This is a genomic window from Nocardioides sp. NBC_00368 (assembly GCF_036090055.1).
Classification (GTDB): Bacteria; Actinomycetota; Actinomycetes; order Propionibacteriales; family Nocardioidaceae; genus Nocardioides.
In genome coordinates this window covers 399383-513651 of record NZ_CP107970.1, presented here as the reverse complement: position 1 = coordinate 513651, position 114269 = coordinate 399383, and the positions used below count along the sequence as shown (strand labels likewise).

Below are 114269 nucleotides of genomic sequence, written 5' to 3'. Positions count from 1 at the left end.
CGTACGCAGCTTGGGGGCCTCGCCGTCCAGCGCCGTCTTCGCGGTGCGCAGGAAGTTGGCGACGCTCACGCCGGGGACCTCGACCGGGTACTGCATCGCGAGGAAGAGGCCTGCCTTGGCCCGCTCGTCGACCGACATCTCCAGCACGTCCTCACCGTCGAGGGTGACGGTGCCGCCGGTGATCGTGTACTTCGGGTGGCCGGCGATCGAGTAGGCAAGGGTCGACTTGCCCGAGCCGTTGGGGCCCATGATCGCGTGGGTCTCGCCGGAGTTGATGGTCAGCGTGACGCCCTTGAGGATCTCCTTGGGACCGTCCTCGGTCTCGACCGAGACCTGCAGGTCCTTGATCTCCAGCGTGCTCATACGATGTCCTTCTTGATCGGGGTGTTGCCAATAAAGTTCTGGATAGTCTTGGCGAGCTCGGCCTCGACCGTGCCGGTCAGCTTCTCCTCGAGCTCGGGGACGCCGATCTGGCGGATCAGGTCGTTGAAGAAGCCGTGCACGACCAGGCGCTTGGCCTCGGTCTCGGAGATGCCGCGGCTCTGCAGGTAGAAGAGCTGCTCGTCGTCGAAACGGCCGATCGCCGACGCGTGACCCGCGCCCTCGATCTCGCCGGTCTCGATCTCCAGGTTGGGCACGGAGTCGGCCCAGGCACCGTCGGTCAGGATGAGGTTGCGGTTCTCCTCGTAGGTCTCGATGCCCTCGGCCTCCTTGCGGATCAGCACGTTGCCGATCCAGACCGCGTGGGCCTTCTCGCCCTGCAGCGCGCCCTTGTAGACCACGTTCGACTTGGTCTTCGGAGCGGTGTGGTCGACGAAGAGACGGTGCTCGATGTGCTGGCCCGCGTCGGCGAAGTAGAGGCCGAGCGACTCCACGGAGCCGCCGGGGCCGGCGTACTCCGCCGAGAAGTCGTGGCGCACGACGTCGCCGCCGAAGCTCACCGAGACGTGCTTGAGGTTGGCGTCGCGGCCGACCTTGGCGTGCTGGGTGGAGAGGTGGACGGCGTCGTCGGCCCAGTCCTGGACCGAGACGACGGTGAGGTCGGCGCCGTCCTCGACGACGATCTCGATGTTGTCGGCGACGACGGCGGAGCCCTCGAAGACCAACACGACGGTCGCCTTGGCGAACTTCTCCGCCACGATCACCGCGTGGCCGGCGCCGGCCGTCTCCGAGCCGGTGCCGTGGTGACGGATCACGGTCGCACCCTCGATGACGGTGTCGGTCGGGATCCGCACGACGGTCGCGCCGGTGCTGGCCGCCCAGGCCCGCGCCGAGACGCGGTCGGTCGGGACCAGACCCGAGGAGCCGCGTACGGCATCGTCGGCCGCCACGGTCTCGACGGTCACGCCGGCGGCCGCCTCGACCTCCACCTTGGTCGCACCGTCGGCGAACGGGGCGTCGTCGTGGATGTCGTGGAGACGCTTGAGCGGGGTGAACCGCCAGATCTCCTCGCGACCCTTCGGCACCGCGTGGGCCTCGACGTCGAACGATCCCTCCGGGTGGAGGTGGCTCTCGACCTTGTTCATCTCGAGAGCGTCAGCTACTGCCGTCATCAGCCGACGGCTCCTTCCATCTGCAGTTCGATCAGGCGGTTGAGCTCGAGGGCGTACTCCATCGGGAGCTCCTTGGCGATCGGCTCGACGAAGCCGCGCACGATCATCGCCATCGCCTCGTCCTCGGCCATGCCGCGGGACATCAGGTAGAACAGCTGGTCGTCGGAGACCTTCGAGACCGACGCCTCGTGGCCCATCGACACGTCGTCCTCGCGGATGTCGACGTAGGGGTAGGTGTCGGAGCGCGAGATCTGGTCGACCAGAAGCGCGTCGCACAGCACGTTGGACTTGGAGCCGTGGGCGCCCTCGTTGACCTGGATCAGGCCACGGTAGGACGTGCGGCCACCACCACGGGCCACCGACTTCGAGAGGATGCTCGAGGAGGTGTTGGGGGCGGCGTGCACCATCTTGGCGCCCGCGTCCTGGTGCTGGCCCTCGCCGGCGAAGGCGATCGAGAGGGTCTCGCCCTTGGCGTGCTCACCCATCAGGTAGACCGCCGGGTACTTCATGGTCACCTTGGAGCCGATGTTGCCGTCGACCCACTCCATGGTCGCGCCCTCCTCGCAGACGGCGCGCTTGGTGACCAGGTTGTAGACGTTGTTGGACCAGTTCTGGATGGTCGTGTAGCGAACGCGGGCGTTCTTCTTCACGATGATCTCGACGACCGCGGAGTGCAGCGAGTCGGACTGGTAGATCGGGGCGGTGCAGCCCTCGACGTAGTGAACGTAGGAGCCCTCGTCGGCGATGATCAGGGTGCGCTCGAACTGGCCCATGTTCTCGGTGTTGATCCGGAAGTAGGCCTGCAGCGGGATGTCGACGTGGACACCCTTCGGCACGTAGATGAAGGAGCCACCCGACCACACGGCCGTGTTCAGCGCGGCGAACTTGTTGTCGCCGACCGGGATCACCGTGCCGAAGTACTCCTGGAAGATCTCCGGGTGCTCCTTGAGCGCGGTGTCGGTGTCGAGGAAGAGCACGCCCTGCTGCTCCAGGTCCTCACGGATCTGGTGGTAGACGACCTCGGACTCGTACTGCGCGGCGACACCGGCGACCAGGCGCTGCTTCTCCGCCTCCGGGATGCCGAGCTTGTCGTAGGTGTTCTTGATGTCCTCGGGCAGGTCCTCCCAGCTGGTGGCCTGCTTCTCGGTGGACCGCACGAAGTACTTGATGTTGTCGAAGTCGATGTCCGAGAGGTTCGAGCCCCACGTGGGCATCGGCTTGCGGCCGAAGAGCTTGAGACCCTTCAGGCGCAGGTCGAGCATCCACTGCGGCTCCGACTTCTTGCCGGAGATGTCGCGCACGACGGCGTCGTTGAGACCACGCTGCGCGGCGGCACCGGCGACGTCGGGGTCGGCCCAGCCGAACTCGTACTTCCCGATGCCCTTCAGCTCGGGGTTGAGCTCCTCGATGGAGGTCATGTCGTGACCTGCTCCTTCTTCTTCGAAACTTCACCGGACCCGGAGGACCCGGGAGGGATGTGCGTCGTGCAGACACCGTCACCGTGAGCGATGGTGGCCAAGCGTTGTACGTGGGTGCCGAGCAGCTTCGCGATCGCGTCCGTCTCCGCCTCGCAGAGCTCGGGGAACTCCTGGGCGACGTGGGCGACCGGGCAGTGCTGCTGACACAGCTGCTCACCCGCGTCATGGCCGTTGATCAACGGCAGCTCCCTGACGGAAGCCGCGTAGCCGTTGGCCGTGAACACGTTCGCGAGCACCTGCGCGGGGCTGAGGTCCGTCTCGCCTGCGGCGATCCGATCCAGTCCCTCCTTGATGAACGCCGCGCGGCGCTCCGCGAATTCCCGCACCGCCTCCTCACCGGCCACCTCGGAGAGGAACCGGAGCGCCTCGACGGCCAGGTCGTCGTACTTCTTCTCGAAGCCGTCCCGACCCTGGTCCGTGAGCGCGAAGAGCTTGGCCGGGCGGCCCCGCCCGCGCGTGGACGCGGTGCGCGGCTGACGCTGCTCCACCGCCTCCTCCTCGGCCAGGGCGTCCAGGTGGCGCCTGACCGCGGCCGGGGTGAGGTCGAGCCTCTTGGCCAGCGTCGCAGCCGTCTGCGGACCGTCGACGAGCAGCGACCGAGCGACCCGCTGGCGGGTGCTCTCCTCGCTGGTCTCTGCGGGCTGCAGAGTGGTCTCGTCGAATTTCACAACACCATTGTGACGTTATTCCCCCAAGCGATTCAACGAAGGCAACCCTTACCTGCCCACAAGGCGGCGAGAACGTGTCGTACGTCACGACCACGGCCGCTCGGCAGCGAATCGCCGATCAGCCCGTGGGCATCCCGTCCAGGGTCGGGGAGACGAGGGCCGCGACGCCGACGTAGACGGCATCGGGCGGCAGCCAGCGGGTGCCGCGGTCGGAGCGCAGGACCGCGCGGCCGCGTTCGAGGTCGAAGATGCCGACCCGGATACGGCCGCCGGAGCGCACGACCGCCACCTCACCGCGCTTGGGCCGGCGGGGGTTGATCACCAGGTCGGACCCGGGCGGCAGGCCGCGGGAGGTGAGGTGGGCGCCGACAAGACGGTGGATCTGCGGTCCGATGTCCGGCGGAGGTGCGGGTGATCGCTTCGCGGGCACTGACACCGCGTCAGGAGCGATGTCGAACGGCAGCGGCACGTCGCACCGAGATGCACCGCCAGTCGATCTCATGTTCGAAAGCGTACCGGTCGGCGGCGGCGCACGGAACCACTCGAGCGCCGGTCGTAGAGACTGTGGCCCATGACCATCAACGACCCCACCGACTGGGAGACCGCCTACGTCCGTGGCACGACCGGCTGGGACCTCGGCGCTCCCCTGGCCTACATCGAGGAGGACACGGCGCTGCTCGGCGAGCCCGGCACCGCCTTCGCTCCCGGCGCCGGCCGAGGGCACGATGCCGCGGGGTTGGCGGCTGCCGGATGGCGAACGACGGTCGTCGACCTCTCACCCACGGCGGCCGCCCACGCGGCGAAGCACTACCCGGACCTCACCTACGTGGTCGGCGATGCACTCGACGTCGACATCGTCCTGGACGCGACCGGCGGGCCGGTCGACCTGATGTGGGACCACACCTTCTTCTGCGCGCTGCCGCCCGCCTGGCGCGGCCGCGTCGGCGACCTGGCCCGCGCGGTCGTACGCCCGGGCGGGCGGGTCGCGTCGGGGATCTTCCCCATCGACCGTCCGAGCGAGGAGGCCGGCCCGCCGTGGACGTACGTCCCCGAGGACATGACCCGCGCCCTCGGCCCCGACTTCGACCTGGTCCACCTCTCCGAGCCGCGCCGGCTGAACTCGCGCCTGCCGTGGAGCCATCGCCTGGGGATCTGGGAGCGTTCCCGAGGGTTGTGAAGCTGAGCGTGACCGATAGACCACTCTCAGCTTCACGACCTCAGGCCAGACGCGCCGGGAAGCCGCCGGTGGCGACCGGACCCCAGCGCTTCGGGGTGATCCGAAGGAGGGACTTGCCCTGGTCGACCATCGCCTGGCGGTACTCGTCCCAGTCGGAGTGTTCACCGGAGATGTTGCGGAAGTAGGTGACGAACGCGTCCAGCGCCGCCTCGCCCGCGGTGGCGTCGAGGACCTCGGCCTCGCCGTCGACCTGGACCCAGGCGCCGTTCCACTCATCGGAGAGGACCATGACGCTGACCCGCGGCCGGATGCGGGCGTTGCGGGTCTTGGCCCGCTCGGGGTAGGTCGTGATGACGATCCGGCCGTCGTCGTCGACGCCGCCGGTGACCGGCGAGAGCTGCGGGGACCCGTCGGCCCGGCTGGTCACCAGGATCATCTGGTGGCGGGGGCGTACGAACTCCAGCAGCCCCTCGAGATCAACGGTCGTGTTCGTCGCGATCGTGCGTGCCATGGTCCCCAGCCTGCCAGGTGAACCCGTCCGGGTCGGTGAAGGCCTCGCTGCCACCGCCCAGGACGATCCCGTACGCAGCCTCCGGGTCGAGCGCGACACCGGTCTCCTTCTCCAGCGCGTGCCGGGGGTAGATCGCGAGCTGGACGGCCCCGGGAGCGGCCTCGAACTCGGCGTACTTGCCGCCGAAGCTCCGCTTCACGCCGAGACCGCGTTCGGCGTAGAACCGCTTGCTCGCCTTGACGTCGGCGACGCCGAGGAGCAGGACGATGTCGTCGATCTCCCGGGTGGCGGGGCCGCGGTCCTTCTTGGCGGAGGTCGCGACCTTCCAGATCGAGCCGTCGGGCGCCTGGACGATGCCGCCGTAGCCCCAGAACGACTTCTCGACCGGCTTGAGCGAGGTGGCGCCGGCGGCGAGCGCCGAGTCGACGAGGCTGTCGACCGTCGAGGGCTGGCCGACGACCAGCGAGACCGTGAACGGCCGGCCCGCACCGGTGCCCGGGCCCTGGCGTACGGAGATCTGGTCGGTGAGCCCGAAGGCCTTCTCGTAGAACGCGCGGGCGTCCGTGGTGTCGGTGGCGTCGAGGGTGATGGTCTGAAGAGTGAACATGTCTTGACCCTAGGAATCCCGGGGCCGCCGGGGCTTCTCGATTCCTGACCGGCTTTGCTGTTGCTCTTCTGAGCAGAAATTGTTTCTGAGACACCGCGTCATGGCCCCGGGGGCATCGCGTCTCATCCCCGCGTTGGCCGTCCTTCGGTGGGAGTTGGGCGGCCAACGTCCTTACAGACAGCTAAGAATCCACAGGATCACCGCTACGCGATTGGGCCCCTGGCGTGCGCCTTCTTAGACTGCCGCCGTGGAATCTTCCGTCGCCAGGCCTGCTGTCGAGGTACGCGACCTGCGCATGACCTACGGCGACAAGACGGCCGTCGACGGACTCACGCTGAGCGTCGCGGAGGGCTCGATCACGGCCGTGCTCGGCCCGAACGGGGCCGGGAAGACGACCACCCTGGAGACGTGCGAGGGCTATCGCAAGCCCCAGCAGGGCACGGTGCGCGTGCTCGGGCTCGACCCGATCGCCGACCGCAAGCAGCTGCTCCCCCGGATCGGCGTGATGCTGCAGGGGCAGGGCGCCTGGAGCGGCGTACGCGCCATGGAGATGCTCAAGCACATCGCCCGGCTGCACGCTCATCCGCTCGACGTCGACTACCTGGCGGAGCGGCTGGGTCTGGGCGAGTGCGGTCGCACCCCCTACCGGCGGCTCTCCGGCGGGCAGCAGCAGCGGCTCGGCCTGGCGATGGCGCTGGTGGGCCGCCCCGAGCTCGTGTTCGTGGACGAGCCGACCGCCGGGATGGATCCGCAGGGGCGGCGTACGACCTGGGAGCTGCTGCGCGAGCTGCGCGCGGACGGCGTGACCGTCGTGCTGACCACCCACTACCTGGAGGAGGCCGAGGAGCTGGCCGACCAGGTGCACATCATCGACCGCGGCCGGATGATCGCCTCCGGCACGCCGCTGGAGCTGACCCGTGGCGGCGCGACCGCGACCGTACGGCTGGTCGTGACCAAGCCGTTCCCGCCCGGTGCCCGCGAGTCCCTGCGCAAGGCGCTCGGCGAGGACACCGAGGTCACCCTGCTGGACGAGCGCTCGATGCGGGTCACCGGCAAGGCCGACCCGACCACGCTCGCCAAGGTCAGCCGCTGGTGCGAGGAGAACGACGTCCTCCCGGAGTCGCTGACGCTGGGCCGCCGGAGCCTCGAGGACGTCTTCCTCGATCTCACCGGAGGGCTCCTCACGGAGGGGGTCGAGCATGTCTGAGGTGGCCACGGGGACCTTCACCCCCAAGCCCGGCGGCGCCCCGATCACCCGGCAGGTGGTCGCCCAGGCGCTGATGGAGGCCAAGCTGATGCTCCGCAACGGCGAGCAGCTCCTCCTGGCCGTGGTGATCCCGGTGATGGTGCTCATCGGCGGCGTCACCGCCGGCAACGCGATCGACCTCGACCTCGGCACCGACCGGCCTCTGGTCGACCTCCTCACCCCCGGCGTCCTGGCGCTGGCGATCATGTCGACCTCCTTCACGAGCCTTGCGATCGCGACCGGGTTCGAGCGGCGCTACGGCGTGATCAAGCGGCTCGGCGCCTCCCCGCTCCCCCGGACCGGCCTGCTCGCCGGGAAGGTGCTCGCGCTGGGCTGCGTCCAGCTCGTGCAGCTGTTCATCATCGGTGGCGTCGGCCAGATCCTCGGCTGGACCCCGGCTGCCGGCTTCGGCACCGTCCTCGCCTTCTTCCTGGCGATCGCGACGGGCACCCTGGCCTTCGCCGCTCTCGGGCTCTTCGTCGCCGGTGTCCTGCGCGCGGAGGCGACCCTGGCCGCGGCCAACCTCATCTACCTGCTCCTCCTCGCCGGCGGCGCCGTGGTGCTGCCGCTGACTGCTTACGGCGCCTACGGGGACGTCGCTCGCTGGCTGCCCTCGGGCGCGCTGGGAGAGGCGGTACGCACCGCCTTCCTCGACGGCGCCCCGGCCTGGCGGGACCTCGGCGTACTCCTGATCTGGGCCCTTCTCGGCTCCACCCTCACAGCTAGGACCTTCAAGTGGGAATGACATCCACCGAACCCGCCACCGGCCCGGCTCCCTCGGCCAAGGACAAGGTCCTCGCCTGGCTCCGCACCCACGCGTTCGGTCTGGCCATCGCCAACCTGGTCGCCAACATCGGGATCGTCGTGACCGGCGCGGTGGTCCGGCTGACCGGCTCCGGGCTCGGCTGTCCGACCTGGCCCAAGTGCACCGAGGAGTCCTACGTGGCTCACGAGGCGCTCGGGATCAACGGGGTCATCGAGTTCGGCAACCGCCTGCTGACCTACGTCCTGGCTGCCATCGCCATCACCGTCGTCATCGCCGTCTGGAACCGGCGCGGGGTCATCCGAAACCTGGCGATCATCATCGCCTGCGGCGTACCGCTCCAAGGGGTCATCGGCGGCATCACGGTGCTCACCGAGCTCAACCCCTACGTCGTCGCGCTCCACCTGCTCGCCTCGATGGCGATGGTCGGCCTGTGCGTCTGGCTCCTCGACGAGCTCCGCTCGCCCGAGCGCGAGGCCGCGCCCCGCAGCGTCCGCACCGCCGCGCTCGTCACCTTCGTCGTCGGCTGGCTCTCGCTCTGGCTCGGCACCGTCGTGACCGGCTCCGGCCCTCACTCCGGAGACCTCGAGTCCCGGCGTACCGGCCTCGACCCGGCGATGATGTCCCACATCCACGCCTACGCCGTCTACGTGCTCATCGCGGCGACCCTGGTGACGCTGTGGCTCGGCCGCAAGCACGCGTACGTCCGTCAGGTCACGATCGTGCTGCTGGTCATCGAGCTCGCCCAGGGCCTGATCGGCTGGGTGCAGTACCTCACCGACCTCCCGGTCGTCCTGGTCGGCTTCCACATGCTCGGCGCCGCCCTGATCTCCGCCGGCCTCGCCCGCGTCGTCTGCTCCGTCCGCGCCCACGCCTGAACCTCGCAGTCCTCAGCGCCCAGCGCTGAAGCGCTCCTCGTCTGGACGCAGCGCAGTGAGGAGCGCCAGCGACGAACGGAGCGGAGGAAGACGAGGATCAAGCGCAAGCGCTGCGCGAACTGCGAAGCAATCGCAATCAGAACAGCGGGTCGACCGCGAGGGCTACGAAGAGCAGGCTCAGGTAGAGGTTGCTCGAGTGGAAGAGCTGCATCGGGCGGATCTTGGTGAGGTCCTCGGTGCCCTTGGCCCGCGCGTGCAGCTGGTGGGCCTGGACGAGGAAGACGGCGCCGAGGGCGATGGCGGCAACCGGGTAGAGCCAGCCGGTGGAGGCCATCGGCCACATCAGCAGCGAGGTGGCGACCATGACCCAGGAGTAGGCCACGATCTGGCCGCCGACGTGGCGGGCGGACTTGACCACCGGCAGCATCGGGACGTCGACCTGCGCGTAGTCCTCGCGGTAGCGCAGCGCCAGCGCCCAGGTGTGCGGCGGGGTCCAGAAGAAGACGACCATGAACAGGATCAGCGGCTCCCAGGAGACCTGGTTGGTGACCGCGGTCCAGCCGATCAGGGTCGGGAAGCAGCCGGCGATGCCGCCCCAGACGATGTTCTGGGTGGTGCGCCGCTTGAGCAGCATCGTGTAGACGAAGACGTAGAACGCGTTGGCGGCCAGCGACAGGCCCGCGGAGAGCCAGTTGACGAAGAATCCGAGCACCAGCACCGAGAGCACGGCCAGCACCGAGCCGAAGATCAGGGCGGCACGCGGGGTGACCACGTGGCGCGGCAGGGCCCGGCGTCGCGTACGCCTCATCTGCTCGTCGATGTCGCGGTCGTACACGCAGTTGAAGACCGAGGCCGATCCGGCCGAGAAGATCCCGCCGACGACGGTGGCGGCGACGAGGCCGACGCCCGGGACGCCCTGCGCGGCGAAGAACATCACCGGCACGGTGGTCAGCAGCAGCAGCTCGATCACGCGGGGCTTCGTCAGGGAGACGTACGCCGAGATGACATCGCGCATTGACGCGCGGTCGCTACGCTGGTCGAGGTCGGGGACCGGCTGTTCGACGTGCGTCACTGAGAAGATCCTTCTCGATCGGGTTGAGGCGTCACATGCGGCTCATACAAGCAGTTCACAGCATGCGGCTCGCAGTCTAACCCGGGGCGTGAGTAGGCTCGGATTCGGCAGCCCCCCACGGCCAGCCCAAGAACCTCCCATGTGGAATCCACCGATTTGAAAAGGCACCTCGTGAGCACCAAACCTGTACTCGAGTGGACCGATCTGGACAGCAAGGCCGTGGACACCGTCCGCGTTCTCGCCATGGACTCCGTGCAGAAGGTCGGCAACGGCCACCCTGGCACCGCGATGAGCCTGGCGCCGGCGGCGTACCTGCTCTTCCAGAAGGTGATGAAGCACAACCCCGCCGACACCGACTGGCTCGGCCGTGACCGGTTCGTGCTCTCCGTCGGCCACTCGAGCGTGACCCTCTACATCCAGCTCTACCTCGGCGGCTTCGGCCTCGAGCTCGGCGACCTGGAGAGCCTGCGCACCTGGGGCTCGCTGACCCCGGGTCACCCCGAGCGCGGCCACACCCGCGGCGTGGAGGTGACCACCGGCCCGCTCGGCCAGGGTGTCGCCAACGCCGTCGGCATCGCGATGGCCCAGCGCCGGCTGCGCGGCCTGCTCGACCCGGACACCCCGGTCGACCAGCCGAGCCCGTTCGACCACAAGACCTACGTCCTGGCCGGTGACGGCGACCTGCAGGAGGGCGTCAGCGGCGAGGCCAGCTCGATCGCCGGCACGCAGAAGCTCGGCAACCTCACGATGATCTACGACGCCAACCGGATCTCGATCGAGGGTGACACCAACGTCGCGTTCACCGAGGACGTCGCCGCCCGCTACCGCGCCTACGGCTGGCACGTCCAGGAGGTCGACTGGACCCACGACGGCACCGGCTACACCGAGGACGTGCCGGCGCTCTTCGACGCGATCAACGCCGCTGCCGAGGTCACCGACCAGCCGTCGCTGATCGTGCTGCGTACGATCATCGCCTGGCCGGCCCCCAACGCGCAGAACACCGAGGCCGCGCACGGCTCGGCGCTCGGCGTCGAGGAGGTCGCCGCGACCAAGAAGGTGCTGGGCTTCGACCCGGCCAAGTCCTTCGACGTCGACCCCGAGGTGCTCGCCCACACCCGCAAGCTCATCGAGCGCGGCGAGAAGGCCGAGGAGGCCTGGCGTGCCGAGGAGGCCGCCTGGGCCGAGGCCAACCCGGAGCGCGCGAAGCTGCTCGAGCGGATGCAGGCCGGGGAGCTCCCCGACGGCATCGCCGACGCGCTGCCGTTCTTCGAGGCCGACGCCAAGGGCATCGCCACCCGTGCCGCCTCCGGCAAGGTGATCAACGCCCTCGCCCCGGTGCTGCCCGAGCTGTGGGGCGGCTCGGCCGACCTCGCCGGCTCCAACAACACCACGATCTCCGGTGCGCCGAGCTTCGTGCCCGAGGACCGCTCGACCCACGAGTGGAAGGGCGACCCCTACGCCGGCCGCGTGCTCCACTTCGGCATCCGCGAGCACGCCATGGGCGCGATCCTCAACGGCATCGTTGCCCACTCGCCCACCAAGGCCTTCGGCGGCACGTTCTTCCAGTTCTCCGACTACATGCGCGGCGCCGTACGCGTCGGGGCGCTGTCCAAGCTGCCGGTGATCCACGTCTGGACCCACGACTCCGTCGGCCTGGGTGAGGACGGCCCGACCCACCAGCCGGTCGAGCACCTCGCCGCGGTCCGGGCCATCCCGGGCCTCGACGTGGTCCGGCCCGCCGACGCCAACGAGACCGCCGCCGCGTGGCTCGAGGTGCTCAAGCACCACGACCGCCCCTCGGCGCTCATCCTGACCCGTCAGGCGCTGCCGACGTTCCCGCGCGGGGTCGACGGCTACGCGACCACGGAGGGTGTGGCGAAGGGTGGCTACGTACTCCTCGACTCCCCCACCGGGACCGTCGACGTCGTGCTGCTCGGCACCGGCTCCGAGGTGCAGTACGCCGTCGCCGCCCGCGAGGAGCTGGCGAAGGAGGGCATCGGCGCCCGCGTGGTCTCGCTGCCCTGCCTGGAGTGGTTCGACGCCCAGGACCAGGACTACCGCGACTCGGTGATCCCGCCCAACGTCAAGGCGCGCGTCAGCGTCGAGGCGGGCGTGAAGCAGGGCTGGCGGGAGTACGTCGGCGACGCCGGCCGGATCGTCTCGCTGGAGCACTTCGGTGCCTCGGCGTCCGGGGCGCTGCTGTTCAAGGAGTACGGCTTCACCCCCGAGGCGGTCGTCACGGCCGCCAAGGAGAGCCTCGCCGCCATCAACAAGGGAGCATGAAATATGTCTGACCGTCTCAAGGCGCTGGCCGAGGCCGGCGTATCCATCTGGCTCGACGACCTCTCCCGCGAGCGGATCGAGACCGGCAACCTCGCCGAGCTCGTCAAGGAGAAGTCCGTCGTCGGGGTGACCACCAACCCGACCATCTTCGCCGCCGCGATCGCCAACGGCGAGCGCTACGACGAGCAGCTCCGCTCGCTCGTGGCCGAGGGCAAGAACGTCGACGAGATCATCTTCGGCCTCACCACCCGGGACGTACGCAACGCCTGCGACATCCTCGCCCCGGTCGCCGAGGCGACCAAGGACGACGGCCGGGTCTCGATCGAGGTCGAGCCGACCCTGGCCAACGACACCGACGCGACGATCGCCTCCGCCAAGGCGCTGTGGGCCGAGGTCGACCGCCCCAACGCGCTGATCAAGATCCCGGCGACCCTCGAGGGCCTGCCGGCGATCACCGCCGCGATCGCCGAGGGCATCTCGGTCAACGTGACCCTGATCTTCTCGGTCGAGCGCTACCGCGCGGTGATGGACGCCTACCTGACCGGTCTGGAGCAGGCCAAGGCCGCCGGCAAGGACTTGTCCGCGATCCGCAGCGTCGCCTCGTTCTTCGTCTCCCGCGTGGACACCGAGATCGACAAGCGGCTCGAGGCCATCGGCACGCCCGAGGCCAGCGCGCTGCTGGGCAAGGCCGCGGTGGCCAACGCCATCGCTGCGTACGCCGCCTTCGAGGAGGTGCACCAGAGCGAGCGCTGGACCGCGCTGGCCGGCGCGGGCGCCAACGCCCAGCGGCCGCTGTGGGCCTCGACCGGCGTCAAGAACCCGGCCTACCCCGACACCCTCTACGTCACCGACCTGGTCGTCGCCGACACCGTCAACACCATGCCGGAGAAGACCATGGAGGCCTTCGCCGACCACGGTGAGGTCAAGGGCGACGTCGTCACCGGCAAGGGCGCCGAGGCCGCCGCCGTCTTCGAGTCGCTGCGCTCGGTCGGGGTCGACCTCGACGACGTCTTCGAGGTGCTGGAGACCGAGGGCGTGGACAAGTTCAAGGCCTCCTGGGTCGAGCTCGTCGACACCGTCAAGGGCCAGATCGAGGCGGTCAAGTAGTGAGCGGGGGCCCGGTCGACGCGACCACGACAGACGCTTGGAAGGCACTCACCGAGCGACGGGACGGCCTTGAGCCCGACCTGCGCTCGTGGTTCGCCGATGATCCCGGCCGGGCCTCACGCTTCACCTTCGAGGCGGCCGATCTCCACGTCGACCTCTCCAAGAACCTCCTCACCGACGAGCTCCTGGCCGAGCTGCTGGCGCTCGCCGAGCAGGTCGGCCTGGAGGCGCGGCGTGACGCGATGCTCGCCGGCGAGCACATCAACGTCACCGAGGACCGCGCGGTGCTCCACACCGCGCTGCGTCTTCCCGCCGACGCGTCCCTCGTCGTCGACGGCACCGACGTCGTGCCCGCGGTCCACGAGACGCTGAAGAAGGTCTACGCCTTCGCCGACCGGGTCCGGTCCGGGGAGTGGAAGGGCGTCACCGGCGAGCGGATCCGCGCGGTCGTCAACATCGGCATCGGCGGTTCCGACCTGGGGCCGGTGATGGCGTACGAGGCGCTGGAGCCGTTCCGCCACCCGGAGATCGAGTGCCGGTTCATCTCCAACATCGACCCCACCGACGCCGGCATGACGCTCAAGGGGCTCGACCCGGCGACGACGCTGTTCATCGTCTCCTCGAAGACCTTCTCGACACTGGAGACGCTGACCAACGCCCGCCTGGCGCGCTCCTGGCTGCTCGATGCGCTGGGCGACGACGTGGACGCCGCCGACGCGGTGAAGAAGCACTTCGTGGCCGTCTCCACCGCGCTGGACAAGGTCGCCAACTTCGGGATCGACCCGGAGAACGCCTTCGGCTTCTGGGACTGGGTCGGCGGCCGCTACTCCGTCGACTCCGCCATCGGCACCTCCCTGGCGATCGCCATCGGGCCGGAGGCCTTCACCGAGTTCCTCGGCGGCTTCCACGCGATCGACGAGCACTTCCGCACCACGCCGCTCGACCGGAACGTGCCGGCGCTGATGGGTCTCCTGAACGTCTGGTACGTCAACTTCTTCGACGCTCAGACCCACGCCGTGCTGCCCTACTCCCAGCTGCTGCACCGGTTCCCTGCGTACCTGCAGCAGCTGACGATGGAGTCCAACGGCAAGTCGGTGCGCTGGGATGGCACCGCGGTGACCTCGGCGACCGGCGAGGTCTTCTGGGGCGAGCCCGGCACCAACGGCCAGCACGCGTTCTACCAGCTGATCCACCAGGGCACCCGGGTCATCCCGGCCGACTTCATCGCGTTCGCCAACCCCGCCTATCCCCTCGCGGACGGCGACATCGACGTGCACGAGCTGTTCCTGGCCAACTTCTTCGCCCAGACCCAGGCACTGGCCTTCGGCAAGACCGCCGAGCAGGTGCGCGCCGAGGGCACCGCGGAGAACATCGTCAACGCGCGGGTCTTCTCCGGCAACCGGCCGACCACGTCGATCATGGCTCCGTCGCTGACCCCCGGTGTGCTGGGTCAGCTGATCGCCCTCTACGAGCACATCACCTTCACCCAGGGTGTGGTGTGGGGCATCGACTCCTTCGACCAGTGGGGCGTCGAGCTCGGCAAGCAGCTCGCCCTGCAGATCAGCCCGGCCGTCTCCGGCGACGCGAAGACCGCCGAGCAGCAGGACACCTCCACCCAGTCCCTCATCGCCTACTACAGAGAGAAGCGAGCGTGACGACCCGCGACGGTCATCCCGAGTCACTCATCGAGGTCCACGACACCGCCGAGGCGCTGGCTTCGGCGGTGGCCGGGGAGTTCCTCAGTCGCCTGGCCGACCTGCAGGCCGCAGGCGACGTACCCACCATCGGCCTCACCGGCGGCACGATCGCCGAGGCCATCCACCGTGAGATCGCCCGCCTGGCGCCCGAGTCGGGCGTCGACTGGGGTGCGGTCGAGTTCTTCTTCGGCGACGAGCGCTACGTCGCCTCCGACTCCCCCGACCGCAACGCGGGCCAGGCCCGCGCCGCGTTCCTGACCGAGGTCGGCGTCCCGGACCACCGCATCCACGAGATGCCCGCCACCGACTCCGGTCTGAGCGTCGACGAGGCTGCGGCGCAGTTCTCCGAGGACGTACGCAGCCACGGCTCGGGCGGCTTCGACATCCTGATGCTCGGCGTCGGCCCCGACGGCCACATCGCCTCCCTCTTCCCCGGGTTCCCGCAGCTCGAGGCGAAGGACGCGATCGCCGTCGGCGTGACCGGCTCCCCCAAGCCCCCGCCCGAGCGCATCACCTTCACCTTCGAGGCCCTGCGACGGTCCTCGACCGTGTGGTTCCTGGTCAGCGGCGAAGGCAAGGCCGAGGCGGTCGCCAAGGCCCACGCCGGCGCCCCGATCAGCGAGATCCCCGCCACCGGCGTCATCGGCACCAACGAGACGACCTGGTTCCTGGACCGCGCGGCCGCGTCCAAGCTCTGACCCCCTCCCGACTCGGCGCGACTGTCCCACCCAGGAGCGCCGAGTCGGCGCAAATGTCTCGGGAACTCCGTTACCCAGGTTGCTAACGGCAGGTAAATCTTTCCCGCAGCGGGTTCCCCGGCCACCTGGCGACTGCCACCATCCGAGCATGTCCTTCAGCGCCTCTCGGCGGCTGCGCCTCACCCTGGCCAGCCTCGTTGCCCTCGCCCTGGCGAGCTTCATGGCGGTCGTCATCACGACCGCCCCGGCCCAGGCGGCCACGATCACCGTATCCACGGCGATCGCCACCCAGAACGGCTCGACGGCCACGGTGCGCGGCTACGTCGTCGGCCAGCCCACCGCGACCAACACCGTCGTGACCAGCAACTACCCCAGCGACTACGCCCTCGCGATCGCCGACTCGGCCGCGGAGACCAGCACGTCGAGGATGCTCTACGTGCAGATCCCCGACGCCTTCCGCAGCTCGTGGGGCCTTCGGTCCAACCCGAGCCTGAAGGGGCGCCAGATCGACGTGACCGGCACTCTGACGGCCTATTTCTCCCACCCCGGGCACAAGAACGCCACCGCGTTCGCGTTCGCCGGCTCCACGCCGACCCCGACCCCCACCCCGACCACCAGCCCCACGCCGGACCCGAACATCCCGGCGGGCTACTACGACTCCGCCGCAGGCCTGTCCGGCTCGGCGCTGAAGTCGGCGCTGCACAACATCATCGACGGCCACACCACGATGTCCTACAGCGCGGTGTGGGAGGCGTTGAAGGTGCTCGACCAGGACCCGAACAACTCCGCGAACGTCATCGAGTTCTACTCCGGCGTCTCCACACCGAAGACCAACAACGGCGGCGACGCCAACAACTGGAACCGCGAGCACACCTGGCCGCAGAGTCACGGGGACTTCGGCACCAGCAACGGCCCCGGCACCGACGTACACCACCTGCGGCCCGAGGACGTCACCGTCAACTCCACCCGGGGCAGCAAGGACTTCGACCTCGGTGGATCCGCCGTCGCGGAGTGCAGCGACTGCTGGACCGACGCCGACTCCTTCGAGCCCCGCGACAGCGTCAAGGGCGATCTGGCCCGCGGCATCCTCTACATGGCCGTGCGCTACAACGGCGACGACGGCTTCGCCGACCTGGAGGTCAACAACTCCATCAACGGCTCGACCAACTACCTCGGCAAGGTCTGCGTCCTCCTGAGCTGGCACAGCGCCGACCCCGTCACCACCGCCGAGCGCACCCGCAACAACAAGGTCTACTCGACCTACCAGCACAACCGGAACCCGTTCATCGACCACCCGGAGTACGCCGAGTCGATCTTCGGCGCCTCCTGCTGACCAACCCCCGCCGAGTCGGCTCATCTGTCCCAAGCAGAGGCGCCGACTCGGCGCGTCAGTCCCACCCGAACGACGCGAGTCGGCGCGTCAGTCCCACGTTGTCCACAGACTTTTCCACAGCCCGCCGTTGTCCGGTGGCGGTGCCGGGGACTGACTCCCAGACTCTGGGCATGGACATCAACGAGATGCTGTTCAACGGAAGCCTCGGGAGCACCTTCCCGTTGCCGGCGACCGAGCCCTTCACCTTCAAGATGGCCCGCGAAGCGGGGATCTCACGGAGGCGGCTAAGCACGCTTCTCGAGACGGGCCTGGTACGCCGCCCCATCAAGGGCGTGTATCTGGCCACCGAGGCGGGCGACTCCCTGGCCGTCCGCGCCGCGTGCTTGAGACTGGTCGCACCCACCGACTGCATCGTCGTCGACCGACATGCCGGCTGGCTCCTCGGAGCCGAGATGATCCTCGCTCCCGGCGAGCACCTCAGCCTTCGGCCGCTCTCGTTCTTCCGCCCGGCCGGTCGCGGCCGGCTCCGCAACGACATCGCCAGTAGCGGGGAACGCGACGTGAAGGACGCTGAGACGATCGAGGTCGGTGGCCTGCGGGTCACCACTGCGCTGCGTACTGCCTGGGATCTCGGGCGCGTCCGCTGGCCTGACGAGGCGATCGCCGGGATGTCGATGATGCACCGGCTCGGTGCGTACGAACCCGGCGAGTTCGTCGAGGGAATCGAACAGTTCCGCGGTCAGCGATGGGTCACCACGCTTCGTGGTGTCGGTCCGCTGGCGGACGGTCGGTTCGAGTCACCTCCCGAGGCGGTGCTCGGTCTGCGCTGCCATCAAGCCCGGTTTCCGATGACGCCGCAGGTCGAGATCCTCACCGTGACCGGGGAGTTCGTCGCCCGCCTCGATCTGGCGAACGAGGACCTTCTCGCTGCCGTCGAGTACGACGGCGCGGAGTGGCACTCCTCCCCCGGCCAGCAGGTACGTGACCGGGAACGGCGTCTGGACGTGTGCCGAGAAGGATGGCTGGTCGAGGCTTTCACGAAGGGCGACCTCTTCACGCGGACCGGAGACGCCGACGTACGCATTCGGCAACTGCACCATCGGGCGCTCCGGCGGCGCGGTGGACGACTGGCGAGCTGACCGGGACAGTTGCGCCGACTCGTCCGCATCAGACGGGACTGACGCGCCGACTCGTCCGCATCAGACGGGACTGACGCGCCGACTCGCGCCCGACAAGCGGGACAAATGCGCCGAGTCGGCGCTTCTGCGTGGAGCAGATGCGCCGACTCGGCGGGTGTTTTCAGAAGATGATCTCGCCGGATTTGCGGCGGGAGCGGAGCAGGGCGATGGCCTCCTCCAGGATGTCCTCGGCCTCGGCGTCGGAGCGGCGCTCCTTCACGTAGGCGAGGTGCGTCTTGTAAGGCTCGATCTTCGGCGCCGGGGGCGCGTTCTCCTCGTCGAGACCCGCGGGGAGCCCACACTTGGGGCAGTCCCAGGAGTCCGGTGGCGTCGCCTCGACGGCGAAGGTGATGACCGAGCGATGTGCGTTGGCGCAGAAGTAGGTGACGGCCTTTCGTGGCGCAGCTTCGCCGCGCTCCGCCTCACCCATCGGCCCAGCACCGACCCGGGAGCCCCGAATCGCGTTCCCTCCACCTGCCATGGTGCTGCGGTGTCCTCTCTCAACTTAAAGTTCGCAGCCCCGAGAGGCCACTTTGGGGGATCGGACGGCAAAATCTCCGTCCAGCGTCGATGAGTTTAGACGCTATCGCGCGTGCGCTGAAGGGGAATGTTTCAGTAGGCCATCAGCAGGCCGAGCGCGATCACACAGGCGAACCAGATCACACCGATACCGATGGTGAGCCGGTCGAGGTTGCGCTCCACGACCGAGGATCCACCCAGCGAGCTCGAGACGCCACCGCCGAACATGTCGGAGAGTCCGCCACCGCGGCCCTTGTGGAGCAGCACGAGCAGGATCATCAGCGCGCTCGCGATGACCAGGATGATGGTGAAGAGAAGTTCCACGTCTGAAATCCTATCTGGAGGCCCTGAAACCTACAGCACCGGTAGGTCGTAATAGCGCGAGATCGCCGCGAAGTCCTCCACCGAGAGGCTCGCACCGCCGACGAGGGCACCATCGACGTCGCTCTCCTGCATCAGCGCGGCCACGTTGTTGGGCTTCACGGAGCCGCCGTAGAGGATGCGTACGCCACCGGCCACCTCGGCCCCGTAGACCTTCTCGAGCCGCTCGCGGATGCCGGCGCAGACCTCCTGGGCGTCCTGAGCGGTGGCGGTCTCCCCCGTGCCGATCGCCCAGACCGGTTCGTAGGCGATCACCACCTCGGCGACCTCGGCGTCGGTGAGACCGGCCAGCGAAGCCTCGGCCTGGCCGGTGCAGTGGTCGAGGTGGTTGCCGGCCTGGCGGATCTCGAGGCCCTCGCCGACGCAGACGATCGGGGTGATCTTGTGCTTGAGCGCGATCTTCGCCTTCTGGGCCACGATCTCGTCGGTCTCGCCGTAGTGCTCACGACGCTCGGAGTGGCCCACGATCACGTAGGAGCAGCCGAGCTTGGCCAGCATCGAGGCCGAGACCTCACCGGTGTAGGCGCCGGACTCGTGGGTCGAGACGTTCTGCGCACCGTAGGTGATCCGCATCTTGTCGCCGTCGACCAGCGTCTGCACCGAACGGATGTCGGTGAACGGCGGGAAGACCGCCACCTCGACGGCCCCGAAGTCGTGACGCTTGTCGGAGAGCGTCCAGGCGAGCTTCTGGACCAGGACCACCGCTTCTTGGTGGTTGAGGTTCATCTTCCAGTTGCCCGCGATGAGCGGGGTGCGACCCGCGGCCGGCTTCTTCTTGGCCGCCATCAGCCGAGCCCTCCGACCACGGTGGTCTCGTCGAGCACGGCGACGCCCGGAAGCGTCTTGCCCTCGAGGTATTCGAGCGAGGCACCGCCACCGGTCGAGATGTGGCCGAACTGGTCGTCGGAGAACCCGAGCTGGCGGATCGCCGCGGCCGAGTCACCGCCGCCGACGACCGAGAGGCCGTCGACCGTGGTGAGCGCCTGGGCGACCGTGCGGGTGCCCTCGGCGAACGCGGCCTGCTCGAAGACGCCCATGGGGCCGTTCCAGAAGACCGTCTTGGCACCCTCGAGAGCGGCCGCGTAGGTCTGGGCCGACTCCGGACCGATGTCGAGCCCGAGAGACTCGGCCGGGATCGCGTTGGCGGCGACCACGCGGGCCGAGGCCTCGTCGCCGAAGGAGTCGGCGACCACGACATCGGTCGGCAGCAGGATCTCGACGCCGATCTCCTCGGCCCGCTCGAGGTAGCCGAGCACGGTGAGGATCTGGTCCTCCTCGAGCAGCGACTGACCGACCTCGTAACCCTGCGCCTTGAGGAAGGTGAAGACCATGCCGCCACCGATGAGCAGCTTGTCGGCCTTGCCGAGCAGGTTGTCGATCACGCCGAGCTTGTCGGAGACCTTCGAGCCGCCGAGGACGACCACATAGGGACGCTCCGGAGTCTCGGTGAGCCGCTTGAGCACCTCGATCTCGGTGGCCACCAGGTCGCCCTGCGCGCTCGGGAGCAGCTTGGCCACGTCGTAGACCGAGGCCTGCTTGCGGTGGACCACACCGAAGCCGTCGGAGACGAAGGCGTCGGCCAGGGCGGCGAGCTCGGCGGCGAAGGTCGCCCGCTCGATGTCGTCCTTGCTGGTCTCACCGGCGTTGAAGCGTACGTTCTCCAGCAGGGCCACCTGGCCGTCGGCGAGGCCGCCGACGACCGAGCTGGCGGAGTCGCCGACGGTGTCGGTCGCGAAGGCGACCTCGGCACCAAGCAGCTCGCCGAGGCGCTTCGCCACCGGCGCCAGCGAGTAGGCCGGGTCCGGCTCACCCTTGGGGCGACCGAGGTGGGCGACCACCACGACCCTGGCGCCGGCGTCGGCCAGCGCCTTGATCGTGGGCACCGACGCACGGATCCGACCGTCGTCGGTGATCGTGGTGCCTTCCAGCGGGACGTTGAGGTCGGAGCGCACGAGGACTCGCTTGCCCGCGACTCCCTGCTCGATGAGCTGCGTGAGATTCAGAGACATAACGGGCTAGACACTAACCTGTGGCGAGCGCCGCTGAGTCACAGGCTCGCGCCAACGTACGCCACCAGGTCGCCGAGCCGGTTGGAGTAGCCCCACTCGTTGTCGTACCACGCCGCGACCTTGACCTGGTTGCCGATCACCTTGGTCAGCGGAGCGTCGAAGATCGAGGACGCCGGGTTGGTCACGATGTCGGACGAGACGATCGGGTCGGTCGAATAGACGAGGTACTTCCCGTCGGCGGCCTTCTCCATGATCGAGTTGATCTCCTCGACCGAGGTCTCGCGCGAGGCCTCGAAGGAGAGGTCGACGATCGAGCCGGTCGGCACCGGGACACGCAGCGCGTAGCCGTCGAGCTTGCCCTTCAGCTCCGGGAGCACCAGGCCGATCGCCTTGGCGGCGCCGGTCGAGGTCGGCACCACGTTGAGCGCGGCCGCGCGCGCACGGCGCAGATCCTTGTGGATGTTGTCCTGCAGGTTCTGGTCGGCGGTGTAGGCGTGCACCGTGGTCATCAGGCCCTGGTTGATGCCGATGCCCTCGTGCAGCGCCTTCGCCAGCGGCGCCAGGCAGTTGGTGGTGCAGGAGGCGTTGGAGATGACCGCGTGGGCCTCGGGGTCGTAGATGTCCTCGTTGACGCCGAGCACGATGGTGGCGTCCTCGTTCTTCGCCGGGGCGGAGATGATGACCTTCTTCGCGCCACCGTTGTCGACGTGGGCGCGGGCCTTGGTCGCGTCGGTGAAGAAGCCGGTGGACTCGATCACGACGTCGACGCCGAGGTCGGCCCACTTGAGGTTGGCCGGGTCACGCTCTGCGTACGCCTTGATCTCCTTGCCGTCGACGACGATCGCGTCCTCGGTGGCGGACACGTCGGCGCCGAGCGGGCCGAGGATCGAGTCGAACTTCAGCAGCGTCGCGAGGGTTGCGTTGTCGCTGAGGTCGTTGACCCCGACGATCTCGATGTCGAGGTCGGAGGCGCGCACCGCGCGGAAGAAGTTGCGGCCGATCCGGCCGAACCCGTTGATGCCTACTCGAACTGTCACGTGGACTCCTGGTTCGCGTCGAAAAGATTGTGCGCGGGATCACCCGCTGACGCCGACACTACCCAGCGCCTCTGAACAGCGGGAGACTGGGTTGGATCGTTCCAAAAGACGGACGAGTAGCAATGGCCCGTCGGAGACAGCCCAAACGGCCCGAGCCCCTCGGATACACGAGGGACTCGGGCCGATTTTCCGGATGTGAAGGTGTTCCTAGGCGTCCTCGGCGAGCATCTCCGCGGTCAGCGACGCCTCGGTGTCGGGCACGCCGAGCTCCTCGGCGCGCTTGTCGGCCATCGCCAGCAGCCGGCGGATCCGGCCCGCGATGGCGTCCTTGGTCAGCACCGGGTCGTGCAGCTGGCCGAGCTCCTCGAGCGAGGCCTGCTTGTGCTCCAGACGGAGCTTGCCGGCCTGGCGCAGGTGGTCGGGGATGTCGTCGCCGAGGATCTCCAGGGCGCGCTCGACGCGAGCCCCGGCGGCGACCGCGGCACGCGCCGAACGGCGCAGGTTGGCGTCGTCGAAGTTGGCCAGCCGGTTGGCGGTGGCGCGCACCTCGCGGCGCATCCGGCGCTCCTCCCAGGCCATCAGCGACTCGTGGGCACCGAGCCGGGTCAGCAGCTGGCCGATCGCATCGCCGTCGCGGATCACGACGCGGTCCACGCCGCGCACCTCGCGGGGCTTGGCGGAGATGCCGATCCGACGGGCGACACCGACCAGGGCCAGGGCCGACTCCGAACCCGGGCAGGTCACCTCCATCGAGGAGGAGCGGCCCGGCTCGGTCAGCGAGCCGTGGGCCAGGAACGCCCCGCGCCAGGCGGCGACCGCGTCGCAGGCCCCGCCCGAGACGACGGCAGGCGGAAGACCCCGCACCGGCCGGCCGCGCTGGTCGAGGAGTCCGGTCTGGCGCGCCAGCGCCTCACCGTCCTTGACCACGCGCACGATGTAGCGGCTGCCCTTACGAAGACCGCTCGCCTGGATGAGAGCCACCTCTGCCTCGTGACCGAAGACGTCGGCGATGTCTCGCTTCAGCCTCCGTGCCGCCAGACCGGTGTCGAGCTCAGCCTCGACCACGATCCTGCCGGCCACGATGTGGATCCCCCCAGCGAACCTCAACGTCGAGGCAACCTCTGCCTTGCGGCAGCATGTCTTGGTGATCTGAGTGGAGGCCAGCTCGGCCTTCACCTGTCCCGTCATCGCCATGCCGGAGAGTCTTTCATTGTTGTCAACGACCCTCGAATCGGTTCCACGTCGGAGGCCGCGCTAGCCCGCCCCGATCACCCTCGCGTACGCAGCGGCCAGCCGCTCCGGGTCGTGGCGAGGAGTCCCGTCGCCGACGGCGACGTCGGCGACCTCGACCTGCGCACCGCACTTCTCGGCCACCCGCGACAGCTCGTCGAGACCGTCCAGGGAAGAGTCGACGAGGACGGTGTGGATGCGGAGGTCGGGGGCGTGCTCGAGGAGGACCGAGAGGTGCTCGGCGGGGCCGAACCCGGTCGTCTCCCCCGGCTGCTCGCCGAGGTTGAGCACGACGACGATCTTGGCGGAGGTCGCGACCAGCGCCTCGCGCAGCGCACGGACCATCAGGTGCGGCAGGACCGAGGTGAACCAGGAGCCGGGGCCCAGGAACACCCACTCCGCCTCACGGATGGCCGCAACCGCGTCGGGGGCGGCCGGCGGGTTGTCGGGGATGAGCCGGATCGACTCGATCATCCCGTCGGTGCTGGCGACCTCGACCTGGCCCTGCACCGAGGTGAGGGCTTCAGGAGAGCCGGGCACCAGGCCGCGTACGTCGGCGACGATGTCCATCGGCACCAGCGCCATCGGCAGGACGCGGCCCTTGGCGCCCAGCAGGCGGCCCACCCAGTCGAGGGCTTCGACGTGATCGCCGAGCTGCTCCCACAGGCCCACGATCAGCAGGTTGCCGAGGTTGTGGCCGCGCATCTCGCCCTCGCCGGCGAAGCGGTGCTGCAACACCTGCGCCCAGGTGTCGTCCCAACGGTCGGCGCCGCACAGGGCGGCCAGCGCCATCCGCAGGTCGCCGGGAGGCAGCACACCGAACTCGCGGCGAAGCCGGCCGCTCGAGCCGCCGTTGTCGGCGACCGTCACGATCGCGGTGAGGTCATCGACGGTCAGGTCGTCGACCAGAAGCCGCAACGCGCTCAGCGACGCGTGGAGTCCGTGCCCTCCCCCCAGGGCGACGACAGCCTGGGCATCTGCCCCGGGTCGGTCGGCCCCGGCCACGCTCACTCCCGCCCGAGGTCTCGGTGGATCGCCTTCGCATCCAGGCCGGCATCTCGCAGCCGCCTGGAGATCTCCTCCGCCATCGCCACGCTGCGGTGCTTGCCACCCGTGCACCCGATCGCCACGCGCATGAACCTCTTTCCTTCGTGGAGATAGCCCTTGGTCACTCCGATGAGCACCGGAACATACCCGCTCAGGAACTCCTCCGCACCAGGACGTGAGTAGACATAGGCGGCGACGTCGGGATTGTCGCGTCCGTTGCCGTCCTTCAGTTCGGGAACCCAGTGAGGATTCGGCAGGAACCGCATGTCGGCCATGAAGTCGGCGTCGACCGGGATCCCGTACTTGAACCCGAAGCTCACCACCGACACCTTCAGGGTCGTCCGCTCCGGGGTGCCGAACGCCTCCGCGATCCGGGCGGTGAGCTGGTGCACGTTGAGCTGGGTCGTGTCGATGACCAGGTCGGCGGCGCCGCGCAGGCTGGCCAGCACCACCCGCTCGCGCTCGAGCGCGTCCAGCAGCCGCTCGTTGCCCCGCTGCATCGGGTGGGGCCGCCGGGCCGCCTCCTGACGGCGCACGAGCGTGTCGTCGGCAGCGTCGAGGAACACCAGCGTCGTACGCCGCCCGGTGGCCTTCTTGGCCACGATCTCCTCGAGCTCGGCGAAGAACGAGCCGGAACGTACGTCGGTCACGACCGCCACCGGCTGCTCCGGGCCCCGGGCCGCGTCGACCCGCTCGACGACCTGCGGCAGCAGGCTCGGCGGCAGGTTGTCGACGACGTAGTAGCCGAGATCCTCCAGCTCCTTGGCGGCGGTGCTCCGCCCGGCACCGGTCATGCCGGTGATGACGACGACCTCCCCCTTGTGCATGACCTACTCCTCGATGATCTCGCCGGTGGTGACGTTGATGCCGCTAACCTTGCCATTCCTGGCCGTCTGCTCCACAGCGGTCTTGATCGCTGTCGCGGTGGCAGGGCCGATGCCCGGCACCAGGGCGATCTCCTCGGCGGTCGCGGCGCGGAGCTTCTTCAGCGAGCCGAAGTGCTTCATCAGAGTCTTGCGGCGCACCTCGCCGAGCCCGGGTACGTCGTCGAGCAGGCTCTCCACCATCGACTTGCTGCGCCGGCCGCGGTGATGGGTGATCGCGAACCGGTGCGCCTCGTCACGGACCCGCTGCAGCAGGTAGAGCCCTTCCGAGGACCGCGGCAGGATGACCGGGTCCTCCTCGTCCGGCACCCAGACCTCCTCCAGGCGCTTGGCCAGACCCACGACCGGGATGTCGTCGATGCCGAGCTCGGCCAGGGCCCGCTGGGCGGCGGCGACCTGAGGCGCGCCGCCGTCGACGACGACCAGGCCCGGGGCGTAGGCGAACTTGCGGGGCCGGCCGGTCTCCGGATCGACCAGCATCGGCCCGTTGGCGCCTTCGACCTCGGTGGACACGATCGACGTCGACTGCTCGTCGAGGAGCCGCTTGAACCGCCGGGTGATCACCTCGTGCATCGCCCGGACGTCGTCGGAGCCGTCCTGGCCCTTGATGATGAACCGCCGATACTCCGACTTGCGGGCCAGGCCGTCCTCGAAGACGACCATGCTGGCCACGATCTCGGTGCCCTGCAGGTGGGAGATGTCGTAGCACTCGATCCGCAGCGGCACCTCGTCGAGCTCCAGCGCCTCCTGGATCTCCTCCAGCGCCCGGTTGCGGGTGGTCAGATCGCTGGCCCGCTTGGTCTTGTGGAGCGCGAGGGCCTGCTCGGCGTTCTTCGCCACCGTCTCCTGCAGGGTCTTCTTGTCGCCGCGCTGCGGGACCCGGATCCGGACCTTCGCCTTGCGGACGTCGGAGAGGAGCTCCTCGAGGGTCTCGTGGTCGGGCGGCAGCGCCGGAACCAGGATCTCGCGCGGGATCGCCTCAGCGTCCTCGCCGGCGTAGAGCTGGAGCAGGAAGTGCTCGACGAGGCCGGCGGTGTCGGCATCGTCCATCCGGTCGGCGACCCAGCCGCGCTGACCCTTGATCCGGCCGCCGCGTACGTAGAAGATCTGCACGCCGACCTCGAGCGGGTCCTCGGCCAGGGCGATCACGTCGGCGTCGGCGCCGTCGCCGAGCACCACGGCCTGCTTCTCCAGGGCGCGCTGCATCGCGGCCAGGTCGTCCCGCAGCCGCGCGGCCTTCTCGAAGTCGAGAGCCTCGGAGGCGGCGTACATCTCCTTCTCGATCCGCTTCGTGAAGGTCGTGGTGTGGCCGGCCATGAAGTCGCAGAAGTCGTCGACGATCTCGCGGTGCTCCTCGGGCGAGATGTTGCCGACGCAGGGCGCGGTGCACTTGTCGATGTAGCCGAGCAGGCAGGGCCGGCCGATCTGCTGGGAGCGCTTGAAGACGCCGTTGCTGCACGAGCGCATCGGGAAGACGCGCAGCAGGATGTCGACGGTCTCGCGGATCGCCCAGGCGTGGCCGTAGGGGCCGAAGTAGCGGGTGCCCTTGCGCTTCGCGCCGCGACCGACCATCACCCGCGGGAACTCCTCGCCGACGGTGACCGCGAGCCAGGGGTAGGACTTGTCGTCGCGGTACTTGACGTTGAACCGCGGGTCGAACTCCTTGATCCAGGTGTATTCGAGCTGGAGCGCCTCGATGTCGTTGTTGACCGTCGTCCACTCGACGCTGGCCGCGGTGGTGACCATGGTCGCCGTGCGGGGGTGCAGCGACGGGATCGGCTGGAAGTAGTTCGCGAGCCGCTGGCGCAGGTTGATCGCCTTGCCGACGTAGATCACCCGCCCCTTGGGGTCGCGGAACCGGTAGACCCCGGGCTGGGTGGGGATGTCTCCAGCTTTGGGGCGATAGCTCTGCGGATCGGGCACGTCCCAACCCTAGTAGCGGGCACCGACAGTCTCCTCGCAGGCAGCACGGGCGATGCCCGGCCGGCTTGATCCGACCGGGCATCGTCGTGCCGTCGAGCAGGCGTCAGCCCAGCAGCTCCACCTCCGCGAGCGTGATCGGCTCCGCGGCCGGCCCGGTGAACTCGATCCGGATCCGGTTGAACCTCGACTCCGACTCGAGCTTGAACGGACGGGTGGCCTGCTGCCAGTCGAACTTCTCGCCCGAGCGCCGGTCGAGGACCTTCCAGTCGGTGCCGTCGTTGGATCCCTTGACGACCCAGCCCCTCGGCGAGCGGCCGTCGGCGCCGTTGGTGAGGGTGTAGAACGACACCGGCACCTTGGTCCCGGAGAACCGGTACTCCACCCAGCCGTCGCCGGCCACGGTCGTCTGCGTCCCGGAGTCGTTGTCGACCAGCGTCTCGCCGTCGTTCCCGCTGGCGGTGACCGTGCCCCTGCCTGCACCCGACTTGTCGGCGATCGGCCTGGCCGGCTCCGAGCCGGTGGTCAGCGACGGCGGCACGGCGCTCGGCGAGGTGCCCCAGCGCGACGGCCTCGGGCCCATGTCGAACTCGATGGTGCCGCCGTCGGCGAGCTCCTTGTGGGAGACGTACGTCTTGTCCCAGGCCTTGCCGTCGATGGTGACGCCCTGCACGTAGATGTTCTCGGTGGAGTTGTCGGGCGCCTTGATCACCAGGTCCTTGCCGCCCTCGAGGTGGAGGGTTGCCTCGGTGAACAACGGCGAGCCGAGCACGAGGTTCTCGCTGCCCATCTGGAGCGGGTAGAGGCCGAGCGAGGCGAACAGGTGCCACGCCGAGGTCTCGCCGTTGTCCTCGTCACCGGCGTAGCCCTGCCCGATCTCGGAGCCGGTGTACATCCGACGCAGGGTCTCGCGGACGATCTCCTGCGTCTTCCAGGGCTGGCCGGTGTAGCTGTACATCCACGGGATGTGGTGGCTGACCTGGTTGGAGAAGCCCCACTGCCCCATACGTACGTCACGGGCCTCCCGGATCTCGTGGATGATGCCGCCGTAGGAGCCCGGGTACTCCCCCGTCTCCGGGGTCGCGAAGAAGGTGTCCAGCTTCTTCGCGAGCCCGCCACGACCGCCGTAGAGGTTGGCCAGGCCCTGGCCGTCCTGCGGGGTGTGGAAGGCGAAGTTCCAGCCGTTGGTCTCGGTGTAGTCGTGGTCGCTTCCCCACACCAGCGGGTTGTAGTCCGCCGGCGACTTCTTGAAGGTGCCGTCGGCGTTGCGGCCCTGGAAGAAGCCCACCTTGGTGTCGAAGGTGTTGACGTAGTTGCGGGCCCGGCCGAGGAAGTACTCCGACTCCTCCTTCAGCCGCTTCCTCTCGGCGCTGGAGATCCCGTCGCGTGCTGCGAGCTTCGCGGCCATGTTCCCGATGCCGTAGTCGTTGATGTAGCCCTCGAGCCCCCAGGAGACGCCCTCGCTCACAGCCGCGGGCGTGTAGCCGAGGAACACCGAGGTCTGCATGCCCTTGCGGCCGACGTTGGAGTTGGTCGCGGAGCCCGGCGGACGGACCGTGGCGTTCTTCACGGCGGCCGCGTAGGCAGCCTCCGCGTCGATGCCCTCGACACCCTTGACGTACGCGTCGGCGAAGGAGACGTCCGAGCTGGTCCCGGTCATCAGGTTGGCGTAGCCCGGCGAGGACCAGCGCGAGATCCAGCCGTTGTCCTTGTACTGCTGCACGAAGCCGTTGACCATCTCGGCCGCCTGGCTCGGCTCCAGGAGCGAGTAGGCCGCCCAGGTGGTGCGGTAGGTGTCCCAGAAGCCGTTGTTCACATAGACCTTGCCGTCCTTGATCTCGGCCCCGGTGTGGGTGGGCGTGGTGCCCGGCGGGTTGGTGTCACCGGAGGTGGACTGCACGGCGTGCTTCCACACCGGCTCCTCCTCGGTGCCGGTGTTCTCGTGGCCCGAGTTGGGGTAGAGGAACAGGCGGGCGAGGTTGGAGTAGACGGTCGTTCTCTGGTCCTTGGTCGCGCCCTGGATGTCGAGGACGTCGAGCTTGTCCTGCCACAGCGCCTTCGCCTTCTCCTTCACGGTCTCGAAGTCGTCGTCGGCGATCTCGAGCTCGAGGTTCCTCTTCGCCTGGTCGATGCCGATCAGGCTGGTGGCGATGCGCATCGTCACCGTCCGGTCCGCGCCGGCGTCGAACGCGAGATGGCCCTGTACGTCGGGGCGCTCGCCGGTGGCGTACTTGCCCCCGCCGATGACGGGCTGGTCGAAGGTCGCGTAGACGTACATCCTCGTGGCGCCGTTGGACAGGCCGCTGCGGGTGTCGGTGAAGCCGGACAGCGTCCCGTTGGCCTGGTCGAGGGTGAGCCCGCCGTTGTTGTTGACGTTGTCGAACACCAGCCGCGCGGAGTCACCGGGGTAGGTGAACCGGAACACGGCGGCGTGGTCGGTCGGGGCGATCTCGGCGCTCTGACCGTTGTCGAAACCGACCTTGTAGTAGTAGGGCCGGGCGGTCTCGTTGTCGTGCTCGAAGGTGAGCGCGCGTGCCTTGCGGCCCGGGTCGGGAACGCCCTCGGCGGAGGACGGCATCACCTGGAAGGTCTGCCGGTCACCCATCCACGGGCTGGTCTCGTGGCTCAGCGTCAGCGCCTGCAGGCTGGTCCGGTTCTGGGCGTCGTTGTCCTGGTGGTAGCGATAGAACCAGGACAGCGAGCCGGCGTTGGTCATCGGCGCCCAGAAGTTGAAGCCGTGCGGGACCGCGGTGGCCGGGATGTTGTTGCCCCGCGAGAAGCTGCCGCTGGACTGGGTGCCACGGGTCGTGACGGCGTAGTCGACGCTGCTGGTGACCTGCGGATCCTCCGGGGAGGCCGTGATCGCGATGTCGTCGTACCAGCCGCGGAACTTGGTCGGGCCACTCGGCGCGTCGACGGCGACCAGGATGCGGTCGATCGTCCTGCCCGCCGCGACCTCGCCGATGACGGAGGTCTTCTTGTTCCACTGGTTGGTGTAGAGCGACTTCGACTCGCCCTGACCCTTCGGGGACAGTACGTAGCCCTGCGCATCGAGCGCGCCCAGCTCGGAGAGCAGGGTGCCGTCGGTGAAGGCCAGGTCGACCGCCGTATAGGTGCTCGGGTAGCTCAGGTCGCCGTCGATGAACTCCGGGAAGACCAGGTAGGACAGCTCGGTCTCCTTGCCGACCGGGATGTCGACGTCGAAGACGCGGTTGTAGGAGTGGCCCTTGTCGGCCGTGATCTTGCCGGCGTACTCGAAGGCGTGCACCCCGGTGAAGCCGACCTTCGACTTCGCGGCGTACGCCGAGGCGGGGCCGTCGTCGGGGTGACTGGTCATGTTCTTCAGCGGCGGTGGGGGCTCGGAGCCGTCGGAGAGCTGCCACTCGGCGAGCTGGATGATCCCGCCGCTCTGGTTGGCGGAGATGTCGATGCGGTAGTGGGAGTAGGCCTGCGGGGAGGCGATCTCGAACTCACGCGTCTGGAAACGCTCGTCCCAGGACTGGCCGGTGCGGGTGTCGACGGTCGTCCAGGTCTGGCCGTCGGTGGATCCCTGGATCACCCAGTCCTTCGGGTCACGCTCGGCCGCGTCGTTGGCGGAGGTGAGGGCGTACCTGACGACCTTGACGGGCTGGTCGAGCCGGATCTGCACCCAGCCGGTGGTCGCGAAGGTGAGCCACTTGGTGTTGATGTCACCGTCGACGAGCTCGGCCGCGCCCTCGCCGGAGCCGGTGTTCTCCCCGCTGGCGGTCACGCCGGTGACGTGCTCGGAGATGCCGCCGGGGATGCCGAAGGCGTCGGGTCCGGCGACCCCTTCGGTGCGGGCGTTGCCGTCCTCGTCGGTGTCGACGAGATCGGCCCAGGTGGGCTGAGGGTCGTCCTCCTCGAAGGAGGTCTCCCAATCACCGCCCTCCGCGGCTCGCTGGGGGTCGGCGGTGTCGCTCTTCGGAGCGGACGGCTCGGGTGCCTCAGGGGTCGCGAACGCGGGTACGGTGCCGCTCGTCCCGACCATCAGTGCCGCCGAGGCGGCGATCATCGCGGCCAGGCGGGCAGCCCGGCCTCGGGTTCTGGGTGGTGCGTCCCAACGGTGCATCGGTGTGATCTCCTTCACATGGGGGCCACCCCAGATGGAACCGTGGGATGACAACGTTGTCAACGCGTTTGCGAAGGATTTGTGCGGCGGGTTTTCGATCAACGCAGCGATCTGGACCGATATGTGAGATCTCTCGGGACATCGTTGTCACGCTGAGATCTGCGTCTACGCTGAGCACGTGGCATCACCCCCGTCCGACCAGACCCGTCAGCAGCGCCGCCCGACCATGAAGGATGTCGCGGCGGCTGCCGGGGTGAGCCTGAAGACGGTGTCGCGCGTGGTCAACGGCGAGTCCAACGTCAACGACGACCTCCGGGCCTCGGTGCTCGAGTCGATCGCTCAGCTCGGCTTCCGGCGCAACGCCAGCGCCCGCGACCTCCGGCAGGGGCGGTCGGGCACCGTCGGGCTGCTGCTCGAGGACGTCGCCGACCCGTTCTACTCGATCCTGTCCCGCGCCGTCGAGGACGTCGCCCGTGAGCACGGGACGATGGTCTTCGCCGGGTCATCGGCGGAGGACGCCGACCGGGAGCGCGAGCTCGCGCTCGCGTTCTGCGAACGACGCGTCGACGGTCTGATCATCGTGCCGGCGGGCACGAGCCACTCCTATCTCCTTCCCGAGATGCGGGCCGGCATCCCGGTCGTGTTCGTCGACCGCCCGCCCGGCGACATCGAGGCCGACGTGATCCTCACCGACAATCTCGGTGGCAGCCGGCGCGGAGTGGAGCACCTGCTCTCCCACGGGCACCGCCGCATCGGCTTCATCGGCGACGCGCCGGAGATCTACACTGCCGGCGAGCGGCTGCGCGGCTACCGCGAGGCGCTGGAGTCCGCCGGGATCGCCTTCGCCGAGGAGCTCGTCACCCAGGCACCACCGTCGCCCGCCTCGACCGCCGCCGCTCTGGACCAGCTGCTCTCCGGGCCGTCGCCGGCGACCGCCCTGCTCTGCGGCAACAGCCGCACCACCGTCAGCGTGCTGCGCGAGCTCGCCCGGCGCTCGACACGGTTGGCCCTCGTCGGGTTCGACGACGTCGAGCTCGGCGACCTCCTCCAGCCCGGGCTCACCGTCGTGGCCCAGGATCCCGGCGCCATGGGCGCTGCCGCCGCGCAACTGCTCTTCCAGCGCATCGCGGGCGACACCGCGGGACCGCCCCAGACGGTCACCGTCGGCACCCGGCTCATCCCTCGCGGCTCCGGAGAGCTCTCTGCTCCCTGAGTCTGGGGAAATCAGGCCGCGTCACTCTCGGTTTTAAAGTCTAGTGGTCTAGTATGGTTATGTGCCTTGTCGTGACCGCTATGGATACGCACTGACCACCAGCAACGAAGCCGCCTTGGCCTACTCCCAGGGGCTGCTCGACGTGCTTCGCCTGCGTGACGGCGCGCTGTCCTCGTTCGCGGCCGCGATCGTCCTGGACCCGACCTTCGCGCTCGGCCACGCCGCGCTCGCGCTGCTCGGACACGAGATGTGCGCTCCGGTCGATGTCGACGCGCGCCTGCGGCAGGCCCGGCTCCACGCCCAGCGGGCGACCGAGCGGGAGCGCAGCCACGTCCACGCGATCGAGGCCCACATCGGGGGCAACCCACGGCCGCTGATCGACCACCTGGCGGCGTTCCCACGAGACGCGCTGCTCCTGTCGACCGCGGTCCCGACCATCGCCTTCGCCGGGGCCACGGAGGTGCCCGAGGAGGCGTGGGCGATCGTGGAGCGCGCGGCACCCGCCTACGGCGACGACTGGTGGTTCGCCGGCCTGCTCGCTTTCGTACGTCAGGAGCAACGCCGCTTCGACGACGCGATGTCGCTCTCCTGCGCCTCGCTGGCGGTGGAGCCGGGCGCCGGCCACTCCGCTCACGCCCGTGCGCATGCTCACTACGAGACCGGCGACCACGAGGCCGGCCTCTCCTGGATGTCGTCGTGGGTGCTCGGCGACGGCGCCGAGATCGACTCCCTCTCCCACTTCTCCTGGCACGCCGCGCTCCATGAGCTCTCGCTCGGCGACCTGGATGCCGTACGCCGCCGCTACGAGACCCAGCTCCAGCCCGGCCACGCGCTGGGCTGCCGGGCCCTGGTCGACTCCGGCTCGCTGCTGTTCCGTTGGGCCCTCACTCCAGGCGCGCACGACGTCCCCGACATCGCCGAGGTCGTTCGTGTCACCGGCCGCGAGACGATGATCCGGCCCGCAACGCCGTTCCTGGCCATGCACACCGCGGTCACCCACCTCGCCACCGGCGATGTGGGCGCGCTCGACGAGCTGAGGTCGTGGGCAGCTGGGCACGCACACCCGACGATGGCCACCGTCGTCGCCCCGCTCGCCGAGGCCCTGGGACTGATGGCGCGCGACGAGAACTCGGCCGCCGCCGACCGGCTCGCCGTGCTCGCGCCCTCGATCCGCCGGCTCGGCGGCTCCGACGCGCAGCGGGAGATCATCGAGGAGGCTCGCATAGCCGCGCTGCTCCGTGCCGACCGCTGGGACGAGGCCCGGGTGCTGCTCGATGCGCGCCTGGACCGGCGGCGCTCCCCGCGCGACGAGCTGTGGCGCGCACAGGCGCTCGCGCGGGCCTGAGCCCCTGCCGAGACGTCACTCCGGCAGGCCGAAGCGTCACTTCTGCAGGTCGAGTGTGCGGCAGCGTGACGTGTCGGCCTGCGCGGCTGACGCCTCGGCCTGTGCGCCTGACGCCTCGGCCTGCGGGGCCGACGCCTCGATGGCGACCGCTCAGCTGGGGACGATCTCGCCGTCGGTGACCTCGAAGGCGACCTCTTCCAGTCCGCTCGTCGCCGGGCCCTGCGTCACCGAGCCGTCTTCGATCGAGAACCTGCTGCCGTGGCACGGGCAGTCGATGGTGCCGCCTGCGACCTTCGTGACCGGGCAACTGCTGTGGGTGCAGATCGCGGAGAAGACCTTGAAGGTGCCCTCGGTCGGCTGGGTGGCCACCAGGTTGCGGTCGGCGACGATCACTCCCCCGCCGACCGGGACCTCGCTGGTCGCGACCAGCGGGCCACCGCCACCTGAACCGGTGTCACCCGAGGAACCGGTGCCCGTGTCGCCGTCACCGCTGCCGCATGCCGCCAGGAGCGGCGCGCCGACCGCGGTCACCGCGGCGCCGGTGACGACCTTCCGCCGGGTGATTCGAGATTCACTCATGCCGCCCAGAATAGGCACCCCGCAGAGCGACGTCGCTCGCCGAGCGCAAACCTTCAGGCAAATCTCGGACTCGGGGTCAGGACGCGCTGACCTTCTTCCGCGCCGCCGGCTTCTTCTTCGCGGCCGTTTTCTTGGCCGGAGCAGCCTTTGCCTTCACCGGCTTGGCCGGTGGCTGCTCGGCGGCCTTGCCGTCCAGCAGCGGCGCGAGGAAGCTGCCGGTGTGGCTGCCGGGGGTCGCCGCGACCGTCTCGGGGGTGCCCTCGGCGATCACGGTGCCGCCTCGGTTGCCGCCCTCGGGGCCCATGTCGATGATCCAGTCGGCGGTCTTGATGACGTCGAGGTTGTGCTCGATCACCAGCACCGTGTTGCCCTTGTCGACCAGCGAGGAGAGCACCCCGATCAGCTTGCGGATGTCCTCGAAGTGGAGACCGGTGGTCGGCTCGTCGAGCACGTAGAGCGTCTTGCCGGTCGAGCGCTTCTGCAGCTCGGCGGAGAGCTTGACCCGCTGCGCCTCGCCACCGGACAGGGTGGTCGCGGGCTGGCCGAGGCGTACATAACCCAGGCCGACCTCGACCAGGGTCTTCATGTGACGCGCGATCGCGGGCACGGCGGCGAAGAACTCGACCGCCTCCTCGATCGGCATGTCGAGCACCTCGGCGATCGACTTGCCCTTGTAGTGCACCTCGAGCGTCTCGCGGTTGTAGCGAGCCCCGTGGCAGACCTCGCACGGCACGTAGACGTCGGGCAGGAAGTTCATCTCGATCTTGATCGTGCCGTCACCCGAGCAGGCCTCGCAGCGGCCGCCCTTGACGTTGAACGAGAACCGGCCCTGCAGATAGCCCCGCATCTTGGCCTCCGGGGTGGAGGCGAAGAGCTTGCGGATGTGGTCGAAGACGCCGGTGTAGGTGGCCGGGTTGGACCGCGGCGTACGCCCGATCGGGGACTGGTCGACGTGGATCACCTTGTCGACGTTGTCCAGGCCGGAGATCTTGGTGTGCCGGCCCGGGACGGTGCGGGCGCGGTAGAACTCCTTGGCCAGAGCGGTGTAGAGGATGTCGTTGACGAGGGTCGACTTGCCCGAGCCGGAGACGCCGGTGACCGCGAGGAAGAGCCCCAGCGGGAAGGTGACGTCGATGTCCTTGAGGTTGTTCTCCTTGGCACCGTGGACGGTCAGCTCGCGCCCGGCGGTGCGGGGGCGGCGTACGGCCGGGACGGCGATCTCGCGGCGACCCGCCAGATACTGACCGGTCACCGACTGCTCGTTGGCGAGCAGCTCCTTGACCGTGCCGGAGTGGATCACCTGGCCGCCGTGCTCACCGGCGCCGGGGCCGATGTCGACGACCCAGTCGGCGACCTTGATGGTGTCCTCGTCGTGCTCGACGACGATCAGGGTGTTGCCGAGCCGCTTGAGCCGCTCGAGGGTCTCGATCAGCCGGTGGTTGTCGCGCTGGTGGAGGCCGATGGAGGGCTCGTCGAGCACGTAGAGGACGCCGACCAGGCCGGACCCGATCTGGGTCGCCAGCCGGATCCGCTGGGCCTCACCGCCGGAGAGCGATCCCGAGGGCCGCTCCAGGGAGAGATAGTCGAGGCCGACGTCGAGCAGGAAGCGCAGCCGGGCCTGGATCTCCTTGAGGACCTGCTCGGCGATCTGCCGCTCCCGGCCGCTGAGCTCGACCTGGTCGAGCCACTCCGCGGCCTCGTTGATCGGCAGCGCGCACAGCTCGGCGATGTTGAGACCGCCCTCGCTCCGCTCCCCCAGCGTCACCGAGGTGGAGACGGGCTTCAGCCGGGTGCCCTTGCAGGTCGGGCACGGCACCTGGCGCATGTAGCCCTCGAAGCGCTCTCGGGTGGTGTCGGACTCGGCCTCCTTGTGGCGGCGCTCGACCCAGCGACGCACGCCCTCGAACTCCGCGTCGTAGGACCGGCGGCGGCCGTAGCGGTTGACCGAGACCACGTGCACCTTGCGTCCGTGACCGTCGAGGATCGCCTTCTGGCCGGCGGCCGGGATGTCGTCCCAGGGGGTGTCCAGGTCGAAGCCGAGCTCACCGCCGAGCGCCTCCAGGAGGCGCAGGAAGTATTCGGCGACGTGGGCCTGGGACCAGGGCTGCAGCGCGCCTTCGGCGAGGGTGGCCGCCGGGTTGGGGACGACCAGCTCTGGGTCGACCTCCATCCGCGTGCCGAGGCCGGTGCAGGCCGGGCAGGCACCGAACGGCGAGTTGAACGAGAACGACCGCGGCTCGAGCTCGTCGGTGTCGAGCAGGTGGTCGTTGGGGCACGACATGCGCTCGGAGAACTTCATCTGCTCGCCGGTGTCGACGAAGTCGAAGACGACCAGACCGCCGGCCAGCTCCAGCGCGGTCTCGACCGAGTCGGTCAGCCGCCGCTTGGCGGACTCCTTGACCGCGAGCCGGTCGATGACCACCTCGATGGTGTGCTTCTTCTGCTTCTCCAGCTTGGGCGGCGCGTCGAGCTGATGGGTCTCGCCGTCGACCCGCACCCGGGAGTAGCCCTGCTGCTGCAGCTGGCTGAAGAGCTCGACGTATTCGCCCTTGCGCGCCCGGATCACCGGGCTGAGCACCTGGAAGCGGCGTCCCTCCTCGAGGGTGAGCACGTGGTCGACGATCTGCTGGGGCGTCTGCCGCTCGATCGGGGCTCCACAGGTCGGGCAGTGCGGACGTCCGGCCCGGGCGTAGAGCAGGCGCAGGTAGTCGTAGACCTCGGTGATGGTGCCGACGGTCGAGCGCGGGTTCTTCGAGGTCGACTTCTGGTCGATCGACACCGCCGGCGAGAGCCCCTCGATGAAGTCGACGTCGGGCTTGTCCATCTGACCGAGGAACTGGCGGGCGTACGCAGACAGGGACTCGACGTAGCGACGCTGGCCCTCGGCGAAGATGGTGTCGAACGCGAGGCTCGACTTCCCGCTCCCGGACAGGCCGGTGAACACGATCATCGAGTCCCGAGGCAGGTCGAGGGAGACGTCCTTCAGGTTGTGCTCCCGGGCTCCCCGGATGATCAGCTGCTGCTCCGCCACGTTCTTTCCTCGTCCAGTGCTATCGCATCGCGCTACCGCGTCGAACAGATGTTCGCATCATACGACGCTGGGAAGACTCCCAGACGGCACCCTCTCACGGAGCACCGACATTTTACTTCTGGTCGTGTCCGACGTGCTTGCATAGACGCATGAGCGATGCCCCTACCACTTATACAGGCGCGGTGAAACCGGGCGGCCCGGCCGACGTACGCGAGCTCGACGGGCTGACCGTCACGAAGGTCGCCGTCGACGCGCAGATGTCCAACAACTGCTACCTGCTGCGCTGCCGCTCGACCGGCGAGCAGCTGCTCGTCGACGCCGCGGCCGAGCCGGAGACCCTGCTCCCCCTCGTCGGCGAGAACCTGGCCACCGTCGTCACCACCCACCAGCACTGGGACCACCATCGCGCCCTCGCGGACATCGTCGAAGCGACCGGCGCGGCGACACTCGCCGGAGAGCCCGACGCGGCCGCGATCACCGAGGCCACCGGCGTACCCATCGCTCGCACGCTCTCCCACGGCGACACCGTCGCCGTCGGCGACTGCACCCTCGAGGTGATCGCGCTTCGCGGGCACACCCCCGGGTCGGTCGCGCTGCTCTACCGCGACCCCGAGGGCACGCCGCACCTGTGGACGGGTGACAGCCTCTTCCCCGGCGGGGTCGGGAACACCCAGCAGGATCCCGTACGTTTCACCCAGCTGATCGACGACGTCGAGCAGCGCATCTTCGCCACCCTCCCCGACGACACCTGGTTCTACCCGGGCCACGGCGACGACTCCACGCTCGGCGCCGAGCGGCCGCACCTCGCCGAATGGCGCGAACGGGGATGGTGATCGCCGGCCCGGCCTGACGGCTACGGCTCTGTGGTCGGCGTCGCCGTCTCGGTCGGCGTCGGCTCCGACGTCGGTTCCGCGGACTCGGTCGGCTCGGTGGTCGGCTCCGGCTCGGCCGTGCCCGTGGGGCCGGAGGTGGGCGTCGAGCCTCCGGTCTCGGCGGGCTCGCCCGGCTCACGCGATGCCGTCGGGACGCGCGGGTCCTCAGCCGTTGTCGGCCCGGGCCTCCTCGGCCCGACCGGCTCGCCGTCCGCGTCTCCCACCGCGCCCGGACCGGCGGAGTGGCCCGTCGACGGCCCCTGGGACAGCTGCGCCGAAGGCCGCGGCGGCAACGGATCCACGTCGGGATAGGTGTTGCCGACGTCCTCGTAGCCGGTGACCGGGTCGCGATCTGGCCGTTCGGCCTCCGCGAGCCCGGCGAGGAGGACCACCACCCCGAGTCCGGTCATGACCGCGCCGGTCAGGATGCCTGCCACGGCGACCTGCTTGCTCTGCAACTCGACTCCCTGTACCCGCCCCGCGCATGGTGTGGCGCACAGCGTAGGGCAGCGATGCCTCGGGCGTTACCCTCCCGGGGGCATCGCCGACCAACAGTCGGGAGCCGGGATCAGTCGGTGGGCGTGTCCGAGGGGTCCGGCTCCTCGGTCGCCGGCTCGCTCGGCGTCGGCGAGGCGGTGTCGCTCGGCGTCTCGCTGGGGCTCTCGCTCGGCGTCTCGCTCGGCGTCTCGCTCGGCGACGCCGTCGGGCTCGGACGACCGGTAGGACGCGGCTCCGAAGGAATCTGCGTGGGACGCGCCGGAAGCGGCGACGTCGACTCCCCGGTGGACTCCTCGACCGACCGAGGGCTCGCCGGGACCGCCGACTCGGCGACCTCGGGTGCCTCGCTGTTCGGAGCCGAGCTCTGCGGCTCGCTCTCCGTGGGCGCGGTGGGCTTCTTCTCCAAAGGTGCCACCGGGGAGATCGGCGAGATCAGGCTGATCCCGGACTCATCCGTGGCGTAACTGTGTCCTGGCTCTTCTGCTCCGGCGTTGCCGACGATCAGGCCACCGATCCCGATGCTCGTCATGGCCAGCCCTGTTGCCATTCCGGCCAAGGCGATCTGCTTGCGATGCAACACGATTCCCCCGTGATACCAACGACTCGACAAGTTCTCTGGTCGTGCACAGTAGACCCACAAAGATCGAAACTGTGCGACCACTATCGGGGTGTCGGAGCTCGCTGGCAAGTCCCCATCATCTATCGTTCGACCGATATAACCCCTGGTAAGGGGCGTGTTCGCCCGGCGCGAACGGCCCCCTCGGGCCTCGCATGCAGCGCTAGGGTGTTTCCATGGGCGAAGTGATCAGGTTCCCCGGCCACCCGCTGCCGGACGACGACAAACCGGCGCCGCTGTGGCGTGAGGCCGCCGGCCAGGTGATCCGCGAGGAGCGGTCCCGCCAGGAACGTACGCTCGCCGACGTCGCCGGCGACGCCGGGGTCTCGACGCAATATCTCTCCGAGATCGAGCGCGGCCGCAAGGAGCCCAGCTCCGAGGTCCTCGAGGCCGTCGGAGGCGCGCTGGGCCTGGGTCTCGTCGACCTGACCGAGCGGGTCACCCGCACGCTGCGCGCGGGCGCCCGCCCGACCGGACCGATGGCCCTCGCCGCCTGACCCGACCGAGACCCGACCGTCTCTCAGACCGAGGCGAGCTTGCGGCTCTCCAGCACGGCGTCCGCGAGCCCGTACGCCACCGCGTCCTCGGCACCCAGGACGAGGTCGCGCTCGGTGCCGGCGTGGATCTCCTCGACGCTCCGCCCGGTGTGGCGCGCCAGCAGGGTGTCCATCTCAGCCCGTAGCCGACCGATCTCCTTCGCGGCGACCTGCAGGTCGGTGACATCGCCCCGCTGACCGTCCTGGCCCGGCTGCTGCAGCACGACCCGCGCGTGCGGGAGGACCGTACGCCGCCCCGGATCCCCCGCGGCCAGCAGCACCGCTGCCGAACCGGCCGCCTGACCCACGCACGTGGTCGCGACCGGCGACCGCAGGAACTGCATCGTGTCGTAGATGCCGAACATCGCGGTCGGGTCGCCGCCCGGCGAGTTGAGATAGAGCTCGATCTGGGTGTCCGGTGCGTCCGACTCCAGGTGGATGAGCTGCGCGATCACCACGTTGGCGACACCGTCGTCGATCGGCGTACCGAGATAGACGATCCGGTCGGAGAGCAGGCGGCTGTAGACATCGAGCGCACGCTCGCCCCGCGGGGTCTTCTCGACGACCGAGGGGATCGTGTAGGAGCTCATCGGGCACCCCCGGCGGCGAGCCCGAAGGCGGCCGACCGCTGCTGGACCGGCGTCACCGACTGCACGTCGTTGAGCACCTCGTCCACGAAGCCGTAGTCGCGGGCCTCCTCGGCGGTGAACCAGCGGTCGCGCAGCGAGTCCTGGTCGATCTGCTCAACGCTCTGACCGGTGTGGGCGGCGGTGATCTCGAGCATCTGCTGGGTCATCCGCGCCAGCCGCGCGGCCTGCACCTCGATGTCGGCCGCGGACCCGCCGATCCCGGCGGAGCCCTTGTGCAGCAGCACCTCGGTGTGCGGCAGCACGTAGCGCTTCCCCGGGGTGCCCGCGGTGAGCAGGAACTGCCCCATGCTGGCCGCCATCCCCATGCCGAGCGTGGAGACGTCGTTGGGGATCAGGTGCATCACGTCGTAGATCGCCATCCCGGCCGTCACCGAGCCGCCGGGCGAGTTGATGTAGAGGGAGATGTCGCGGTGCGGGTCCTCAGCACTGAGCAGGAGCAGCTGGGCGCAGATCCGGTTGGCGATCGCGTCGTCCACCTCCTGGCCGAGCACGATGATCCGCTGGTTCTGCAGCCGCGCCGTCAGCTGCTCGTCGAGCGGCCCGGCGCTGATGGGTGTCTGGGTCATGTCCTCGACTCTGACCGAGCCCGAGGCCCTGCGAAAGCGAATCAGCCGCAGGCAGATCTGCCCACAGCAGAACTCCACCCACCCGATAGGTTGCGGTCGTGCGCTGCGTGATTCTCGACGACTATCAGGACGTGGCCAGGACGTACGCCGCGTGGGACTCCCTCGACGGCGTCGAGGTCACCTCGGTGACCGAGCATCTCGCACCGGACGCGCTGGTCCGGGCGCTCGCCGGGGCCGAGATCGTGGTGGCGATGCGGGAACGCACGCCCTTCCCGGCCGCGCTCCTCGAACGGCTGCCGACCCTGAGGCTGCTGGTCACGACCGGTATGCGTAACGCCTCGATCGACCTGACGGCGGCGGCCCGGCTGGGCATCGCCGTGTGCGGCACCCCGTCGAGCCCGCATCCTCCGGTCGAGCTCACCTGGGCGCTCATCCATGCGCTGACCCGCCACATCGTGACCGAGGCGACGGGCCACACCTGGCAGCGGACCGTCGGGAGCGACCTCCACGGCCGGACCCTCGGGCTGCTCGGGCTCGGCAAGATCGGCTCCCGGGTCGCGGCCGTCGGGCAGGCGTTCGGGATGGACGTGGTCGCCTGGAGCCCTCACCTCACCGCCGAGCGGGCCGAGCCGCTCGGGGTGCAGGCCGTTGAGAAACACACGCTCTTCGAGACCAGCGACGTTGTCTCGCTCCACCTCGTCCTCTCCGGGGCCACCCGGCACATCGTCGGGCACGCCGACCTGGCCTCGATGAAGCCGACCGCCTACCTGGTGAACACCTCCCGGGCCGGGCTGGTCGACACCGAGGCGCTGGTCGCCCATCTCGGCTCCGGCACGATCGCCGGTGCCGGCCTGGACGTCTACGACGTCGAGCCGCTTCCCGCCGACGACGTGCTGCGGCACCTGCCGAACGTGGTCGCCACCCCGCACCTCGGCTACGTCACCGAGGACAACTACCGCCGCTTCTACGGCGGCGCGGTCGAGGGCATCGCCGCCTGGCTGGCCGGCGACCCGATCCGCCTGCTGGCCCCGAAGGACGACTGATCAGTCGAACCGGCGGACGTACGGCGTGGTGGTGCCGACCTTGACCAGCCCCGAGCGCTCCAGGATCGGCCGGGAGAACTCGGTCGAGTCGCTGTGGATGTAGCGCTTGCCCAGCGCGATGGCGGTGCGGGCGCGGGCGGCGGTCAGGGCGCGGTAGATGCCGCGACCGCGCCACTCCTCCAGCGTGGCGCCGCCCCAGATGCCGGCGAACTCGGTGTTCGGGACCGGGTCGATCCTGCCGGCGCTGACGATCTCGCCGTCCGCCTCGGCGACCCACATCTCGCACTCCCCCGCCGCGATCCGGCGCACCACCTCGCCCAACCGTCCCTCGGAGGTCGGTGACCCGAAGACGCCGTCCTGCATGATGCCGGCGGCGCGTACGTCCTCCGCGCTCGTGATCGAGCGCAGGACGACCCCGTCGGGCAGTGGCACGTCCACGGCGAGCAGCTTGGCCTCACCGATCATGATCGACTCGGGATCCTCCGGCGCGAAGCCGTGCCGGAGCAGGGTCTCGTGCAGCCCGGGAGCGGCATCGTGGCCGCGGGTCTTCCACTCGACCTCGTCGATCGCCGGGTCGGCCTCGAAGTGGGCCACCGCCGCCGCGACCAGAGCCTCGATCCCGGCCTCGTCCGCCCCGCCGAGGTCCTGGTAGGAGATGAATCCGCGGCCGCCGTCGAAGGTGATCAGCCGCAGCGGCCCGTACCTGGTCACCGACACCGCCCCGGGCGTCTCGGCATCGGTTCGCAACTGTTCGTCATAGGCCTTCAGCACGGCGAGAAACCTACGCCGAAAGGATTCGCCGAAGCATGTAGTTATCCGGCGGCCGGCTCCGTTCCCCTCGTGAATGGCGCTTACAAGGAGCGCCCGAAATGGAAGGGTGAGCACATGCCTCGCTACCTGATGATCCTCGACTACCAAGCCGGCAACGACGAGACTCCCGGTGGGATGGCCGGCTGGAAGCCGGAGGAGGTGCAGGGCCACATGAGCTATTACGAGGCTCTCAACAAGGCCCTGACCGAGTCCGGCGAACTGGTGCACGTCGAGGCCCTGACACCGCCGGACCAGGCGTTCGTGGTGACCTCCGACGGCGCCGACAGCACCGTCACCGACGGGCCGTTCCAGGAGTTCAAGGAGTGGGTCGCCGGCTACATGATCATCGACGCCGAGACCCAGGAGCGCGCGCTCGAGATCGCCGGTCTCTACTCCGCCGCTCCGGGCCCGGGCGGGCGGCCGATCGAGCAGCCGATCCAGGTGCGCCGGATGTACCACGGCACCGACGGCTCCTCGGTCGACGACACCATCGCCTTCGGCGAGTCGAGCATCGAGTGACCGAGGCGCTGCCCGCCGACCTGCTGCGTGACCTCACGCCGCAGGTCGTCGCCATCGTCACCCGGCGATCCGGCGACTTCGACGCCGCCGAGGACGCCGTCCAGGAGGCGTTGATCGAGGCCGTACGCACCTGGCCTGAGCGCGGCGTGCCGGAGCAGCCGCGGGGCTGGCTGGTCACCACCGCGATGCGCCGTCTCGTCGACGCCAAGCGCAGCGAGGCGCGCCGGCGCGACCGGGAGCACGCCGACCACCTCGCCGAGCCCGAGGGGCAGGAGACCTCCGCGGTCGACGACTCCCTGGACGTACTCCTGCTCTGCTGCCATCCCAGCCTCACCCCGGCCTCGGCGGTGGCGCTGACCCTGCGGGCGGTCGGCGGGCTCACCACCCGGGAGATCGCGCACGCCTACCTCGTCCCGGAGAAGACGATGGCGCAGCGGATCTCCCGGGCGAAGGCCACGATCAAGAGCCGGTCGCTCGGGATCGACGGCACCGCCGACCTCGCCGCGCGGATCCCGGCGATGCTGAAGGTGCTCTACCTGCTCTTCAACGAGGGGTACGTCGCGACCGAGGGTGACCGACTGCAGCGGGTCGACCTGTGTGCAGAGGCGATCCGGCTGACCCGGCTCGCCCGCACCGCGCTCACCCGGATGACCGGGACCGGCCACGGCGAGCTCGGCGGGCTGCTGGCGCTGATGCTGCTCCTCGATGCCCGCCGGCCCGCCCGCGTGGACGCCCACGGCGCGGTGGTGCCGCTGGCCGACCAGGACCGGAGCCTGTGGCGGCCCGAGGCCACCCGCGAGGGCGTCGCGCTGGTCGACGCCGTCATCGGCACCGGCCGCCCCGGCCCCTACCAGATCCAGGCCGCCATCGCCGCGCTCCACAACCGCGCACCCTCTGCGGAGGAGACCGACTGGCTGCAGATCACCGCGCTCTACGGACTGCTCGAGAAAGTCGCCCCCGGCCCGATCGTGACGCTCAACAAGGCCGTCGCGGTCGGGTACGCCGACGGCCCGGGCCCCGCGCTCGCACTGCTCGACGACCTCCTGCGCGGCGCACCCGACGGCTTCGCGGACCATCCTCGCGTGCCCGCCGTGCGCGCTCATCTGCTGGAGCTCGCCGGCGACCTGGACGGTGCCGCGGCGGCGTACGAGCTGGCCTCGGTGCGCGCCACCAACCTCGCCGAACGGCGTTTCCTGACCTCGAAGGCGGCCGCGCTCCGCGATGCACGCTGCTGAGTTCTACTGAGAACCGTTCTCAGGATAGTCTGTGCCTGTGATCGAACTGCGCACGCCGACCCAGATCGAGCAGATGAAGCCCGCCGGCCGATTCGTGGCCGATGTCCTGACCGCACTCCGCGAGCACGCCGCCGTGGGTGTGAACCTGCTCGAGCTCGACGAGCTGGCGCACAAGATGATCAAGGACCGCGGCGCGGAGTCGTGCTACATCGACTACCACCCGAGCTTCGGCGCGATGCCGTTCGGCAAGGTGCTCTGCACCTCCGTCAACGACGGCGTGCTGCACGGCCTGCCCTTCGACTACAAGCTCCAGGACGGCGACCTGCTCAGCGTCGACTTCGCCGCCAGCGTCGACGGCTGGGTCTCCGACTCGGCCCTCTCCGTCGTCGTCGGCACGCCCCGCCAGGAGGACCTCGACCTGATCGAGACCACCACCCAGGCGCTCGCCGCGGGCATCGACGCCGCGCGGGTCGGCAACAAGGTCGGCGACATCTCCCACGCGATCGCCGGCGTCGCCCGCGCCAAGGGCCTCAAGATCAACACCCAGTTCGGTGGCCACGGCGTCGGCCGCACGATGCACGGCGACCCGCACATCGCCAACGACGGCCGCCCCGGCCGCGGCTTCAAGCTGCAGCCCGGTCTCGTCATCGCGATCGAGCCGTGGTTCCTGCACACCACCGACGAGATCTTCACCGACCCCGACGGCTGGACCCTGCGCAGCGCCGACGGGTCCCGCGGCGCCCACATGGAGCACACCGTCGCGATCACCGAGGACGGCCCGCTCATCCTCACCGCGCGCGACAGCGACTGATCCACGACGCACGCGACGGCGCCCCGCTCCCGATCGGGAGCGGGGCGCCGTGCTTTCACGCCCACGACAGGGTGAGGCGAGGGTGACCGACTGCCAGAGCGAGCCGGGGCCGGTGATGCCGTGGCCGTTCAGCCAAGGCCTTGCCGGAGGCGTTCGCCTGCCACGGCGCGTCGGGAACTGGGCCGAAATAGAAGTCAGCCGCTGGCGTCTCGGGTCACCAGCGGCTGACAAGAAGAACGTTAGCCGACAGATCGGCGACTATGCAAGCACCTGCAATGCAAAAGTGTGCAAATGATTCCGACGGACCATGGAAAGTAGTCCGGCAGAGCTACTGCCGCGGACTCTTCGAACGTTGCGTACGCCGCGCGTCACGCTGGCGACGCAGGCGGCGCACGAGGACGCCGTCGTAGGCGAGCGCCTCGGGCTTGTCGATCAGGTCGTTGACGGCGCGGTGGTAGTCGGCAGCGCTCATCCCCAGCTGCTCCCGGACGGCCTCGTCGCGGCCGGTGCCGGCCGACCACCAGGAGCGCTCGAAGTCGAGCAGTCGCTTCTCGTTCTCGGACAGGCCCGGCTGCTCGTCGGCAGGCCCGGGGCTGTGGGGCGCCTCGGTCATGCGTCCATCATCCCAGGCGCGCCGGTCGCCGCCGAAACCGCCACGCGCCACCGCCTCGGACTATCCGGCATAGCCCATCCGGGCCATCTTCATAAAACTGCAGATCGACTCTTTGAAGCACGCCGGATCGTCGGCTAATGTTTTCCATGTCAGCCGCTGGTGACCCGAGACGCCAGCGGCTGACTTCTGTTTTGCCGGGTCTTCTGCTGGCGACTACGCCTCAGCCGTGTCTTCGCCGTGCGTGCCCGGCCGCGGCGCCCAGGGCAGTTCCTTCGCCGCCCGCACCACGATCAGCCGGTCCCCTCGCGACAGCGTGCCGACGACCGGGTCGAAGTAGCGGAAGACCTTCTCGTCGCGTACGACCGCGATCACCTGGTCGGCGAGCTGCTGCGGCTGTTTGCCGACCTCGTTGACCAGCAGGTCGCGCTCGGCGACCTCCAGTCCGATTCCGGAGTTGAGCAGGTCCTCCATGACCGAGCCGAGGGTCGGGGAGATGGTGGACAGACCCATCAGCCGGCCAACCGCGTCGGCGGAGGTGATCACCGAGTCGGCGCCCGACTGCTTCATCAGCGGGGCGTTCTCCCGCTCCCGCGCGGCGGCGACGATCCAGGCCTCGGGGTTGATCTGTCGCACGGTCAGGATCGTGAGCACGTTGGAGTCGTCGCGGTTGGTGGTGATGATGACCTGCTCCGCGTCCTTGACCCCCGCCCGCATCAGCACTTCGCGCCGGGTCGCATCGCCGGTGACCACCGCGATCCCGTCGGAGTGGGCGTCCGAGCGCGCCACCGGGTCGGGGTCGACAACGACGAACTCCTCGGGGTCGGCACCGTTGCTGAGCAGCGTCTCGACAGCGCTGCGGCCCTTGGTGCCGTATCCCACGACGACGATGTGCTGGGACATCTTCTTCCTCCAGCGAGCGACTCGGATGAGGTCACGGCCCTGCTTGGTGAGGACCTCGAGGGTGGTGCCGATCAGCAGCACCAGGAACGCGATGCGAGCCGGCGTGATGATGAACGCGTTGATCATCCGCGCGTGGTCGGCGACCGGCGCGATGTCGCCGTAGCCGGTCGTGCTCAGCGTGACCGTCGTGTAGTAGATCGCGTCCATCAGGCTGATCTGGCCCGTGGGGTCGTTGTTGTCGGCATAGGCGTCGCGGTCGAAGTAGACCAGCAGGACCGTGCCGACCAGGATCGCCATCGCGGCCAGCAGCCGGCGTCCGAGCTGCCACCACGGCGACCGCACCGTCTCCGGAAGAGCGACCTGCTCGACCCCGGCCCACTTGGGGGCGTATGCGCTTGTCTCGGACACGTCCCGACCCTATAGGCAAGCCTCTATCGTCTCTCGTATGAGTGCCTCCGACATCCGTCGTGTCACCAACCAGGCTCCGCCGCTCGCGGGTCACAACGTCGTCACCGGCGACGCCGCCCTCTCCGCGGCGGTCGTGCGCCATGCCGATGAGGAGACCCTCGACTCGCTGGTCCCGCTGGGCGCAGAGGCCGGCAGCGCCGAGGCGCAGGAGCACGGCCGCCTCGCCAACCGCTTCCACCCCGAGCTGGTCCCCTACGACCGCTACGGCAACCGCGTCGACGAGGTCTCCTTCCATCCCTCCTGGCACTGGCTGATGGAGCGGGCCGTCGGCCACGGCCTGGCCGCGGCGCCGTGGACGCCGGCGGAGACGGGTGCCGGCCATGGGGCGAGGCACGCCCACGTACGCCGCGCCGCGGGGTTCCTGGCGTGGTCCCAGACCGAGCCGGGCCACCTGTGCCCCATCTCCATGACGTACGCAGCCGTCCCCGCGCTGCGCGCCAGCGATTCCCTCGCCGCGGAGTGGGTGCCCAGGCTCGCCTCCACGATCTACGACTTCGGCCTGCGCGACCCGGCCGAGAAGCTCGGCGCCCTGGCGGGCATGGGGATGACCGAGAAGCAGGGTGGCTCGGACGTACGCCAGAACATCACCGAGGCCCATCCCCTGGGCGGCGACACCTACGAGCTGCACGGGCACAAGTGGTTCACCTCGGCCCCGATGAACGACGTCTTCCTGGTGCTGGCCCAGGCGCCGGAGGGACTGACCTGCTTCCTGCTCCCCCGGGTCCTGCCCGGCGGCGAGCGCAACCGCCTGGACGTGGTGCGGCTCAAGGACAAGCTCGGCAACCGATCGAACGCGAGCTCGGAGCTCGAGTTCCGCGGCACGACGGCCTACCGGCTCGGCGCGGAGGGACGCGGCGTACGCACCATCATCGAGATGGTCGCCGCCACCCGTCTCGACTGCGTGCTGGGCTCGGCCTCGCTGATGCGCCGTGCCGTGGCCGAGGCGAGCTGGCACGTCGCCCACCGCTCCGCCTTCGGCGGCGCCCTGGCGGACAAGCCACTGATGCAGAACGTGGTCGCCGATCTGGCCGTCGAGTCCGAGGCGGCCACCGCGCTGGCGATGCGCCTGGCCGCGGCGGTCGACCGACCTGAGGACCTGCACGAGCAGGCACTGCGCCGCATCGGCCTGCCGTTGGCGAAGTTCTGGGTCTGCAAGCGCACCCCCGCCCACGTCGCGGAGGCGCTGGAGTGCCTGGGCGGCAACGGCTACGTCGAGGAGTCGGTGATGCCGCTGCTCTTCCGCGAGTCCCCTCTCAACTCGGTCTGGGAGGGCTCCGGCAACGTCAACGCCCTCGATGTCCTGCGCGCGATCCAGCGCGAGCCCTCGGTCCTCGACGCCTGGATCACCGAGGTGGGCGGCGCCAAGGGCGCCGACCGGCGCTATGACCGGGCCGTCGACTCCACCCTTGCCCTGCTGGGCGAGTCGATGGGCAGCCCCGAGGAGCTGGAGCGCTCTGCCAGGCGACTGGCCGGCAGCATGGCCACGCTTCTCCAGGGAAGCCTCCTGGTCCGCTACGGGCCCGAGGAGGTCGCCGACATCTTCTGCGCCAGCCGGCTGTCCGGGCACGGTGGGACGTACGGCATGCTCGCCGGTGGGGACCAGAAGGCCGTCGTGCAGCGGGCGACACCGACCCTGTAGCGATCGCGTCGGCCTACGACGCGGCGGGCGCCATGCCCCCGAGGAGACATGACGCCCGCCGTGTGCGGACGAACCTCAGCCCTTCACGGAACCAGCGGTCAGTCCACGGACGAAGTAGCGCTGCAGCGAGAAGAACACGAGCAGCGGCACCGTCATGGTGATGAACGCACCCGCGGTGAGCAGGTGCCACTCCTGGCCCTTGTCGCCGATCAGGTCACGCAGCGTGATCGTGACGACCTCGTTGTCACCCGCCCCGAGGAAGATGAGAGCGACGAGGAGGTCGTTCCACACCCAGAGGAACTGGAAGATCGCGAACGCCGCCAGCGCGGGCACCGACATCGGCACGATCAGTCTCCAGAAGGTCTGGAAGTGGGACGCCCCGTCGATCTCGGCCGACTCGATGATCTCGTGCGGCAGGCTCGACATGTAGTTGCGCAGGATGTAGACCGCCAGCGGCATCCCGAACCCGGTGTGGGCAAGCCACACCGCGAGGAAGGTGCCGTTGAGGTCGTAGTCGCTGAACAGGTTGAGCAGGGGCACGAAGGCCACCTGCAAGGGCACGACCAGCAGCCCGACGATCAGCATGAACAGCACGTTCCGTCCCCAGAACCGCATGAACGTGAACGCGTACGCAGCGAACGCAGCGATCATGATCGGCAGCAGCGTCGCCGGAACCGAGACGACGATCGAGTTCACGAACGCGTTGCCCATCCCGCTCTCGAGGACCTGGGAGTAGCTGTCCAGCGTCCACTGGGAGAACGGGTCGGTGATGACCGTCCACCAGCCCGACGTCTTGACGTCGGCCTCGTCGCGGAACGACGAGACCAGCAGCCCGAGGGTCGGGATGAACCAGAGGACGCACAGCAGGATGATGGCGACGCGGACAGCGAGGCCGCCCATGGTGAGCTGCTTCATCAGCGGGCCTCCTGCTTCTTGAACTGGCGCATCTGGTAGATCATCACCGGGATCACGGCGATCATCAGGACGACCACGACCGCCGCCGCCCGGCCGGCATCACCGAACTCGAAGAGCTCGACGAAGAAGGTGTTGGCCAGCACCGAGGTGCCGGACCGACCACCGGTCATGACGTAGACGATGTCGAAGACCTTCAGGACCAGGATGAGGATGGTCACGAAGACCACGATCACCGTCGGCCAGATCTGCGGCACGACGACCTTGAAGAAGATCTGCACCTCGCTGGCCCCGTCGATGCGGGCAGCCTCGACGGTGTCGTCGGGGACGCCCTTGATCGCCGAGGAGAGCAGCACCATCGCGAACCCGGCCTGCAGCCAGACCATGATGACGATCAGGAGCAGGTCGTTGAGGCTGCCGGTCTGGATCCGGAGCCAGGCGACCGGCTCGAAACCGAGGCTGGTCGAGATCGCCGAGAGGAGCCCGATCTGCTTGTCCCCCTGCGCGAACCGGGTCGCGTAGACGAAGCCCCAGATCGTGCTCGCCCCGACGAAGCTGATCGCCATCGGCATGAAGATGACCGACTTCGCGATCCGCTCCGGCAGCGCCTTGAGCCGGTCGGCCAGCACCGCCACGAGCAGGCCGACGATGACGCTGCCGGCCGGGACGATGAGGATCCAGAGCAGGTTGTTGAACAACGTGCCGAGGAACTCCTTGTCCTGGAACAGGTCGACGTAGTTCTGGAAGCCCACCCAGTTGATGCTGTTGGCATCGGCGAAGCTGAAGATCACCGTCATCAGAGCCGGGTAGATCAGGAAGACGGTGACCACCAGGACGGCCGGGCCGACGAAGACGTACGGCTTGATCCGCCTGTCCCACTTGCCGGGGAGCAGCCCCACCAGGAAGTTGAGCACCCAGTAGAGAGCGGCGGTGCCGCCGACCCCCAGGACGATCGCGACCAGGCCGTTGACGATCTTCAGGAAAGGATCATCGCTCATCCTCGCCAGCTCTCCTCGATCGCGTCGGCAGCCTCCTGAGCGCTCTTCTCACCTCCGACGTAGGCGTTCATCTCGCTCCAGAACGTGCCGGCGCCGACCTGCGCGGGCATCAGGTCAGAACCGTCGAAGCGGAAGGTGTCGGCGTCCTGCAGCAGGGTCGCGATCTCCCCGAACATCGGGTCGGCATAGTTGGAGTTGTCGAACTCCGTGCTCGGCGAGAGCCAGCCGCCGGCCTTGGCCCACTCGGCACCGAAGTCGGGAGACGCGAAGAACTCCATCAGCTCGACCACGTCGGTGTCGTTGGTGAAGGCGGTCGCCATGTCACCGCCACCGAGCACCGGAGTGCCCTCGAAGCCGCCCTCCATGTCGCCCGGGAGCGCGAAGACGTCGACGTTGCCGGCCAGATCCTGCTGGACGTCCTTCGGGAAGAAGGTCGTGATGAAGTTGGCCTGGCGGTGCATCTCGCAGCCCGGCGGGTCGGTGAACAGCGGCAGGGGCGAGTCACCGAAGGGCTCGCTCAGCGTGCCGTCGGCCCCGCCGCGTACGTTCTTCGGCTTGTTGATGATCTCGCCCATGGTCTCGATCGCCTGGACGATCTTCGGGTCGTTGAACGGGACCTCGTGGTTGACCCAGTCGTCGTAGAACTCCGGGCCCTCCTGGCGCAGGACGATCTCCTCGACCCAGTCGGTGTAGACCCAGCCGGTGTCGGCGCCGGCCTCGGCACCGAAGCACCACGGGGTCTGACCCTTCGCGATGATGTCGTCCTGGAGCGACATCAGCTCGTCCCAGGTCGTCGGCGTCTTGTAGCCGGACTCCTCGAAGTTCTTCGGGGTCCAGACCAGCGACTTCATCGAGACCCGGATCGGGACCCCGTAGGTCTTGTCGTCGATCTCGACCGAGTCCATCAGGCCCGGGATCATCGCGTCGTCGAGCTTGTCGACGTCGATGAGATCGTCGAGCGGAAGCGTGTCGCCCGACTCGGTCAGGTCGCCGACCAGACCGGGCTGCGGGAAGAGCGCGATGTCAGGGGCATCGTTTCCGTTGACCTTGGTGCGGATCTCGGTCGTGAAGTCGGTGGACGGGGTGTAGGTGACCTTGATCCCCGTCTCGTCGGTGAACGTCTTGAGCGCCGCGTTGAGGCCCACGGCCTCGCCCTCGGGGATCGCACCGAGGATCTGGATGCTGCCGTCTCCCTCTTCGGTATCGCCGGCATCGTTGCTGCCGCCGCCACCCGGCACACCACAGCCGGTCGCGACGAGCAGACCTGCGGTTACTGCTCCGATTTGCCACTTGCGCACGTGCATTGGAATTGCACCCTCCATCATCGTTTGATCCACGGAGTCGTGCCACGCAGGCCGCGTCGGGTCCACGAGGCAGCGCCTCGTTATGTGATCTCCGTAACACTAGTCGCTACGGTCCATCGATGTCCCGGACAAATTGTCGAACATTCACCCGAGAACGCGCAGGACCATACCTGTCAGACACTCGGGCGCCACGGAGACCCGCCAGCGCGGAGTGGCTCCAAAGGCCGAGGTAAGCCAGAATCAGCGCCCAAATGAACTATCCCCGCTCTCCCCAGCACGGGCCCCCGGGGCCCCATCACCAGCCTCCCCGCGACCCGCTGGCCATGGCCGGCCGCCTGGCCGCCGCCATCTGCTCGATCCTCTTCTGGCTGATCGGGGCGATCGCCCTGATCGCGGCCGTGATCGGCATCTTCCGGACCTTCGGCGGAGACCTGACGTGGCGTTCGGTCGGGATCTGGACCGTCGCCGGCATCGGCTGCCTCGCTTTCTCCTGGATCGTCGCCGCGCTCGGCCGGATCGGACTCGACGACGAGCCGATCGGGTCCTGGCGCACCGCGCCGTTCGAGCTGGCCCGGATCCTCTACCGGAACCGATGACAGGTCGACAACAGGCCGTACGTCGCGCGCGCATGCGCGACGTACGGCCTGTTGTCGTGGGGTCTAGACGAGCGCCTTCTCACCCTCTGCCGCGGGCGGGGTGGCAGCGTGGTCGTCGACCATCGTGGTCTCGTCGAACGGGTCCTGACCAGCCAGAACACGGCCGAGCTGACTGTGGTCGACGGTCTTGGTCCAGTGACCGACCAGCACGGTGGCGACCGAGTTGCCGGCGAAGTTGGTCAGCGCACGGGCCTCGGACATGAACCGGTCGATGCCCACGATCAGGCCCACGCCGTCCACCATCTCCGGGCGGTGCGACTGGAGTCCGCCGGCCAGGGTCGCCAGGCCGGCGCCGGTGACACCGGCGGCGCCCTTGGAGGCGATCATCATGAACAGCAGCAGACCGATCTGCTCACCGATGCTCAGCGGGTCCCCCATCGCGTCCGCGATGAAGATCGAGGCCATCGTCAGGTAGATCGCGGTGCCGTCCAGGTTGAACGAGTAGCCGGTCGGGACGACCACACCGACGGTCGCCTTCTCGACGCCGGCGTGCTCCATCTTCGCGATCAGGCGCGGGAGAGCGGACTCCGAGGAGCTGGTCGAGAGGATGAGCAGGAACTCGCGGCCGAGGTACTTGAGCAGCTTGAACAGGTTCACCCCGGTGGCCAGCTTGAGGAGCACGCCCAGGATGACGAAGACGAAGATCGCGCACGTGATGTAGAAGGCGATCATGATGACCGCGAGGCTCTTGAGCGCGTCGATGCCGGTCTCGCCCACGACACCGGCGATGGCACCGAAGGCACCGACCGGGGCGGCCCACATGATCATCGCGAGCACCCGGAAGATCAGCTTCTGGATCCAGGTGATCGCGTTGAGGATCGGCTTGCCCGACTCCCCCATCCGCTGCAGCGCGAAGCCGACCAGCAGCGCGACGAGCAGCGTCTGCAGCACGACACCGGAGGTCAGCGCCGAGAAGAGCGAGGTCGGGATGATGCTGAGCAGGAAGTCGGTCGTGCTCGCGTGTCCCTCCGAGGCCGCCTCCTGGCCCGCGCTGGACGCGTCCGAGCTCAGCTGGAGGCCGGTGCCCGGGTCGATGATGTTGCCGACGATGACACCGATCGCCAGGGCGACCGTGGACATCACGATGAAGTAGACCAGTGCCAGCCCGCCGACCTTGCCGACCTTGGCCGCATTGGCGACCGAGCCGACGCCGATCACCAGGGTGCAGAAGATGATCGGCTGGATCATCATCTTGATCAGGTTCACGAACGCGGTCCCGATCGGCTTCAGCTCCACCGCGAAGCCCGGAGCGATCAGCCCGACCAGGATGCCGAGGACCACCGCGGCGATCACCGCGATGTAGAGATAGTGGGTCCGGTCCTTCGTGGGTGGTGTCCCTGTGGTGGTCGTACTCATCGTTCCTCCTGGTCCGGTGTGTGTCCGCGCCCGTCTGGGGCAACCTCGGCAACTCTGCGGCAGAAAGTGACGACCGTCACTGTTGTGTTCGTTGTGTTCGTGGCCGCCGTCACAACCACGCGGCCGGGGTGGGTCAGAATGAGGTGGTGCCCCGCGTCCGCCCGCTCCGCTCCCGCGCCATCCGGGATCGTCCGGTGGCTCAGCAGGTGCTGCTCCTGCAGTTCGGCACGGTGCTGCTGCTCGTCGTCACCGGCATCCTGATGGCCTCCTACGACGCCCGTCGCGACTCCTACAGCCGAGCCACCCAACGCGCGGTCGCCGTGGCCCAGACCGTCGCCGACTCCCCCACCGTGCGCACGGCCCTGCGCGGCGAGGACCCGACGGCGACCCTCCAGCCCTGGACCGAGGAGGTCCGCCGCGACACCGACACCGACTTCGTCGTGGTGATGGACCTGGACCGCACCCGCTACACCCACACCGACCCGGATCAGATCGGCGGGAAGTTCGTCGGCGACCTCGGCAGTGCGCCCGAGGGCGAGGTCTTCACACAGCAGTACACCGGGACGCTCGGCCCGTCGGTCCGTGCGGTGGTCCCGGTCGCGGACGGCGACGAGATCATCGCGCTCGTCTCCGTCGGCATCACGGTCAGCGACATCAACCGCGGCCTCAAGCGCGACGTCCGGATCGTGCTGCTCTTCGGCGGGCTCGTGCTGATCGCCGGGCTCATCGGCGCCTGGCTGCTGAGCCGACGCCTGCACCGGCTGACCCACGGCCTGGGTGAGCGCGAGCTGGCCCGGATGTACGAGTACTACTCCGCCGTCCTCCATTCCGTACGCGAGGGGCTCCTCCTGCTCGACGGCGAGGGACGCGTGCAGCTCGTCAACGACGAGGCCCGGCGGCTGCTGGCCCTGCCCGACGAGGTCGTCGGCACCCGGATCGAGGAGCTCGGCCTGGCGCCTGGCCTGGTCGCCGCCGCCCGCGGCCGCACCGCCGAGTCCGACGACCTCTACCTGGCCGGCGAGCGGATCCTCGTGGTCTCCGCGGCACCGGCCCGATGGGACGGCCGAGACGTCGGCTCCGTGGTGACCCTGCGCGACCACACCGAGCTGCGCTCGGTGACCGGCGAGCTCGACGTCGTACGCCGCCTCACCGAGTCCCTCCGGTCGCAGAACCACGAGGCGGCCAACCGGCTGCACACCGTGGTGTCCCTCATCGAGATGGGCCGGTCGTCGGAGGCGGTGGAGTTCGCCACCGAGGAGCTGCAGGTCGCCCAGCTCCTCACCGACCAGGTCGTCGGCGCGGTCGAGGACCCTGTCGTCGCGGCGCTCCTGCTCGGGAAGTCGGCCGAGGCGGCCGAGCAGGGCGTCGATTTCCGGATCGTCGGAGAGCTGCCGCCGGGCACGGGCATCCCGCCCCGCGACCTGGTGACGGTGCTGGGCAACCTGGTCGACAACGCCTTCGACGCCGTCTCCGGCTTCGAGTCCCGTCAGGTCGAGGTGCACCTCACCGGTGACGATCACACCCTTACGGTCCGCGTGGGCGACAGCGGTCCCGGTCTGGACGACACCGCCGCGGCGCGCGTCCTCGACCGCGGATGGACGACCAAGGCCGAGCCCGGCACCGGTCGCGGTCTCGGCCTCGCGCTGGTCGGCCAGGTCGCCCGGCGCCACGGCGGCGAGGTCCTCGTCGGCCGCTCCCACCTCGGCGGAGCCGAGTTCACGGTCACCCTCGACGCGGAGGTCTCGGGATGAGTGTGCGGGTCCTGGTCGTCGAGGACGAGGCGCTGGCCGCCGAGGCCCATGCGGCGTACGTCGGGAGGGTTCCGGGCTTCGCCCTCGCCGGGATCGCGCGGTCGGCGCGCGAGGCGGTCCGGGCGCTCGATGCGGCCCGCGACGCCGGTGCGCCGGTCGACCTGATCCTGCTCGACATGAACCTTCCCGACGGTCACGGGCTCGGGCTGCTCAGCAGGCTCCGCACCGCCGGGCACCTGTGCGACGTGATCGCGGTGACGGCCGCCCGGGACACGAAGGTGGTGCGGCAGGCCGTGGTGCAGGGGGTCGTGCTCTACCTGCTCAAGCCGTTCACGTTCGCGACCTTCCGGGCCAAGCTCGAGCAGTACGCCGACTACCGGGCGCGGCTCGAGGCGGCCCCGGAGGAGGTCGTCCAGGACGAGGTCGACCAGCTGCTGGGGTCGCTGCGGCCCACCGGAAGCACGCCCCTGCCCAAGGGCATGAGCGCGGAGACGCTGCGGGCCGTGACGGCCGCACTGCGCGAGGCCGAGGGCGACCTGTCCGCGAGCGAGGTCGCGGCGGTGGTCGGTGCGTCACGGGTGACCGCGCGACGCTACCTCGAGCATCTCGCCGACAAGGGCCTGGCCGCGCGCGGGGTCCGTTACGGTCCCAGCGGCGGCCGGCCCGAGGTCAGCTACTCCTGGAGCTAGGCCGGCGCGGTAAATGGTTCGCGCGCGGGGCCTGGCGCCGGGCAGAGTCGATGCCCATGACGAGCAGCGATCTGTGGACCCGGGAGACGGCCGAGCGCTACGACGACCCCGACGACTGGGTCAACTCGCCCGAGGTGACCGGGCCGGTCGCCCGCTTCCTCGCCGAGGTCGCCGACGGTGGCCCGGCGCTCGAGCTCGCCATCGGGACGGGCCGGATCGGCGTACCTCTGCGGGAGCTGGGGGTGCCGGTCACCGGCATCGAGCTCTCCCAGCCGATGGTCGACGTCCTGCGGCGCAAGGTCACCGCTGACGAGATCCCCGTCGTGGTCGGCGACATGGCCACGGCCGAGGCGCCCGGGGCCGGGACGTACGCCTTGGTCTATCTGGTCTTCAACACCATCGGGAACCTGCGTACGCAGGAGGAGCAGGTCGCCTGCTTCGCCAACGCCGCTCGCCATCTGGCCCCGGGAGGCCGCTTCCTGGTCGAGGTCGGCGTGCCGGGACTGCGGCGACTTCCGCCGGGAAGCCCGGCGATCCCGTTCGACGTCTCCGCCGCGCACCTCGGGTTCGACACCTACGACCTGGTCACCCAGCAGGCGATCTCACACCACTACACCCGCGAGGCCGACGGTCGCTTCCGCTACGGGCAGCACAACTTCCGCTTCGTCTGGCCCGCCGAGCTGGACCTGATGGCTCGGCTGGCCGGGATGAGCCTGGAGGCGAGGTACGCCGGCTGGGACCGCTCCGCGTTCACCAGCGAGTCCACGAGTCACGTCTCCGTGTGGCGCAAGCCAGCCTAGTGCTGGACCGGTTCCCACGGATCAGAGAGACTGGAGGTGGACGACGAATCCACCTCCGATCGCCACCCGAAGGGAGCATGTGATGAGCATCGCCAGCAGCACCGATGATCTGACACGCGTGCCGATGTCGTGGGACGAGTATCTCGCCCTCGACGACACCCCAGGCGAGTACTACGGAGGAGCACTCGTCACCATGGCACCACCAGGACAAGACCACCAGCGCATCATGTTCGAACTCCAGATGCACATCAGTCAGCATCTCGCTCCCGGAACCTCGGTGACCCAAGCATGGGGCTGGAGCCCGGACGGCGTACGCGAGGAACTCATCCTGGACCTCATGGTCCATGACAAGACCGACGAGCAGCGCACACTGCGAACCACTCCGCACCTGATTGTCGAGATCCTCTCCAGCAACCGTCGCGACGATCTCGTCGGCAAGCTCAACCGCTACGCCCAGTGGGGTGCTCCTGCGTACTGGATCGTCGACCCACGCGACCACGTCATCCTCACCCACCGCCTCGAGGACGGCTATTTCGTGGAGACCGGCCGATACACGGACGGGACGGCGACGCTGACCTACGGCGACGTCAAAGTCCCGGTCGACGTCGACGCTCTTCTCGGCTGATCCGCGTCGCGCTGGAGGGCGCTGACCTCAACCTCATGACTCACAGGCCCACCCTAGGTTCTCCCGTTCAGAAGTGGTCGATTTGGGCCTGCTTCCTCACGACGGGCGAGCCCACAATGACCAGTTCTCGAGAGGCGTATGGGTCAGGTCGCCCAGAGTCCGATATCAGCCGAGAAGCGGGCGATGATCGACTCGACCACGCCACCCGCGGCGAGCAGCGCAGCGGTCTCGTCCTCCGAGGCGCCACCGCGGTCGCACAGCGCCACGAGCCGCGCCAGGTCGGGTGCGAGGGTCGGCTCGATCTCGCCCCAGCGGGCCGCCGCGAGCGCGCGATCAGTCGTCCAGATGCTGTCGTGGACGCTGACCAGGCCGGCCACGGCGAGGAGTGACTTGCGCGCCACCCGGCGGGACAGGTCGCCCGCGTCGTCGCGGCCGAGCGCGGCGCGCCACCTGGCCAGGGCGCGCGCGATATCGCCGTTGAAGCCGCGGGCGGCACGGGCGTCCGCCGGGAACTCGGGCAGGTCGGCGCCGCGATCGGGGCCGGCGAGGTGGACACAGTAGTGGCGCAGGAAGACCCGGTTGCCGTACGCCTCGGCGCCCTCGCCGACGTAGTCGTCCGAGGCCATCGCGGCGATCTCGACGCCGCGGCAGAGTTCGGCGAACCTCGCCGACGCCTCGGCTCCGAGCGTGGCGGCGTCCGCCGGCGGGAGACCGATCGTCAGCAGATCGACGTCTGAGGCGGGGGCGGCGGCCGTGCCGTTGGCGACCGAGCCGTAGGCATGGACCGACACCTCGGGCGTGACCCGCTCCAGGACGTACGCAAGGACCGGATCATACCTGGACCGCACTCTGTCGCGGCGCGCTCCCGTGACGATCAGACCGTCGGGGGTCACGCCCTCTCGGGGATCGGCCATCGGGTCTCAGGTGAGGCGCAGGGCCATCTTCGACTCGGTGCGCGGGTCGCCCTCGGGGAAGGGCTGCTGGTCGCCGGTGGGCTCGAAGCCGATCCGCTCGTAGAGGCGGCGGCCCGACTCGTTGCCGTCGACGACCCACAGCGTCAGCACGGTGGCGCCGTCGCGGCGAGCCCAGTCGGCGACACCGTGGACGAGCGCCTCGGCGAGCCCATGGCCACGGGCGTCGGGCGCCAGCCACATCGAGATCATGTGGTGCTCGTCGTCGTGGATGATCCCGGCCGCGAGCCCGGACGGCTTGTCGCCGACCCAGGCGATCACGGCGGCTCCGGACGCGGCCCAGAGCCGCCAGCGCTCGTCGGGCCAGGCAGCGACCTCGTCGTAGGAGGCCCAGTAGGCCTCCGGGGTGTCCTGCAGAGCGGCCAGGCGCACCTGCTTGAGCGCCGGCCACTCGTCCTCGACGACGACACGCACCTCCGCCGTCGGGACCACCTTGTCAGGGGTCCCGACGCCGGGAAGTGAGCTGGGCCTCCTGGGGGCACTCATGCCGCCGCCTCCGTAGCGCAAGCGCAAGGATACGGACGCGGCGGCCTGAGGCCTGTTGTCGCTCGCTGACGCTCGCTCATGCCGTCACGCCAGGTCGAGACCGGGGTACAGCGGGAACTTCGCGAGCAGCTCCGCCGCGGCGGCCTTGGTGTTGTCGGCGACGCCGTCCTCGATGGCGTAGGAGGCCTTGGACGGACCGCCGGCCTTGGTGGTGCCGGGGGTCGTCTTGGCGAGGACGTCGACGATGAGCTCGGCGACGCGGTCGAACTCCTCGGCGCCGAAGCCGCGGGTCGTCAGCGCCGGGGTGCCGAGGCGGATGCCCGAGGTGTACCAGGCGCCGTTGGGGTCCGCCGGGACCGAGTTGCGGTTGGTGACCACGCCGGAGTCGAGCAGCGCCGACTCGGCCTGGCGGCCGGTGAGGCCGAAGCTCGTCACGTCGAGCAGGACGAGGTGGTTGTCGGTGCCGCCGGTGACGAGCTTGGCGCCGCGCTTGAGGAAGCCCTCGGCGAGCGACTTGGCGTTGTCGGCGACCTGCTGCGCGTAGGTCTGGAAGCTCTCCTGCTTCGCCTCGGCGAAGGCGACGGCCTTCGCTGCCATGACATGGCTGAGCGGGCCACCGAGGACCATCGGGCAGCCGCGGTCGACGCTCGGCGCGTACTCCTCCGTGGCCAGGATGAACCCGCCGCGCGGGCCGCGCAGCGACTTGTGGGAGGTCGAGGTGACGACGTGAGCGTAGGGAACCGGGTTCTCCTCGCCCTGGAAGACCTTGCCGGCGACGAGCCCGGCGAAGTGGGCCATGTCGACCATCAGGGTGGCGCCGACCTCGTCGGCGATCTCGCGCATCTTGGCGAAGTTCACCCGGCGCGGGTAGGCGGAGTAGCCGGCCACGATGACCAGCGGCTGGAACTCGCGTGCCTTGGCACGCAGCGCGTCGTAGTCGAGCAGCCCGGTCTCGGGGTCGGTGCCGTACTGGTTCTGGTGGAACATCTTGCCCGAGATGTTGGGGCGGAAGCCGTGGGTGAGGTGGCCACCGGCGTCGAGGCTCATGCCGAGCAGGCGCTGGTTGCCGAGCTCGGCACGCAGCGTCTCCCAGTCGGCCTCGGAGAGCTCGTTCATGTTCTTGACGGCCATCTTCTCCAGCCACGGGCCCTCGACCCGGTGGGCGAGGATGGCCCAGTAGGCGGTGAGGTTGGCGTCGATGCCGGAGTGGGGCTGCACGTAGGCGTACTCGGCGCCGAACAGCTCCTTGGCGTGGTCGGCGGCGATCTGCTCGACGGTGTCGACGTTCTGGCAGCCGGCGTAGAAGCGGTGGCCGACGGTGCCCTCGGCGTACTTGTCGGAGAACCAGGTGCCCATCGTCATCAGCGTGGCGGGGCTCGCGTAGTTCTCGCTCGCGATCAGCTTGAGGCTGGCGCGCTGGTCAGCGAGCTCCTGCTTGGTCGCCTCGGCGATGCGGGGCTCCACGGAGGCGATGACCTCGAGGGCTTGGTTGTAGGCAGAACTCGTCAAGGCGGACAGATCGCTCATGGGTCACAGCGTAGTCAGCCGCGCGGACGAGAGCAGCATCGTGGTCGCCCGGTGGGTTGCGTACGTCCCCTATCACCGCCCGCGGGAATGAGATGCCACTCAACCGAGTTAAGAGACCGTGACCAGATGGTGACCTCGGCCACACCGCCCGCGTGGACGAGCGGGAATGTCCCACATAACGGACGGATGTCTCATATATCGGGATTCCAGATTGCGTGGAGGCCGTCCGCTCCCTGAGACTCCTTGACATGGTCACTGCTGCAACACATGCGCACCTCGTGGTTCGACGCCACGTGGACTATTGCCGCATCCGCAGCTCGATCTGTTGGCGCCACTGACGCCCAGCGCTCCGCATCCCCCCGCGTCGAGCCGCTGGCCCGCCGCCCGACAGACATCCCGGGCGCCCGCCGCGAGCACGTCCCTGCTCCGCCGTGCGTCCACGACCGACGCAAAGGTTTCTCTGACATGAGCGACAACCGGTTTCAGGCCAAGCGCGCCACCCGGACCGAGATCCCCCGACCCAAGAAGGGCGAGGGTCAGTGGGCCCTCGGCTACACCGAGCCGCTGAACAAGAACGAGGAGTCGAAGAAGAACGACGACCCGCTCAACGTTCGCGACCGGATCCTCTACACCTATTCCAAGCGTGGGTTCGACTCGATCGACCCGGCCGACATGCGCGGCCGCTTCCGCTGGTTCGGTCTCTACACCCAGCGCAAGCCCGGGATCGACGGCGGCAAGACCGCCATCCTCGAGGAAGAGGAGCTCGACGACCGCTACTTCATGATGCGGGTCCGCTCCGACGGCAAGCTCCTCTCCCCCGCCGCGGTGCGCACCCTCGGTCAGATCGGCGTCGACTTCGCCCGGGACACCGCCGACATCACCGACCGCGAGAACATCCAGTACCACTGGATCGAGATCGAGAACGTCCCGGAGATCTGGTCGCGCCTGGAGGAGGTCGGGCTGCACTCGACCGAGGCCTGCGGCGACTCGCCGCGTCCGTTCCTCGGCTCGCCGGTCGCCGGCGTCGCCGCCGACGAGATCATCGACGGCACCTCGGCGCTGCGCGAGATCGAGTCGCGCTACCTGGGCGACCCCGCCTTCTCGAACTTCCCGCGCAAGTTCAAGACCGCGCTGACCGGCCACCCCTCCCACGACGTGGCGCCCGAGATCAATGACATCGCCTTCGTCGGCACCGTCCACCCCGAGTACGGCCCCGGCTTCGACGTCTGGGTCGGTGGCGGCCTGTCCACCAACCCGCGCCTGGCCGAGAAGCTCGGCGTGTGGGTGCCGCTCGAGGAGGTCGCCGACGTGTGGGCCGGAGTCGCCGGCATCTTCCGCGACTACGGCTACCGCCGGCTGCGCTCGCGGGCGCGGCTGAAGTTCCTCGTCGCCGACTGGGGCAAGGAGAAGTTCCGCGAGGTGCTCGAGAACGAGTACCTCGACCGCGAGCTGGTCTCCAACCCCTCCCCCGAGTCGCCGCTGGGCCACCGCGACCACGTCGGCATCCACGACCAGAAGGACGGCAAGAAGTACGTCGGGCTGGCCCCGATCGCCGGCCGCATCTCCGGCACCCACCTGGTCGAGCTCGCCGGCGTCATGGAGAAGTTCGCCGTCGAGGGCGCCCGGCTCACTCCGTACCAGAAGATCGTGCTGATCGGGGTCTCCCCGGAGGTGGTCGAGGACCTGGTCACCGAGCTCGACGCCATCGGCTTCTCGGCCCGGCCCTCCAACTGGCGGCAGAACACGATGGCCTGCACCGGCATCGAGTTCTGCAAGCTCGCGATCGTGGACACCAAGGACCGCGCCCGCGACCTGATCGCCTCGCTCGAGTCGCGGTTCCCCGAGCTCGACGCCTCCATCACCGTCAACGTCAACGGCTGCCCCAACGCCTGCGCCCGCACCCAGGTCGCCGACATCGGGCTCAAGGGCCAGCTGGTCCTCGACGACGACGGCAACCAGGTCGAGGGCTTCCAGGTGCACCTGGGCGGCGCGACCGGTCTGACCGCCAACTTCGGCCGCAAGCTGCGGGCCCACAAGGTCACCTCGGCCGGGCTCGACGACTACATCTCCGCGCTGGTGGTCAACTACCTGGCCGACCGGACCGAGGGCGAGACGTTCTCGGCTTGGACCGCACGCGCCGACGAGGTGCTGCTGCGCGGCGAGAAGACCCTCACGGAGGTGCCCGCATGAGCGAGCGCGCCGGCACCCCGTTCCACTGCCCCTTCTGCGGGGAGACCGACCTGTGGCCGCACGAGGCGACGCACGGGTCCTGGGAGTGCCGCGCCTGCCTGCGGGCCTTCCAGCTGAAGTCGTTGGGACAGATCTCTCGGACCGTCACGAAGGAGGCGCACGCATGAGCGAGCGCAAGCGAGCGACAATGGGCCTCAGGCCGCCGGTTCCGTATTCTTCGCATTCCGTTACGGAGGTGGCGGCATGAGCGTCAGCACAGCAGCCGCCCGGGCCAACCGCGCGGTGGACACCGAGGGACGTACGCCCGAGGAGCTGCGCGAGATCGTCTCCCACTGGGGAGCCGAGCTCGAGCTCGCCCCGGCCGAGACGATCATCGAGTGGGCCGCCGCCACCTTCGGCGAGCGGTTCGCGATCACGTCCTCGATGGGTGACGCGGTCCTGGCGCATCTCGCCTCGAAGGTCGTGCCCGGGATCGACGTGGTCTTCCTCGACACCGGCTACCACTTCATCGAGACGATCGGCACCCGCGACGCGGTCGCGGCGACGATGCCGGTCAACCTGCTGACGATCACCCCTGTGCAGAGCGTCGCGGAGCAGGACGCGGAGTACGGCAAGGACCTCTACCGGACCGACCCCGACCTGTGCTGCGCACTGCGCAAGGTCAAGCCCCTGGCCGACTCGCTCGCCTCCTACGACGCCTGGGCCACCGGCCTGCGCCGTGCGGAGACGAAGAACCGGGTCATCGCCCCGGTCATCGGCTGGGACGCCAAACGCCAGAAGGTCAAGGTCTCGCCGATGGCGCGATGGTCCGACGAGCAGGTCGAGCGATACATCGAGGACAACGGAGTGCTCGTGAACCCGCTCGTCTATGACGGGTATCCCTCCATCGGCTGCGCGCCGTGCACCCGCCGGGTCGCCCCCGGCGAGGACCCGCGCAGCGGGCGATGGGCCGGCACCGGCAAGACCGAGTGCGGCATCCACGCCTGACCGGCAGCGCCGCCCGAAGGGCGCGAACAAACACAGACTTTCCGACTTTCCCTGCAACACCCGAAGGATGAAGACAATGGCAGCTCCCGCTCTGGTAGCCCTGGCTCACGGCAGCCGCGATCCGCAGTCCGCCGCGACCATCAACGCCCTCGTGGCCGAGGTACGCGCCCTGCGCCCCGACCTCCGCATCGAAGCCGCCTTCCTCGACCACTCCCGGCCGCGTTTCCAGGCCGTCATCGACAAGCTGGTCAAGGCCGGCCACGACGAGATCGTCGTCGTGCCGCTCCTGCTGACCGAGGCGTTCCACGCCCGCGTCGACGTACCCTCGGTCATCGCCGAGGCCACCGCCCGCCACGCCGGCCTGCGGATCCACACCAGCGCGATCCTCGGCCTCGAGAGCGTCTTCCTGCAGGTGCTCGACGAGCGCCTGCGGGCGTCGCTGAAGGCCGCCCGGGTGCGCGAGCTCGACGCCCTCGTCCTGGCCGCCGCCGGCTCCTCGGACTCGCTGGCCAACCAGTCCGTGGCTCGCCTGGCCCGGATCTGGGGTGCCCACCACAAGCTGCCGGTCGTGGCTGCGTACGCCTCGGCTGCTCCGCCCGCCACCGGCGAGGCCGTCCGCGCCTTCCGCGCCGAGGGCCGCCGCCACATCGCGGTCGGCATGCTCTTCCTGGCTCCCGGGCAGCTGCCCGACCGGGCCAAGGAGCTCGCGCTCGAGGCCGGCGCCGTCGCGGTCAGCGACCCGATGGGCGCCCACCCCGAGGTCGCCCGCACCATCCTGGCCCGCTACGCCGTCGGCGCCGTGGAGCTCGTCCCGGTCTGACCTCTGCCGAATAAGTAGTTGTGGGCGACGAAACTGTGGTTTCGTCGCCCACAACTACATTCTCGGCCGCCAGAACTGCGGTCTCGGCTGTCAGGCGATCTGGTGGGCGAAGATGCGGTCGAGCTCGGCGGCGGCGTCGGTGGTCACGCCACCGTGGACGGGTCCGGGCTGCAGGACGGTGCTCTTCGGGGCCTTGAGGAGGCCGAAGCGGGCCGACTCGTTGTCCGAGAGTGCCCGGTTGCCGTACGCCGTGGCCCGGACGCCCGCGCCGAAGCCGGCGTGAGCCGCGCCGGCGCAGATCAGGTCGACCGACTCCAGGGCCGCCCGGACCAGGGAGAGGTCGAGGCGCGGGGCGAACGTGGCGAGGCGCTGCTCGTCGAGCGTCCACCGGGCGGCGAGGAACTTCTGCTCGGGGCAGTAGAGGACGACGCCGACGTTGAGGAACTCCTCGCGCTCGGGCCGGGGTACGCAGCGGAGCACGACGTACTGGTAGGCGTCCATCACGCCCCCTGGGAGGGTTCGGCCGCGGGCAGCCACGGGCGCCCGCCGTCGAGGCGGGCACGCAGGAACGCGACGTAGCGTTCGCGCAGCGACTCCGCGGTGTCGTAGCCGGGGACCGGCTCGAGCCACTCGTCGGGTACGTCGGCGAGCACCTTCTCCAGCACCGCGTCGTCGAGGCGAGCGGCGAGGTCCTCGTTCTGGGCGAGCGCCTCGGCGCCGAAGGCGCGCAGGATGTGCTCGGAGGTGTCGAAGGGCTGCGCCGCGTAGCGCGCCGGGTCGCCGCCCCCGCCGGGCCAGACGTGGTGGAAGTAGAGCGAGGCGCCGTGGTCGATGACGTAGAGCGCACCGTTCCACAGCAGCATGTTGGGATTGCGCCAGGAGCGGTCGACGTTGGCGATCAGCGCATCCATCCACAGGATCCGCCCCGCCAGCGCCGGCTCGGGCGAGTAGGCGGCGTCGTAGCCGAACGCACCCGCCAGGAAGTCGATGCCGAGGTTGAGGCCGGCGCTCACGTTGAGGAGGTCCTGGACCTCCTCGTCGGCCTCGTAGCGCGCGATCTCGGGGTCCAGGTCGAGCACGACCTGTTCGGGGGTCGGGATGTCGAGCGCCCGGCACAGGCCGGTGACGATCACCTCCGCGACCAGCACCCGCAGCCCCTGCCCGGCGCCACGGAACTTGCACACATAGGTGCCGAGGTCATCGGCCTCCACGATCCCGGGCAGGCTGCCGCCCTCCCGGAGCGGGGTGACATACCGCGTCACCCGCACCGTCTCCAAAGTCACGAGATGGTGTCCTCTTCCAGTCGTCTCTTCTCCTCGGCGACGTCGAAGCTGGGCGCGGGCCAGTCGAGATCGAGCCCGTCCAGGGTCTCCAGGAGCAGCTCGCCGATGGCCAGGTTGCGATACCACTTCTTGTCGCTCGGCACGAGGTACCACGGAGCGTACTCGGTGTTGGTGCGCTCCAGCGCAATCTCGTACGCCTCCTGGTAGCTCTCCCACAGCTGGCGCTCGTCGACGTCTCCTGGGCTGTACTTCCAGTGCTTCGTCGGGTCCTCGAGCCGCGCCAGCAGCCGCTTCTTCTGCTCCTTGGGCGAGATGTGCAGCATGCACTTGAGGATGACGGTGCCGTCATCGGCCAGCCGCTTCTCGAAGTCGTTGATCGCGGCGTAGCGCCGCTCGACCTCCTCCGGGGCGGCGAGGGCGCGGACGCGTCCGATCAGCACGTCCTCGTAGTGCGAGCGGTCGAAGACACCGAGATAGCCGAGGCCTGGCACCGCCTTCTCGATCCGCCACAGGAAGTCCTGGGCCCGCTCCTCCTCGGTCGGCGCCTTGAAGCTGGTGATCTTCACGCCGACGGGGTCGACGAGCCCGACGGTGTGCTTCAGCACCCCGCCCTTGCCGGAGGTGTCCATCCCCTGCAGGACGAGCAGCACCCGCCTCGGGGTGTCGCTCTCCTTGGAGGCGAACAGCTTGGTCTGCAGCTCGATCAGCGTCGGGCCGAGCTCGGCGAGCACCTGCTTGCCGGTCTCCTTGTCGGCGCCGACGCCGGGGGCGGAGTTGGTGTCGTACTTCCGCAGGTCCACCGGTCCGGCCGGAAGTCGCAGCTCGTCGAGGAGGCTCATGCCACGACGATAGGCCCGCGAGCGATCGAACGGGGCGGCTCAGCCGAGAACGCGGCGTAGATCGAGCGAGCAGCCGACCATCGTGGTCGTCGAACCGTCGGGCTGGAGCTCGTCGAACCAGGTGCCCTGCTCGAAGCCCACCTTCTCGAGCATCCGCAGCGAGGCGGCGTTGCGGTGGTCGGGAGCGGCGAAGCAGGCCGTCGCGCCGGGATAGCGGCGCGGGATCGAGGTGAGCCAGACCCACGCCATCCGCGGCCCGATCCCGCGGCCGACGAAGGCCGGCTCCCCGATCGCGTAGTCGAAGCCGATCGCGTCCGGGTCGGGCGTGAGCAGCGCGTAGTCGGGCTCGTCGCTGATCCGGTAGTCCTGGCAGAAGCCGACCGAGCGCCCGTTGACCTCGATGACCCAGAAGGTCACGGGTGTCTTGCCATCGATGTCGGGCCCGTAGTTCTCCGTCACCCACTCGGGTGTGGGCTCGCCGTCGACGGCGTACCAACGGTGCACGTGCTCGGCGTTGAGCCAGCGGATCAGGTGCGGAAGGTCCCCGCGGGTCATCGGCCGCAGCGCCACCACCGGCATCGGATCGGAGGAGAACTCCTTCACCTCCCCCGAGAGGTCCACGGCGTACGCAGGCCGTCCGGCGATCCTCGTCGCCGCCGAGGCCCAGCTCTCCCCCGGGCGCGTCACCCCGCCGAGACGTTGTGTCCCGGTGTGGACGGCGACCGGTGTGAACATGACCTCAGGCTAGCGCCGAGGGGTCAGTGGGCCTGACCGCCACGGCGGTCAACCAGCGGCGGCTGGGAGGACCAGGGGAAGTCGATCCAGCGGTCGGTCTTCTTGTAGACGTAGTCGGCGTTGATCACCGTCCACGGCTTCTCGAAGATCACCGCGGTGCGAGCCTCGGCCACGTGGCCCTCGCAGAAGTCGTGCACGATCTCCAGGGTCTTGCCGGTGTCGGCGACATCGTCGGCGATGAGCACCTTCATGCCGGTCAGGTCGACCGCGGCCGGGGTCGGCGGGAGCATGATCGGGACGTCGAGACGCTCGTTGACGCCGGTGTAGAACTCCACGTTGACGGCGGACAGGTTCTTCACGTCGAGGGCGTAGCCCAGGCCCATCCCGAGGGCCAGGCCACCGCGGGCGATGGAGAGCACGATGTCGGGCTCGTAGCCGCTGTCGACCACCTTCTGGGCGATCTCGCGCACCGCGGTGCCGAAGAGTTCGTAGGTCAGGATCTCGCGCTCTTGCTGCTCACTCACAGATCGGATTCTGACACGAGACCACCAGCGTCATCTTCATCGGCGAGAGCGAGCTCCTCGCGAACGATGCCGTAGGCCACACCGGCGCCGTATCCCTTGCGGGCGAGCATCCCGACCAGGCGCCGGGTCTTGGTCTGGTCGTCGAAGCGCTCCAGCGAGCGCAGCTTGCGCCGGACCATCCGCCGGCCGGCCTCACGCTCGTCGTTCGGGTCGATCTCGTCGAGCGCCTCACGGGCCACGTCGTCATCGATCCCCTTGCGGCGGAGCTCCTGGGCGAGCGCCCGGCGCGCCAGGCCCTTTCCGGGCTGCCGGCTGGCGATCCAGGCCTTGGCGAAGGCCTCGTCGTCGATCAGGCCGACCTCTTCGAAGCGGTCCAGCAGCCGCGTCGCGAGGGCGGCCGGGACCTCCTTCTTCTCGAGCTTGTCGGCGAGCTCCTTGCGGCTGCGCGCCTGGCCCGTCAGGGCGTCGAGGAGGATCTTGCGGGCGATCGCCTCGTGGTCGGGCTCGGGATCGTTCTTGGGGTCCGCGGGGTCCGCGGGGCGGCTCTGTCGCCGACGCGACCGTGTTGGTGATCTCGACAGGCTCGATCCAACGCTCGATCCGTCGTCCGACGGGGGCGACGGTTCGGCCGAGGGGGCTTTGCCTGCCCAGGCCTCGACTCCGAGGGTGACGTCGCCCAGCCAGTCGGGCGCGGGTCGCTCGTCCACCCAGGGGTCCTGGGTGGACGAGCGGTCACGCTTGGACGAAGCCACGGGAGCTCAGGGGCCTAGAAGTCCTCGACACCGGCGGGCTCGGCCGCGGGCGTGGCCTCTGCCTCGACGGTCGGAACGACACCGAGCTTCTCCAGGATCCGCTTCTCCAGCTCGTTGGCCAGGTCGGGGTTGTCCTTGAGGAAGTTGCGGGAGTTCTCCTTGCCCTGGCCGAGCTGGTCGCCCTCGTAGGTGTACCAAGCGCCGGCCTTGCGGACCAGGCCCGCCTCGACACCGACGTCGATCAGGCCGCCCTCGCGGGAGATGCCCTTCCCGTACATGATGTCGAACTCGGCCTGCTTGAACGGCGGGGCCACCTTGTTCTTCACGACCTTGACGCGGGTGCGGTTGCCGACCATGTCGGTGCCGTCCTTGAGCGTCTCGATCCGGCGCACGTCGAGTCGCACCGAGGAGTAGAACTTCAGCGCGCGACCACCGGTCGTGGTCTCGGGCGAGCCGAACATCACGCCGATCTTCTCGCGCAGCTGGTTGATGAAGATCGCCGTCGTGCCCGAGTTGTTGAGCGCCGAGGTCATCTTCCGCAGCGCCTGGCTCATCAGTCGCGCCTGCAGACCGACGTGGCTGTCGCCCATCTCGCCCTCGATCTCGGCCCGCGGCACCAGCGCCGCGACGGAGTCGATGACGATCAGGTCGAGCGCACCCGAGCGGATCAGCATGTCGGCGATCTCCAGGGCCTGCTCACCGGAGTCGGGCTGGGAGACCAGCAGGGCGTCGGTGTCGACGCCGAGGTTCTTCGCGTATTCCGGGTCGAGGGCGTGCTCGGCGTCGATGAAGGCCACGATGCCACCGGCGCGCTGCGCGCTGGCGACCGAGTGGAGGGCCACCGTCGTCTTACCCGACGACTCCGGACCGTAGATCTCCACGACCCGGCCGCGAGGCAGACCACCCAGGCCCAGCGCCACGTCGAGCGCGATCGAGCCGGTCGGGATCACCTCCAGGGGAGCCCGGGTCTCGTCGCCCAGCCGCATGACCGAGCCCTTGCCGAACTGCCTTTCGATGTTGGCGAGAGCGGCATCCAATGCCTTCTCGCGATCACCTGCCGCCATGTTCTTTCCTTCCTGAGGAGCAGATTTCTTGCCCCTGCCTGCCGCTTGTCCACGTGTCTTCGTCGTCATCAAGGCAGACGCTAGACGGGACCACCGACAGTTTCTGAACGGGACCCTCCGGCACGGTGTTTCACGACCCCTCGCAAAGCACGAACCACGCTCCACCTGGAACCCACACTAGCCCGAACAAGCGTTCGATGTGAACACCTGTTCGGGCGTGTCGGGGCCGCCGGACCCTCAGTGGCCCTGCATCTCCATCTGCTCGGCGGGAGCCGGGTCGCTGCCGAGCTCGTCGGCGATGGAGACCGAGAGACCGCCGAGCATGAAGGTGAAGATCGCGGCCGCCAGGGCGCCGCTCGAGAACGCCGGGATGAAGCGACGGAAGCCCTGCTGGACCGGCTCGGCGCCGTGGTACTCGTGCGTCAGCGCGTGCCCCTTGCCCCGCTGCAGCAGGTAACGGTTGACCGGGAAAGCGGCCACGAAGGCGACCGTCAGCGCGATCATCATCCCGACCCAGAACACGACGTTGACCAGCCCGGCCTCCATCGCCCCCGGGATGAGTGCCATGACCAGGTTGTCGACCAGCTCCATGGTCGCGATCGAGAGCGTGTCGGCCGCGAGCACGACACTGAGCGCCGCGCCGAGGGCCAGGCCCGACTTCAGCAGCGGCAGGGTCGAGAGGGCGTAGCCGAAGAAGAACGCCAGGGTGACGGCCAGGGCGATCGTCCACCCCGCGCTGAGGCCGATCGCGGTGCCGATCATCAGGCCGGCGATCTCGCCGATCGCGCACCCGGTGAGGCAGTGCAGCGTCGCGCTGGCGGCCATCGCGTTCACGCCGCCCCCACCGTGGCCGCCGTGCCCGGAGTGTGCCGAGTGGTCGGCGTGCTCGGCGTGCTCGCCGTGACCCTCGTGCATCGAGTGCTCATGTCCGGCCTGCACGTGCTCGTCATGCGACTTCATGTCGCTCCCTTGCTCGATCGTTCGTCTGCCTACAGGCAATTCATACCCCATGGGGGTATACGGTCGCAAGCGATATCCACCCCGCACGCCCGCTTTGTCCAACCGCACGCGACTCCTTAGGGTGTGCGTTGTGTGGACGGCAGCACGACGACAGCGGACGACCCGGTCGGCCGCACGCACCGGTCTGCTGGCGGCGGTGCTGATCACGGTTGCCGGCCTGCTGGGCATGCATGCGCTGAGTCTGCACGGCACCCGCACCGACGGCGAGCACGCCACGCTGCGCCTGCCCGCCGCCCACGTGGGGCACACGCACGCCCTCGACCATGCCGACCACGGAGCCGCCGGCCACACCGGGCAGCCCGGCGACGACGGGCACACCGCGATGATGCTCTGCGCGGCGTTCCTGCTCGCTGCCGGCGCGCTGCTCCTGAGCGGGCTGTGGCGACGTACGGCGGCCTGGTGGTCCCCCCGGGCACGCCGCCGGGCCCGTACGGCCGGGCCCGTGCTCCTCGTCAGCCGTTCGGCGACCGGGCCACCGCCGGAGTGGGAGTTCTCCGTCATCAGGTGCTGAGCGGGCCCTGATCCACCCGCGACCGGGACGCACCCGGTTCGGCAGGTGGGTCGACGACGCCCGGAAACAGCACATGACAAGGAGAAACAACAGATGCGTACGCAACGTCCTCTCATCCGCGCGACCTGGGTCGCCACCGGCCTGGCCGTGCTTCTGACCCTGTCCGGCTGCGGCGGCGGCGAGGAGGCCGAGGCCCCGCAGAAGCTCTCGGAGACCGAGCACAACAAGGCCGACGTCGCCTTCGCGACCGACATGATCCAGCATCACGCCCAGGCGATGGCGATGGTCGACCTGACCATGGATCGTAAGCTCGACCCCGAGGTCCAGGAGCTGGCCGATGAGATCCGGGCAGCCCAGAGCCCCGAGATCGAGACCATGTCGTCCTGGCTCCAGGAGTGGGGCGAGGAGGTGCCCTCGACGATGCGCGACCACGTCAACGGCGGTCACGAGGGCCACGGCGACGAGGACAGCAGCATGTCCGACTCGATGGAGGGCATGGACGCCGACATGCCCGGGATGATGTCCGCCGAGGACATGGACGCCCTGGAGAGCGCTTCTGACGCCGAGTTCCAGGACATGTGGCTGGAGATGATGATCGAGCACCACGAGGGTGCGGTCGAGATGTCCGAGTCCCAGCAGGACGAGGGCCGGTTCAAGCCGGCCGTCGACCTCGCCGGCACCATCATCGAGACCCAGTCGACCGAGATCGACACGATGGAGAAGATCCTCGGCTGAGGCCCGGCCAGCGGGCAGGGTCGCCTGAGGCCCTGCCCGCGCGGTCAGGCCGCGCGATCAGCCCGACGGGCCACGTACGCAGCCCCGAACAGCACCGCGACCAGCAGGATCGTGCCGAGCGCGAGTGCCGGATACCCGGCCACGTCGACGACGACACCCGAGACCGCCCCGGCGGCCGCCGCGGCGACGCCCATGATCAGGTCGGCGCTGCCCTGGACGTCGGCACGCACCTCGAGCGGGGTGTGGTCGGCGACGGAGGTGGCGGCCGCGATCGTGGCCAGCGACCAGCCGAGACCGAGCAGGAAGAGCCCGGCGAAGATCCGCCCCGAGCTCCCCTGCGGCGCCGCGGCGCACAGCACCAGGGCCACCAGGAGCACCCCGCCACCGAGCGCCATCACGTCGGCCCGGCCGACGCGGTCGGCGAGCCAGCCGGCGACCGGCGCGAAGGCGAACATGCCCAGGACGTGCCCGCTGATCACCAGCCCGATGATCTCGAGCCCGGCCCCGCCGTGCTCCATGTGGAGCGGCGTCATCACCATCACCGCCACCATGGTGGCGTGCGCCGCAGCCTGCCCGGCCACGGCCGCGGCGAGCGCGGGCCGCGCCCGGATCACGGCGAGCGCCCGGCGCCAGCTGGTGGTCTCGACAGGCTCGACCACCGGTGAGGACTCGACCACCGGTGAGGACTCGGCGACCGGTGCACTTTCTCGGGCGACCAGCAGCGGGTCAGGCCGCAGGAAGACCCCGACCACGAGCGCGGCGGCCAGCATCCCGATCGACCCGAGCGCGAACGGCCCGGTGAGCACCGGGATCCCGACGGCGTCGGAAAAGGCCTCGGCCACACCGGTCAGATTGGGGCCGAGCACCGCGCCGAAGGTGGTCGCCCAGACCACGAGCGAGAGCGCCCGCGCCCGGCTCGTCGCAGGTGCCAGGTCGGTGGCCGCGTAGCGCGCTCCGTTGTTCGCCGCGGTGGTCGCGCCCAGCAGCACCGCGCCGACCAGCAGCAACGTCATCGAGCCCACCACGCCGGCCAGGACCGCCAGCAGTCCGCCGGCCGCCCCGAGCAGGTAGCCCGCCAGCAGCCCGAAGCGGCGCCCGCGGGCGTCCATCACCCGCCCCAGGACGTACGCAGCCACCGCCGCGCCCAGCACCTGGGTCGTCTGGGAGAGGCCCGCCATGGACTCCGAGCCGGACAGGTCGCGAGCCAGCAGGGATGCGGTCGCGATGCCGATGGTGATCCCCATCGCACCGACCGCCTGGGTGGCGACCAGGGTGAGGATGGTGCGCTTCTGGACCGCGGCCACCGCGGTCGGGGCCACCAGCGTCACCGCTCACGCGCCGGCAGCTCCAGGGCCTTCCAGACCGCGGCCCAGACCTCCTTCGGCGGCACACCCTCGTCGAGCGCCTCCTGAGCGGTGCGCCCGCCCAGGTCGCCCATCACGAACTGGCGTGCCCACGCCCGCGAGTAGCCCTCGCCGAGCGCATCGTCCATCCGCGACCAGAACTCCGTGTGTCTCATCGCCCCGAATGCTACTCAGCCGGGCTCAGCCGCGCCGACGGGCGAGCACGTCGAGCCAGACGTCACCGAGCCGGCCATCGGCGTGCCCGACCTCGAGCACCTCCCAGCCGGCCTCGTCCAGCGCCGCCCGCAGCGCGGGCTCGCGCCAGTAGACGAAGAGCCGGGGCGCCTCGACGTGGCCGCGGTTGGTCCACTCCTCGCTGTCGCCCTGCTTCATCGACACGTGCAGCGCGCCGCCGGGGCGGGTGACCTCCGCGAGCCGGCCCAGCACCGTCGCGAAGTCGTCGCGGGCCACGTGCAGCAGCGTCGCCGAGGCCCAGACCGCGGCGTAGGGGACGTCGGGGTGGACCGGGTCGCGCAGGTCGTCGGTCAGCGGGTCGAGGCAGGCCGCGGCGTACCCCTGCTTCCGCAGGTGCGCCACGAACCCCTCGCTGATGTCGGTGCGCCGCACCCGCACTCCCCCGGCCTCCAGCGCCTTCGCGTCGTGGCCCGGCCCGGTGCCGATCTCGAGCACGTGGTCGCCGGGCTCGAGCTCGGCCAGGAACCGGTCGAGGATCGAGCGGTTCTCCTCGGAGAACGAGGTGGCCTCGACGTACGTCGCGACGCTGGCGTCGTAGGCGGCGACGGTCGCCTGCTTGGCGGCCGAGCGTACGTCCCACAGGTGGTGGACGACGTCGTGGAGGTGGTAGCGGCCCAGCGACTCGACGCTGAACGCGTCGCCGTTGGACCGGATCCCGCGGCGGCCCCAGGCGTCCGGCGGGACCTTCTCGTAGATCGTGGCCACCGCGTCCGCGGCGTCCATCAGCTCCTCGGCCACGACCGCCGGGTCCTGGCTCGCGTAGTCGTCCTCGCGGGCGGTCACGTCCTGGTCCCAGTTGGCGAACCGTGGCTCGTCCTCGGCCAGCATCAGCCGCAGCCGCTCGCCGAAGACGCGGTGGACGTCGCGTACGTGCGCTCCGTACTCCAGGGCCGACCACACGCCCGGCCGTGGTCGCTCGCGCGCGTTCTCGGCGGCGAGGTAGACCTCCCAGTAGGTCGCGTTGTCACGCACGATCTCGGGGAGCTGGTCGGCGGTCACGGCACCGGCGACGAAGCCACACTCCGGGCAGGGCCGGTCGAGGACCCAGGTCCAGTCCTTGGTGTCGGGTGTGATCGCGTCATGGGTCATGGGTCAATCCTGACGGTCCGCCCCGGCCGCCACGAGGGAGATCCTGCCTATGAGACGCGAGATGCTGCCCCTCAGGTGAGGAGTAGGGAGTCGAGCCGCCGCCGGACGACCGCGAGCCCGATCGCGCCGAAGGCCAGCAGGTAGACGACCGAGACCAGCGACCCCCACGACGGCACCCCGAGGGTCAGCTCGCGGCAGAGCACGACGCCGCGGTAGAGGGGCGTGACCTCCACGACCCAGCGGAGCCAGTCCGGGTAGGCGGTGACCGGGAAGAAGGTGGCGCTGAACAGGAACATCGGCATCATCGCGAGGGTGATCTTCTCGAAGTCCTGCCAGGAGGTCATGTAGGTGGTCAGGGCCATGCCCACGGCCCCGAAGGCCGAGCCGATCAGCAGCGCTGCGGGCACGACCAGGATCGCCCACCAGGAGTGCACCAGGTCCATCGCGAGCATGATCACCAGGAAAGCCGCGACGTAGATCCCGCTGCGCAGCTGGTTCCAGAGGATCTCGCCGACGGCGATGTCGACCGTGCGCAGCGGCGTGGCCAGCATCTGGTCGTAGAGCTTGTTGTATTTCAGCTTGAAGAAGAAGTTGAACGTCGCGTCCAGCAGCGCCCCGTTCATCGCCGAGGCCGCGATCATCCCGGGTGCGACGAAGTCGCGATACTCGATCGGCTCGCCGGCGTAGGTGAACCCGGTGACGATCGCGCCGACGCCGATGCCGATCGAGAAGAGGTAGAAGACCGGCTCCAGGAAGCCGGTGACGAACACGAGCCACGCCCGCCGGTAGACGAGGATGTTGCGCCACAGCAGCAGCCGGGCGGCCTCGCCGCCGCGCAGCGGACGGGCGACGGCGGTGCTCACCGCGGCGTTGAGGATCGCCATCTCAGGAGACCAGCCTTTCGGCGAGCTTGCGGACGGCCAGCCACCAGCACACGGCGGCCAGGATGCCGAGGTAGGCGACGTGGATCGCGACCATCCCCCAGTCGAGCCGGCCGAGGGTGAGCATCCGGGTCAGGTCGACGCCGTGCCACAGGGGCGAGGCCATCGCGACCCCTTCCAGCACCGGGCCGAGGTTGCCGATCGGGAAGAAGGTGCCGCTGAACAGGGTCAGCGGGATCATCCCCAGCCGGAAGATCAGCGCGAAGGACTCCTCGCCCTTGATCGAGAGCGAGAACAGCAGCACCGGCGTGGCGAAGCCCAGCGCCACCAGCCCCTGCACCAGCCACGCGGCCAGCACTCCCCAAGCCGACTCGAAGACCCCGAAAGGAGCCAGAACCAGCAGGAACACCCCGCAGGCGAACAGCGAGCGCAGCACCACCCAGCCGAGCTGGGCCAAGACGATGTGGGACGGAGCGAGCGGGGCGGCGATCATCGAGTAGTAGATCCGCTGCCACTTGAGCATGCCCATGACGGGATAGGTGAGGTCGGAGAAGGCGATGGTCATCGCGTGGGCGGCGACCATGCCGGGCGCCACGAACGCCAGGTAGGTCGAGGCACCCTCGAGCGTGGCCGGGTCGGCGTCGATGAACCCGCCCAGCAGCACCCCCAGCGCCAGGACGTAGAAGAAGGGGGTCACGAAGGTGGTGATCACCCCGCCCTTCCAGGTGCGCGCCAGGACCGTGAGCCAGTAGTCGCCCATCCGCAGGGCACCGGCGACCAGCCCCGAGGGCGCCGTCGGCGCGGTGGCCGGGCCCGTGTCGGCGTAGTCGGCCATCAGTCCACCAGCGTCCGGCCGGTCAGGTGCAGGAAGACGTCCTCCAGCGAGGAGCGCCGCACCAGAGTGGCCACCGGAGCGAGGTCGCGGCTGTGGACGGCCTCGATGACTGCCTCGCCGTCGTCGCTGTAGAGCAGCAGCCGGTCGGGCAGCACCTCGACCCGCTCGGCGAGGTCCTCGACCTTGGCGGCGAGCGCCTCGTGCTCGCCGACGCCGAAGCGCAGCTCGGCGACCTCGCGGGTGGAGTGCTCCTGGATCAGCCCCAGCGGCGTGCCGTGGGCCACGATCCGGCCCTGGTCCATCACCACGAGCTCATCGCACAGCTGCTCGGCCTCGTCCATGTAGTGGGTGGTCAGCAACAGGGTCACGCCCGCCTGCTTGAGACGGAAGAGCCGGTCCCAGATGACGTGGCGGGCCTGCGGGTCCAGGCCGGTGGTCGGCTCGTCGAGCACCAGGATCTCGGGCCGGTTGATCAGGCTCCGGGCGATGGTCAGCCGCCGCTTCATCCCGCCGGAGAGGTCGTCGACCTTCGCCTTGGCCTTCTCGGTGAGCTGGACGAAGTCGAGCAGCTCCTCGATCCTGCCCTTGACCTCGGCTCGCGGCAGCCCGAAGTAGCGGCCGTAGACGTAGAGGTTGTCGTAGACGTTGAGCTCGACGTCGAGGGTGTCCTCCTGCGGGCACACCCCGAGCCGCGCCTTGATCTTCGGCCCGTCCTTGGCCGGGTCCATCCCGAAGACCCGCAGCTCTCCCCCTGACGGCGGCGAGACGCAGCAGATCATCCGCATCGTCGAGGACTTGCCGGCGCCGTTGGGCCCCAGGAAGCCGAAGGCCACCCCGGGGCGCACCGAGACGTCGATGCCGCGCACCGCCTCGAAGTCGCCGAACGACTTGCGCAGCCCACGCGCCGAGATCATCAGCTCTTCACCCACGTCGGCAAAGACTAGATGCGGGCGCCGACAGTTTCGAGCGAGTTCGGGTCGGTGGCTACCGGTCCTGCTGCTTCTGGCGCCGGTTGTAGTCGCGCATCCGCTGCGGTACGCCGACCACGGCCGCGTCGTAGGACGGGACCCCGTGCTTGTTGGCGAACTTGTGCGCCCACTGCGCCGACGGCACCCGCCGCCTGGTCCACTCACCGTCATGGGCGACCAGCAGCAGGGTGACCTCGCTGACGACGGTGCGCGGCTCGACGAACCCCTCGACACCCCGTCGGGTCTCGATGAACTGCTCGAGATGCTTCTGGTCGGTGGAATCCGAGGCGCGTACCCGGGTGGATCCGGTGTAGCTCTCGCCGGTGGGACGGCTCATCCGCGTCCCGCGGCGCCGAAGACGATCGAACAGGCTCACGCATTTATTGTGCCTCCCGGTTCCCAACACGCGCCTCGATAAACCTGTTGGGCGGCCGCTCCGCGCTCGCCTATCTTGGAGCCTTTGACCCCACGCCCGATCGATCACCCGGCCGCCACGGAGAAGCGATGAACCAGCCATGCCCATAGACGGGACAACTGACGAGAAAGCCAACCCCGACCACCTCGGCGAGCTCGACGCGGAACGAGCCCATCTGGACGCCTCCCGGCAGGACCTGGCCCGGATGCGCCGGAGGGTCGAGTCCCTGGACTCCTCCGACGCCGGCAACTGGGTCAGCGCCGAGATCCTCGACGCGACGCTCGCGCACCGGCTCGAGCAGCTCGCGGACGACCCGGAGGTGCCGCTCTTCTTCGGCCGGATCGACCGGACCGCGGCCGCGGGAGCCGAGTCGTTCCACGTCGGGCGCCGCCACATCACCGACAGTGCCGGCGACCCGATGGTGGTCGACTGGCGGGCACCGGTCAGCGTCCCGTTCTACCGGGCGTCGCGGACCGAGCCGATGGGGCTGGCGCGGAGGCGGCGCTACGGGTTCTCCCACGGGGAGCTGACCGCCTTCGAGGACGAGTCGTTGACCGACGCGGGACCCACCCAGGAGCACTCGGCGATCCTCGAGGCGGAGATCGAACGGCCGCGCGTCGGGCCGATGCGCGACATCGTGGCCACCATCCAGCCCGAGCAGGACGTCCTGGTCCGCGCCGACCTGTCGCGGACGATCGTCGTGCAGGGTGCGCCGGGCACCGGGAAGACGGCGGTGGGGCTGCACCGGGCGGCGTACCTCCTCTACGCGCACCGCGACCAGCTGACCCGGCGCGGGGTCCTGATCGTCGGCCCCAACGCCTCGTTCCTGCGCTACATCCGCGACGTGCTCCCGGCGCTCGGCGAGATCGAGGCCAAGCAGGCGACGATCGCCGAGCTGGTCGCCATCCACGGCACGGTCCGCACCGAGGAGAGCGCTGCCGCTGCCACGCTCAAGGGTGACGTACGCATGGCCGAGCTGCTCCGCCGGGCGGTCTGGTCCCATGTCGGCGAGCCCGACGAGGCCTTGGTCGTCCCGCGCGGGTCGCGACGCTGGCGGGTGCCGGCCTCGGAGGCGCGCGAGGCGGTGGAGGGGCTGCGTGCCAACGATCTCCGGTACGCAGCGGGCCGGGCCCTGCTCCCGCGCGCCCTGGCCCACCGGGTGCTCGTGCAGATGGAGCGATCCGGCGACTCCCCCGACGACCGGGTGCACGACGCGGTGGCGCGGACGAAGCCGGTCAAGGACTATGCGACCGCGCTGTGGCCGGACCTCAAGCCGGCCCGGGTGCTGTTCCGGCTGTTCACCGACGCGGCGTGGCTGGCGGAGGTGGCCGCCGGCGTGCTCGACGAGGCGGAGCGGGAGACGCTGCTGTGGGAGAAGCCGCCGCGGTCGGCCGGCGCGGCCCGCTGGTCGCTGGCCGACCTGGTGCTGCTCGACGAGATCGCCGACCTGCTCGACCGTACGCCGTCGGTGGCCCACATCGTCGCCGACGAGGCACAGGATCTCTCCGCGATGATGCTGCGTGCCCTCGGCCGCCGCTCGACGACGGGGTCGCTGACGATCCTGGGCGACCTCGCCCAGGCGACCACGCCGTGGGCCTCGTCCTCCTGGGCCGACGCCCTGGCCCATCTCGGCAAGCCCGACGGCCATGTCGAGCAGCTGACCCGTGGGTTCCGGGTGCCGGCCGACGTGATCGCCTACGCCGCCCGCCTCCTGCCCCACATCGCTCCGGACCTGGAGCCGCCGGTCGCGGTGCGCCGGGCGCGCGGCGACCTCACCTTCACCTCCGCGACCGTCGTGGAGGCGCTCGAGACCGCGTTGGACCGGCCCGGGTCGGTGGGGCTGATCGTGCCCGACGCCGCGCTGGCGACGGTGCGCGCCGAGCTGACCGAGGCGGGGCTCGCATTCGCCGAGGTCGCCCTCGGTGAGCTCAGCGCGGCCGACGAGGAGACCGAGTTCGACGCCCATCTGGACCTGGTCCCCGCCTCGCTGGCGAAGGGTCTCGAGTTCGACCACGTCGTCGTCTCCGACCCCACGGCGATCGTGGCCGGCGAGCCCGACCGCGAGACCGGCCTGCGCCGCCTCTACGTCTGCCTCACCCGTGCGGTCACGTCCCTGGTGGTGCGCCACGACGGCCTCCCCGAGGAGCTCGGACCCGAAGAACTCACTGGCGTCCCGCAGAGCGATGATGCGAAGGTGGACGCATGATCGAGACCCGCCCCGATCCGTTGGTGAAGGCCGAGTGGCCGCTGCGCACCGAACGACTCGTGATCCGGCGGATGACGCCGGCCGACATCGAGCCGACCTGGGCCTTCCGGGGTCTCCCCGAGGTGGCGGAGTGGGTGACGAGCGCGTTCCCGGACATCGACGCCTACCGCAGGATCTTCGAGCGCCCCGACGTCATCGGACCCGCCCTGGTGATCGAGCGCGAGGGCGTCATCGTCGGCGACCTCATGCTGCGGATCACCGACCCGTGGTCGCAGACCGAGGTGCGCAACCAGGCCGACGGCACCCAGGCCGAGCTCGGCTGGACGATCGACCCCGCCCACCAGGGCAACGGCTACGCGACCGAGGCCGTACGCGCCGTGCTGGACGTCTGCTTCGGCCCTCTCGCACTGCGGCGCGTCGTCGCCGAGTGCTTCGCCGACAACGAGGCCTCTTGGCGGCTCATGGAGCGCCTCGGGATGCGCCGCGAGTCCCACACGGTCAAGGACTCCCTGCACCGCACCCGCGGCTGGCTCGACGGGCTCTCCTACGCGATCCTGGCCGAGGAGTGGGCCGCTAGAGCCTGAGGGCCGCCTCGACCGCCGCCTCGCAGTGCAGCCGGGTCGTCGGGAACAGCGGCACACCTGCGTACGCCTCCATCGGCAGCAGCAGCTCGATCTCGGTACAGCCGAGGATGACGCCCTGGCAGCCGGCGGCGACCAGCCGGTCGACGACCTCGAGGTAGGCCTGGCGGGAGCTGTCCAGGAACGTCCCCAGACACAGCTCCTCGTAGATGATCCGGTGCACGGTCTCCTGGTCCGGCTCGGTGGGGACGACGACCTCGAGACCGTGGCTCCGGAGCCGATCGGCGTAGAACGGCTGCGACATCGTGAAGCCGGTGCCGAGGAGCCCCACCCGTCCGACCCCCGCCGCGCGCACCGCGGCCGCGGTCGTGTCGCCCAGGTGCAGGAAACGATCCCCGTACGTCTCCTCCAGCGCCCCGGCCACCTTGTGCATCGTGTTGGTGGCGAGCACGATCACCTCCGCCCCGGCGTCGCTCAGCGTCGCCGCCTCCTCGGCCAGACGCGTCCCGGCCCGCTCCCACTCGCCGGCGACCTGCATCTCCTCGATCTCCGCGAAGTCCACCGAGCGTACGAGCAGGTCGGCCGAGTGCAGCCCGCCGAGCCGCTTCGCGGTGATCTCGTTCAGCAGGCGGTAGTACTCCGCCGTCGACTCCCAGCTCATCCCACCCAGCACACCGATCCGTCGCATGCCCTCAGTCTGCCCGGGCGGCCAACACCGCGGGCGTCACACCTCCGCGTGGGCTCGAGCGTCCTCCCAGCCACAGCTCACCGGATCCTCATGAGGACCTGCGGAGAGACGTACGACCTCGACCTCGCCGCCGACCTTCCACCCGAGCACGCAGTCGGTGGACATCCGCCCGGTCCAGTAGCCGGTGATCCCACCGGAGGCGACGTAGACCCGCGTCCCCTCCGACTGCACCTCGAGCCCCGGGAGATCGGTGAGGGCGCGTACGCTCGCCGCCGCGTCGTCCGCGCCCAGGGCCGCCTCGAGCCGGACCTCGGCATCCTTCGGCAGGTCGACGGACTGCGCGGTCGTCGTGTCGATCTCCGTCTCGCTCGGACAGTCGACCTCGTCGGCGGTGTCCCACTCGCGCGGCTCGGACCACTCGAAGCAGCGGGTGGCAGAGTAGGTGTTCGAGGAGTCGGGCCAGATCCGGGTGGCACACTCCCAGTTCGTCCGGCACTCGTGGTGCGCCGTGATCGCCAGCACGATCCGTCTGCCGTCCTCGGGGCTGTCGGACGCCACCAGGATCTCCACGTCTCCCTGCCGCTCCCCCTCCCGCGCCTGGTCATAGGCAGTCCTGCCGGGATAGGTCTCCATCGCGTTGAAGATCGCCACCGCGCGCGTGCGCGTCCGCGCTTCCGCCGGCGATCCCTCAGCCCACACCCAGAACGCGCCGACACCTGCGACGAGGGTCAGCGCCACGACGGCAAGCACGGCCCACAAGGTCTTCACGTCAGCCAGTCTCGACGGCCTCGTCGGGCCTGGCGTGAGCGCCGATACTCATTTTTCGGCGCAGACTGTTCCCGCGCTGCGTCTCAGGGACGGCGGGTGAATTTGATGGTTCCATCCGGTAGTCGTTCATGGACATAGGCCGGGTTGTGCGCGAGGCGGTGATGGTGTGGGCACAACAAGGCCCCATCCTTCAAGTCTGTCTTTCCGCCGGTTGCCCACGGGTTGAGGTGGTGGGCGTCGCACCATTCCGGCGGCATGTCGCAGCCCTCGGCCTGGCAGCACTTCTGCTGCAGCCGCAGCGCCTTGCGCTGGATCGGCTGGAAAAACCTGCTCGCCCTACCTGCGTCGAGGACCTCGCCGTCGCTGCCCAGCACCCAGGGGATGATGGTGGCGTTGCACGCCAGCTTGCGGGCCTCGGCCGCGCTGATGGCGGTGCCGTTGGTCTCGTCGTAGCCCAGGGTCGCGATCCCGAGGTCTTTGCGGAGCTCCTCCAGGGAGATCACCACGTTGATGGTGGTCGCATCGCCACCATGGCGAGGCAGGACAGCAGGGTCGATGGTCTCCAAAAGCCGGGCGAATCCTTGTCCCATGAGTCGTTCCCACGGCGGCAACGGGGCCTGCTTGTCGAGGAGTTGTTGTTTGCGGGGTTGGGCGTAGGCCTCGACGAGCCGCTTGAACCGCATCCCGACCGAGACCGGCAGAACACCGTCGAACCCGATCGTGCCGTCGTGGTTGTCCCACACCCGCAGCGCGGTCTTCTGCTGGGCACGCTCCTCCTCCGCCAACAGTGCCTTGGCTTCGGCGTCGTCGAACCGGGCGGGGTCGATCTCGGCCAGGATGCGTTTGCCGACGATCCTGAGCTCGTTGGCGGTCAACCGGGTGGCGTAATCGACCAGGAGCTTCTCGGCCAGGATCAGGTCCTCGGCACTGGCGACCGGATCGGCGTCGATCTTGTCCAGCGCCGTAGTGATCACCCGAGCCTTGTCCAGGGACACCACACCCTCAGCCAGCCCGGCCGCGACGCACTCGTACTTCGCGACACTGGCGGCGACCTTGATCTGCGAGCGGGCGACCGCCGTGTCGACCAACAGCTCGGTCCGCATCCACCCCGAGGCGTCCTTGGCACCGCTCTCCACGGCGATGTCACCAGCCGATGCGAGCACCCGCAGCTTCAACGCCGCCTGCTGGGCCTGGAGTCTCTCCAGCCGTTCGAGCAGATCTTTCTTCTGCCCGGTCCGCCAATAGACAGGGTCACTCGCGAGGAGGTCGTGGAGGGAGGATTCGATGGCACTCAGGGCAGCGTCGATCGCATCGCCGGGGTTGGTACCCCAGTGGTCGATCTCGCGCCCGAGACTCATCACTATCCTCCTTCAGAGGTGTGCTGTGATGGGTCTGATTCTACCTTCTACAGTCCAACATATCCACATATTCTCCCAGGTCAAAGGCTATTTCGCGGTCAGCGAACGGCATCGTCCATGTGGATGATAAGTGGCCCGAAGGGCCACCCTTCCACCCCTTCAAACATCGACCCAAACAGGCAAGAATCTCGCTGCGCCACACCCGGGCCGCCGCCCCGATAGCCAGCCAAATCTTTTCTCGATCTGGTCCGGAGTCCAGGACCGCGAAGCGGCCGGCGAAGCCGGCGGGCCGCAGGCCCGTCCTTGACGCCGGAGCAGATCGAGAAGACCCTCAGGAAAGGGTCGGCGGCCCATACCGGCCACGAAGAACGGTTACGCGCAGGGTGGTCTCGACAAGCTCGACCACCGGAACATGGTCTCGACAAGCTCGACCACCGGAACATGGTCTCGACAAGCTCGACCACCGGAACATGGTCTCGACAAGCTCGACCACCGGAACAATCAGTCGACACCGAGCACCCCCCACAGCCCCCGACGTACGGTCACAAGCATGGGAATCCCACTCGCAGACCGACAAGAGCTCCTGACACAGCCCCTGATCGCAGCACTCTCGGTGAACAGAGAGAACAGACAGGGGCCACTGACAGTGCCGATCTGGTACGACTACACCCCCGGCGGCGACGTGTGGTTCGTGACCGGGAAGGACTCGCTGAAGACCCGGCTGATCAAGGCCGCGGGACGCTGCACGCTGATGGTGGAGCGGGTGGACCCGACGGTGCGCTACGTGTCGGTCGAGGGGCCGGTGCGGATCGCCGATGCCGCCGAAGGAGAGTCAGAGGCGATGGCGCGACGGTACCTGCCGCCGGAGGCGGTCGGACCCTACCTGGCAGAGGCGGCGAACTTCCCGCCCGAGGTGACCGTACGGCTGTCACCGGAGAACTGGCTCTCCGCCGACCTCGGCGCCTTCTGAGACTCCGCCACCTGAGGATCAGCCAGCTGCCGCCGAACAGCCCGCGCGGCGGCCCGGCCGGCCCGACTGGCCCCGATGGTGCTTGCGGAGGGTCCGTAGCCGACGAGCTGGACGCGCGGGTCGTACGCCGCGGTGACCGCGGTCTGGACGTCGGCTGACTCGCGCAGCAGCGGGATCCCACCGTGAGAGCTGCGCAGGTGGAGCAGCGCGAGGTGGGTGATCGCGGGCCGGAACCCGGTGGCCCACAGGATCGCGTCGACGGGCTCGAACGCGCCCGACTCCCACCGCAGCCCGGACGGCTCGATCCGCGAGAACATCGGCAGCCGGCGCTCGTAGACCCCGAGGCGTGCGGCCTCCTGCTCCTGCGGGCGCAGCGAGAGCCCGGTGACGCTGACGACGCTGGCCGGCGGCAGCCCGGCCTCGACCCGCTCGGCGACCAGCGTCACCGCCTCGCGCCCACGATCGGCGTCGAAGTCCGTGCGCCAGACCGGCTCGCGCCGGGTGATCCAGAGCACCGACGTCAGCGGCGCGAGCTCGCCGAGGAACTGCACCGCCGAAGCTCCCCCGCCGACCACCGCGACCCGCTTCCCGGCGAAGTGAGCAGCACCCGGATAGTCGTGGGTGTGCACCTGCTCCCCCAGGAACGTCGAGGCTCCCGGGTAGTGCGGGACGAACGGCCGGGTCCAGGTGCCGGTCGCGTTGACCAGCGTGCGGGTGAACCACGTCCGCCCGTCGGCAGAGTGCACCGCGAGCAGATCTCCGACGGAGGTCACCGACGTCACCGAGACGGGGCGCTCCACCGGCAGGTCGTGCAGAATCTCATAGGTCCCGAACCATGCCGGCACAGCCGCGTTGGCCCGCTCGCCGGAGTCCCCCGGCGCCCGCCCGTCGGGGAGGTCGGCCACTCCGTGGACGTCATGCATGGTCAGCGAGTCCCAGCGGTGCTGCCAGGCGCCACCGGGGCGCCGCTCGGCGTCGAGCACGACGTGGCGTACGCCCAGCCGGCTGAGGTGGTAGGACGCCGACAGCCCGGCCTGACCGGCACCGATCACCACTGATTCGTAGCTCTCCACAGACACATCAACAACGCACCGAATAAATTCCATACCCACGGAATGCTGCGGGAACACGTTCTACTTGACTACCCTCGACTGAGACTCGGATCGGGAGGTCGGACACGATGGATCAGACACCATGACAGCCGCCGAGACGATTCGCGAGGTGCCACGACTCGTGCCCGGCGACCGCGGCCTCCCCTGGGTCGGCCGATTGCTGGACTACTCCCGCGACCCGGTCGGCTTCTACCGGCACCAGTGGGAGACGTACGGCCCGGTCTCGCCGTTCTTCCGGGCCGGCGAGACCGGGGTGGTCGTGCTCGGGCCGGACGCCTGCGAGGCGGTGCTGCGCAACAAGGACAAGGCGTACGCCAACGGGCCGGCGTGGGGGCAGATCGTCGGCCCGTTCTTCGACCGGGGCCTGATGCTGCTCGACTTCGAGGAGCACCACGCCCATCGCCGCATCATGCAGGAGGCCTTCACCCGGGATCGGCTCGCCGCCTACACCACCGCGATGCACCCGGCGATCGCGCAGGGCATGCGCGGCTGGGCCAACGCCCCGGCTTTCCAGTCCTATCCGCGGCTCAAGCAACTCACCCTTGACATCGCCGCGGACATCTTCATGGGCGGTGCGGCCGAAACCAGCCGGGCCGAGATGGACCGGGTCAACCGGGCGTTCATCGCCTGCGTGCAGGCGGCCGCCGGCGTCGTACGCGCCGATGTGCCGATGACCCGCTGGGGCCGGGCGTTCCGCGGGCGGAAGGTGCTGGAGGGCTTCCTGCGCCACTATCTCCCGGCCAAACGAGCGCAGCAGACCGACGACATCTTCTCGGTGCTGTGCCACATCGAGACCGACGACGGCGAGCGGTTCAGCGACGAGGACGTCGTCAACCACATGATCTTCCTGATGATGGCCGCCCACGACACCTCGACCATCACGACCTCGACGATGCTGCAGTACCTGGGCCAGCATCCGCAGTGGCAGCAGCGCTGCCGTGAGGAGTCCCTCGCCCTCGGCCCTGCCCCCACGATGGCCGAGATCGAGAGCCTCACCAGCCTGGACCTGGTGATGAAGGAGGCGCTGCGGCTGCGGGCCCCGGTGCCGGCGCTGATCCGGCGTACGGTCAAGGAGACCCGGCTCCTCGGCGTACGCATCCCCGTCGACACCGCGGTGATGGTCGGGGTCCAGTTCAGCCACATGATGGAGGACTACTGGACCAACCCGACCGTCTTCGATCCGGAGCGGTTCGCACCGCAGCGGCGCGAGGACAAGAGCCACCGGATGGCGTGGGAGCCGTTCGGCGGCGGGGTGCACAAGTGCATCGGCCTCTACTTCGCCGGCCTCGAGGTCAAGTCCATCCTGCACCGGCTCCTGCGCGACTACCGGTGGAGCGTCTCCCCCGGCTACCGCGCGCCCCTCGACAACAGCTCGCTGCCGTTCCCCAAGGACGGCAACCCCATCCACCTGACCCGGATCTGAGGAGACCGATGACGACGAAGACAACCGAGGCCCCGAGCGTACGTCCGGGCTGGATCGACGAGTCCCGGCTCGCCTCCTGGACCCGGTGGGTGTCGGCTCCGGTCTCCGGCGGCGACGGCGCGCTGACCGCGATCGCGCCCTACGACGCCCGGCCGACCGCCCCGGTGCCCTCGGTCACCGCCGCGGACGTCGCCGAGGCGGCGGCTGCCGCGCGGGCGGCCCAGCCGGACTGGGCCACGCTGGACCTCCGCGACCGCGCCGAGGTCATGCTCCGCTTCCACGACCTGCTGGTCGAGCGCCAGGACGAGGTGCTCGACCTGATCCAGTGGGAGATGGGCAAGGCCCGCTTCCATGCCTGGCAGGAGATCCTGCAGGTCGGCACCATCGCCCGCCACTACGCCAGGCGCGCCTCCACCTATCTGGCCGACAAGCGGGTCCGCGGCGCCATCCCTGGCCTCACCTCGGTGAAGGAGGTGCGGGTGCCGAAGAAGGTCGTCGGGATCATCTCGCCGTGGAACTACCCGCTCTATCTCGGGGTCGGCGACGCGATCCCGGCCCTGATCGCCGGGGCGGCCGTGATCAGCAAGGCCGACCCACAGGCCCCGCTGACGCTGCTGTGGGCGCGAGCGCTGATGGCCGAAGCCGGCCTGCCCGAGCACGTGTGGCAGGTCGTCACCGGACCGGGCGCCGCGACCGGCGAGGCGGTCATCGACAACGTCGACTACGTCGCCTTCACCGGCTCGACCGCCACCGGACGGATCGTCGCCCAGCGCGCGGCGGGCCGGCTGATCGGCGCCTCCCTCGAGCTCGGCGGGAAGAACCCGCTCATCGTCCGCCGCGACGCCGATCTCGCCCAGGCCGCCCGCGGCACGGTGATGGCGGCCTTCGCCAACACCGGCCAGATGTGCGTCCACATCGAGCGCGTGGTCGTGCACACCGACGTCTACGACGCCTTCCGTCAGGCGCTGGTCGCCGAGACCGAGGGTCAGGTGGTCGGGCAGGCCTTCGACTACTCGGTCGACGTCGGGTCGCTGGCCTCCCAGGCCCAGCTTGACAAGGTCACCGCCCATGTCGCCGACGCGGTCGCCAAGGGCGCGACGGTGCTCGCCGGCGGCGAGCCGCTCGCCGAGGTGGGCCCGTTCGCCTTCGCACCGACCGTCCTGGAGGGCGTCACCGACGAGATGGATCTCTGCCTGGGCGAGACCTTCGGCCCGGTGGTGGCGCTCTACCGCGCGGACAGCGACGAGGAGGCGGTCCGGATCGCCAACCAGGGCGAGGCCGGGCTCTCGGCGAGCGTGTTCAGCAAGAACGTGCGCGAGGCCGACATGATCGCCCGCCGCATCCGCGCGGGCGCGGTGAACATCAACGACGGCGCCGCGCTGGCGGCCGGCAGCATCGAGGCCGGGATGGGCGGCATGGGGTCGAGCGGGCTCGGTCGCCGCCACGGCGCGGACGGGATCCGGAAGTTCACCGACGCCCAGACCCTCGCCGCCTCACGGATGGGCCCGGTCGGTCCGCTCAAGGGGCAGGCGGTCGAGAAGTTCGTGCAGCTCGGCAACGGGCAGCTCAAGGCCCTGCGGAAGCTGGGGGCACGATGAGCGCGCCGACGGGGCCGGGGAAGCACAACCTGGCGGTGCTGGCCGAGGAGTCCTACGCCCGCCACGGCGACCACCCGATGGTCTTCTTCGAGGGCACCTGGCACTCCTCGGGCGAGATCGCCGAGCGGTCCGCCCGGGTCGCCGGCGGCCTACGTGCGCTCGGGATCGAGCCGGGCGACCGGGTCATGGTGCTCACCATGAACACCCCGGAGGTCTTCGTCAGCTATCGCGCTCTGTGGCGCGCAGGCGCCGTGGTGACGCCGGTGATCTTCCTGCAGACCCCGCCGGAGCTGCGCCACATTCTGGAGGACTCCGGCGCCAGGGCCGCGATCGTCACGCCCGAGCTGCTGCCGCTGATCCAGGCGGCCTCCGAAGGCCTCGAGCTCACCGTCATCGTGGCCGGAGGCGTCGAGGAGGGCGCGGGGGTGGTGGCGTACGAGAGCCTGGAGAGCGCCGAGCCGATCGAGATCGCGCCTCGCGGCGACGACGACCTGGCGGCGCTGCTCTACACCGGCGGCACGACCGGGCGGGCCAAGGGCGTCATGCTGAGCCACCGCGGCCTGTGGGAGTCCGGGCACGCCCTCCACCGGGTCGGGGAGAGCCAGGGTACGACCCGGTGGCTGCTGCCGCTGCCGCTCTCCCATGCGTACGGCCTGATCGTGGTCATCAGCGGCCTGCACTCCTCGCGCCCGCAGAGCTCGGTGCTGCAGCGGTGGTTCGACGCCAAGGGGTGGCTCGAGCTCGCCCAGGAGCACCGGGTGGAGTCGAGCACGGTGGTGCCGTCGATGCTGCAGATGCTGCTCGACCAGCCCTACCAGGACTACGACCTGGGCTCGCTGCGCTCCTTCGGCAGCGGCGGCGCACCGCTGCTGCCGGCGCTGCGGGAGAAGGCCGAGGAGGCCTTCGGGGTGACGATCCTGGAAGGCTACGGCTGCACCGAGTCGAGCGCGGTGATCGCCGCTTCGACGCTGGAGGAGTCGCGGCCGGGCAGCGTCGGCAAGCCGCTCTCCCACGCCGAGGTCGTCATCGCCGGCCCCGACGGGACACCGGTCGCGACCGGCGAGGAGGGCGAGATCTGGGTGCGTGGTCCCGGGGTGATGCAGGGCTACTGGAACGACCCCGAGCAGACCGCCGCGACCGTCGTCGACGGCTGGCTGCACACCGGCGACATCGGCCACTTCGACGCCGACGGCTACCTCTACGTCGACGACCGGATCAAGGACCTGATCATCCGTGGCGGGTTCAACGTCTTCCCGCGTGACGTCGAGGACGCCCTCCTCGCCCACGAGGCGGTCACCGCCGCCGCGGTCGTCGGCCGCCCCGACGACCAGCGCGGCGAGGAGGTGGTCGCGGTCGTCGCCCTCCATCCCGGCGCCCGCACCACGCCCGAGGAGCTGATCGCGTTCGCGAAGACGCGCCTCGCCGCCCACAAGTACCCCCGCGAGGTCCGGATCCTCGACGCCGTCCCGGTCACCAGCGTGGGCAAGACCGACAGGAAAGCCGTACGCAGCATGGTCCGCACCACCGAAGGAGAGTCATGACACGCCAGATCGAGGGATCCGCCGTCATCGTCACCGGAGGCGCACGGGGCATCGGCCGCGCCACCGTCGAGCGGCTCGCGCGCGCCGGAGCGAAGGTGGCCGTGGGCGACCTGGACCCGGACCTGCTCGCCGACGTGGTGGACTCGTTCGGGCCACGCGTCACCGCGGCTCGTCTCGACGTCACCGACCCCGCCTCGTGGCGCAGCTTCCTCGACACGGTCGCAGACCTGGGGCCGTGGGACGTGCTGGTCAACAACGCCGGGATCATGCCGCTCGGGTCGGTCCTCAAGGAGGAGGACGCGCTCACCCGGGCCATCTTCGAGGTCAATGTGCACGGGCCGATCAACGGGATCAAGGCGGTCGCCCCGGCGATGGTCGAGCGCGGCCGAGGCCACATCGTCAACGTCGCCTCCGCCGTCGGCCGGGTACCGGTGCCGGACGCGGCGACCTACTCGGCCTCGAAGTTCGCCGTCGTCGGCTTCTCCGAGGCGCTGCGTCTCGAGCTGGCACCCGCGGGGGTCGACGTCTCCATCGTCCTGCCGACGGTGGTGCAGACCGAGCTCGCCGACGGGGTGCCGCCGGCCAAGGGGATGAAGCCGGTCACCGCCGAGGACGTCGCGGAGGCGATCGAGTCGGTCATCCGCGAGCCGCGGCCGGAGGTCTGGGTGCCCAACTGGACCCAGACCCTGACCAAGATCACCCAGGCGATGCCGCGCCGGTTCCAGGACTTCGTCGACCGGGCCACCAACGCCTCGCAGCTGCTCGCCGGCGTCGACCCGGCGGCGCGAGCGGCCTATGAGGAGCGGGTGCGAAGGAACGTACGTTAGGACGATTGGCCCAGGAGACGAAGGCTCGATTGGCCGGGCGCCCGAGGCCCCGCTCTCACTAGCGTTCTCGTCGTGAAGAACGACGGACTCTCCGTGCCCCAGGGCGCGGCTCTCACCCTCGGTGCGGTGCTCGGCACCGGTGTCATCTCCCTGCCCGCGCTGGCGGCGAACGAGGCCGGACCGGCCTCGCTCGTGGCCTGGCTGGCCCTGATCCTGCTCTCGGTGCCGCTGGCGGCCACCTTCGCCGCACTGGGGGCTCGGCACCCGGACGGGGGCGGGGTGGCGACGTACGCCCGGCTCGCCTTCAACCCGCACGTCGCCACGATGGTCGGCTGGGCCTTCTACCTGACGATCGGCGTGGGGGCGCCGGTCGCGGCGGGGTTCGGCGGGGCGTACGTCGCCGACGCCTTCGGTGGCGGCCGGAGCATGTCGCTGGCCGCGACGGCGGGGATCATCCTGCTGGTCACCGTCATGAACTGGTTCGGGATCAAGGTGTCCGGGGGCGTGCAGCTGGCGATCGCCGGCGCCATCGCGGTCCTGCTCGCGGTGGCGGTCCTGGTCGCGCTGCCGCATGCCGAGCTCGGACGACTGACGCCGTTCGCGCCGCACGGGTGGGGCTCGGTCGGGACCGCCGCGGCGATGCTGGTGTGGGCGTTCGCGGGGTGGGAGATCCTCTCCTCGCTCTCGGCCGAGTATCGCGACCCGGCGCGCGACATCCGGCGGGCGACGTTCCTCGCGCTCGGCGTCGTGACGGTGCTCTACCTCGGGATCGCGTTCGCGACGGTCGCGTCGCTCGGCTCCACCACCGGTGCGGCGCCGCTCGCGGACCTGCTCGTCCTCGGCTTCGGGGAGCCCGCACGACCGGTGACCGCCGTCGTCGCCGTGCTGCTGACCATCGGGGCCATCAACGCCTACTTCGCCGGCGGCTCACGGCTGGGAGCGTCACTGGCTCGCGAGGGTGCCTTGCCCACGTTCCTGGCCGACCCCGCGACCGTCATCCCGCGCCGCTCCTTGCTCGCCATCTGTGCCGTGGCGCTGGGCTCCCTCGCGGTCATCTGGGCCGCCGGCACATCCACCGATGCCCTCCTGCTGATGGCTTCGGGCACCTTCTCCCTGCTGTACGTGGTGGGGGCGGCGGCCGCGCTGCGGCTGCTTCCTCGTGGCAGCGGGTCCTGGTGGGCGGCGGTCTGCTCGATGGTCGCGGCGCTGGTGCTGCTGGGTCTCACCGGAGCCCACCTGCTCGGCCCGGTCATCTGCGGCGGCGCCGGGCTGGTGTGGTCGCTGGCCCGCTCCCGCCGGGTCGCATCACGCCCAGCCCGCGAGCTCGCCCAGGCGCTCGAGCCCGCGCGGGAGGGTCTGTGTCCGGACGGCTCCGTAGCCTAGGAAGAGCCCGTCGCGGCCGGCCAGCAGGCGGTGGGCGCCGATCGTGTCCAGCGCCAGCCCTTCGGCCGCGGCGCGTTCGGGCAGGCCGTCGGGAATCTCCGCGTAGGCCGAGAGGTGCAGACCGGCCGCCGACGGGAGCACCTCGACCGGCCAGGTGCCGAGATGCTCGAGGAGGATAGAGCGGCGCTCGGCGTACGCCTTGGACGCCTTGCGCACGTGGCGGGCGAGCAGGCCCTCCTCCAGGAAGCGCGCCAGGGCTGCCTGCGGCTGGACGGGGCCGAAGCCGTCGCCGAGCTGCTTGGCCGCCAGGAGGCTGTCGACGAGGGAGCCGGGGGCCACCAGGTAGCCGGTGCGCAGGCTCGGCAGCAGCGACTTGGAGAACGTGCCGACGTAGATCACCCGGCCCTGGTCGTCGAGGGCGTGCAGCGGCTCGAGGGGTCGCTCGGTGAACCGGAACTCGCTGTCGTAGTCGTCCTCGACGATGCCCGCGCCGTGAGTGTCGGCGAAGGCGAGGAGCGCTCGGCGGCGTGGGAGGGAGAGGCGTACGCCGAGCGGGAACTGATGGCTCGGGGTCGTGTAGACGAGCCGGGCCTCCTCGGGGATCTGCTCGACGACCAGGCCCTCCTCGTCCACCGGGACGGGCACGACGCGGGCGCCGTGGGAGGCGAACAGGTCGATCGCGGACGGGTAGCCCGGGTCCTCGACGGCGACGACGTCGCCCGGCTCGAGGAGCACCCGCGCGACCAGGTCGAGCGCCTGCTGGGTGCCGCTGGTGACGACGATCTGCCCCGGGTCGGCCCGCACGCCGCGGTGGTAGGCCACCGTGTGCGCCAGCGCCTCGCGCAGTCTCGGCAGCCCGGCCGGCGAGGCGTACGTCCCGGGGTTGTGGCCGCGCAGCCGCGACTCCGCCGCGAGGATCCGCCGCCAGGTGTCGAACGGGAAGAGCTCGGCGTCGGGGATCCCCACCCGCAGGTCGTACGCCGGGACCGCCGCCTCCGCGCTCGTCGGCCGCGGTGCCCACTGCCAGCCCGGGCGGGGCCTCAGGGATCCGGGCACGCTGGGGCGTGGGCGTCCCGCGGCTGCCGCGACGTACGTCCCCGCGCCCACGCGTGACTCCAGGAACCCTTCGGCGACCAGGCGCTCGTAGACCGTGGCGACGGTGTTGCGCGAGATCCCCAGATCGGACGCGAGCGCGCGGCTCGCCGGCAGCCGGTCGCCCACCTTCAGTCGCCCGTCGGCCAGGGCGTCGCGCAGCGCGCTGTAGAGCGACGCGGATCGTACGGCGCGGTCGGTCAGGTCAAGCGCGAGGTCCACAGCGGGATTGGACCACATCCCTGTCGGTGGTGGGGGCTTTCAGCCCGGCAGCCCCAGACGCGCGATGATCTTCTCGGCCACCTCGGCTGCCGACAGATCGGTGTTGTCGATGACGAAGTGCGGGAGGTCGAGCGGGAACGGCACCTCGGGGCCTGTCGAGAGCTCCCAGCGCTCGTTCGACCCGATGACGTCTCCGCGTGCCCATTCGGTGTCGCGTTTGGACGGCTTCGCGGCCAGCCGCTCGGGCGTGCCCTCACGGGCGAGCCGGACCGTCACGTCGGCGTACAGCTCGACGAAGTCGATCCGCGCACCCGCCTCGACCGCGGGCGCGATCATCCACTCGACCTCCGCTGTGTCCGCGGGGACATCCAGCGCCCAGGCGAAGGTCAGGATCAACCCCGGGAGGTCGTTGGCCACCGCCTCCTCGATCACCCGCCTGCGGAACTCCCTCTTCAGCCTGTTGAACGGCTCGGTCCCCCAGTCGAAGACCTCCAGCAGCGGCTCGATCGTGGCGTGGTTGTGGAGGAGGCGGTAGGTCGTCCGGGACGCGATCTCCCGGCCGACGCTCATCTTGCCGACCGCCTGCGGGCCGAAGAGGACGACGAGGTGCATGAGGCCAGTGTGGCCGCTGAGTGTCGGTGGTCGCGACTAGGTTTGTCCTCATGAGCGACACGTCTGAGGCGCTGGCGCGGTTCAGCGACCCGACACGTACGTGGTTCCAGGCTGCCTTCGCGGCGCCGACCGCGGCTCAGGCCGGTGCCTGGGAGGCGATCGGGGCGGGGCGCAACGCGCTGGTGGTGGCGCCCACCGGGTCGGGAAAGACGCTCAGTGCCTTCCTGTGGTCGATCGACAAGCTGCTGACCGAGCCGGTGCCGGAGAAGAAGGAGCGCTGCCGCGTCCTCTACATCTCCCCGCTCAAGGCGCTCGGCGTCGACGTCGAGCGCAACCTGCGCAGTCCGCTGGTCGGGATCCGGCAGACGGCCGAGCGGCTGGGCGCCGACGCGCCCGAGGTGCGCGTCGGCGTGCGCTCGGGCGACACGACCGCGGCCGACCGGCGGCGCCTGACCACGACTCCTCCCGACATCCTGATCACCACGCCCGAGTCGCTGTTCCTGATGCTGACCAGCCAGGCCCGCGAGACCTTGCGCAGCGTCGAGACGGTGATCGTCGACGAGGTGCACGCGGTGGCGGCCACCAAGCGCGGCTCCCACCTGGCGCTGACCCTGGAGCGCCTCGACGCTCTCCTGGAGAGGTCGGCCCAGCGGATCGGGCTCTCCGCGACCGTGCGGCCCCTGGAGGAGGTCGCGCGCTACCTCGGCGGCTCCCAGCCGGTCGACATCGTGGCGCCCCCGGCGGAGAAGCGGTGGGACCTGAGCGTGGTCGTCCCGGTCGAGGACATGACCGCGCCGAGCCCGTACGGCGAGGAGGAGGACGACGACCCGCAACGGGCCTCCTCGATCTGGCCTCACGTCGAGGAGCACGTCGCCGACCTGGTCACCGCCCACCGCTCCACGATCGTCTTCGCCAACTCCCGCCGGATCGCGGAACGGCTGACCGCTCGCCTGAACGAGATCGCCTCCGACCGGGTCTTCGAGACCGGTCCGCCGCCCGCGCAGGTGATGGCGCAGTCGGGGCAGTCCCACGGAGCGGCTCCGGTGATCGCCAAGGCCCACCACGGCAGCGTGTCGAAGGAGCAGCGGGCGCTGATCGAGGACGACCTCAAGTCCGGCCGGCTGCCGGCGGTGGTCGCGACATCGAGCCTCGAGCTCGGCATCGACATGGGGGCGGTCGACCTCGTCGTCCAGATCGAGTCACCACCCAGCGTCGCCTCCGCGCTCCAGCGCGTCGGGCGGGCCGGCCACCAGGTCGGCGAGGTGTCCCGCGGGGTGCTCTTCCCGAAGCACCGCGGCGACCTGGCCCAGACGGCGGTCTCGGTGCGGCGGATGCGCGCCGGGCTGATCGAGTCGATGAGCCTGCCGGCCAACCCGCTCGATGTGCTCGCCCAGCAGATCGTGGCCGCCACGGCGCTGGACACCTGGGACGTCGACGAGCTGTTCGCGCTGGTCCGGAGGACGGCGTCGTACGCAACGCTCCCCCGCTCCGCCTACGATGCGACCCTCGACCTGCTCGCCGGGCGCTACCCGAGCGAGGAGTTCGCCGAGCTGCGACCGCGGATCGTGTGGGACCGCGTCGCCGGCACCGTGACCGGGCGCCCTGGGGCGCAGCGGCTGGCCGTCACAAGCGGCGGCACCATCCCCGACCGCGGTCTCTTCGGCGTCTACCTGGTGGGTGAGGGGGTGGGCCGACGGGTCGGCGAGCTCGACGAGGAGATGGTCTACGAGTCACGAGTCGGTGACGTCTTCGCGCTGGGCGCGACATCCTGGCGGATCGAGGACATCACCCACGACCGCGTGCTGGTGACCCCGGCGCCCGGGATCCCCGGCCGGCTGCCCTTCTGGAAGGGCGACTCGCTGGGCCGGCCCGCCGAGCTCGGCGAGGCCGTCGGCGCCTACACCCGCGAGCTCGCCGCGATGCCCGCGAAGAAGGCGGAAGCGCGGGCGCAGGAGGACGGCCTCGACGCCTATGCGGCCGCCAACCTGGTCACCTACCTGCACGAGCAGGCCGAGGCCACCAACGTCCTCCCCTCCGACAGCACCATCGTCGTCGAGCGGTTCCGTGACGAGCTCGGCGACTGGCGGCTGGTGGTCCACTCCCCCTACGGCCGCCCGGTCCATGCGCCGTGGGCGCTGGCGATCAACGCCCGGATCCGGGAGCGCTACGGGGTCGACGGCCAGGCGATCGACAGCGACGACGGCATCGTGATCCGGCTGCCCGACACCGACGCCGAGGCGCCGACCGGCGAGCTCATCGTCTTCGAGCCCGACGAGATCGAGGATCTGGTCACCACCGAGGTCGGCGGGTCTGCGCTCTTCGCCAGCAGGTTCCGCGAGTGCGCGGCGCGAGCGCTGCTGCTCCCCCGCCGCGACCCCGGCCGCCGCTCGCCGCTGTGGCAGCAGCGCCAGCGCTCGGCCGCGCTGCTCGAGGTCGCCTCGCAGTACCCGAGCTTCCCGATCATCCTCGAAGCCGTGCGCGAGTGTCTCCGCGACGTCTACGACCTCCCCTCTCTCGTCGGCCTCCTCCAGCGGATCGAGCGCCGCGAGATCTCCATCGTCGACGTCGCCACCCCGACCCCGTCTCCCTACGCCCAGTCGCTGCTGTTCGGCTACGTCGCCCAGTTCCTCTACGAGGGCGACTCCCCGCTCGCCGAGCGCCGTGCCGCCGCGCTCACCCTCGACCAGGGTCTCCTCGCCGAGCTCCTGGGCCGAGCCGAGCTCCGCGAGCTCCTCGACCCCGAGGTCCTGGCCGAGGTCGAGTCCGAGCTCCAGCGCCTCGCCCCCGGCCGGCAGGCCCGCGGCGCCGAAGGCATCACCGACCTCATCCGCACCATCGGCCCTCTCACCCTCGACGAGATCACCGCCCGCGCCACCCTGCCCCCAGCCGAATCTGCAGTTGTGGCGGACGAAACCGTAGATACGGACGACGAGTCTGTAGTTGTGGGTGACGGAAGTAGAGCTTCGGCGCCCACAACTACAGACTCGCGCGCCATAACTACCGACTCGGCCGCCACAGCTGAGGTCTCGGCGGTGCTGGACAGCCTGGCCACAGCGCGGCGGGTGGTCGAGGTGCGGGTCGCCGGGGAGGCCCGGTGGGCGGTGGTCGAGGATGTGGCCAGGCTCAGGGACGGGCTGGGGGTGGCGGTTCCTCCGGGCGTACCGTCCGCGTTCACCGAGCCCGTCGAGGACCCGGTCGGCGACCTGGTCTCGCGCTACGCACGTTCGCACGGGCCGTTCACGGCCGCCGACGTGGCCTCCAGGCTGGGGCTGGGCGAGGCGGTGGTCCGGCACACCCTGGCGCGGCTCTCGGCCCGAGGTCGGGTGCTCGACGGGGAGTTCCGGCCGGGCGGCAGCGGCCTGGAGTGGTGTGATGCCGAGGTGCTGCGGATGCTGCGCCGGCGCTCGCTGGCCCGGCTGCGCAAGGAGGTCGAGCCGGTCGAGCCGGCAGCACTGGGCAGGTTCCTGCCGGCATGGCAGAAGACGTCCGTACGCAAGGGGGCGCTGCGTGGCGTCGACGGGGTGCTGACCGTCGTCGACCAGCTCGCGGGCTGCCCGGTCCCGGCCAGCGCGCTGGAGAGCCTGATCCTGCCCGCCCGGGTGGTCGACTACGAGCCTGCGTTCCTCGACGAGCTGACCTCCGGTGGCGAGGTGCTCTGGGCCGGTCACGGCACCCTACCCGGCACCGACGGCTGGGTCTCGCTGCACCCGGCCGACACCGCCGAACTGACCCTGCCACCACCCACCGAGATGCCGCCCGGCCCGCTCGCCGAGCGCATCCTCGAAGCCCTCGAGCCCGGCGGCGCCTGGTTCTTCCACCAGCTCGCCCGGACCGTCGCGGCGGGCGACGAGAAGACCCCGAGCGACGCCGACCTGAGCGCGGCACTGTGGGAGCTGGTCTGGTCGGGCCGGGTCAGCAACGACACGCTGCTGCCGCTGCGGGCGCTGACCCGCTCCGGCACGCCCTCGCACCGCTCCCGGCGCCCACCGCCGCGCGCTCGCGGTGGCCGCTACACCGGCGGCGCGCGGATGCCCGCCCGGGCCAGTCTTCCGGAGACGGCCGGGCGCTGGACGATCCTGCCCGAGCCGGACCCCGATCCGACCAAGCGCGCCCATGCCGCCGCCGAGCGGCTGCTGGACCGCCACGGCGTGGTCACCCGCGGCGCGGTCCAGTCCGAGCGCACACCCGGTGGGTTCGCCGCGGTCTACAAGGTGCTCAGCGCCTTCGAGGAATCCGGAAGAGCCAGGCGGGGTTACTTCGTCGAGGGCCTGGGCGCCGCCCAGTTCGGCACGGCGGGCTCGGTCGACCGGCTGCGTACGTTCTCCCGGGTCGAGCCGAGCGACAAGCCGGTCGCCCTCGCACTCGCCGCGACCGACCCGGCCAACCCCTACGGCGCGGCGCTCCCCTGGCCGGTCTCGGAGGAGGGCCACCGGCCCGGTCGCAAGGCGGGCGCGATCGTGGTGCTGGTCGACGGCGAGCTGGCGCTGTACGTCGAGCGCGGCGGCCGCACGCTGCTGACCTGGTCCGAGGACCCCAACCTCCTCGAGCCCGCCGCCGAGGCACTGGCCGACGCCGTGCGCCGGGGCGCGCTGGGACGCCTCACGGTCGAGAAGGCCGACGGCGCCCCGCTGCTCGGGTCCGGCGAGACCCCGCTGCGCCAGGCGCTGCAGTACGCCGGCTTCATCGCCACCCCGCGCGGCCTGCGCCTGACGTCGCAGATCAGGTGAGGACGTGCCGGAAGGCGACGCCGTGCTCCGCACCGCCCGTTCCCTCGACAAGGGGCTGGCGGGGCAGGTGCTGACGCGTACGGACTTCCGGGTGCCGCAGCTGGCCACGGCCGACCTGGCCGGCGGCACCGTTCAGGGCACGGTGACGCGCGGCAAGCACCTGCTGACCCGGATCGACCACCGCACCGGCGAGTGGACGCTGCACACCCACCTGAAGATGGAAGGGTCCTGGCGGATCCTCGAGGCCGGCCGGCGTTGGCCGAAGCCCGGCTTCCAGGCTCGGGTGGTGCTCCGCACCGAGCGGATCGAGGCGGTCGGCTTCCTCCTCGGCATCGTCGAACTGGTCCCCCGCGATCAGGAGGAGCGGCTGGTCGCCCACCTCGGCCCGGACATCCTCGCCGGCGACTGGGACCCCGACACGGCCCTCGCGCGCCTCCGCCGCCAGCCGGACCGGTCGCTCTTCGAGGCCCTGCGCGACCAGACCAACCTCGCCGGGATCGGCACGATCTACGCCGCGGAGACGTGCTTCATCGCCGGGATCAACCCGCTACGTACCGTCGAGGACGCCGGCGACAGGCTCCCCCGGATCCTCCAGCGCACCCGTGAGCTGATGCAGGCCGACTGGTCCCGCTCCCGCCAGATGTGGGTCTACGGCCGCCGGGCCTGTCGCCGCTGCGGCGGCACCGTCACCGTGGCCAGGGTCGGGCCGCCCGGCAAGGAGCGCCCGGCCTACTACTGCGCGAGCTGCCAGGCCTAGTTGTACTCGGCCATGAGGTTGGTGACACTCCGGGTCGGTTGTTGACGTAGCGAAGACCTCCGGGTGCGGTGGTTGCTGTCTAGGTCATCCACCGTCCGGAGGTCTTCGTGTCCCACCGTAATGCCCGGCTGAACTTTCGTGGCCGGCAACTCTTGGTCCAGCGAGTCGTCGAGGACGACTGGGCCGTCGCGCACGCAGCCAAGGCCCAAGGCGTCTCGCGCCAGTGCGCGCACCGCTGGATCGCCCGGTTCCGTGCCGAAGGCGAAGCCGGTCTACACGACCGGTCCTCGCGTCCCCACCACTGCCCGAATCAGACACCGGCCGAAGTCGAGGAAGCGATCGTGGTCAAGCGCCACCAAGAGCGCCGCGGCCAGGACTGGCTCGGGCCCGAACTCGGTGTCCCAGCACGGACCGTGGGCCGGGTCCTACGCCGCCACCGCGTCCCGTACCTGCGTGAGTGTGACCCGTTGACCGGGGAGGTCATCCGGGCCTCGAAGACCACCACGGTGCGCTACGAACGCGACCGGCCCGGTGAGCTGGTCCATGTCGACGTCAAGAAGATCGGCAAGATCCCCGACGGCGGCGGCTGGAAGGCCCACGGCCGTCAGATGGGGTCAACCTGGGCCAAGAAACAGGCCCGGATCGGCTACGACTACGTGCACTCGATGGTCGATGACCACTCCCGAGTGGCCTACTCCGAAATCCTGCCCGACGAGAAAGGCCCCACCTGCGCAGGGTTCATCCGCCGGGCCGCCGACTACTTCGCGGCCCACGGCATCACCCGCATCGAGCGGGTCATCACCGACAACCACTTCTCCTACCGCAGATCCAACGACGTGGCTGAGGCGATCACCACGCTGGGAGCCAAGCACAAGTTCATCAAGCCCCATTGCCCCTGGCAGAACGGCAAGGTCGAAAGATACAACCGCACCCTGGCGACCGAGTGGGCCTACCGCCAGGTCTACCTCACCAACACCGACCGAGCCGCCGCGCTTTCCCCATGGCTCGAGTGCTACAACACTGTTCGACGCCACAGCGCACTCGCAGGACTCCCACCGATCAGCCGACTGTCACCAACGTGATGGCCGAGTACACCTAGTGGTGCGTCGTGGAAGTTCCTGGATGCTTGGCGTCGTCAGGGTGCGTGCATGGCAAGGCGGCGTCGCGAAGTCATACCGGGCGTCTTCCAAGCGGCGCCAACGCAGCCAGGTGCGTGCCATGGCGGCGCGAAGCGCCTAGGAACTTCTGCGACGCGCCACTAGCAGCCGTGCAGCAGCCGCAGCCGGATCTGGGCGATCCGAACCCGGGTGTCGCGCATGTGGCGGGCGACGTGCGCGCGCTCACCGGGCGCGACCGAGGTGAACTCGTCGCGAAGGATGTTCAGGGTCTCCTCCAGACCGAAGAGCTCGGCCTCGAGCAGGTCGGGGGAAACCGGGTCGCCCTCGCCCCGCGGTGCCGGGGCCGTCAGGTCCGGAAGCTCGTTCTCGACTGCCATGCGCATCGCACCATCTCCCCATGAATGCGCGGGCCCGTGGTGGGCCCACGTCAGCAAGGAGACGGTCGCGCTCGCTTTGAGACACGCCGAACGGAAAAACTCCCGGGCGGGACGATCAGGCGGCGGCAGCGTCGGCCGCGGCGCGAACGGGCATCCGCAGAATGGTGGCCTCTTCGAGGGCGACCGCGTCGGAGACGTCGCGCAGCACATCGGAGAGAGCCACGTCGAGGGCGCTGCAGAGCGAGGCGAGGAGCTCGGAGGAGGCTTCCTTCTGGCCGCGCTCGACCTCGGAGATGTAGCCGAGGCTGACTCGCGCCTCTGCGGAGACCTCGCGCAGGGTCATCCCACGCTCGAGCCGCTGGGCACGCAGCACCTCGCCGAGAAGTCGACGGAAGAGCACCATTGCGGTCAGCCTCCTACAGGTCACAAGTCACCGACATCTGGGTGACGTCTGGCTCCAACGCTACCTGACCCTTCGATGTTCCCGCCGAAGTAGTCCGAGTAGTTCATCAACAGCGAACAAACACGTATCACGCTGGATCTCCGCACGCGAGCCCGACAGCCCAAGTTGCGCCGTTGTTTCACCGTGCGGACCGGAAACACCCAGAAAGACCGTCCCGACGGGCTTTCCCTCCTGCTCCTCCGGTCCGGCCACGCCCGTGGTCGCGAGCCCGTACGTCGACCCCGACCGCTCCCGCGCACCCGCTGCCATCGCCGCCGCGCACTCCGCGGAGACCACCCCGACGGTCTCGATCACCGAGACGGGGACGCCCAGCAGGAGGTGCTTCAGCTCCGTCGCGTACGTCACGAAGCCCCCGCGGAACGTCTTCGACGCCCCGGGCGGGTCGGTGAGCATCGCGGCCAGGCGTCCGGCGGTCAGCGACTCGGCGGTCGCCAGGGTCGCGCCGGCGTCCCGCAGCGCGGCATGAAGGTCATCGACTGCTGCCATAGAGCAAACGTAGCGGCCCGGTCACCACAACGGTGACCGGGCCGCGCGAGCGGTGGGTGTCTAGCCGGCGTTGCGCGTCAGCCCGACGATGACCGGGTCGTGGTCGGAGGAGCGGAACGGCGAGTCGGTGTGCAGGTCGATGCCGGTGTAGTTGTAGCGGCTGTACTCCAGCAGCAGGGACTCCCCGGAGTTGATCGACCAGATGTCGGAGCCGGTGAAGCGGCGCTGGGCGTGCCGGTTGAGCAGCACGTGGTCGAGCGAGCCCGACAGGCCCGAGAAGGAGTAGCTGTACTCCTCGTTGCCGCTGAGGGTCTCGGAGTCGGCGAAGCCCGCCCGGTAGAGGACCTGCATCGGGTCCTCCTGGGTGTAGGAGTTGAAGTCACCGGCGAGCGCGACGTCGGTGACGCCCGTCTCGGACCGGATCGAGGAGACCCACGAGACCAGCGCGGTGGCCTGGCGGACCCGCGACTCGTTGGAGGCGCCCTGGCCGTCGCCGGTGTCGCCGTCGCCCGGCCACGGACCGGGCGAGCCCTTCGACTTGAAGTGGTTGACGACGAAGAGGAACGGGGCGCCGCCGTCGGCGGGCTTGAAGACCTGACCGATCGGCTCGCGGGCGTTGCCGAAGGCCTGGTCGTCGCCGCTCTGGTCACCGAGTGCGCGGGCCTCACCGAGGCGGCGTACGGCCGAGCGCTTGTAGATGATCGCGTTGGTGATCACGTCGGCGCCGGCGGCGTCGGGCAGCTCCGCCGAGGACGGGTTGGCGGTCCAGACCTTGCGGCCGGCGGCCGCGTTGAGCGCGGCGACCAGCGAGTTGGTCGCCTCGTCGGGGGTCTCGCCGAGGCGCGCGGAGTTCTCGATCTCCATCAGACCGACGACGTCGGCGTCGAGCGCGTTGATCGCGGAGACGATCTTCGACTGCTGGCGACCGAAGTCGGCCGGGTCCCAGGCGCCGCGCTGGTCGCAGCCGCCGCTGACGTTGTTGCCGTCGCCGGCGCGATCCTTGTAGGCCGTGCAGCCACCGTCACCGACGTTGTCGTCGTCGGCGTCGCCGAGCGTGGTGAAGTAGTTGAGCACGTTGAAGGAGGCGATCTTCACGTCGGCGCGGCGGCCGATCTTGCGCTCGTCGGGGGCGTCGCTGCGTACGTCACCGAAGTCCGCCGGCCACGACGCCGGGTCGGCGGTCGCGACCTGGGTGGGCTGGAGGCGGTAGGTGGGCGCCGAGGGCGAGCCGCCCTGGGAGAGGATCACCGGGCCGCGGAAGTCGACGGAGGCGCCGACCACGACGGGCGAGGTGTTGGAGACGTAGGGGATGGTGCGGCTGGTCGGCGGGCGCAGCGTCGTCGAGGAGCCGTCGTCGAGCACGATCCCGCGGGCGGCGTTGTCGGCGGCGACGGCAGCGGCCTCGTCGGACCCGGGACGGGCCACCTCGGTCGGCTGGATCAGCGGGCGGTCGCCGTGGGCGAGGCCGAGCTCGCCGAAGTTCTCCACCCCGTAGGTGTTGCTCACCGTGATGTCGCCCTGGGGAGCGAAGAGCATCCCTTCCAGCGACTCCTTCTGCGCGTCGGTGGCGGGCCACTGCGAGATGACGGCGTCGATGCTGCCGGTGCCGTCGGTGACGATGCCGGTGGCGGTGGGCACCGACACCTGAGTCATGCCGGCGTACTCGGTCACCTCACCGGTCACCGTCACCGCGTCGCCCGGCTTGACGGTGACCGCACCGGCCGAGCGGGGCTGGTAGACGAAGACCGCGTCGGAGGCGTCGTGGGACCCGAGGTCGACCGAGCCGCCGGTGCCGGGGGTCTGGAGGTAGAACCCGAAGAAGCCGCCCGAGGGGTAGGCGGCGGTGACGATGCCGCTGGTGGTGACCGTCTGGCCGGCGAGCGGGCTGGTGGTGCCGGTGCCCTGGATGTCGGCGATCGCGACGGGCTCGGCCGTCGTGGTGGCGCGCGCGGTCGGGATGGCGACCGCGCCGATGCCGGCGACGGCGGCCGTCAGGCCGACCATCGAACCGAGCACCTGACGTGCTGTGAACATGGATGACTCCCCGCGTGTGGAAGGTAGAAGGCGATGGGCGGTCTGCCCGATTCAGCACCGACCGAAACGCGACGATAACGCCGCGTACGCCTTCTTCGCGGGGATCTTCGATGAACGTCCGGTAACGGAGTTACAACTACCCGAAATTGGAGATCTACGAGGACCGGAGGGACGCGCGCTGCTTCCACACGCCGTGGAAGAACTGCGCTCCCGACCACATCGTCAGCGCGACCGCGACCGCGAGGCAGACCTGGAAGGCGTAGAAGAGCAGCTCCCAGACCAACGCGTCGCCGAAGGCCCCTCCATGGGCCGAGCCGTGCGGCAGCGGAAGCAGCAGTCCGCCGAGCGCGACCGCCTGCACGGTGGTCTTGATCTTGCCGAGCTGGTCGGCAGCGATCACGATCCTCTTCAGCACCGAGAGCCGCAGCAGCGTGACGCTCCACTCGCGCAGCAGCACGATGATGGTGACCCACCACCAGATGTCGCCGACAATCGAGAGGCCGATGAAGGCCATCCCGGTGACCGCCTTGTCGGCGATCGGGTCGGCGATCTTGCCGAAGTCGGTGATCAGGTTGTGCTTGCGGGCCAGGTCGCCGTCGATCTTGTCGGTGATCATCGCCAGGGCGAAGATCACGAAGGCGATCCAGCGCAGGGTCGGGTTGTCACCGCCGTCGGCGAGCAGCGCCCACGCGAAGAACGGCACCGCGAGGATCCGCAGCGTGGTCAGCGCGTTGGGGATGTTCCAGTTGCTGGTCTTCTCGACGGTCGTCTCGTCCACGGGCTGCACCCTAACCGTTCACCGTCGCGACCAGGTCAACGCCTTCGGAGGCGATGACGGTGGCAGTCACGAGATCACCCGGACGTACGTCCTCGACGTCGCCTTCGAGCGAGGTCATCCCGTCGACCTCAGGGCCCTGGTGGGCGGCCCGGCCCCAGATCTCCCCGTCCGAGGTCTCCTCGACGAGCACGACGACCTGCTCCCCGATCCGCTCCTCGGCGCGCTGGGCGGTGAGCTCCTCGACGAGCTCGTTGACGTGCTCGACGCGAGCCCGGATCTCGTCCTCGTCCAGCTTGAGCGAGGCGTCGAAGCCGGCGGCCTCGGTGCCCTCCTCGTCGGAGTAGCCGAAGACGCCGGTGACGTCCATGCGCGCGGCGACCAGGAAGTCGGTGAGGATCTCGAGGTCCTCCTCGGTCTCGCCGGGGAAACCGACGATGACGTTGGACCGGACCCCGGCCTCGGGCGCGTAGCCGCGGATCTGCTCGAGCAGGCCCAGGAAGCTCTCCGGGTCGCCGAACCGCTTCATCCGCCGCAGCACGGCGTTGGAGGCGTGCTGGAAGCTCAGGTCGAAGTAGGGCGTCACGCCGGGCGTGGTGGCGATGACCTTCAGCAGGTCGGGGCGGGTCTCGGCGGGCTGCAGGTAGGAGACGCGTACGCGCTCGATGCCGTCGATGCCGGCCAGCTCCGGCAGCAGCGTCTCGAGCAGCCGGATGTCGCCGAGGTCCTTGCCGTAGGAGGTGGAGTTCTCCGAGACCAGGAAGAGCTCCTTGACGCGCTGCTCGGCCAGCCACTGGGCCTCGTGGAGCACGTCGCTCGGGCGACGGGAGACGAAGGAGCCGCGAAACTGCGGGATCGCGCAGAATGTGCAGCGCCGGTCGCAGCCCGAGGCGAGCTTCAGCGGCGCCCACGGGGCGTCGTCGAGCCGCGTACGTCCCGCAAAGCCGGGCACCTGGTCGACCGCAGCCATGCCGGGGACCGAGATGGCGGAGGCGTCCCGCTCGACCGGGGAGATCGGGAGCAGCAGGCGCCGGTCCTGGGGCGTGTGCGGGTGGTGGGTCTCGCCGCTGAGGATGGAGCGGAGCTTGGCGGCGATGTCGGGGTAGTCGTCGAACCCGAGCACCGCGTCGGCCTCCGGGAGCTCGGCGGCCAGATCTTTGCCGTAACGCTCGGCCATGCAGCCGACCGCCACGACCGCCTGAGCGCGACCCGTCTCCTTGAGGTCGGCGGCCTCGAGAAGCGTGTCGACCGAGTCCTTCTTCGCCTGCTCGACGAACCCGCAGGTGTTGACCACCACGGTGTCGGCCTCGTCCGGGTCGGCGACCAGCCGGAACCCGCCGGCGGTGAGGCGCCCGGCGAGCTCCTCGGAGTCCACCTCGTTGCGGGTGCATCCGAGGGTGACCATGGCGACCGACACGACCTTCTGGTCAGCCTGCTGGTCGGTCGGGGCGGTCTCGGCGGAGGGTTCGGTGGCAGTGCTCATCACCGTGAAGTATGACGGGCGCACGCCCCGGACACCGAACCCTCGCGCCGGACCTAGGTCGATCGCGGTGTCGATCAGTCCGGGACCGAGCCCGGCTTCACGGAGAGAACCGGGCAGGCCGCACCCAGCAGGATCCGCTGGGCCACGCTGCCCATGAGCAGCTTGCCCACCGGCGTACGCCGCCGCAGCCCGACCACGATCAGCCGGGCGTCGAGCTGTTCGGCGGCGTCGAGTACGGCGCCGCCGACGTCCGGGTCGATGGACTGCCGGATCTCGTGCGGCCGGCCCGACTCGGACAGCCGGCGCTCCAGCTCCGCGAGCTGCTCGTCGAAGGCGTAGCGGTTGTCGACCAGGGCGTCGCCCCGGGAGGCGTTGACCACCACGACGCCACGGTCGCGACGCTCGGCGTCGGCCAGCGCCCAGTCCAGCGCGACCGATCCGTAGACGTCGGGCGCCCACGCCACGACCACCCAGCCACCTGCGGGAGTCTCACTCATCGGTTCACCAGCTCCTTGTCGTCCTCGTCGGTGGCCGACTCGTCGGCCCGTGCCCGGACCCGGGCGATGAACGGCCGGCCCAGGATGAACAACGCGATCAGAACGTAGACGACCACCGCCAGCGGCTCGCTCAGGAGCCCACCGTAGTCACCGCCCGAGATCGTCAGCGCCTCACGCAGCTTGGTCTCCATCAGCGGCCCCAGGATGACGCCCAGGATGAGCGGCAGCACCGGCAGGCCGAAGCGGCGCATCATCAGGCCGAGCAGACCGAACGCGACCAGCAGCCCGATGTCGAACGGGTCCAGGTTCGTGGCGTACGCCCCCAGGCAGGCGAAGAACAGGATGCCTGCGTAGAGCTGCGGGCGCGGGATCCGCAGCAGCCGGGCCCACAGCGGCGCCAGCGGCAGGTTGAGCACCAGCAGCAGGGTGTTGCCGATCAGCAGGCTGGCCAGCAGCGTCCACACCAGGTCGGCGTGGTCGGTCATCAGCTGCGGACCCGGGGTGATGCCGTAGCCCTGGAGCGCGGAGAGCATCACCGCGGCGGTGGCCGTCACCGGCAGCCCGAGGGCCAGCATCGGCACGAACATGCCCGCGGCCGAGGCGTTGTTGGCCGCCTCCGGCCCGGCGACGCCCTCGATGGCACCCTTGCCGAACTCGTTGTGCTTCGAGAGCTTCCGCTCGGTCAGGTAGGAGAGGAAGGTCGGGATCTCGGCGCCACCGGCCGGGAGCGCGCCGAACGGGAACCCGAAGGCGGTGCCGCGCAGCCACGGCTTCCAGGAGCGGCCCCAGTCGTCGCGTCCCATCCAGGGACGGCCGACGGGGATCACGTGCGCCGGACGCCGGCGCAGGTGGGCAGCCACCCACAGGGCCTCACCGAGGGCGAAGATGCCGACCGCGACGACCACGATGTCGAGCCGGTCGACGAGCTGGGTCACGCCGAAGGTGAGCCGCGGCTGACCGGTGTTGAGGTCGAGGCCGACCAGGCCGATCGTCAGGCCGAGGAACAGCGCGGCGAACCCACGCAGGGCCGAGGTGCCGAGCACCGTCGTGGTCATGACCAGGGCCAGGACCATCAGCGCGAAGTAGGAGGGCGCACCCAGCTCGACGGCCACGTCGGCCAGGGCCGGCGAGAAGAACGCCACCAAGATCGTCCCGATGGTGCCGGCGACGAACGAGCCGACCGCGGCGGTCGCCAGCGCCTGCGCACCACGCCCCGCCCTGGCCATCCGGTTGCCCTCCAGCGCCGTCATCACCGAGGCGGACTCCCCCGGTGTGTTGAGCAGGATCGAGGTGGTGGAGCCGCCGTACATGCCGCCGTAGTAGAGCCCGGCGAACATGATGAACGCGCTGGTCGGCTCGAGCCGGTACGTCACGGGCAGCAGCAGCGCGATGGCCATCGCCGGCCCGATGCCGGGGAGGACGCCGACGAAGGTGCCCAGCAGCACGCCGATGGCGGCGTAGAGCAGGTTCATCGGGGTCAGGGCGGACTCGAGTCCGCCCATGAGCAGTTCGAAGTTCTCCATCAGTCAGTCCTCACAGGATCCCGTCGAGTACGCCAGGGGTGAGCGGGATGCCCAGACCGACGTAGAAGGCGTACCAGCTGCCGATCGCCAGGACGAGCCCGACGATCACGTCGCGCACGAGCGTGCGGCTGCCGAGGGACCAGGCGGCGCCGGCGAACAGCACCGCACCGGAGATGGCCCAGCCCAGCAGGTTCACGGTCGCGACCGTGAACAGCAGGACCGCGACCAGCTTGAGGACCGTCAGCCAGTCGGCCGAGGAGCTCAGGTCGACGTCCTCGCCCTCCTCGGGCTCCGGCTGCGAGCCGCGGGCGGTGGCGACCACCAGCAGCACGCCGACCAGGACGAGGCCGGTGCCGATGACGTACGGGAAGACGCGGGGGCCGACCGGGTCGGCGAAGCCCACGTCGAGGCCGGCGGCGTCGACGATCGTGTAGATCCCGACGACGACCATGAACGCGGCCAGACCGAACTGGCCGACGTCGACCCGGCGCTGAGCCGGCTGGGTGTCGGGTTGGGTCGCGTGGGCGCTCACAGCAGATCCAGCTCCTTCAGGGTCGAGGCGACGCGCTGGTCCTGCTCGACGAGCAGCTTGTCGAAGTCGTCGCCGGTGACGAACGCGTCGGTCCAGCCGTTGTCCTTCAGCGCCTGCTGCCACTGCTTGGAGTCGTGCATGCGGGTGAGCAGGTCGATGAGCTCCTGGCGGCGCTCGTCGCTGATCCCCGGCGGGGCGAGGATGCCGCGCCAGTTGAGGAAGACCAGGTCGATGCCGCTCTCGGTCAGCGTGGGTGCGTCGGCGAAGACGCCCGTGGCGCGCTCGTCGCCGGAGGTGGCCAGGACCCGGAGCTCGCCGGCCTTCACCTGGCCCTCGAACTCGGCGAGACCGGAGAAACCGACGTCGATCTTGTTGCCGAGCAGCGCGCTGGTGAGCGGGCCACCACCGTCGTACGTGACGTACTTGACCTCCTTGGGGTCGATGCCGGCGGCCTCGGCCAGCTGCATCGGGAAGAGGTGGTCGGGGCCGCCCGGCGAGGAGCCGCCGCCGACGACGACGGACTCGGGGTCCTCGGCCCAGGCCTTCACCAGGTCGTCGATGGTCTTGAACGGCGAGTCGGCCGGGACCAGCACGCCCTCCTGCTCCTCGATGAGCTGCGCGATCGGGGTGGCGTCCTGGGGACGGGCGTCCACGCCGAAGGAGTACGTCGAGCCGACCACGCCCAGCCCGATGGTCATGAGCAGGTTGCCGTTGCCCTCCTCGCTCATCAGGCGCGACATCGCGACCGAGCCGCCGGCGCCCAGGATGTTGGTCACCTGGATGTCGCCGCCGGTCAGGTTGTCGCGGTCGAGCACACCCACGGCCGCGCGGCCGGTCTGGTCGTAGCCGCCACCGGGGCTGTTCGGGATCCACATGTCGAGGTCACGGGACTCCTCGCCACGGGTCACGCCGCAGGCGGACGCCACGGCGAGCAGGCAGGTCACGAGCACGACGGTGAGGGCGCGAGTACGGCGTATGCTCGCTGCCCGACCCCGCTGCGCGGGCAGCGGTGGTCGGGGCGGGGACTGCGATGTCGCGGTCGACAACGGCTGGCCTCCAGACTCAGGGGATGAATACGTTCAGTGGCGATGGTCACAGGCCGCGGTGACCGCCGTCACGATTGGGCAACCAAAGGAGGTTGTGGAACTTGTGGTCACGGGGTTCGCGCCGCCACCTGACGCTGGCCGGACAGGTGCTGGTGCTGCAGCTCTCGGTGCTGCTTCTCGTCGTCGCGGCGACCAGCATCGTGTCGCTGCGGCAGAGCGACGCCGACTTCCGTGACTCCCGCGAGGACCGGCTGCGAGCCGCCGCGGAGAGCCTGGCCGGCACCGCTGCCGTGCAGGACGGCCTGACCGGCACCCCCGACCGGCTGGCGCTGGCCTTCTACCTCCAGACCCGGGCCGCGGACGCGGGCGCCGACACCGCCTACCTCACCAGCCTGGACGGCGAGGTGCTCGTCGCTACCGATCCGACCCGGATCGGCGAGACGCTCCAGCTCGGTGGCCGCGAGACGAGCCGGGCCTGGTCCGGTGACATCGAGGACGCAGGCCGGCGCGCGATCGCCGCCCAGGTGCCGGTCTACGGCGGCGGGTCGACCGGCCCGGACGCCCAGGCCCCGCGCCCGGTCGGCGTGGTCGTGGTGACCGAGGACTACCCGCCGCTGACCGAGCGGCTCGCCCGCACCTGGGCCGACGCGTTGACCGTCCTGCTGGGCGGCCTTGCGCTCGGGGTGCTGGGATCGTGGCTGCTGGCGCGGCTGATCAAGCGGCGTACGCGTGGGCTCGAGCCCCGCGACATCGCCGCCCTGGCCGACCACCGTGAGGGCCTGCTGCGCTCGATCCGCGAGGGGGTGCTGGCCGTCGGTGCCGACGGCCGGGTCAGCCTGATGAGCGACAGCGCCCGCGAGCTGCTCGGGCTGAGCGAGGACCCGACCGGGCGCCGTCTCGACACGCTCGGCCTGCCCGCCGAGACGCTCGCCCTGCTCAGCGGCCCCGAGGAGGTGCACGACGCCCCGCTGGTCGCCGGCGACCGCGTGCTCGTGCTCAACCGCAACCGGGTCCACCACGACGGCCGCCCCGCCGGCACCGTCACCACGCTGCGCGACCGCACCGAGCTGGTCGCGCTGCAGAGCGAGCTCAACGCGCGCGAGAGCGTCACCGAGACGCTGCGGGCCCAGACCCACGAGTTCAGCAACCAGCTGCACACCATCACCGGTCTGCTGCAGCTGGAGGAGTACGCCGAGGTGGGCCAGTTCGTCACCGGGCTGACCGCACGGCGGGCGGCACTGAGCGACCACATCACCTCCCGGATCGACGACCCCGCGGTGGCCGCCCTGCTCATCGCCAAGGCCAGCCTGGCCGCCGAGCGGCGGGTGAGCATCGACCTGGACGCCGCCAGCTCGCTCCCCCGGCTCACCCCCGACGGCTCCGCCGACGTGGTCACCGTCCTCGGCAACCTGGTCGACAACGCCGTCGACGCGGCCGCACTGGTCGGGCCGGTCGACGGTCGGGTCGGCGTACTCCTCAGGGCCGAGGGGGAGACCGTGACGGTCCGTGTCTCCGACACCGGCGGCGGCGTCCCCGTCGAGCGGCTGCCGGAGATCTTCCGGCGCGGCTTCAGCACGAAACCACGCGACGCCAGCGGCCGCGGGGTGGGGCTCGCGCTGGTCCAGCTGGTGTGCCGCACGCGCGGCGGCGAGGTCGAGGTGGAGAATACCGGGTCGGCGGAACGCCCCGGCGCGGTCTTCGTCGCGACCCTGCCCGGCGCCGTCCCGCTCGCACCACCCACCACCGATGCCCCCGAGGAGAACCGATGACGTCCACACCGGAGCTCACCGTGCTCGTGGTCGAGGACGACTTCATGGTGGCCTCGATCCACACCCGCTTCGTGGAGCGCGTCGAGGGTTTCCGGGTCGTCGGCGTGGCCGCCACCGGCGCGCAGGCGCTCGAGGAGACCGCGCGCCTCTCCCCCGACGTGCTGCTGCTCGACGTGCACCTTCCCGACTTCAGCGGCATCGAGCTGCTGCGCCGCCTGCGCGGCCGCGGTGACGACACCGACGTCATCGTCATCACCGCCGCCCGCGAGGCCGACACCGTCCGCGCGGCCGCGGCCGGCGGCGCGGCCCACTACGTGGTCAAGCCGTTCCCGTTCGAGGACCTCGCCGCCCGGCTCGACGACGTACGCCGCTCCCGCGAGGCGCTCGCCCGGATCGGGCAGCGTGCCGAGGGGGCCGAGGGCGCCGAGCACCGCGACGAGGTCCAGGCCGGCATCGACGAGGTCTTCAGCCACCAGGGCGCTCGCGAGGCCCGTGAGCGGCTTCCGAAGGGGCTCAGCGCGGAGACCGCCCGGGCCGTGCTGGCCGCGCTGCAGGCGGCCGGTGAGCTGAGCGCCACCGAGTGTGCCGACGCGATCGGCGTCTCCCGGGTGAGCGCGCGCCGCTACCTGGAGCACTTCGCGAGCACGGGCCGGATCGGCGTACGTCTCAACTACGGCACCGCCGGGCGGCCCGAGCGCCGCTACCGCGCACTGTCCTGATCAGACCGGCCCAGCCGGACCGGCTCAGTGGGACCGGCTCAGGCGTACCGGCTCAGGCGGACCGGCTCAGGCGGACTCGCGGATCACCAGCCGCGTCGGGAGCACGACGGAGGCCTCGACTTCCTCCCCCGCCACCAGGCGGAGGATCTGCTCGGCGAGGCGGGTGCCGATCTCGTGGATCGGCTGGTGAACCGTGGTCAGCGGCGGGTCGGTGAACCGGGCGGCGTCGACGTCGTCGAACCCGATCACCGCGACGTCGTCGGGCACCCGGCGGCCGAGCCGTCGCAGCGTACGCAGGGCGCCGTCGGCCATCAGGTCGGAGGCGGCGAAGACGCCGTCGATGTCGGGATCGCGCTCCAGCAGCCGCTCCATGGCGTCCATGCCGGACTGACGCATGAAGTCGCCCTCCTCGACCAGCGGCACCGCTCCCGCCTCCAGCCCGGCGAGGTAACCCGCCAGCCGTTCGCGGCCGGCGACCATGTCCTGCGGCCCGGCGATGGTCGCGATCCGGCTGCAGCCCAGTCCGATCAGGTGGCGCATCGCCGCCTTCACGCCGCTGGCGTGCTCGACGTCGATGTAGGGGACGGTGGCCTCTCCCAGCGGCCGCCCGCTGGTCACGACCGGAACGCCCGCCGCCCGCAGCTCCTCGGGCAGGGTGTCTGCGCCGTGCATCGAGGCCAGCACGACACCGTCGACGGTGCGGCCGTGCACGTAGCGCAGGATCCGGTCATGGCTCGACCGCGTCGAGGCGAGCAGCAGCACGAGCTGCTTGTCGGCCTTCTCCAGCGCCTCGCCGACGCCCCGGATGACGCCCGGGAAGAAGGCGTCGTCGGAGAAGACCCGGGTGGCGGACTCGGGCAGGATCAGCGCGATGGAGTCCGTACGCTGCGTCACCAGGCTCCGCGCGGCCGGGTTCGGCACGTAGCCCAGGTCGGCGATGGCCCGGCGGAT

The 114269-nt window shown here is 69.9% G+C and carries 109 protein-coding genes (2 of these 109 running past the window's edge); 44 read left to right on the top strand and 65 right to left on the bottom strand.

All coding sequences use genetic code 11. The features are described 5' to 3' along the window. The 5 genes from sufC to OG984_RS02410 all read right to left on the bottom strand — a co-directional run. Positions 1-363: the start of a Fe-S cluster assembly ATPase SufC gene (gene sufC / locus OG984_RS02430; protein ID WP_328530081.1), read on the bottom strand. 396 nt of this gene lie to the left of the window's left edge; 363 of the gene's 759 nt are visible here — the first part of the coding sequence; it begins with the start codon at positions 361-363; its stop codon lies beyond the left edge, outside the window. Then, complete coding sequence (sufD, locus tag OG984_RS02425) at positions 360-1553, bottom strand: Fe-S cluster assembly protein SufD (protein WP_328530080.1); 1194 nt, start codon at positions 1551-1553, stop codon at positions 360-362. The genes sufC and sufD overlap by 4 nt, the downstream gene beginning before the upstream one ends. Further along, positions 1553-2971, bottom strand: a complete 1419-nt coding sequence (gene sufB / locus OG984_RS02420; RefSeq protein WP_328530079.1) for a Fe-S cluster assembly protein SufB — start codon at positions 2969-2971, stop codon at positions 1553-1555. The genes sufD and sufB overlap by 1 nt, the downstream gene beginning before the upstream one ends. Next, positions 2968-3699, bottom strand: coding sequence for a helix-turn-helix transcriptional regulator (locus OG984_RS02415; RefSeq protein WP_328530078.1), 732 nt, complete (start codon positions 3697-3699; stop codon positions 2968-2970). Before OG984_RS02415 ends, sufB begins: the two co-directional genes overlap by 4 nt. Before the next feature lie 118 nt (positions 3700-3817). After that, positions 3818-4201, bottom strand: a complete 384-nt coding sequence (locus tag OG984_RS02410; RefSeq protein WP_328530077.1) for a hypothetical protein — start codon at positions 4199-4201, stop codon at positions 3818-3820. A gap of 69 nt (positions 4202-4270) precedes the next feature. On the opposite strand from OG984_RS02410, the gene OG984_RS02405 reads away from it, so the two are divergent. Continuing rightward, positions 4271-4876 carry a methyltransferase domain-containing protein gene (locus tag OG984_RS02405; RefSeq protein WP_328530076.1) on the top strand — a complete coding sequence of 202 codons (606 nt, stop codon included), beginning with the start codon at positions 4271-4273 and terminating at the stop codon, positions 4874-4876. A 40-nt stretch (positions 4877-4916) separates the two neighbouring features. Here the strand turns inward: OG984_RS02405 and OG984_RS02400 are convergent, their stop codons facing one another. Together OG984_RS02400 and OG984_RS02395 are read right to left on the bottom strand one after the other, a co-directional pair. Further along, the gene (locus OG984_RS02400) at positions 4917-5387 is read right to left on the bottom strand and encodes a PPOX class F420-dependent oxidoreductase (RefSeq protein ID WP_328530075.1); all 471 of its coding nucleotides are present in this window, start codon (positions 5385-5387) and stop codon (positions 4917-4919) included. Beyond that, positions 5353-5994: a glyoxalase gene (locus OG984_RS02395; RefSeq protein WP_328530074.1), complete on the bottom strand. Its 642-nt coding sequence runs from the start codon at positions 5992-5994 to the stop codon at positions 5353-5355. The genes OG984_RS02400 and OG984_RS02395 overlap by 35 nt, the downstream gene beginning before the upstream one ends. A 247-nt stretch (positions 5995-6241) precedes the next feature. On the opposite strand from OG984_RS02395, the gene OG984_RS02390 reads away from it, so the two are divergent. From OG984_RS02390 to OG984_RS02380, 3 genes are read left to right on the top strand one after another with little or no spacing between them, the layout of a single operon-like run. After that, positions 6242-7201, top strand: a complete 960-nt coding sequence (locus OG984_RS02390; RefSeq protein WP_442940946.1) for an ABC transporter ATP-binding protein — start codon at positions 6242-6244, stop codon at positions 7199-7201. Then, entirely contained in the window at positions 7194-7985 is a 792-nt protein-coding gene (locus OG984_RS02385) for an ABC transporter permease (RefSeq protein ID WP_328530073.1), read from the top strand. Before OG984_RS02390 ends, OG984_RS02385 begins: the two co-directional genes overlap by 8 nt. After that, positions 7982-8881, top strand: coding sequence for a COX15/CtaA family protein (locus OG984_RS02380; RefSeq protein ID WP_328530072.1), 900 nt, complete (start codon positions 7982-7984; stop codon positions 8879-8881). Before OG984_RS02385 ends, OG984_RS02380 begins: the two co-directional genes overlap by 4 nt. Before the next feature lie 136 nt (positions 8882-9017). On the opposite strand, the gene OG984_RS02375 is transcribed toward OG984_RS02380, so the two are convergent. Next, positions 9018-9953, bottom strand: a complete 936-nt coding sequence (locus OG984_RS02375; RefSeq protein WP_328530071.1) for a heme o synthase — start codon at positions 9951-9953, stop codon at positions 9018-9020. 171 nt (positions 9954-10124) lie between these two features. On the opposite strand from OG984_RS02375, the gene tkt reads away from it, so the two are divergent. The 6 genes from tkt to OG984_RS02345 all read left to right on the top strand — a co-directional run bounded on the left by tkt (position 10125) and on the right by OG984_RS02345 (position 18210). Next, positions 10125-12236: a transketolase gene (tkt, locus tag OG984_RS02370; RefSeq protein ID WP_328530070.1), complete on the top strand. Its 2112-nt coding sequence runs from the start codon at positions 10125-10127 to the stop codon at positions 12234-12236. 3 nt (positions 12237-12239) lie between these two features. Continuing rightward, positions 12240-13343, top strand: coding sequence for a transaldolase (gene tal, locus OG984_RS02365; protein ID WP_328530069.1), 1104 nt, complete (start codon positions 12240-12242; stop codon positions 13341-13343). Beyond that, a complete protein-coding gene (pgi, locus tag OG984_RS02360) occupies positions 13343-14998 on the top strand; it encodes a glucose-6-phosphate isomerase (RefSeq protein WP_328530068.1) in 1656 nt (551 codons plus the stop codon). Before tal ends, pgi begins: the two co-directional genes overlap by 1 nt. Then, positions 14995-15738, top strand: a complete 744-nt coding sequence (gene pgl / locus OG984_RS02355) for a 6-phosphogluconolactonase (RefSeq protein WP_328530067.1) — start codon at positions 14995-14997, stop codon at positions 15736-15738. Before pgi ends, pgl begins: the two co-directional genes overlap by 4 nt. Positions 15739-15886: 148 nt before the next feature. Beyond that, the gene (locus OG984_RS02350) at positions 15887-17071 is read left to right on the top strand and encodes an endonuclease (protein ID WP_328530066.1); all 1185 of its coding nucleotides are present in this window, start codon (positions 15887-15889) and stop codon (positions 17069-17071) included. Positions 17072-17241: 170 nt separating this feature from the next. Further along, positions 17242-18210, top strand: coding sequence for a type IV toxin-antitoxin system AbiEi family antitoxin domain-containing protein (locus OG984_RS02345; protein WP_328530065.1), 969 nt, complete (start codon positions 17242-17244; stop codon positions 18208-18210). 160 nt (positions 18211-18370) lie between these two features. On the opposite strand, the gene OG984_RS02340 is transcribed toward OG984_RS02345, so the two are convergent. The 10 genes from OG984_RS02340 to OG984_RS02295 form a co-directional block, all read right to left on the bottom strand. Next, positions 18371-18730, bottom strand: coding sequence for an RNA polymerase-binding protein RbpA (locus tag OG984_RS02340; protein ID WP_008357153.1), 360 nt, complete (start codon positions 18728-18730; stop codon positions 18371-18373). A gap of 131 nt (positions 18731-18861) precedes the next feature. Then, complete coding sequence (gene secG / locus OG984_RS02335) at positions 18862-19092, bottom strand: preprotein translocase subunit SecG (RefSeq protein WP_008357155.1); 231 nt, start codon at positions 19090-19092, stop codon at positions 18862-18864. 30 nt (positions 19093-19122) lie between these two features. Further along, positions 19123-19935 carry a triose-phosphate isomerase gene (tpiA, locus tag OG984_RS02330; RefSeq protein ID WP_328530064.1) on the bottom strand — a complete coding sequence of 271 codons (813 nt, stop codon included), beginning with the start codon at positions 19933-19935 and terminating at the stop codon, positions 19123-19125. Beyond that, on the bottom strand, positions 19935-21158 hold the full coding sequence (locus tag OG984_RS02325; protein WP_328530063.1) for a phosphoglycerate kinase: 1224 nt from the start codon (positions 21156-21158) through the stop codon (positions 19935-19937). Before OG984_RS02325 ends, tpiA begins: the two co-directional genes overlap by 1 nt. 38 nt (positions 21159-21196) lie before the next feature. Beyond that, positions 21197-22195, bottom strand: a complete 999-nt coding sequence (gap, locus tag OG984_RS02320) for a type I glyceraldehyde-3-phosphate dehydrogenase (protein ID WP_328530062.1) — start codon at positions 22193-22195, stop codon at positions 21197-21199. A 207-nt stretch (positions 22196-22402) separates the two neighbouring features. Further along, complete coding sequence (gene whiA / locus OG984_RS02315) at positions 22403-23389, bottom strand: DNA-binding protein WhiA (protein WP_165111064.1); 987 nt, start codon at positions 23387-23389, stop codon at positions 22403-22405. 60 nt (positions 23390-23449) lie between these two features. Then, on the bottom strand, positions 23450-24430 hold the full coding sequence (locus OG984_RS02310) for a gluconeogenesis factor YvcK family protein (protein ID WP_328530061.1): 981 nt from the start codon (positions 24428-24430) through the stop codon (positions 23450-23452). A gap of 2 nt (positions 24431-24432) precedes the next feature. Then, positions 24433-25299, bottom strand: coding sequence for an RNase adapter RapZ (gene rapZ, locus OG984_RS02305; RefSeq protein WP_008357169.1), 867 nt, complete (start codon positions 25297-25299; stop codon positions 24433-24435). A gap of 3 nt (positions 25300-25302) precedes the next feature. Then, entirely contained in the window at positions 25303-27279 is a 1977-nt protein-coding gene (gene uvrC, locus OG984_RS02300) for an excinuclease ABC subunit UvrC (RefSeq protein ID WP_328530060.1), read from the bottom strand. Positions 27280-27382: 103 nt separating this feature from the next. Further along, positions 27383-31366, bottom strand: a complete 3984-nt coding sequence (locus tag OG984_RS02295) for a GH92 family glycosyl hydrolase (protein WP_328530059.1) — start codon at positions 31364-31366, stop codon at positions 27383-27385. A gap of 178 nt (positions 31367-31544) precedes the next feature. On the opposite strand from OG984_RS02295, the gene OG984_RS02290 reads away from it, so the two are divergent. Beyond that, positions 31545-32579 (top strand): LacI family DNA-binding transcriptional regulator, encoded by a 1035-nt coding sequence (locus OG984_RS02290; RefSeq protein WP_328530058.1) that lies wholly within the window; start codon positions 31545-31547, stop codon positions 32577-32579. A 61-nt stretch (positions 32580-32640) separates the two neighbouring features. Further along, positions 32641-33924, top strand: coding sequence for a pyridine nucleotide-disulfide oxidoreductase (locus OG984_RS02285; RefSeq protein ID WP_328530057.1), 1284 nt, complete (start codon positions 32641-32643; stop codon positions 33922-33924). Between the two features lie 150 nt (positions 33925-34074). On the opposite strand, the gene OG984_RS02280 is transcribed toward OG984_RS02285, so the two are convergent. After that, positions 34075-34503, bottom strand: a complete 429-nt coding sequence (locus tag OG984_RS02280) for a Rieske (2Fe-2S) protein (RefSeq protein ID WP_328530056.1) — start codon at positions 34501-34503, stop codon at positions 34075-34077. Positions 34504-34579: 76 nt separating this feature from the next. Further along, positions 34580-37534 (bottom strand): excinuclease ABC subunit UvrA, encoded by a 2955-nt coding sequence (gene uvrA / locus OG984_RS02275; protein ID WP_328530055.1) that lies wholly within the window; start codon positions 37532-37534, stop codon positions 34580-34582. Positions 37535-37683: 149 nt separating this feature from the next. On the opposite strand from uvrA, the gene OG984_RS02270 reads away from it, so the two are divergent. Next, positions 37684-38367 (top strand): MBL fold metallo-hydrolase, encoded by a 684-nt coding sequence (locus OG984_RS02270; RefSeq protein ID WP_328530054.1) that lies wholly within the window; start codon positions 37684-37686, stop codon positions 38365-38367. A 20-nt stretch (positions 38368-38387) separates the two neighbouring features. On the opposite strand, the gene OG984_RS02265 is transcribed toward OG984_RS02270, so the two are convergent. Further along, positions 38388-38864, bottom strand: a complete 477-nt coding sequence (locus OG984_RS02265) for a hypothetical protein (protein WP_328530053.1) — start codon at positions 38862-38864, stop codon at positions 38388-38390. Positions 38865-38981: 117 nt separating this feature from the next. Here OG984_RS02265 and OG984_RS02260 point away from each other — a divergent pair, with 117 nt between their 5' ends. Together OG984_RS02260 and OG984_RS02255 are read left to right on the top strand one after the other, a co-directional pair. Then, positions 38982-39368 (top strand): hypothetical protein, encoded by a 387-nt coding sequence (locus OG984_RS02260; protein ID WP_328530052.1) that lies wholly within the window; start codon positions 38982-38984, stop codon positions 39366-39368. 328 nt (positions 39369-39696) lie between these two features. Next, positions 39697-40017 (top strand): helix-turn-helix domain-containing protein, encoded by a 321-nt coding sequence (locus OG984_RS02255; protein WP_328530051.1) that lies wholly within the window; start codon positions 39697-39699, stop codon positions 40015-40017. 23 nt (positions 40018-40040) lie between these two features. Here the strand turns inward: OG984_RS02255 and OG984_RS02250 are convergent, their stop codons facing one another. Both OG984_RS02250 and OG984_RS02245 read right to left on the bottom strand, forming a co-directional pair. Continuing rightward, positions 40041-40646, bottom strand: a complete 606-nt coding sequence (locus tag OG984_RS02250; protein WP_328530050.1) for a ClpP family protease — start codon at positions 40644-40646, stop codon at positions 40041-40043. Next, positions 40643-41272, bottom strand: coding sequence for a ClpP family protease (locus OG984_RS02245; protein WP_045547784.1), 630 nt, complete (start codon positions 41270-41272; stop codon positions 40643-40645). The genes OG984_RS02250 and OG984_RS02245 overlap by 4 nt, the downstream gene beginning before the upstream one ends. 98 nt (positions 41273-41370) lie before the next feature. Between OG984_RS02245 and OG984_RS02240 the strand changes: the two genes are divergently transcribed. Next, positions 41371-42315, top strand: coding sequence for a D-2-hydroxyacid dehydrogenase family protein (locus OG984_RS02240; RefSeq protein ID WP_328530049.1), 945 nt, complete (start codon positions 41371-41373; stop codon positions 42313-42315). On the opposite strand, the gene OG984_RS02235 is transcribed toward OG984_RS02240, so the two are convergent. Next, a complete protein-coding gene (locus OG984_RS02235) occupies positions 42316-43086 on the bottom strand; it encodes a GNAT family N-acetyltransferase (RefSeq protein ID WP_328530048.1) in 771 nt (256 codons plus the stop codon). A gap of 114 nt (positions 43087-43200) precedes the next feature. On the opposite strand from OG984_RS02235, the gene OG984_RS02230 reads away from it, so the two are divergent. Genes OG984_RS02230 through map form a run of 3 tightly spaced genes read left to right on the top strand, consistent with a single transcriptional unit; the run spans position 43201 to position 45690 of the window. Beyond that, positions 43201-43644 carry a YciI family protein gene (locus OG984_RS02230; protein ID WP_328530047.1) on the top strand — a complete coding sequence of 148 codons (444 nt, stop codon included), beginning with the start codon at positions 43201-43203 and terminating at the stop codon, positions 43642-43644. Beyond that, positions 43641-44879 (top strand): RNA polymerase sigma factor, encoded by a 1239-nt coding sequence (locus tag OG984_RS02225; protein ID WP_328530046.1) that lies wholly within the window; start codon positions 43641-43643, stop codon positions 44877-44879. The genes OG984_RS02230 and OG984_RS02225 overlap by 4 nt, the downstream gene beginning before the upstream one ends. A gap of 37 nt (positions 44880-44916) precedes the next feature. Then, positions 44917-45690 (top strand): type I methionyl aminopeptidase, encoded by a 774-nt coding sequence (gene map / locus OG984_RS02220; protein ID WP_328532310.1) that lies wholly within the window; start codon positions 44917-44919, stop codon positions 45688-45690. A gap of 328 nt (positions 45691-46018) precedes the next feature. Here the strand turns inward: map and OG984_RS02215 are convergent, their stop codons facing one another. Continuing rightward, positions 46019-46303 (bottom strand): DUF3263 domain-containing protein, encoded by a 285-nt coding sequence (locus OG984_RS02215; RefSeq protein ID WP_328530045.1) that lies wholly within the window; start codon positions 46301-46303, stop codon positions 46019-46021. Positions 46304-46516: 213 nt separating this feature from the next. Further along, positions 46517-47611, bottom strand: coding sequence for a potassium channel family protein (locus OG984_RS02210; RefSeq protein ID WP_328530044.1), 1095 nt, complete (start codon positions 47609-47611; stop codon positions 46517-46519). Positions 47612-47648: 37 nt separating this feature from the next. On the opposite strand from OG984_RS02210, the gene OG984_RS02205 reads away from it, so the two are divergent. Next, a complete protein-coding gene (locus tag OG984_RS02205) occupies positions 47649-49310 on the top strand; it encodes an acyl-CoA dehydrogenase family protein (protein WP_328530043.1) in 1662 nt (553 codons plus the stop codon). 75 nt (positions 49311-49385) lie between these two features. Here OG984_RS02205 and OG984_RS02200 read toward each other — a convergent pair whose 3' ends face one another. The 3 genes from OG984_RS02200 to OG984_RS02190 are packed head-to-tail and all read right to left on the bottom strand — an operon-like array spanning position 49386 to position 52518. Continuing rightward, positions 49386-50225, bottom strand: a complete 840-nt coding sequence (locus OG984_RS02200; RefSeq protein ID WP_328530042.1) for a carbohydrate ABC transporter permease — start codon at positions 50223-50225, stop codon at positions 49386-49388. Continuing rightward, positions 50225-51220, bottom strand: coding sequence for a carbohydrate ABC transporter permease (locus OG984_RS02195; protein ID WP_328530041.1), 996 nt, complete (start codon positions 51218-51220; stop codon positions 50225-50227). Before OG984_RS02195 ends, OG984_RS02200 begins: the two co-directional genes overlap by 1 nt. Beyond that, a complete protein-coding gene (locus OG984_RS02190) occupies positions 51217-52518 on the bottom strand; it encodes an ABC transporter substrate-binding protein (RefSeq protein ID WP_328530040.1) in 1302 nt (433 codons plus the stop codon). The genes OG984_RS02195 and OG984_RS02190 overlap by 4 nt, the downstream gene beginning before the upstream one ends. A gap of 257 nt (positions 52519-52775) precedes the next feature. On the opposite strand from OG984_RS02190, the gene OG984_RS02185 reads away from it, so the two are divergent. Continuing rightward, a complete protein-coding gene (locus OG984_RS02185; RefSeq protein ID WP_328530039.1) occupies positions 52776-53120 on the top strand; it encodes a hypothetical protein in 345 nt (114 codons plus the stop codon). Positions 53121-53183: 63 nt separating this feature from the next. On the opposite strand, the gene OG984_RS02180 is transcribed toward OG984_RS02185, so the two are convergent. Then, positions 53184-54536 carry a cation:dicarboxylate symporter family transporter gene (locus tag OG984_RS02180; protein WP_328530038.1) on the bottom strand — a complete coding sequence of 451 codons (1353 nt, stop codon included), beginning with the start codon at positions 54534-54536 and terminating at the stop codon, positions 53184-53186. A gap of 146 nt (positions 54537-54682) precedes the next feature. On the opposite strand from OG984_RS02180, the gene OG984_RS02175 reads away from it, so the two are divergent. The 4 genes from OG984_RS02175 (at position 54683) to OG984_RS02160 (ending at position 58401) form a co-directional block, all read left to right on the top strand. Continuing rightward, on the top strand, positions 54683-56287 hold the full coding sequence (locus OG984_RS02175) for a sensor histidine kinase (protein ID WP_328530037.1): 1605 nt from the start codon (positions 54683-54685) through the stop codon (positions 56285-56287). After that, on the top strand, positions 56284-56976 hold the full coding sequence (locus tag OG984_RS02170; protein WP_328530036.1) for a response regulator: 693 nt from the start codon (positions 56284-56286) through the stop codon (positions 56974-56976). Before OG984_RS02175 ends, OG984_RS02170 begins: the two co-directional genes overlap by 4 nt. Before the next feature lie 56 nt (positions 56977-57032). Continuing rightward, positions 57033-57776, top strand: coding sequence for a class I SAM-dependent DNA methyltransferase (locus OG984_RS02165; RefSeq protein WP_328530035.1), 744 nt, complete (start codon positions 57033-57035; stop codon positions 57774-57776). An 82-nt stretch (positions 57777-57858) separates the two neighbouring features. Then, positions 57859-58401, top strand: a complete 543-nt coding sequence (locus OG984_RS02160; protein WP_328530034.1) for a Uma2 family endonuclease — start codon at positions 57859-57861, stop codon at positions 58399-58401. 143 nt (positions 58402-58544) lie between these two features. On the opposite strand, the gene OG984_RS02155 is transcribed toward OG984_RS02160, so the two are convergent. From OG984_RS02155 to OG984_RS02145, 3 genes are all read right to left on the bottom strand, one after another. Next, a complete protein-coding gene (locus tag OG984_RS02155; RefSeq protein ID WP_328530033.1) occupies positions 58545-59315 on the bottom strand; it encodes a hypothetical protein in 771 nt (256 codons plus the stop codon). A gap of 6 nt (positions 59316-59321) precedes the next feature. Next, positions 59322-59858 (bottom strand): GNAT family N-acetyltransferase, encoded by a 537-nt coding sequence (locus tag OG984_RS02150; protein ID WP_328530032.1) that lies wholly within the window; start codon positions 59856-59858, stop codon positions 59322-59324. A gap of 84 nt (positions 59859-59942) precedes the next feature. Then, positions 59943-61385, bottom strand: a complete 1443-nt coding sequence (locus OG984_RS02145) for a glycine hydroxymethyltransferase (protein WP_328530031.1) — start codon at positions 61383-61385, stop codon at positions 59943-59945. A 465-nt stretch (positions 61386-61850) separates the two neighbouring features. Between OG984_RS02145 and OG984_RS02140 the strand changes: the two genes are divergently transcribed. The 4 genes from OG984_RS02140 (at position 61851) to OG984_RS02125 (ending at position 65382) form a co-directional block, all read left to right on the top strand. Continuing rightward, a complete protein-coding gene (locus OG984_RS02140; protein ID WP_328530030.1) occupies positions 61851-63575 on the top strand; it encodes a nitrite/sulfite reductase in 1725 nt (574 codons plus the stop codon). After that, on the top strand, positions 63572-63742 hold the full coding sequence (locus tag OG984_RS02135; protein WP_328530029.1) for a hypothetical protein: 171 nt from the start codon (positions 63572-63574) through the stop codon (positions 63740-63742). The genes OG984_RS02140 and OG984_RS02135 overlap by 4 nt, the downstream gene beginning before the upstream one ends. A 76-nt stretch (positions 63743-63818) precedes the next feature. Next, positions 63819-64562, top strand: coding sequence for a phosphoadenylyl-sulfate reductase (locus tag OG984_RS02130; RefSeq protein ID WP_008357240.1), 744 nt, complete (start codon positions 63819-63821; stop codon positions 64560-64562). A 76-nt stretch (positions 64563-64638) separates the two neighbouring features. After that, positions 64639-65382, top strand: coding sequence for a sirohydrochlorin chelatase (locus tag OG984_RS02125; RefSeq protein WP_165111098.1), 744 nt, complete (start codon positions 64639-64641; stop codon positions 65380-65382). Positions 65383-65472: 90 nt separating this feature from the next. Here the strand turns inward: OG984_RS02125 and OG984_RS02120 are convergent, their stop codons facing one another. The 8 genes from OG984_RS02120 to OG984_RS02085 form a co-directional block, all read right to left on the bottom strand. Then, complete coding sequence (locus tag OG984_RS02120; RefSeq protein ID WP_008357243.1) at positions 65473-65883, bottom strand: DUF3037 domain-containing protein; 411 nt, start codon at positions 65881-65883, stop codon at positions 65473-65475. Next, positions 65883-66665 (bottom strand): HipA family kinase, encoded by a 783-nt coding sequence (locus tag OG984_RS02115; RefSeq protein ID WP_328530028.1) that lies wholly within the window; start codon positions 66663-66665, stop codon positions 65883-65885. The genes OG984_RS02120 and OG984_RS02115 overlap by 1 nt, the downstream gene beginning before the upstream one ends. Beyond that, the gene (locus tag OG984_RS02110; RefSeq protein WP_328530027.1) at positions 66662-67504 is read right to left on the bottom strand and encodes a PPK2 family polyphosphate kinase; all 843 of its coding nucleotides are present in this window, start codon (positions 67502-67504) and stop codon (positions 66662-66664) included. Before OG984_RS02110 ends, OG984_RS02115 begins: the two co-directional genes overlap by 4 nt. Positions 67505-67543: 39 nt before the next feature. Continuing rightward, complete coding sequence (locus tag OG984_RS02105) at positions 67544-68239, bottom strand: GNAT family N-acetyltransferase (RefSeq protein ID WP_328530026.1); 696 nt, start codon at positions 68237-68239, stop codon at positions 67544-67546. Between the two features lie 23 nt (positions 68240-68262). Further along, positions 68263-68763 (bottom strand): phosphoribosyltransferase, encoded by a 501-nt coding sequence (locus tag OG984_RS02100; RefSeq protein WP_328530025.1) that lies wholly within the window; start codon positions 68761-68763, stop codon positions 68263-68265. Then, positions 68760-69470 carry a regulatory protein RecX gene (locus OG984_RS02095; RefSeq protein WP_328530024.1) on the bottom strand — a complete coding sequence of 237 codons (711 nt, stop codon included), beginning with the start codon at positions 69468-69470 and terminating at the stop codon, positions 68760-68762. The genes OG984_RS02100 and OG984_RS02095 overlap by 4 nt, the downstream gene beginning before the upstream one ends. A 59-nt stretch (positions 69471-69529) precedes the next feature. Further along, positions 69530-70579, bottom strand: coding sequence for a recombinase RecA (recA, locus tag OG984_RS02090; RefSeq protein WP_328530023.1), 1050 nt, complete (start codon positions 70577-70579; stop codon positions 69530-69532). A 237-nt stretch (positions 70580-70816) separates the two neighbouring features. Further along, entirely contained in the window at positions 70817-71539 is a 723-nt protein-coding gene (locus OG984_RS02085; RefSeq protein ID WP_328530022.1) for a DUF4396 domain-containing protein, read from the bottom strand. A gap of 130 nt (positions 71540-71669) precedes the next feature. Between OG984_RS02085 and OG984_RS02080 the strand changes: the two genes are divergently transcribed. Together OG984_RS02080 and OG984_RS02075 are read left to right on the top strand one after the other, a co-directional pair. Next, the gene (locus OG984_RS02080; RefSeq protein ID WP_328530021.1) at positions 71670-72110 is read left to right on the top strand and encodes a DUF6153 family protein; all 441 of its coding nucleotides are present in this window, start codon (positions 71670-71672) and stop codon (positions 72108-72110) included. A gap of 93 nt (positions 72111-72203) precedes the next feature. Then, on the top strand, positions 72204-72845 hold the full coding sequence (locus OG984_RS02075; protein WP_328530020.1) for a DUF305 domain-containing protein: 642 nt from the start codon (positions 72204-72206) through the stop codon (positions 72843-72845). Between the two features lie 44 nt (positions 72846-72889). Here OG984_RS02075 and OG984_RS02070 read toward each other — a convergent pair whose 3' ends face one another. The 7 genes from OG984_RS02070 to OG984_RS02040 all read right to left on the bottom strand — a co-directional run bounded on the left by OG984_RS02070 (position 72890) and on the right by OG984_RS02040 (position 78592). Beyond that, complete coding sequence (locus OG984_RS02070) at positions 72890-74164, bottom strand: MFS transporter (RefSeq protein WP_328530019.1); 1275 nt, start codon at positions 74162-74164, stop codon at positions 72890-72892. Between the two features lie 5 nt (positions 74165-74169). Continuing rightward, a complete protein-coding gene (locus tag OG984_RS02065) occupies positions 74170-74364 on the bottom strand; it encodes a DUF3046 domain-containing protein (RefSeq protein WP_328530018.1) in 195 nt (64 codons plus the stop codon). A 25-nt stretch (positions 74365-74389) separates the two neighbouring features. Further along, positions 74390-75532: a methyltransferase domain-containing protein gene (locus OG984_RS02060; RefSeq protein WP_328530017.1), complete on the bottom strand. Its 1143-nt coding sequence runs from the start codon at positions 75530-75532 to the stop codon at positions 74390-74392. A gap of 71 nt (positions 75533-75603) precedes the next feature. Further along, on the bottom strand, positions 75604-76416 hold the full coding sequence (locus tag OG984_RS02055) for an ABC transporter permease (RefSeq protein WP_328530016.1): 813 nt from the start codon (positions 76414-76416) through the stop codon (positions 75604-75606). A gap of 1 nt (position 76417) precedes the next feature. Then, a complete protein-coding gene (locus OG984_RS02050) occupies positions 76418-77248 on the bottom strand; it encodes an ABC transporter permease (RefSeq protein ID WP_328530015.1) in 831 nt (276 codons plus the stop codon). Further along, positions 77248-78177, bottom strand: coding sequence for an ABC transporter ATP-binding protein (locus OG984_RS02045; RefSeq protein ID WP_442940944.1), 930 nt, complete (start codon positions 78175-78177; stop codon positions 77248-77250). Before OG984_RS02045 ends, OG984_RS02050 begins: the two co-directional genes overlap by 1 nt. Before the next feature lie 55 nt (positions 78178-78232). Continuing rightward, positions 78233-78592, bottom strand: coding sequence for a hypothetical protein (locus OG984_RS02040; protein WP_328530014.1), 360 nt, complete (start codon positions 78590-78592; stop codon positions 78233-78235). A gap of 139 nt (positions 78593-78731) precedes the next feature. Here OG984_RS02040 and OG984_RS02035 point away from each other — a divergent pair, with 139 nt between their 5' ends. Both OG984_RS02035 and OG984_RS02030 read left to right on the top strand, forming a co-directional pair. Beyond that, positions 78732-80837, top strand: a complete 2106-nt coding sequence (locus OG984_RS02035; protein WP_328530013.1) for a HelD family protein — start codon at positions 78732-78734, stop codon at positions 80835-80837. Beyond that, positions 80834-81421, top strand: coding sequence for a GNAT family N-acetyltransferase (locus OG984_RS02030; RefSeq protein WP_328530012.1), 588 nt, complete (start codon positions 80834-80836; stop codon positions 81419-81421). Before OG984_RS02035 ends, OG984_RS02030 begins: the two co-directional genes overlap by 4 nt. Here the strand turns inward: OG984_RS02030 and OG984_RS02025 are convergent. The 3 genes from OG984_RS02025 to OG984_RS02015 form a co-directional block, all read right to left on the bottom strand. After that, the gene (locus OG984_RS02025) at positions 81411-82106 is read right to left on the bottom strand and encodes an aspartate/glutamate racemase family protein (protein ID WP_328530011.1); all 696 of its coding nucleotides are present in this window, start codon (positions 82104-82106) and stop codon (positions 81411-81413) included. The genes OG984_RS02030 and OG984_RS02025 overlap by 11 nt on opposite strands. A 36-nt stretch (positions 82107-82142) precedes the next feature. Continuing rightward, positions 82143-82874 carry a hypothetical protein gene (locus OG984_RS02020; protein WP_328530010.1) on the bottom strand — a complete coding sequence of 244 codons (732 nt, stop codon included), beginning with the start codon at positions 82872-82874 and terminating at the stop codon, positions 82143-82145. Between the two features lie 83 nt (positions 82875-82957). Further along, entirely contained in the window at positions 82958-84232 is a 1275-nt protein-coding gene (locus OG984_RS02015) for an HNH endonuclease signature motif containing protein (RefSeq protein ID WP_328530009.1), read from the bottom strand. Between the two features lie 550 nt (positions 84233-84782). Here OG984_RS02015 and OG984_RS02010 point away from each other — a divergent pair. Further along, a complete protein-coding gene (locus OG984_RS02010; RefSeq protein WP_328530008.1) occupies positions 84783-85202 on the top strand; it encodes a pyridoxamine 5'-phosphate oxidase family protein in 420 nt (139 codons plus the stop codon). On the opposite strand, the gene OG984_RS02005 is transcribed toward OG984_RS02010, so the two are convergent. Continuing rightward, positions 85112-86275, bottom strand: a complete 1164-nt coding sequence (locus OG984_RS02005) for an NAD(P)-binding domain-containing protein (protein ID WP_328530007.1) — start codon at positions 86273-86275, stop codon at positions 85112-85114. The two genes, OG984_RS02010 and OG984_RS02005, sit on opposite strands and share 91 nt — an antisense overlap. A gap of 121 nt (positions 86276-86396) precedes the next feature. Here OG984_RS02005 and OG984_RS02000 point away from each other — a divergent pair, with 121 nt between their 5' ends. The 5 genes from OG984_RS02000 (at position 86397) to OG984_RS01980 (ending at position 93086) form a co-directional block, all read left to right on the top strand. After that, entirely contained in the window at positions 86397-87737 is a 1341-nt protein-coding gene (locus OG984_RS02000; RefSeq protein ID WP_328530006.1) for a cytochrome P450, read from the top strand. A gap of 8 nt (positions 87738-87745) precedes the next feature. Next, positions 87746-89335: a succinic semialdehyde dehydrogenase gene (locus OG984_RS01995; protein ID WP_328530005.1), complete on the top strand. Its 1590-nt coding sequence runs from the start codon at positions 87746-87748 to the stop codon at positions 89333-89335. Continuing rightward, positions 89332-90876: a class I adenylate-forming enzyme family protein gene (locus tag OG984_RS01990; RefSeq protein ID WP_328530004.1), complete on the top strand. Its 1545-nt coding sequence runs from the start codon at positions 89332-89334 to the stop codon at positions 90874-90876. Before OG984_RS01995 ends, OG984_RS01990 begins: the two co-directional genes overlap by 4 nt. Beyond that, the gene (locus OG984_RS01985; RefSeq protein WP_328530003.1) at positions 90873-91703 is read left to right on the top strand and encodes an SDR family oxidoreductase; all 831 of its coding nucleotides are present in this window, start codon (positions 90873-90875) and stop codon (positions 91701-91703) included. The genes OG984_RS01990 and OG984_RS01985 overlap by 4 nt, the downstream gene beginning before the upstream one ends. A 72-nt stretch (positions 91704-91775) precedes the next feature. Then, positions 91776-93086: an APC family permease gene (locus OG984_RS01980; RefSeq protein ID WP_328530002.1), complete on the top strand. Its 1311-nt coding sequence runs from the start codon at positions 91776-91778 to the stop codon at positions 93084-93086. Here OG984_RS01980 and pdxR read toward each other — a convergent pair. Both pdxR and OG984_RS01970 read right to left on the bottom strand, forming a co-directional pair. Continuing rightward, positions 93009-94400 (bottom strand): MocR-like pyridoxine biosynthesis transcription factor PdxR, encoded by a 1392-nt coding sequence (gene pdxR / locus OG984_RS01975; RefSeq protein WP_328530001.1) that lies wholly within the window; start codon positions 94398-94400, stop codon positions 93009-93011. The genes OG984_RS01980 and pdxR overlap by 78 nt on opposite strands. 39 nt (positions 94401-94439) lie before the next feature. Continuing rightward, positions 94440-95012 (bottom strand): hypothetical protein, encoded by a 573-nt coding sequence (locus OG984_RS01970; RefSeq protein ID WP_328530000.1) that lies wholly within the window; start codon positions 95010-95012, stop codon positions 94440-94442. 50 nt (positions 95013-95062) lie between these two features. Here OG984_RS01970 and OG984_RS01965 point away from each other — a divergent pair, with 50 nt between their 5' ends. From OG984_RS01965 to OG984_RS01955, 3 genes are all read left to right on the top strand, one after another. Next, entirely contained in the window at positions 95063-99739 is a 4677-nt protein-coding gene (locus OG984_RS01965) for an Lhr family ATP-dependent helicase (protein ID WP_328529999.1), read from the top strand. A 4-nt stretch (positions 99740-99743) separates the two neighbouring features. Further along, entirely contained in the window at positions 99744-100496 is a 753-nt protein-coding gene (locus OG984_RS01960) for a DNA-formamidopyrimidine glycosylase family protein (protein ID WP_328529998.1), read from the top strand. A gap of 107 nt (positions 100497-100603) precedes the next feature. Then, on the top strand, positions 100604-101578 hold the full coding sequence (locus tag OG984_RS01955; protein WP_328528435.1) for an IS481 family transposase: 975 nt from the start codon (positions 100604-100606) through the stop codon (positions 101576-101578). Between the two features lie 176 nt (positions 101579-101754). On the opposite strand, the gene OG984_RS01950 is transcribed toward OG984_RS01955, so the two are convergent. The 10 genes from OG984_RS01950 to OG984_RS01905 form a co-directional block, all read right to left on the bottom strand. Then, positions 101755-101991 carry a hypothetical protein gene (locus OG984_RS01950; protein WP_328529997.1) on the bottom strand — a complete coding sequence of 79 codons (237 nt, stop codon included), beginning with the start codon at positions 101989-101991 and terminating at the stop codon, positions 101755-101757. 115 nt (positions 101992-102106) lie between these two features. Further along, a complete protein-coding gene (locus tag OG984_RS01945; protein ID WP_040754988.1) occupies positions 102107-102394 on the bottom strand; it encodes a helix-turn-helix domain-containing protein in 288 nt (95 codons plus the stop codon). 60 nt (positions 102395-102454) lie between these two features. Then, a complete protein-coding gene (locus OG984_RS01940) occupies positions 102455-102940 on the bottom strand; it encodes a CinA family protein (RefSeq protein WP_008357299.1) in 486 nt (161 codons plus the stop codon). A 60-nt stretch (positions 102941-103000) separates the two neighbouring features. After that, positions 103001-104974, bottom strand: a complete 1974-nt coding sequence (locus OG984_RS01935) for an ExeM/NucH family extracellular endonuclease (RefSeq protein ID WP_328529996.1) — start codon at positions 104972-104974, stop codon at positions 103001-103003. A 154-nt stretch (positions 104975-105128) separates the two neighbouring features. Further along, positions 105129-105752, bottom strand: a complete 624-nt coding sequence (gene pgsA / locus OG984_RS01930; RefSeq protein WP_328529995.1) for a CDP-diacylglycerol--glycerol-3-phosphate 3-phosphatidyltransferase — start codon at positions 105750-105752, stop codon at positions 105129-105131. Between the two features lie 10 nt (positions 105753-105762). Next, positions 105763-107166 carry a 30S ribosomal protein S12 methylthiotransferase RimO gene (rimO, locus tag OG984_RS01925; RefSeq protein ID WP_328532308.1) on the bottom strand — a complete coding sequence of 468 codons (1404 nt, stop codon included), beginning with the start codon at positions 107164-107166 and terminating at the stop codon, positions 105763-105765. Between the two features lie 140 nt (positions 107167-107306). Then, positions 107307-107729 (bottom strand): universal stress protein, encoded by a 423-nt coding sequence (locus OG984_RS01920; protein ID WP_328529994.1) that lies wholly within the window; start codon positions 107727-107729, stop codon positions 107307-107309. Beyond that, positions 107726-109252, bottom strand: coding sequence for a tripartite tricarboxylate transporter permease (locus OG984_RS01915; RefSeq protein ID WP_328529993.1), 1527 nt, complete (start codon positions 109250-109252; stop codon positions 107726-107728). The genes OG984_RS01920 and OG984_RS01915 overlap by 4 nt, the downstream gene beginning before the upstream one ends. 10 nt (positions 109253-109262) lie before the next feature. Continuing rightward, the gene (locus OG984_RS01910) at positions 109263-109784 is read right to left on the bottom strand and encodes a tripartite tricarboxylate transporter TctB family protein (protein WP_328529992.1); all 522 of its coding nucleotides are present in this window, start codon (positions 109782-109784) and stop codon (positions 109263-109265) included. Further along, a complete protein-coding gene (locus OG984_RS01905) occupies positions 109781-110728 on the bottom strand; it encodes a Bug family tripartite tricarboxylate transporter substrate binding protein (RefSeq protein ID WP_328529991.1) in 948 nt (315 codons plus the stop codon). The genes OG984_RS01910 and OG984_RS01905 overlap by 4 nt, the downstream gene beginning before the upstream one ends. Positions 110729-110931: 203 nt before the next feature. On the opposite strand from OG984_RS01905, the gene OG984_RS01900 reads away from it, so the two are divergent. Beyond that, positions 110932-112599: a sensor histidine kinase gene (locus OG984_RS01900; protein ID WP_328529990.1), complete on the top strand. Its 1668-nt coding sequence runs from the start codon at positions 110932-110934 to the stop codon at positions 112597-112599. Beyond that, positions 112596-113318, top strand: a complete 723-nt coding sequence (locus OG984_RS01895) for a response regulator (protein ID WP_328529989.1) — start codon at positions 112596-112598, stop codon at positions 113316-113318. The genes OG984_RS01900 and OG984_RS01895 overlap by 4 nt, the downstream gene beginning before the upstream one ends. Before the next feature lie 66 nt (positions 113319-113384). Here OG984_RS01895 and OG984_RS01890 read toward each other — a convergent pair whose 3' ends face one another. Then, positions 113385-114269, bottom strand: partial view of a LacI family DNA-binding transcriptional regulator gene (locus tag OG984_RS01890; protein WP_328529988.1) — the 3' portion only. Its footprint extends 126 nt past the window's final position; the window shows 885 of its 1011 coding nt (coding positions 127-1011); its start codon lies beyond the right edge, outside the window — the gene reads right to left on this strand; its stop codon occupies positions 113385-113387.

Coding starts and splice junctions, on each gene's coding strand:
- sufD (WP_328530080.1), bottom strand. CDS start 1,553: ATGACGGCAGTAGCTGACGCTCTCGAGATGAACAAGGTCGAGAGCCAC.
- OG984_RS02145 (WP_328530031.1), bottom strand. CDS start 61,385: ATGAGCGATCTGTCCGCCTTGACGAGTTCTGCCTACAACCAAGCCCTC.
- OG984_RS02030 (WP_328530012.1), top strand. CDS start 80,834: ATGATCGAGACCCGCCCCGATCCGTTGGTGAAGGCCGAGTGGCCGCTG.
- OG984_RS01970 (WP_328530000.1), bottom strand. CDS start 95,012: ATGCACCTCGTCGTCCTCTTCGGCCCGCAGGCGGTCGGCAAGATGAGC.
- OG984_RS02075 (WP_328530020.1), top strand. CDS start 72,204: ATGCGTACGCAACGTCCTCTCATCCGCGCGACCTGGGTCGCCACCGGC.
- OG984_RS02280 (WP_328530056.1), bottom strand. CDS start 34,503: ATGAGTGAATCTCGAATCACCCGGCGGAAGGTCGTCACCGGCGCCGCG.
- OG984_RS02405 (WP_328530076.1), top strand. CDS start 4,271: ATGACCATCAACGACCCCACCGACTGGGAGACCGCCTACGTCCGTGGC.
- OG984_RS02165 (WP_328530035.1), top strand. CDS start 57,033: ATGACGAGCAGCGATCTGTGGACCCGGGAGACGGCCGAGCGCTACGAC.
- OG984_RS02410 (WP_328530077.1), bottom strand. CDS start 4,201: ATGAGATCGACTGGCGGTGCATCTCGGTGCGACGTGCCGCTGCCGTTC.
- OG984_RS02200 (WP_328530042.1), bottom strand. CDS start 50,225: ATGAAGCAGCTCACCATGGGCGGCCTCGCTGTCCGCGTCGCCATCATC.
- OG984_RS02105 (WP_328530026.1), bottom strand. CDS start 68,239: ATGTTCACACCGGTCGCCGTCCACACCGGGACACAACGTCTCGGCGGG.
- OG984_RS02250 (WP_328530050.1), bottom strand. CDS start 40,646: ATGAGCTCCTACACGATCCCCTCGGTCGTCGAGAAGACCCCGCGGGGC.
- OG984_RS02245 (WP_045547784.1), bottom strand. CDS start 41,272: ATGACCCAGACACCCATCAGCGCCGGGCCGCTCGACGAGCAGCTGACG.
- rapZ (WP_008357169.1), bottom strand. CDS start 25,299: ATGCACAAGGGGGAGGTCGTCGTCATCACCGGCATGACCGGTGCCGGG.
- OG984_RS02000 (WP_328530006.1), top strand. CDS start 86,397: ATGACAGCCGCCGAGACGATTCGCGAGGTGCCACGACTCGTGCCCGGC.
- tpiA (WP_328530064.1), bottom strand. CDS start 19,935: ATGGCGGCCAAGAAGAAGCCGGCCGCGGGTCGCACCCCGCTCATCGCG.
- OG984_RS02130 (WP_008357240.1), top strand. CDS start 63,819: ATGAGCGTCAGCACAGCAGCCGCCCGGGCCAACCGCGCGGTGGACACC.
- OG984_RS02135 (WP_328530029.1), top strand. CDS start 63,572: ATGAGCGAGCGCGCCGGCACCCCGTTCCACTGCCCCTTCTGCGGGGAG.
- OG984_RS02215 (WP_328530045.1), bottom strand. CDS start 46,303: ATGACCGAGGCGCCCCACAGCCCCGGGCCTGCCGACGAGCAGCCGGGC.
- OG984_RS02395 (WP_328530074.1), bottom strand. CDS start 5,994: ATGTTCACTCTTCAGACCATCACCCTCGACGCCACCGACACCACGGAC.
- OG984_RS02340 (WP_008357153.1), bottom strand. CDS start 18,730: ATGGCAGGTGGAGGGAACGCGATTCGGGGCTCCCGGGTCGGTGCTGGG.
- OG984_RS02110 (WP_328530027.1), bottom strand. CDS start 67,504: ATGAGCCTCCTCGACGAGCTGCGACTTCCGGCCGGACCGGTGGACCTG.
- OG984_RS02125 (WP_165111098.1), top strand. CDS start 64,639: ATGGCAGCTCCCGCTCTGGTAGCCCTGGCTCACGGCAGCCGCGATCCG.
- OG984_RS02180 (WP_328530038.1), bottom strand. CDS start 54,536: ATGAGTACGACCACCACAGGGACACCACCCACGAAGGACCGGACCCAC.
- OG984_RS01945 (WP_040754988.1), bottom strand. CDS start 102,394: ATGGTGCTCTTCCGTCGACTTCTCGGCGAGGTGCTGCGTGCCCAGCGG.
- OG984_RS02350 (WP_328530066.1), top strand. CDS start 15,887: ATGTCCTTCAGCGCCTCTCGGCGGCTGCGCCTCACCCTGGCCAGCCTC.
- OG984_RS01915 (WP_328529993.1), bottom strand. CDS start 109,252: ATGGAGAACTTCGAACTGCTCATGGGCGGACTCGAGTCCGCCCTGACC.
- OG984_RS02230 (WP_328530047.1), top strand. CDS start 43,201: ATGCCTCGCTACCTGATGATCCTCGACTACCAAGCCGGCAACGACGAG.
- OG984_RS02270 (WP_328530054.1), top strand. CDS start 37,684: ATGAGCGATGCCCCTACCACTTATACAGGCGCGGTGAAACCGGGCGGC.
- OG984_RS01990 (WP_328530004.1), top strand. CDS start 89,332: ATGAGCGCGCCGACGGGGCCGGGGAAGCACAACCTGGCGGTGCTGGCC.
- OG984_RS02255 (WP_328530051.1), top strand. CDS start 39,697: ATGGGCGAAGTGATCAGGTTCCCCGGCCACCCGCTGCCGGACGACGAC.
- sufB (WP_328530079.1), bottom strand. CDS start 2,971: ATGACCTCCATCGAGGAGCTCAACCCCGAGCTGAAGGGCATCGGGAAG.
- OG984_RS02140 (WP_328530030.1), top strand. CDS start 61,851: ATGAGCGACAACCGGTTTCAGGCCAAGCGCGCCACCCGGACCGAGATC.
- OG984_RS02185 (WP_328530039.1), top strand. CDS start 52,776: ATGAACTATCCCCGCTCTCCCCAGCACGGGCCCCCGGGGCCCCATCAC.
- OG984_RS02195 (WP_328530041.1), bottom strand. CDS start 51,220: ATGAGCGATGATCCTTTCCTGAAGATCGTCAACGGCCTGGTCGCGATC.
- OG984_RS01895 (WP_328529989.1), top strand. CDS start 112,596: ATGACGTCCACACCGGAGCTCACCGTGCTCGTGGTCGAGGACGACTTC.
- whiA (WP_165111064.1), bottom strand. CDS start 23,389: ATGGCGATGACGGGACAGGTGAAGGCCGAGCTGGCCTCCACTCAGATC.
- OG984_RS02205 (WP_328530043.1), top strand. CDS start 47,649: ATGAGTGCCTCCGACATCCGTCGTGTCACCAACCAGGCTCCGCCGCTC.
- OG984_RS02160 (WP_328530034.1), top strand. CDS start 57,859: ATGAGCATCGCCAGCAGCACCGATGATCTGACACGCGTGCCGATGTCG.
- OG984_RS02025 (WP_328530011.1), bottom strand. CDS start 82,106: ATGCGACGGATCGGTGTGCTGGGTGGGATGAGCTGGGAGTCGACGGCG.
- OG984_RS02400 (WP_328530075.1), bottom strand. CDS start 5,387: ATGGCACGCACGATCGCGACGAACACGACCGTTGATCTCGAGGGGCTG.
- OG984_RS02385 (WP_328530073.1), top strand. CDS start 7,194: ATGTCTGAGGTGGCCACGGGGACCTTCACCCCCAAGCCCGGCGGCGCC.
- OG984_RS02060 (WP_328530017.1), bottom strand. CDS start 75,532: ATGACCCATGACGCGATCACACCCGACACCAAGGACTGGACCTGGGTC.
- OG984_RS02085 (WP_328530022.1), bottom strand. CDS start 71,539: ATGAAGTCGCATGACGAGCACGTGCAGGCCGGACATGAGCACTCGATG.
- OG984_RS02325 (WP_328530063.1), bottom strand. CDS start 21,158: ATGTCTCTGAATCTCACGCAGCTCATCGAGCAGGGAGTCGCGGGCAAG.
- OG984_RS01935 (WP_328529996.1), bottom strand. CDS start 104,974: ATGTTCACAGCACGTCAGGTGCTCGGTTCGATGGTCGGCCTGACGGCC.
- OG984_RS01950 (WP_328529997.1), bottom strand. CDS start 101,991: ATGGCAGTCGAGAACGAGCTTCCGGACCTGACGGCCCCGGCACCGCGG.
- OG984_RS02345 (WP_328530065.1), top strand. CDS start 17,242: ATGGACATCAACGAGATGCTGTTCAACGGAAGCCTCGGGAGCACCTTC.
- tal (WP_328530069.1), top strand. CDS start 12,240: ATGTCTGACCGTCTCAAGGCGCTGGCCGAGGCCGGCGTATCCATCTGG.
- OG984_RS01995 (WP_328530005.1), top strand. CDS start 87,746: ATGACGACGAAGACAACCGAGGCCCCGAGCGTACGTCCGGGCTGGATC.
- OG984_RS02010 (WP_328530008.1), top strand. CDS start 84,783: ATGGGAATCCCACTCGCAGACCGACAAGAGCTCCTGACACAGCCCCTG.
- OG984_RS02055 (WP_328530016.1), bottom strand. CDS start 76,416: ATGGCGATCCTCAACGCCGCGGTGAGCACCGCCGTCGCCCGTCCGCTG.
- OG984_RS02380 (WP_328530072.1), top strand. CDS start 7,982: ATGACATCCACCGAACCCGCCACCGGCCCGGCTCCCTCGGCCAAGGAC.
- OG984_RS02170 (WP_328530036.1), top strand. CDS start 56,284: ATGAGTGTGCGGGTCCTGGTCGTCGAGGACGAGGCGCTGGCCGCCGAG.
- OG984_RS02155 (WP_328530033.1), bottom strand. CDS start 59,315: ATGGCCGATCCCCGAGAGGGCGTGACCCCCGACGGTCTGATCGTCACG.
- OG984_RS01920 (WP_328529994.1), bottom strand. CDS start 107,729: ATGAGTGAGACTCCCGCAGGTGGCTGGGTGGTCGTGGCGTGGGCGCCC.
- OG984_RS02050 (WP_328530015.1), bottom strand. CDS start 77,248: ATGGCCGACTACGCCGACACGGGCCCGGCCACCGCGCCGACGGCGCCC.
- OG984_RS02035 (WP_328530013.1), top strand. CDS start 78,732: ATGCCCATAGACGGGACAACTGACGAGAAAGCCAACCCCGACCACCTC.
- recA (WP_328530023.1), bottom strand. CDS start 70,579: ATGGCGGCAGGTGATCGCGAGAAGGCATTGGATGCCGCTCTCGCCAAC.
- OG984_RS02065 (WP_328530018.1), bottom strand. CDS start 74,364: ATGAGACACACGGAGTTCTGGTCGCGGATGGACGATGCGCTCGGCGAG.
- OG984_RS01965 (WP_328529999.1), top strand. CDS start 95,063: ATGAGCGACACGTCTGAGGCGCTGGCGCGGTTCAGCGACCCGACACGT.
- OG984_RS01940 (WP_008357299.1), bottom strand. CDS start 102,940: ATGGCAGCAGTCGATGACCTTCATGCCGCGCTGCGGGACGCCGGCGCG.
- OG984_RS02295 (WP_328530059.1), bottom strand. CDS start 31,366: ATGCACCGTTGGGACGCACCACCCAGAACCCGAGGCCGGGCTGCCCGC.
- OG984_RS01985 (WP_328530003.1), top strand. CDS start 90,873: ATGACACGCCAGATCGAGGGATCCGCCGTCATCGTCACCGGAGGCGCA.
- OG984_RS02150 (WP_328530032.1), bottom strand. CDS start 59,858: ATGAGTGCCCCCAGGAGGCCCAGCTCACTTCCCGGCGTCGGGACCCCT.
- OG984_RS02120 (WP_008357243.1), bottom strand. CDS start 65,883: ATGGACGCCTACCAGTACGTCGTGCTCCGCTGCGTACCCCGGCCCGAG.
- OG984_RS02015 (WP_328530009.1), bottom strand. CDS start 84,232: ATGAGTCTCGGGCGCGAGATCGACCACTGGGGTACCAACCCCGGCGAT.